General features: G+C 74.8%; 95 protein-coding genes and 2 pseudogenes (1 of these 97 cut by a window edge). 45 read left to right on the top strand and 52 right to left on the bottom strand.

Going from position 1 to position 114,079, the window contains the following annotated elements; genetic code table 11:
• Positions 1 to 233, top strand: partial view of a TetR/AcrR family transcriptional regulator gene (locus LG396_RS29700; protein WP_018837270.1) — the 3' end only. It extends 364 nt beyond the left edge of the window; 233 of the gene's 597 nt are visible here — the last part of the coding sequence; its start codon lies off the left edge, out of view; its stop codon occupies positions 231 to 233.
• Positions 234 to 336: 103 nt separating this feature from the next.
• Here LG396_RS29700 and LG396_RS29695 read toward each other — a convergent pair whose 3' ends face one another.
• From LG396_RS29695 to LG396_RS29655, 9 genes are all read right to left on the bottom strand, one after another.
• Entirely contained in the window at positions 337 to 858 is a 522-nt protein-coding gene (locus tag LG396_RS29695) for a hypothetical protein (RefSeq protein ID WP_225797140.1), read from the bottom strand.
• A 97-nt stretch (positions 859 to 955) separates the two neighbouring features.
• The gene (locus LG396_RS29690; protein WP_225797139.1) at positions 956 to 1,852 is read right to left on the bottom strand and encodes a universal stress protein; all 897 of its coding nucleotides are present in this window, start codon (positions 1,850 to 1,852) and stop codon (positions 956 to 958) included.
• Positions 1,853 to 2,007: 155 nt separating this feature from the next.
• A complete protein-coding gene (locus tag LG396_RS29685; protein WP_225797138.1) occupies positions 2,008 to 2,724 on the bottom strand; it encodes an ABC transporter ATP-binding protein in 717 nt (238 codons plus the stop codon).
• Between the two features lie 8 nt (positions 2,725 to 2,732).
• Positions 2,733 to 3,554 (bottom strand): ABC transporter ATP-binding protein, encoded by an 822-nt coding sequence (locus LG396_RS29680; protein ID WP_225797137.1) that lies wholly within the window; start codon positions 3,552 to 3,554, stop codon positions 2,733 to 2,735.
• The gene (locus tag LG396_RS29675; RefSeq protein WP_225797136.1) at positions 3,551 to 5,737 is read right to left on the bottom strand and encodes a branched-chain amino acid ABC transporter permease; all 2,187 of its coding nucleotides are present in this window, start codon (positions 5,735 to 5,737) and stop codon (positions 3,551 to 3,553) included. The genes LG396_RS29680 and LG396_RS29675 overlap by 4 nt, the downstream gene beginning before the upstream one ends.
• 1 nt (position 5,738) lies before the next feature.
• Positions 5,739 to 6,950 (bottom strand): ABC transporter substrate-binding protein, encoded by a 1,212-nt coding sequence (locus tag LG396_RS29670; protein ID WP_225797135.1) that lies wholly within the window; start codon positions 6,948 to 6,950, stop codon positions 5,739 to 5,741.
• 177 nt (positions 6,951 to 7,127) lie between these two features.
• The gene (locus LG396_RS29665) at positions 7,128 to 7,532 is read right to left on the bottom strand and encodes a roadblock/LC7 domain-containing protein (RefSeq protein WP_018837263.1); all 405 of its coding nucleotides are present in this window, start codon (positions 7,530 to 7,532) and stop codon (positions 7,128 to 7,130) included.
• Positions 7,532 to 10,042, bottom strand: coding sequence for a sensor histidine kinase (locus tag LG396_RS29660; RefSeq protein WP_225797134.1), 2,511 nt, complete (start codon positions 10,040 to 10,042; stop codon positions 7,532 to 7,534). The genes LG396_RS29665 and LG396_RS29660 overlap by 1 nt, the downstream gene beginning before the upstream one ends.
• A gap of 291 nt (positions 10,043 to 10,333) precedes the next feature.
• Complete coding sequence (locus LG396_RS29655) at positions 10,334 to 11,554, bottom strand: FAD-dependent monooxygenase (protein WP_225797133.1); 1,221 nt, start codon at positions 11,552 to 11,554, stop codon at positions 10,334 to 10,336.
• Between the two features lie 257 nt (positions 11,555 to 11,811).
• On the opposite strand from LG396_RS29655, the gene LG396_RS29650 reads away from it, so the two are divergent.
• Both LG396_RS29650 and LG396_RS29645 read left to right on the top strand, forming a co-directional pair.
• Complete coding sequence (locus tag LG396_RS29650) at positions 11,812 to 13,509, top strand: ABC transporter transmembrane domain-containing protein (protein ID WP_225797132.1); 1,698 nt, start codon at positions 11,812 to 11,814, stop codon at positions 13,507 to 13,509.
• Positions 13,506 to 15,386 carry an ABC transporter ATP-binding protein gene (locus LG396_RS29645; RefSeq protein WP_225797131.1) on the top strand — a complete coding sequence of 627 codons (1,881 nt, stop codon included), beginning with the start codon at positions 13,506 to 13,508 and terminating at the stop codon, positions 15,384 to 15,386. Before LG396_RS29650 ends, LG396_RS29645 begins: the two co-directional genes overlap by 4 nt.
• 66 nt (positions 15,387 to 15,452) lie before the next feature.
• Here LG396_RS29645 and LG396_RS29640 read toward each other — a convergent pair whose 3' ends face one another.
• The gene (locus tag LG396_RS29640; protein WP_225797130.1) at positions 15,453 to 16,106 is read right to left on the bottom strand and encodes a flavodoxin family protein; all 654 of its coding nucleotides are present in this window, start codon (positions 16,104 to 16,106) and stop codon (positions 15,453 to 15,455) included.
• A 187-nt stretch (positions 16,107 to 16,293) separates the two neighbouring features.
• On the opposite strand from LG396_RS29640, the gene sigJ reads away from it, so the two are divergent.
• Positions 16,294 to 17,232, top strand: a complete 939-nt coding sequence (gene sigJ, locus LG396_RS29635) for an RNA polymerase sigma factor SigJ (protein ID WP_225797129.1) — start codon at positions 16,294 to 16,296, stop codon at positions 17,230 to 17,232.
• A gap of 68 nt (positions 17,233 to 17,300) precedes the next feature.
• Here the strand turns inward: sigJ and LG396_RS29630 are convergent, their stop codons facing one another.
• The 7 genes and pseudogenes from LG396_RS29630 to LG396_RS29600 form a co-directional block, all read right to left on the bottom strand.
• The gene (locus tag LG396_RS29630) at positions 17,301 to 18,140 is read right to left on the bottom strand and encodes an ABC transporter permease (RefSeq protein ID WP_225797128.1); all 840 of its coding nucleotides are present in this window, start codon (positions 18,138 to 18,140) and stop codon (positions 17,301 to 17,303) included.
• Positions 18,137 to 19,021: an ABC transporter ATP-binding protein gene (locus LG396_RS29625; protein ID WP_225797127.1), complete on the bottom strand. Its 885-nt coding sequence runs from the start codon at positions 19,019 to 19,021 to the stop codon at positions 18,137 to 18,139. Before LG396_RS29625 ends, LG396_RS29630 begins: the two co-directional genes overlap by 4 nt.
• Complete coding sequence (locus LG396_RS29620) at positions 19,018 to 19,479, bottom strand: Clp protease N-terminal domain-containing protein (RefSeq protein WP_225797126.1); 462 nt, start codon at positions 19,477 to 19,479, stop codon at positions 19,018 to 19,020. The genes LG396_RS29625 and LG396_RS29620 overlap by 4 nt, the downstream gene beginning before the upstream one ends.
• Positions 19,476 to 19,691 (bottom strand): hypothetical protein, encoded by a 216-nt coding sequence (locus LG396_RS29615; RefSeq protein ID WP_018837254.1) that lies wholly within the window; start codon positions 19,689 to 19,691, stop codon positions 19,476 to 19,478. Before LG396_RS29615 ends, LG396_RS29620 begins: the two co-directional genes overlap by 4 nt.
• Positions 19,692 to 19,763: 72 nt before the next feature.
• On the bottom strand, positions 19,764 to 20,381 hold the full coding sequence (locus LG396_RS29610) for a DUF305 domain-containing protein (protein ID WP_225797125.1): 618 nt from the start codon (positions 20,379 to 20,381) through the stop codon (positions 19,764 to 19,766).
• Positions 20,382 to 20,454: 73 nt separating this feature from the next.
• A pseudogene (locus LG396_RS29605) lies at positions 20,455 to 21,252 on the bottom strand (DUF1996 domain-containing protein); the annotation flags it as partial.
• Between the two features lie 48 nt (positions 21,253 to 21,300).
• Positions 21,301 to 21,588 (bottom strand): annotated as a pseudogene (locus LG396_RS29600) (discoidin domain-containing protein); the annotation flags it as partial.
• Positions 21,589 to 22,078: 490 nt separating this feature from the next.
• On the opposite strand from LG396_RS29600, the gene LG396_RS29595 reads away from it, so the two are divergent.
• Positions 22,079 to 23,884 carry a pectate lyase-like domain-containing protein gene (locus LG396_RS29595; RefSeq protein WP_100301613.1) on the top strand — a complete coding sequence of 602 codons (1,806 nt, stop codon included), beginning with the start codon at positions 22,079 to 22,081 and terminating at the stop codon, positions 23,882 to 23,884.
• Positions 23,885 to 23,960: 76 nt separating this feature from the next.
• Here LG396_RS29595 and LG396_RS29590 read toward each other — a convergent pair whose 3' ends face one another.
• Positions 23,961 to 25,013 (bottom strand): LacI family DNA-binding transcriptional regulator, encoded by a 1,053-nt coding sequence (locus tag LG396_RS29590; protein WP_027743151.1) that lies wholly within the window; start codon positions 25,011 to 25,013, stop codon positions 23,961 to 23,963.
• A 187-nt stretch (positions 25,014 to 25,200) separates the two neighbouring features.
• Between LG396_RS29590 and LG396_RS29585 the strand changes: the two genes are divergently transcribed.
• Together LG396_RS29585 and LG396_RS29580 are read left to right on the top strand one after the other, a co-directional pair.
• Positions 25,201 to 27,102, top strand: coding sequence for a discoidin domain-containing protein (locus LG396_RS29585; RefSeq protein ID WP_225797124.1), 1,902 nt, complete (start codon positions 25,201 to 25,203; stop codon positions 27,100 to 27,102).
• Positions 27,103 to 27,312: 210 nt separating this feature from the next.
• Positions 27,313 to 28,413, top strand: coding sequence for a coiled-coil domain-containing protein (locus LG396_RS29580; protein ID WP_225797123.1), 1,101 nt, complete (start codon positions 27,313 to 27,315; stop codon positions 28,411 to 28,413).
• Positions 28,414 to 28,455: 42 nt separating this feature from the next.
• Here LG396_RS29580 and LG396_RS29575 read toward each other — a convergent pair whose 3' ends face one another.
• Positions 28,456 to 30,087, bottom strand: coding sequence for an FAD-binding oxidoreductase (locus tag LG396_RS29575; protein ID WP_225797122.1), 1,632 nt, complete (start codon positions 30,085 to 30,087; stop codon positions 28,456 to 28,458).
• A gap of 357 nt (positions 30,088 to 30,444) precedes the next feature.
• Here LG396_RS29575 and LG396_RS29570 point away from each other — a divergent pair, with 357 nt between their 5' ends.
• Positions 30,445 to 31,545 carry a BP39L family lectin gene (locus LG396_RS29570; RefSeq protein ID WP_225797121.1) on the top strand — a complete coding sequence of 367 codons (1,101 nt, stop codon included), beginning with the start codon at positions 30,445 to 30,447 and terminating at the stop codon, positions 31,543 to 31,545.
• On the opposite strand, the gene LG396_RS29565 is transcribed toward LG396_RS29570, so the two are convergent.
• Entirely contained in the window at positions 31,501 to 32,748 is a 1,248-nt protein-coding gene (locus LG396_RS29565; RefSeq protein WP_225797120.1) for a hypothetical protein, read from the bottom strand. The two genes, LG396_RS29570 and LG396_RS29565, sit on opposite strands and share 45 nt — an antisense overlap.
• 223 nt (positions 32,749 to 32,971) lie before the next feature.
• Between LG396_RS29565 and LG396_RS29560 the strand changes: the two genes are divergently transcribed.
• From LG396_RS29560 to LG396_RS29525, 8 genes are all read left to right on the top strand, one after another.
• The gene (locus LG396_RS29560) at positions 32,972 to 33,994 is read left to right on the top strand and encodes a LacI family DNA-binding transcriptional regulator (protein ID WP_225797119.1); all 1,023 of its coding nucleotides are present in this window, start codon (positions 32,972 to 32,974) and stop codon (positions 33,992 to 33,994) included.
• A gap of 60 nt (positions 33,995 to 34,054) precedes the next feature.
• On the top strand, positions 34,055 to 35,653 hold the full coding sequence (locus LG396_RS29555) for an FAD-dependent oxidoreductase (protein ID WP_100301605.1): 1,599 nt from the start codon (positions 34,055 to 34,057) through the stop codon (positions 35,651 to 35,653).
• Positions 35,654 to 35,695: 42 nt separating this feature from the next.
• Positions 35,696 to 36,991, top strand: a complete 1,296-nt coding sequence (locus LG396_RS29550) for an ABC transporter substrate-binding protein (protein WP_225797118.1) — start codon at positions 35,696 to 35,698, stop codon at positions 36,989 to 36,991.
• 10 nt (positions 36,992 to 37,001) lie between these two features.
• Positions 37,002 to 37,955 carry a carbohydrate ABC transporter permease gene (locus LG396_RS29545; protein ID WP_225797117.1) on the top strand — a complete coding sequence of 318 codons (954 nt, stop codon included), beginning with the start codon at positions 37,002 to 37,004 and terminating at the stop codon, positions 37,953 to 37,955.
• The gene (locus LG396_RS29540; RefSeq protein WP_026276347.1) at positions 37,945 to 38,784 is read left to right on the top strand and encodes a carbohydrate ABC transporter permease; all 840 of its coding nucleotides are present in this window, start codon (positions 37,945 to 37,947) and stop codon (positions 38,782 to 38,784) included. The genes LG396_RS29545 and LG396_RS29540 overlap by 11 nt, the downstream gene beginning before the upstream one ends.
• A gap of 43 nt (positions 38,785 to 38,827) precedes the next feature.
• Entirely contained in the window at positions 38,828 to 41,050 is a 2,223-nt protein-coding gene (locus LG396_RS29535) for a glycosyl hydrolase family 28-related protein (protein WP_225797116.1), read from the top strand.
• A 135-nt stretch (positions 41,051 to 41,185) separates the two neighbouring features.
• Positions 41,186 to 43,108 carry a LamG-like jellyroll fold domain-containing protein gene (locus LG396_RS29530; RefSeq protein WP_225797115.1) on the top strand — a complete coding sequence of 641 codons (1,923 nt, stop codon included), beginning with the start codon at positions 41,186 to 41,188 and terminating at the stop codon, positions 43,106 to 43,108.
• Positions 43,109 to 43,256: 148 nt separating this feature from the next.
• On the top strand, positions 43,257 to 45,716 hold the full coding sequence (locus LG396_RS29525; RefSeq protein ID WP_225797114.1) for a phosphoinositide-specific phospholipase C-related protein: 2,460 nt from the start codon (positions 43,257 to 43,259) through the stop codon (positions 45,714 to 45,716).
• 67 nt (positions 45,717 to 45,783) lie between these two features.
• On the opposite strand, the gene LG396_RS29520 is transcribed toward LG396_RS29525, so the two are convergent.
• The 6 genes from LG396_RS29520 to LG396_RS29495 all read right to left on the bottom strand — a co-directional run bounded on the left by LG396_RS29520 (position 45,784) and on the right by LG396_RS29495 (position 53,631).
• Entirely contained in the window at positions 45,784 to 46,521 is a 738-nt protein-coding gene (locus LG396_RS29520; protein WP_225797113.1) for a hypothetical protein, read from the bottom strand.
• The gene (locus LG396_RS29515; RefSeq protein ID WP_037742805.1) at positions 46,518 to 47,363 is read right to left on the bottom strand and encodes a carbohydrate ABC transporter permease; all 846 of its coding nucleotides are present in this window, start codon (positions 47,361 to 47,363) and stop codon (positions 46,518 to 46,520) included. The genes LG396_RS29520 and LG396_RS29515 overlap by 4 nt, the downstream gene beginning before the upstream one ends.
• On the bottom strand, positions 47,360 to 48,304 hold the full coding sequence (locus LG396_RS29510) for a carbohydrate ABC transporter permease (RefSeq protein ID WP_018837234.1): 945 nt from the start codon (positions 48,302 to 48,304) through the stop codon (positions 47,360 to 47,362). Before LG396_RS29510 ends, LG396_RS29515 begins: the two co-directional genes overlap by 4 nt.
• Entirely contained in the window at positions 48,301 to 49,611 is a 1,311-nt protein-coding gene (locus LG396_RS29505; RefSeq protein ID WP_225797112.1) for an ABC transporter substrate-binding protein, read from the bottom strand. The genes LG396_RS29510 and LG396_RS29505 overlap by 4 nt, the downstream gene beginning before the upstream one ends.
• 236 nt (positions 49,612 to 49,847) lie before the next feature.
• Entirely contained in the window at positions 49,848 to 52,352 is a 2,505-nt protein-coding gene (locus LG396_RS29500; protein WP_225797111.1) for a GH116 family glycosyl-hydrolase, read from the bottom strand.
• A 280-nt stretch (positions 52,353 to 52,632) separates the two neighbouring features.
• On the bottom strand, positions 52,633 to 53,631 hold the full coding sequence (locus tag LG396_RS29495; RefSeq protein WP_130457498.1) for a sensor histidine kinase: 999 nt from the start codon (positions 53,629 to 53,631) through the stop codon (positions 52,633 to 52,635).
• Positions 53,632 to 53,788: 157 nt separating this feature from the next.
• On the opposite strand from LG396_RS29495, the gene LG396_RS29490 reads away from it, so the two are divergent.
• Complete coding sequence (locus LG396_RS29490) at positions 53,789 to 55,204, top strand: hypothetical protein (RefSeq protein WP_225797110.1); 1,416 nt, start codon at positions 53,789 to 53,791, stop codon at positions 55,202 to 55,204.
• Between the two features lie 87 nt (positions 55,205 to 55,291).
• Here the strand turns inward: LG396_RS29490 and LG396_RS29485 are convergent, their stop codons facing one another.
• Positions 55,292 to 56,044 (bottom strand): SDR family NAD(P)-dependent oxidoreductase, encoded by a 753-nt coding sequence (locus LG396_RS29485; RefSeq protein ID WP_018837229.1) that lies wholly within the window; start codon positions 56,042 to 56,044, stop codon positions 55,292 to 55,294.
• A gap of 109 nt (positions 56,045 to 56,153) precedes the next feature.
• Here LG396_RS29485 and LG396_RS39835 point away from each other — a divergent pair, with 109 nt between their 5' ends.
• Together LG396_RS39835 and LG396_RS29475 are read left to right on the top strand one after the other, a co-directional pair.
• The gene (locus tag LG396_RS39835) at positions 56,154 to 57,113 is read left to right on the top strand and encodes an AraC family transcriptional regulator (protein WP_225797109.1); all 960 of its coding nucleotides are present in this window, start codon (positions 56,154 to 56,156) and stop codon (positions 57,111 to 57,113) included.
• A 138-nt stretch (positions 57,114 to 57,251) separates the two neighbouring features.
• Complete coding sequence (locus LG396_RS29475) at positions 57,252 to 58,247, top strand: alpha/beta hydrolase (RefSeq protein ID WP_225797108.1); 996 nt, start codon at positions 57,252 to 57,254, stop codon at positions 58,245 to 58,247.
• A 142-nt stretch (positions 58,248 to 58,389) separates the two neighbouring features.
• Here the strand turns inward: LG396_RS29475 and LG396_RS29470 are convergent, their stop codons facing one another.
• On the bottom strand, positions 58,390 to 59,664 hold the full coding sequence (locus LG396_RS29470) for a PucR family transcriptional regulator (RefSeq protein ID WP_225797107.1): 1,275 nt from the start codon (positions 59,662 to 59,664) through the stop codon (positions 58,390 to 58,392).
• A gap of 26 nt (positions 59,665 to 59,690) precedes the next feature.
• On the opposite strand from LG396_RS29470, the gene LG396_RS29465 reads away from it, so the two are divergent.
• Positions 59,691 to 60,668 carry an extracellular catalytic domain type 1 short-chain-length polyhydroxyalkanoate depolymerase gene (locus LG396_RS29465; protein ID WP_225797106.1) on the top strand — a complete coding sequence of 326 codons (978 nt, stop codon included), beginning with the start codon at positions 59,691 to 59,693 and terminating at the stop codon, positions 60,666 to 60,668.
• A 38-nt stretch (positions 60,669 to 60,706) separates the two neighbouring features.
• Here LG396_RS29465 and LG396_RS29460 read toward each other — a convergent pair whose 3' ends face one another.
• Positions 60,707 to 61,324 (bottom strand): TetR/AcrR family transcriptional regulator, encoded by a 618-nt coding sequence (locus LG396_RS29460; protein WP_225797105.1) that lies wholly within the window; start codon positions 61,322 to 61,324, stop codon positions 60,707 to 60,709.
• A 90-nt stretch (positions 61,325 to 61,414) separates the two neighbouring features.
• On the opposite strand from LG396_RS29460, the gene LG396_RS29455 reads away from it, so the two are divergent.
• Positions 61,415 to 62,812, top strand: a complete 1,398-nt coding sequence (locus LG396_RS29455; protein WP_225797104.1) for an MFS transporter — start codon at positions 61,415 to 61,417, stop codon at positions 62,810 to 62,812.
• A gap of 141 nt (positions 62,813 to 62,953) precedes the next feature.
• On the opposite strand, the gene LG396_RS29450 is transcribed toward LG396_RS29455, so the two are convergent.
• A complete protein-coding gene (locus tag LG396_RS29450) occupies positions 62,954 to 63,616 on the bottom strand; it encodes a response regulator (protein ID WP_018843356.1) in 663 nt (220 codons plus the stop codon).
• 270 nt (positions 63,617 to 63,886) lie between these two features.
• On the opposite strand from LG396_RS29450, the gene LG396_RS29445 reads away from it, so the two are divergent.
• On the top strand, positions 63,887 to 64,360 hold the full coding sequence (locus LG396_RS29445; protein WP_026276345.1) for a cation:proton antiporter regulatory subunit: 474 nt from the start codon (positions 63,887 to 63,889) through the stop codon (positions 64,358 to 64,360).
• Between the two features lie 4 nt (positions 64,361 to 64,364).
• Positions 64,365 to 65,699 carry a cation:proton antiporter gene (locus LG396_RS29440; protein WP_225797103.1) on the top strand — a complete coding sequence of 445 codons (1,335 nt, stop codon included), beginning with the start codon at positions 64,365 to 64,367 and terminating at the stop codon, positions 65,697 to 65,699.
• Here the strand turns inward: LG396_RS29440 and LG396_RS29435 are convergent.
• Positions 65,639 to 66,853, bottom strand: coding sequence for a PP2C family protein-serine/threonine phosphatase (locus LG396_RS29435; RefSeq protein ID WP_225797102.1), 1,215 nt, complete (start codon positions 66,851 to 66,853; stop codon positions 65,639 to 65,641). The two genes, LG396_RS29440 and LG396_RS29435, sit on opposite strands and share 61 nt — an antisense overlap.
• 173 nt (positions 66,854 to 67,026) lie before the next feature.
• Positions 67,027 to 68,766, bottom strand: coding sequence for an ABC-F family ATP-binding cassette domain-containing protein (locus LG396_RS29430; protein WP_225797101.1), 1,740 nt, complete (start codon positions 68,764 to 68,766; stop codon positions 67,027 to 67,029).
• Between the two features lie 401 nt (positions 68,767 to 69,167).
• Here LG396_RS29430 and LG396_RS29425 point away from each other — a divergent pair, with 401 nt between their 5' ends.
• From LG396_RS29425 to xynA, 4 genes are all read left to right on the top strand, one after another.
• Positions 69,168 to 70,022, top strand: a complete 855-nt coding sequence (locus LG396_RS29425) for a hypothetical protein (protein ID WP_225797100.1) — start codon at positions 69,168 to 69,170, stop codon at positions 70,020 to 70,022.
• Positions 70,022 to 72,238 carry a bifunctional serine/threonine-protein kinase/ABC transporter substrate-binding protein gene (locus LG396_RS29420; protein WP_225797099.1) on the top strand — a complete coding sequence of 739 codons (2,217 nt, stop codon included), beginning with the start codon at positions 70,022 to 70,024 and terminating at the stop codon, positions 72,236 to 72,238. The genes LG396_RS29425 and LG396_RS29420 overlap by 1 nt, the downstream gene beginning before the upstream one ends.
• A gap of 15 nt (positions 72,239 to 72,253) precedes the next feature.
• Positions 72,254 to 74,782, top strand: coding sequence for a bifunctional serine/threonine-protein kinase/ABC transporter substrate-binding protein (locus LG396_RS29415; protein WP_225797098.1), 2,529 nt, complete (start codon positions 72,254 to 72,256; stop codon positions 74,780 to 74,782).
• A 264-nt stretch (positions 74,783 to 75,046) separates the two neighbouring features.
• Positions 75,047 to 75,733 carry an endo-1,4-beta-xylanase XynA gene (gene xynA, locus LG396_RS29410; protein ID WP_037742753.1) on the top strand — a complete coding sequence of 229 codons (687 nt, stop codon included), beginning with the start codon at positions 75,047 to 75,049 and terminating at the stop codon, positions 75,731 to 75,733.
• 95 nt (positions 75,734 to 75,828) lie between these two features.
• Here the strand turns inward: xynA and LG396_RS29405 are convergent, their stop codons facing one another.
• Positions 75,829 to 76,929: a glycoside hydrolase family 5 protein gene (locus LG396_RS29405; RefSeq protein WP_225797097.1), complete on the bottom strand. Its 1,101-nt coding sequence runs from the start codon at positions 76,927 to 76,929 to the stop codon at positions 75,829 to 75,831.
• A 426-nt stretch (positions 76,930 to 77,355) separates the two neighbouring features.
• On the opposite strand from LG396_RS29405, the gene LG396_RS29400 reads away from it, so the two are divergent.
• On the top strand, positions 77,356 to 78,366 hold the full coding sequence (locus LG396_RS29400; protein WP_225797096.1) for a peptidoglycan-binding domain-containing protein: 1,011 nt from the start codon (positions 77,356 to 77,358) through the stop codon (positions 78,364 to 78,366).
• A gap of 176 nt (positions 78,367 to 78,542) precedes the next feature.
• On the top strand, positions 78,543 to 79,088 hold the full coding sequence (locus LG396_RS29395) for a SigE family RNA polymerase sigma factor (RefSeq protein ID WP_225797095.1): 546 nt from the start codon (positions 78,543 to 78,545) through the stop codon (positions 79,086 to 79,088).
• On the opposite strand, the gene LG396_RS29390 is transcribed toward LG396_RS29395, so the two are convergent.
• Positions 79,055 to 79,654, bottom strand: a complete 600-nt coding sequence (locus LG396_RS29390) for a CGNR zinc finger domain-containing protein (RefSeq protein WP_225797094.1) — start codon at positions 79,652 to 79,654, stop codon at positions 79,055 to 79,057. The genes LG396_RS29395 and LG396_RS29390 overlap by 34 nt on opposite strands.
• Before the next feature lie 86 nt (positions 79,655 to 79,740).
• Between LG396_RS29390 and LG396_RS29385 the strand changes: the two genes are divergently transcribed.
• Together LG396_RS29385 and LG396_RS29380 are read left to right on the top strand one after the other, a co-directional pair.
• Positions 79,741 to 80,529 carry an MBL fold metallo-hydrolase gene (locus tag LG396_RS29385; RefSeq protein ID WP_225797093.1) on the top strand — a complete coding sequence of 263 codons (789 nt, stop codon included), beginning with the start codon at positions 79,741 to 79,743 and terminating at the stop codon, positions 80,527 to 80,529.
• Positions 80,530 to 80,742: 213 nt separating this feature from the next.
• Positions 80,743 to 82,056: an MFS transporter gene (locus tag LG396_RS29380; protein WP_225797092.1), complete on the top strand. Its 1,314-nt coding sequence runs from the start codon at positions 80,743 to 80,745 to the stop codon at positions 82,054 to 82,056.
• On the opposite strand, the gene LG396_RS29375 is transcribed toward LG396_RS29380, so the two are convergent.
• Both LG396_RS29375 and LG396_RS29370 read right to left on the bottom strand, forming a co-directional pair.
• Entirely contained in the window at positions 82,043 to 82,621 is a 579-nt protein-coding gene (locus LG396_RS29375; RefSeq protein ID WP_026276344.1) for a TerD family protein, read from the bottom strand. The genes LG396_RS29380 and LG396_RS29375 overlap by 14 nt on opposite strands.
• A 119-nt stretch (positions 82,622 to 82,740) precedes the next feature.
• The gene (locus tag LG396_RS29370) at positions 82,741 to 83,562 is read right to left on the bottom strand and encodes a DMT family transporter (protein WP_308190139.1); all 822 of its coding nucleotides are present in this window, start codon (positions 83,560 to 83,562) and stop codon (positions 82,741 to 82,743) included.
• 82 nt (positions 83,563 to 83,644) lie between these two features.
• On the opposite strand from LG396_RS29370, the gene LG396_RS29365 reads away from it, so the two are divergent.
• Complete coding sequence (locus LG396_RS29365; RefSeq protein ID WP_225797090.1) at positions 83,645 to 85,114, top strand: aminotransferase-like domain-containing protein; 1,470 nt, start codon at positions 83,645 to 83,647, stop codon at positions 85,112 to 85,114.
• A 61-nt stretch (positions 85,115 to 85,175) separates the two neighbouring features.
• Here the strand turns inward: LG396_RS29365 and LG396_RS29360 are convergent, their stop codons facing one another.
• The 4 genes from LG396_RS29360 to LG396_RS29345 form a co-directional block, all read right to left on the bottom strand.
• Positions 85,176 to 86,510: an ABC transporter substrate-binding protein gene (locus tag LG396_RS29360; RefSeq protein ID WP_225797089.1), complete on the bottom strand. Its 1,335-nt coding sequence runs from the start codon at positions 86,508 to 86,510 to the stop codon at positions 85,176 to 85,178.
• A gap of 127 nt (positions 86,511 to 86,637) precedes the next feature.
• Positions 86,638 to 87,390: an SDR family NAD(P)-dependent oxidoreductase gene (locus LG396_RS29355; protein ID WP_145900999.1), complete on the bottom strand. Its 753-nt coding sequence runs from the start codon at positions 87,388 to 87,390 to the stop codon at positions 86,638 to 86,640.
• An 87-nt stretch (positions 87,391 to 87,477) separates the two neighbouring features.
• On the bottom strand, positions 87,478 to 88,281 hold the full coding sequence (locus tag LG396_RS29350; protein ID WP_225797088.1) for an SRPBCC family protein: 804 nt from the start codon (positions 88,279 to 88,281) through the stop codon (positions 87,478 to 87,480).
• Complete coding sequence (locus tag LG396_RS29345) at positions 88,278 to 88,973, bottom strand: ArsR/SmtB family transcription factor (protein WP_225797087.1); 696 nt, start codon at positions 88,971 to 88,973, stop codon at positions 88,278 to 88,280. Before LG396_RS29345 ends, LG396_RS29350 begins: the two co-directional genes overlap by 4 nt.
• Before the next feature lie 137 nt (positions 88,974 to 89,110).
• Here LG396_RS29345 and LG396_RS39455 point away from each other — a divergent pair, with 137 nt between their 5' ends.
• Together LG396_RS39455 and LG396_RS29340 are read left to right on the top strand one after the other, a co-directional pair.
• Complete coding sequence (locus tag LG396_RS39455; protein ID WP_263979734.1) at positions 89,111 to 89,239, top strand: hypothetical protein; 129 nt, start codon at positions 89,111 to 89,113, stop codon at positions 89,237 to 89,239.
• Positions 89,236 to 89,832, top strand: a complete 597-nt coding sequence (locus LG396_RS29340) for a DUF4291 domain-containing protein (protein WP_225797086.1) — start codon at positions 89,236 to 89,238, stop codon at positions 89,830 to 89,832. The genes LG396_RS39455 and LG396_RS29340 overlap by 4 nt, the downstream gene beginning before the upstream one ends.
• On the opposite strand, the gene ilvY is transcribed toward LG396_RS29340, so the two are convergent.
• Entirely contained in the window at positions 89,829 to 90,713 is an 885-nt protein-coding gene (ilvY, locus tag LG396_RS29335; protein ID WP_225797085.1) for an HTH-type transcriptional activator IlvY, read from the bottom strand. The two genes, LG396_RS29340 and ilvY, sit on opposite strands and share 4 nt — an antisense overlap.
• Before the next feature lie 74 nt (positions 90,714 to 90,787).
• On the opposite strand from ilvY, the gene LG396_RS29330 reads away from it, so the two are divergent.
• Positions 90,788 to 91,504: a class I SAM-dependent methyltransferase gene (locus LG396_RS29330; protein WP_225797084.1), complete on the top strand. Its 717-nt coding sequence runs from the start codon at positions 90,788 to 90,790 to the stop codon at positions 91,502 to 91,504.
• A gap of 217 nt (positions 91,505 to 91,721) precedes the next feature.
• Here the strand turns inward: LG396_RS29330 and LG396_RS29325 are convergent, their stop codons facing one another.
• Entirely contained in the window at positions 91,722 to 92,378 is a 657-nt protein-coding gene (locus LG396_RS29325) for a maleylpyruvate isomerase N-terminal domain-containing protein (RefSeq protein ID WP_225797083.1), read from the bottom strand.
• A gap of 186 nt (positions 92,379 to 92,564) precedes the next feature.
• Between LG396_RS29325 and LG396_RS29320 the strand changes: the two genes are divergently transcribed.
• A complete protein-coding gene (locus tag LG396_RS29320) occupies positions 92,565 to 94,064 on the top strand; it encodes a COG1361 family protein (RefSeq protein WP_225797082.1) in 1,500 nt (499 codons plus the stop codon).
• Positions 94,065 to 94,131: 67 nt separating this feature from the next.
• Here LG396_RS29320 and LG396_RS29315 read toward each other — a convergent pair whose 3' ends face one another.
• The gene (locus tag LG396_RS29315; protein ID WP_225797081.1) at positions 94,132 to 95,034 is read right to left on the bottom strand and encodes a phosphotransferase enzyme family protein; all 903 of its coding nucleotides are present in this window, start codon (positions 95,032 to 95,034) and stop codon (positions 94,132 to 94,134) included.
• Positions 95,035 to 95,227: 193 nt separating this feature from the next.
• On the opposite strand from LG396_RS29315, the gene LG396_RS29310 reads away from it, so the two are divergent.
• The 4 genes from LG396_RS29310 to LG396_RS29295 all read left to right on the top strand — a co-directional run bounded on the left by LG396_RS29310 (position 95,228) and on the right by LG396_RS29295 (position 99,913).
• Positions 95,228 to 96,484, top strand: coding sequence for a DUF6745 domain-containing protein (locus LG396_RS29310; protein WP_225797080.1), 1,257 nt, complete (start codon positions 95,228 to 95,230; stop codon positions 96,482 to 96,484).
• Between the two features lie 54 nt (positions 96,485 to 96,538).
• Positions 96,539 to 97,009, top strand: coding sequence for a DUF8820 family protein (locus tag LG396_RS29305; RefSeq protein ID WP_225797079.1), 471 nt, complete (start codon positions 96,539 to 96,541; stop codon positions 97,007 to 97,009).
• 176 nt (positions 97,010 to 97,185) lie between these two features.
• The gene (locus LG396_RS29300; RefSeq protein ID WP_225797078.1) at positions 97,186 to 98,556 is read left to right on the top strand and encodes a hypothetical protein; all 1,371 of its coding nucleotides are present in this window, start codon (positions 97,186 to 97,188) and stop codon (positions 98,554 to 98,556) included.
• Between the two features lie 160 nt (positions 98,557 to 98,716).
• The gene (locus LG396_RS29295) at positions 98,717 to 99,913 is read left to right on the top strand and encodes a sialidase family protein (RefSeq protein ID WP_225797077.1); all 1,197 of its coding nucleotides are present in this window, start codon (positions 98,717 to 98,719) and stop codon (positions 99,911 to 99,913) included.
• 40 nt (positions 99,914 to 99,953) lie between these two features.
• Here the strand turns inward: LG396_RS29295 and LG396_RS29290 are convergent, their stop codons facing one another.
• A complete protein-coding gene (locus LG396_RS29290; protein ID WP_225797076.1) occupies positions 99,954 to 100,748 on the bottom strand; it encodes a FadR/GntR family transcriptional regulator in 795 nt (264 codons plus the stop codon).
• Between the two features lie 192 nt (positions 100,749 to 100,940).
• On the opposite strand from LG396_RS29290, the gene LG396_RS29285 reads away from it, so the two are divergent.
• Complete coding sequence (locus LG396_RS29285; protein WP_225797075.1) at positions 100,941 to 101,864, top strand: ROK family protein; 924 nt, start codon at positions 100,941 to 100,943, stop codon at positions 101,862 to 101,864.
• Positions 101,861 to 102,640: an N-acetylmannosamine-6-phosphate 2-epimerase gene (locus tag LG396_RS29280; protein ID WP_225797074.1), complete on the top strand. Its 780-nt coding sequence runs from the start codon at positions 101,861 to 101,863 to the stop codon at positions 102,638 to 102,640. Before LG396_RS29285 ends, LG396_RS29280 begins: the two co-directional genes overlap by 4 nt.
• Positions 102,641 to 102,777: 137 nt before the next feature.
• On the opposite strand, the gene LG396_RS29275 is transcribed toward LG396_RS29280, so the two are convergent.
• Together LG396_RS29275 and LG396_RS29270 are read right to left on the bottom strand one after the other, a co-directional pair.
• Positions 102,778 to 103,281, bottom strand: coding sequence for a lamin tail domain-containing protein (locus LG396_RS29275; protein WP_225797073.1), 504 nt, complete (start codon positions 103,279 to 103,281; stop codon positions 102,778 to 102,780).
• Between the two features lie 124 nt (positions 103,282 to 103,405).
• Positions 103,406 to 103,927: a pyridoxamine 5'-phosphate oxidase family protein gene (locus LG396_RS29270; protein ID WP_225797072.1), complete on the bottom strand. Its 522-nt coding sequence runs from the start codon at positions 103,925 to 103,927 to the stop codon at positions 103,406 to 103,408.
• 92 nt (positions 103,928 to 104,019) lie between these two features.
• Here LG396_RS29270 and LG396_RS29265 point away from each other — a divergent pair, with 92 nt between their 5' ends.
• Both LG396_RS29265 and LG396_RS29260 read left to right on the top strand, forming a co-directional pair.
• Positions 104,020 to 104,985, top strand: a complete 966-nt coding sequence (locus LG396_RS29265) for a sigma-70 family RNA polymerase sigma factor (RefSeq protein ID WP_225797071.1) — start codon at positions 104,020 to 104,022, stop codon at positions 104,983 to 104,985.
• A gap of 88 nt (positions 104,986 to 105,073) precedes the next feature.
• The gene (locus LG396_RS29260) at positions 105,074 to 106,081 is read left to right on the top strand and encodes a methyltransferase (protein WP_018837182.1); all 1,008 of its coding nucleotides are present in this window, start codon (positions 105,074 to 105,076) and stop codon (positions 106,079 to 106,081) included.
• Positions 106,082 to 106,256: 175 nt separating this feature from the next.
• Here the strand turns inward: LG396_RS29260 and phzG are convergent, their stop codons facing one another.
• From phzG to LG396_RS29230, 6 genes are all read right to left on the bottom strand, one after another.
• Positions 106,257 to 106,895 (bottom strand): phenazine biosynthesis FMN-dependent oxidase PhzG, encoded by a 639-nt coding sequence (gene phzG / locus LG396_RS29255; RefSeq protein WP_018837181.1) that lies wholly within the window; start codon positions 106,893 to 106,895, stop codon positions 106,257 to 106,259.
• 42 nt (positions 106,896 to 106,937) lie between these two features.
• Positions 106,938 to 107,777 carry a PhzF family phenazine biosynthesis protein gene (locus LG396_RS29250; RefSeq protein ID WP_018837180.1) on the bottom strand — a complete coding sequence of 280 codons (840 nt, stop codon included), beginning with the start codon at positions 107,775 to 107,777 and terminating at the stop codon, positions 106,938 to 106,940.
• Positions 107,778 to 107,854: 77 nt separating this feature from the next.
• Positions 107,855 to 109,801: an anthranilate synthase family protein gene (locus tag LG396_RS29245; protein WP_225797070.1), complete on the bottom strand. Its 1,947-nt coding sequence runs from the start codon at positions 109,799 to 109,801 to the stop codon at positions 107,855 to 107,857.
• Positions 109,798 to 110,421 carry an isochorismatase family protein gene (locus LG396_RS29240; protein ID WP_100301561.1) on the bottom strand — a complete coding sequence of 208 codons (624 nt, stop codon included), beginning with the start codon at positions 110,419 to 110,421 and terminating at the stop codon, positions 109,798 to 109,800. Before LG396_RS29240 ends, LG396_RS29245 begins: the two co-directional genes overlap by 4 nt.
• A 95-nt stretch (positions 110,422 to 110,516) precedes the next feature.
• The gene (locus LG396_RS29235; RefSeq protein WP_130457512.1) at positions 110,517 to 111,686 is read right to left on the bottom strand and encodes a 3-deoxy-7-phosphoheptulonate synthase; all 1,170 of its coding nucleotides are present in this window, start codon (positions 111,684 to 111,686) and stop codon (positions 110,517 to 110,519) included.
• 53 nt (positions 111,687 to 111,739) lie between these two features.
• Positions 111,740 to 112,201, bottom strand: a complete 462-nt coding sequence (locus LG396_RS29230; RefSeq protein ID WP_026276341.1) for a PhzA/PhzB family protein — start codon at positions 112,199 to 112,201, stop codon at positions 111,740 to 111,742.
• Positions 112,202 to 113,014: 813 nt separating this feature from the next.
• On the opposite strand from LG396_RS29230, the gene LG396_RS29225 reads away from it, so the two are divergent.
• Positions 113,015 to 113,908, top strand: coding sequence for a S1 family peptidase (locus LG396_RS29225; protein WP_018837175.1), 894 nt, complete (start codon positions 113,015 to 113,017; stop codon positions 113,906 to 113,908).
• The last annotated feature ends 171 nt before the right edge of the window (positions 113,909 to 114,079 follow it).

The following is a 114,079-nucleotide window of genomic DNA, read 5'->3' as shown; positions in this document are numbered from 1 at the left end:
CGGAGTACGAGGCGGCCCGCGACGAGTTCTGGACCACCCGCTTCGCGGTCGGCGCGCAGGTCCTCGACCGCGCCGAGTCCCGCGGCGAACTCCGCCCCGGCGTCGACCGCCGGCTGGCCTTCGAGGCCCTGACGGGCCCGCTGCACACCCGCCTGCTGCTGACCCGCGAACCACTGGACGACGCCTTCCTGGAAGCCACGGTGGACCTCCTCCTCACCGGCATCGGCCCTTGACCCCCACCCCCCGCGCCTCCCGCCGCGGAGGCGGCCGACCGTCCGAGTCGCCCCGCCGTGCGCGGGGTTCGGCGCCGGGAGAGGCGGCGGGGGGAGTAGCGGGTCAGAGGTCCGTGAGCTGGAAGTCCCCGTTCTCCACCGGGTAGGCGGTGATGACGAGCGTGTGCGGGCCGAAGAGGCGGAGCGGCTGCATGGAGCGCCGCCGGCTGCGGGGCACGCGGAACGCCCGCGCTTCGCGGTCCCAGTCGTACCCGGTCTCGATGAGGATGTCGTAGGTCCCGGCACGCAGGTCGTACAGGTCCGCCCGGGCGGCGGCGGGGATGCGGACGACGAGGTACGGATCGGCCCGCCCCAGCGCCATCCGGTCGCCGTAGGACGACAGCGTGCACACGGTGTCCTCGGTACCGGCCTCGATACGGAGGTGCTGCCGCCCCCGGACCGGCGGCGGCACGAGCGTCTCGTAGCCCGGTTCGGCCACCGGCGGCAGGTACGGGGTCGGGCCGGCGACCGGCGGGCGCGCCGCCGGCACCTTCACCGGGGGGTCGCCGCGGCTGAGTCTTCCGAGCAGAACGGCCGCGACGGTGAGCACAGCGGCGAGGAGTAGGAACAGGATGTAGAAACGCATGGCCTCCGCCGTCCGCTCGCGCCGAGGTGACCGCCGGTCCTCACCGCACATCCTCCCGCAGCGCAGCCGCCGCGGTCGAGGGTTCGCGAACGGGCCCTCAGCTCCTGGCCGTCTGCGAACGGACCACCGCCACCGGGCAGTCGGCGTGGTGCAGCAGTGCCTGGCTCACCGAGCCCAGGAGCATCCCCGTGAAGCCGCCGCGCCCCCGGGCGCCCACGACCACCAGCGCGGCCTCCCGGCTCGCCTCGATCAGCGCCTCCCGGGGGCCGCCGCGCAGCACGCGGCGGTCGACGGGCACGTCCGGGTAGCGCTCCTGACGGCCCGCCAGCGCCTCGGCGAGCAGCCGCTCCTCGTTCGCCGCCAGGTCGCCGGCCCCGCTCGCGTACGGTGCCGCGGGGTCCTGCGGGGGCGGTACCTCCGCCTTCCACGGCGACCAGGCGTGTACGGCGAGGATGCCGGTGCCGCGCAGCGCGGCCTCGGCGAAGGCGAACTCGATCGCCGCGTCGCCCGCCGGCGAGCCGTCCACGCCCGCCACCACCGGGCCCTCGCGCGCCGGGTCGCCCGCGCCCCGGACGACGAGCACCGGGCAGTGGCCGTGGGCCGCCAGGTGTACGGCCGTCGAGCCCAGCAGCAGGCCGGCGAACGCGCCGAGCCCGCGGCTGCCGACGACGGCCAGCGCGGCGCTGCGCGACTCCTCCGCCATCACCGGCAGCGTGTCGCCGGTGACGACGGCGCCCTCCGCGGCGACGCCCGGCTCGGCCTCGCCCGCGTGCCGTACGGCCTCGGCGACCAACTGCTCCGCCTGGTTGCGCAGTCCGCCCTCGGGCGGGCCCATCGACGACGGCTCCAGCGGCACCCGCATCATCGGCCAGAAGAAGGCGTGCACGATACGCAGCCCGGTGCCGCGCATCCGCGCCTCCCGGGCCGCCACGGCAACCGCCGCCAGGCCCTCGGCCGACCCGTCGACGCCCACCAGCACCGGTGCACTCACCATCGGCCTCCGTCCGTGCGGGCGGCGCCGGGCGCGCCGCCGGGTCCACGTACCGTGCCCCCAGGCTTGCCCACCGCCGCCGGTCCCGCCAGCCGGCGGGCGGTGAGCGGGTGAGCCGCGCCGCCGGAACGGACGCGGCGTACGCAGCCGGCCGCGGGTCAGTGCGCCGTCAGCGCCAGCGCCTCGTGCAACTCCCCGGGGTCCTTCCGCACCGCGGGACCGGAGAGCCGGGCCGTGACCCGGCCGGACGTCAGCACGGTCACCGTGTCCGCGCACTGCGCGGCCGACGCCGGGCTCGGCGACACCAGCAGCACCGCGAGGCCCTCCCCCGCCAGCGTGCGCACCAGGTCGAGGATCTGCCCCACGAGCACCGGCGCCAGGCCCTCCGTCGGCTCGTCCAGCAGCAGCACGCGCGGCGAGCCCAGCAGCGCGCGGGCCAGCGCGAGCATCTGCTGCTCGCCGCCGGACAGGTCGGTGCCGCGGTGGCCGCTGCGCTCGCCGAGCCGGGGCAGCAGGTCGAGCACCCGCTCCGGCGTCCACGGCCGGCCGCCGCCACCGTCGCGGGGAGGGCGGTGGGCGAGGCGGATGTGCTCGGCGACGGTCAGCCGGGCGAAGACCCGGCGGCCCTGGGGTACGAGCCCGACGCCGGCGCGGGCGATGCGGTGCGCCGGGCGGCCGGTGACGTCCCGCCCGGCGATCCCGACGGTGCCGGCGGACGGCCGCAGCAGGCCGGCGACGGTGTGGACGAGGGTGGTCTTGCCGGCGCCGTTGTGGCCGACGACGGCGTGCACGCTGCCCTCGGGGACGTCGAGGTCGAGGTCGTGGAGGACCGTGCCGCCGTGGTAGCCGGCGGACAGCCCGGAGATGCGGAGCATGGGGCGGGTCACCTCTTCGCGCCGGTGTCGTGGGCGCCGGCGGCACCCGGGGTGCCGCCGGCCGCGGGGGCGTCCGCCGTGGTGGCGGCGTCCAGGTACGCGCTGCGCACATCGGGCCGGTCGAAGACCTCCCGTACCGGCCCGGAGGCCAGCACCCGCCCGGTCACCAGCACGGTGACCGTACGGGCCAGCCGCGCGACCACCTCGGTGTTGTGCTCCACCAGCAGCACGGCGATGTCGTCGTCGAGGGCGCCGAGCACGTCGAGCAGCAGGACCACGTCCCGGTCGGTGAGCCCGGCGGCGGGCTCGTCGAGCAGCAGCACGCGCGGCCGGGCGACGAGCGCGGCGGCGAGGTCGAGCAGCCTCCGCTGCCCGTGCGACAGGGAGCCCGCCGGCCGGTCGGCCACCCCCGCAAGGCCCACGTCCGCGAGCCGGTCCGCGGCGGCCGCGGCCAGCCGCCCCCGGCGCGCCGCCCGCCGCCAGGCGCCGCGGCGCTCGGGGTGGTGCCGCCAGGAGGCGAGCAGCACGTTGTCCAGGACGGTCAGGTCCGGGATGGCGGTGGGCTGCTGGAAGCTGCGGGCGACGCCGAGCCGGCTGCGCCGCGCGGGTGCGGTACGGGTGACGTCGCGGCCGAGGAACGTGATGGCGCCCTGGTCGGGGCGCTCGGTGCCGGCGATGAGGTTGAGCAGGGTGGTCTTGCCGGCGCCGTTGGGGCCGATGAGGGCGTGCCGGGCGCCGACGGGCAGGTCGAGCGAGACGTCGTCGACGGCGGTGAGGCTGCCGAAGCGGCGGGTGAGGCCGGCGAGTTCGAGGGCGGTGGCCGCGGTCACGTCGTCCCCTTCCTGATCCGGACCGGTGGGTCCGCGTCCGCGGGTCCCGGTACGGCCGGACCGTCCGGCGACTCCGGTGAATGCTCCGACTCCGGTGGCTCCGGTGACTCCGGTGGCTCCGGCGTCTCCGCGTCACCCGGGCCGCGCGGCGCGGGCAGCCCCGCCGACGCGCCACCGCCGACCGCGCCGTCCGCGCCGCCTGCGCCGTCCTTGCCGTCTGCCACGACCGCCCGGGGTGCCCCGGACACCAGCCCGGCGAGCCCGCGCGGCAGCAGGTAGACCGCCGCGACGAACAGCACGCCGAGCAGCAGCGGCCCGTGGCCCGGCCACGAACCGGCCAGCCAGTCGCGGGTGTAGACGATGAGGCCCGCGCCCACCAGCGCGCCGATCACCGACGTGATGCCGCCGATGACGGCCGCGAGCAGCGCGAGCGCGGCGATCTCGAAGCCGACGTCGGCCGGCGAGACGTAGCTCTGCACGGCGATGAGCAGCGAGCCGCCGGCGCCCGCCAGGGCGCCCGCGCCGACGTAGGCCACCAGCAGGTACCGCGTCACGGGGTGGCCGGAGGCGCGCATCCGCTCCTCCGCCGCCCGGGAGCCCGTCAGCAGCTTGCCGGCCGGCGAGCGGAGCAGCACCAGCGCGACGGCGACGACGCAGACGACGACCACGGCCGCGTACTGGTAGATCGCCAGTTCCTCGAAGAGCGGCTCGCCGCCCCAGAACGCCTGCGTGGAGGGGAACCCGGCGAGGCCGTCGGTGCCGCCGGTCACGGACTTCCACTGCCCGATGGCGATGGCCGTCAGCTCGCCGACCGCGACGGTGATCATGAGCACGGTGGTGCCTCGGGCGCGGATCACCGCGGGGCCGGTCACGACGCAGAACGCGGCGGCGACGGCGGCGGAGACCACCACCTGCACGGGGCCGACCGTCCAGTCGTTCTCGGCGAGTTTGGCGGTGGTGTACGCGCCGACGGCGAACGGCGCGGTCTGCCCCAGCGTGGGCAGCCCGGCGTAGCCGGTGACCACGGTGACGCTGACCGCGAGCAGGCCCAGGGCCAGGGCGTAGCCGGCGAGGGAGAGGGCGTACGCGTCGAGCATCATCGGCAGCACGGCCAGCACGACGACGAGGGCGAGCAGCGGCGCGACGGCGCGCAGCGCCGCGGCGGTCCGCCCGGCGCCGGTGCCGCCGGCGGCCGCGGCCGCCGCCTTGGCCCGGCGCGCCGCCGGCGCACCGCGCCCCGGCCACGGGACCTGCGCCAGCCTGCGGCGCAGCCGTTCCGCCGGGTCGGGCGGCGGGTCGGCGTCGTGGTCCGGGCCGTGCGGCTCGGCGAGTCCGCGCCCGGAGCGCAGGATCAGCACCGCGGCCATCGCCGCGAAGAGCAGGTACGGCGCCCAGTCGGGGGCGACGGAGACGCCCAGGGTCTGCACCTCGCCGACGCCGATGGCGGCCACCAGCGTCGCCCACAGCGAGCGGAGCCCGCCGAGGACCACGACGACGAGGGACAGCATCAGCACGGTGTCCCCGGTGCTCGGCCCGGGGCCGATGATCGGCGCCCCGAGCACGCCCGCGGCGCCGGCCAGCGCGCCCGCCGCGGCGAGCACCCCGGTGTGCACGACCCGGGGGCTGAGGCCGGTGGTGGCCAGCATCTCGGGGTCGTCGGCCGCGGCCCGTACGGCGGCGCCCGCGCGGGTGCGGGTGAGCACCCAGGTGCCGGCGGCGGCGAGGACCAGGGCCATGACGATGAACCCGAGCCGGTAGGCGGGGTAGCGGTGGCCGAGGAGGTCGACGGAGGTGTCCAGCGCGTCCGGGACCCGTACGGGCATCTCGTCCGCGCCGAACCCCTCGACCAGCAGGTTGCCGCCGATGAGCGCGAGCCCGAACGTCAGCAGCGCCTGGTCGAGATGCCCCCGGCGGGCGAGTGGCGCCGTCGCCGCCGACAGCACCGCGCCCGCCGCGCAGGCGGCCGCGGTGCCGGCGACGAGGCCGAGGGCCAGGCCGCCCCAGGTGCCGTCGCTCAGTTCCGCGCCGGTGTAGGCGCCGACCGCGTACAGCGTGCCGTGCGCCAGGTTGAGTACGCCGGCGGTGCCGAACGCCAGGCTCAGGCCGGCGGCGACGACGAACAGCAGCAGCCCGTAGGCGACGCCGTCGACCGCCGGCACGAGCTGGGCATCGAGTGCCCCCATGTCAGTCGCCGAGCGTGGCCAGGTCCTGGACCGTGACGTTGGAGAGTTGCTCGCCGTCCTTGCGGACCTCGCGCAGGTACCACTTCTGCACCGGCGCGTGCGACTTCTTGCCGAACTCCCAGGAGCCGCGCGGGCTGTCGATCTGGCCGAGGCCGCCGAGGGCCTCGTTGATGGTCTCGGAGTTCACCTCACCCTTGTCGGCGGCGTCGGCGATCGCCATGTCGAGCACGTGGGCGGCGTCGTACGAGGCCATGGCGTACTCGGTGGGCGGGGTGTCGTGCTTGGCGGTCCAGTCGGAGACGAACTTCCGGTTGGCGTCGTTGTCCAGGTCGGGCACGTAGTTGAAGACGGACTGGATGCCCTCGGCCGCGTCCCCCTGGGCGTTGAGCAGAGTGCCCTCGGTGAGCGCGCCGGAGGCGTACAGCGGCAGGTCGGCGATGTCCGACTGGGCGTACTGCTTGACGAAGTCGATCGCCGCCTTGCCGGCGTAGAAGGTGTACACCGCCTTGGCGTCGGACCGGGCGATCTCGGCGAAGTACGGGGTGAAGTTGGTGGTGTCGGGGAACGGCGTCCAGGCGGTCTCGCCGTCCGGGTTGGCCAGCTCGCCGCCGATCTCGTCGAAGGTGTCGGTGAAGCCGCCGACCTGGTCGTAGCCGCCCTGGTAGTCCGGGCCGATGGCGTAGACCGGGCCGTCGACCTCCTCCTTGACGTACGGGGCGATGGCGGTGCCCATGTCCTTCGAGAGGAAGGACGTGTGCCAGACGCGGGAGACGTCCTTAAGCTCCGGGCGGCCGTTGGAGCTGACCAGCGGGATCTTGTTCTGCTCCAGCATCGGCAGCACGGCGTTGTACGAGCCGTTGGCGACGATGCCGGTCATCACGTCGACCCGGTCCTTCTTCACCAGCTTGGTGGCCGAGGGCACCGCGGTGGGCGGGCCGTCCCCCTCGTCGCCCACCGACAGTTCGACCTCCCGCCCGCCCAGCTTGCCGTCGTGGGTGTCCAGGTAGAGCTGGAAGCCGTTGCGCAGGTCGGTGCCCACGGGCTCGTACGTACCCGAGAGGGACGCCAGCAGGCCGACCTTCACCGTGTCGTCGCCGGAGCCGCTGTCTCCGCCGCTGCAGCCCGCGAGGGCCAGCGAGGCGGCGACTGCTGCGGCGGCGGAGGCCCGGGTTCTGCTACGGCCCGGGCGGCGTATGGATGCGTTGACGAACACGAAGGCTCCCGAGGGAAAAATGAGGGATGGACTGGGGGTCGGTCCGGGGGGGGTGGGGGGTGACCGGGGATGACGGGATGACGGAAAATAGGGGCGTGGCACGACGACGGGCGGGCTGACGACGGACCCGGCGGCCGGACGCGCGGGCGGGGTGAGGGGCCCGCCCGTGCGGCCGTGTCAGGAGGCGGGCTGCGAGTCGCGCAGTTGGGGGCTGAGCGCCTCGCCGACCTGGTTGATCAGCTCGGACATCATGTAGCTGACCTCGCCGATGTCCGCGTCCCGGGTGGTGGTGACCAGGAGGGACGCCCCGCTGGAGACCGCCATGGAGAACATGTAGCCGCCCTCCATGGCGGTCAGGGTGTGCTCGACGGGGTCGGCCTCGATCAACTGGGCGGCGCCGGAGAGCAGGTTGACGATGCCGGAGGCGATGGCGGCCAGCCGGTCCGCGTCGTCCTGGTCCACCCCGGTGAAGGCCAGGGCGAGGCCGTCCACGGAGACGGCGATGGCCTGGGTGACCTCGGGGATGCGACGGGCGAAGTCACTCAGCAGCCAGCTCAGGTCGGCGGTGGATGGGGTCGTCATCACGTGCTCCGTTGCGAGTCGTCGTCGTTTGCGGACCGGGTACGGCCGCTGTTCCTGGCGGTACGGGAACGGCCTCCGTCGTCGTTACGAGGACGGCCGTCGCCCCTTCCGCCGCTGCCGCCCGCACCCGCCGGGCGGCCGCGGTCGGCGGCCCCTCCGGCTCCCTCACGGCGGCCCGTGCTCCTGCTGATGCCCTGGGTGTACGCGGCAAGGACGTCGGAGATCTGCCGGGAGTCCCGGCGCTTGGCGGGCGCCGGCTTCCGCTCGCTCCTGCCGGGCTTGCCCTCCCCGTCGCGCTTGGGGAACCGCGGCCACTGGTCCGCCGGCTGGCGCGCCCGCACGGGCAGTCCCGAGGCGCTGACGCCGGCGACGCGGTCGGCCGGGTCGTAGTCGGGACCGAAGGGCGGGGTGCGCCGCGTGTCGCCGCCGTCGCGGGTCCCGGCCTCCGGCGTGGCCCGGGCCGGCCTCCCGGCGGCGGCCGCGGCGGGGCCGCGCCGGGGCGCGGCGGTCGCGACGGGCTCGTCCATCGGCTTGCGCGGGCCCGGCACGCCGCGGGGGGCGGCGCCGAACACGCTCGCCTCCCCCTCCACCAGCGGCCGCTCGCCCTCCACCATCGTCTCCTCCTCGACGGCCACGAGGACCGACGGCGGGAGGGTGACCTCGGCGATGGTGCCGGGGCCCGCGGAGGAGCGCAGTTCGACGACGATGCCGTGCCGGGCGGCGAGCCGCGCCACGACGTGCAGACCCATGGACCGCACGGCCCCGACGCCGGTCTGCGGGTTGGCCAGGCGGGTGTTCAGCTCGTCGCGGCGCTCGGCGGTCATGCCGACGCCCTCGTCGACGATCTGCACCACCGCGCGGTCCCACAGCCGCCAGACCGCCACGCCCACCTGCTTGTCGGGGGGCGAGAACCGGGTGGCGTTGTCGAGCAGTTCGGCGAGGATGTGCGCGAGGTCGTGCACCGCGCGGGCGGCGATGCCGATGCCCTGCTCCACGATCCCCATGGCGACGCGCTCGAACCGCTCGATCTGCTGGGCGGCCGCGACGACCACGGTGGCGCAGGGTGCGTCCGCCTCGCGCACCCGGGCGTGTCCGTAACCGCCCATCACCAGCAGGTTGTTGGTGTTGCGCTCCATGCGGATGGCGAGGTGGTCGAGCGCGAAGAGGATCTTCATCCGCTCCGGGTCGGCCTCGTCGCGCTGGACCGCGTCCAGCTCGGACACCATGACCGAGGTGAGCTGCGCGCCGCGGCGGGCGACGCCGACCAGGGTCTCCGCGAACTGCTCGTGCGCGTGGGCCTGCTGGGCCGCGAGCCGTACCGCCTCGTGGTGGACGGAGTTGAACGCCTCGCCGACCTCGCCGATCTCGTCCTCGCCGGTGGTCTCCACCGGGCTGCCGGAACTGTCGGCGACCTGCTGCGGCGTGGCGCCGCCGAGTGCGCCGGGCTGGGAGAGGTCGGTGACGATCTGCGGCAGTCGTTCCGTGGCCACGGTGTGCGCCGCGTTGCGCAGGTCGCGCAGCCGGCGGATCATCACGCGCCCGATCCGGAAGGCGAAGAGCAGCGCGCCGACCAGCGTCACGAGCACGACGATGATCTCGATGACGGCCCACCAGATGAGCGTGGAGCGCTCCTCCTTGACGGAGGCGTGCACCGCGTCGTCGACGCGGCTCTCCACGGAGCGCAGCATCGACAGCCGGTCGGCCGTGGCCTCCTGCCACTCGGCGGCGGAGATGTCGAGGTCCTGTCCGACCGTGGTACGGCCGACCTCGTCCTCCATCCGCTGCGCGGGCAGCGCGCGCGGGCCGGAGAGCGTGCGCTCCAGCCAGGAGCGCCACTCGGCGGGGCCGAGCGTGAAGAAGACGCCGGTGGACTCGGAGTAGCCGAGCTGGGTGGCGTCGAACGTGCGCTGGGAGGCGGGCGTGAAGCCGCCGCCGGCCAGCGCGCGGAGCACCACGACCTGCTGCTGCGCCACGTGTTCCGCGGCGCGCGACAGGGAGGCGGAGGCCCGGATGCGGTCGGCGATGTCGGCGTCGACGCCGTCGGCCTGGGCGATGCCGTCCCGGTAGTCGATCAGGTCGGCGATGGTGATCCGGTACCCGAACGCGAGCGCGGAGAGCGTGCCGCCGCCGGAGCGCGCCTGGGCGCGCAGGGACGGCAGTTCCGCCAGCGAGCGGTCGATCCGCTGGAGGGCGAGGTCGGCGTTGTGAGGAAGGGAGTCGAGCTTCCTGCGCTTCTCGGTGTAGTCCGAGATACCTGCGTCCGTGGCGTCGGCGGCCTTGCGGAAGGTGGTGGCATCGCCCTGCGAGGCGACCAGCGCGGTTGCGGCGACACGTTCGTGCTGCAGCCGTGCGGTCAGCTCCGCGGCGGACTCGGCGGCATCGACCATCTGCGCCAGCCTGTTGGCCTGGAACGCCTGGGTCGTCGCCGGCGCGAGTGCGCGCACGGAAAAGGCGATGGCCACCGCAAGGGGCACGGCGACCAGGAGGACGAGTCGACGGTTGATCTTCACTACGCGACCCCTACGTCGGGGTCATGACACAGTAAAGCTGACACGGGATTACCTTGCGATGGGGAGGGTGTGACATGTGGGGGTCGGTGCATCCATCGCTCCTGCTGAGGGTGGGCTGAGCGATGTGTCTGATGCTAAGTCGGAAGTATAAGTTACGGGTGAGTACAACATCAAAATATGTAAGAGGGAGATGCAATCTCTACCTCTCACAATCCGATTCGATCAGGTTCCGTCTGAAATTTCAGAGATGGGCGGGCAGTTCGGAACCCGCCCCCGTCAAGACCCCGCGCTTCAGGCGCGCTTGAGCGCGTGGCCGCCGAAGCCGCTGCTGCGGTCCGGGCCCTGGTTCTGCTCCTGCCACCAGGCGTCGAACTCCGGCTGCCCCATCTTCTGCCAGTCCGGGGTCTGTTCGACCTGGGCGCGGCCCAGCCGGCGGCCGAGGGCGACCATGGCGGCGCCGACGGCGGTGCGGTCCTCGTCGTACGCGGCGGCTATCTCCGGCCAGCCGTCACCGGCGCGGCAGGCGGCCTCCAGCGCCGTGGCGTCCTGCAGTGCCTTGACGCTGCCGCCGCCGGTGTGCGGCCGTACGACGGTGGCGGCGTCGCCCGCGAGCAGCAGCCGGCCCACGGCGAGCCGCGGCACCTGGAGGTCGTAGATCGGCTGGATGAAGGAGTCCTCCGGCGCGGTACGCAGCACGCAGCGGCCCCAGTACGGCGGGAAGTGCTCGGCGACCAGCTCGCGCAGGTACGCCGTGAGCTTCGCCGCGACGCGGCCCGGGGGCAGCGAGGTCGGGGTGCGCAGGTCGAGCAGGAGGTCGGGGTCGTCCGGCGGGACGGCGTAGAGCACCCAGTTCATCCGGAAGCCGCCGCCGGCGGCGGGGATGAGGTACATCATGCAGTGGCCGCCGGGGAAGACGACCACGCGCGCCTCGGCGCCGTCCGTCTCCGGGTCGCCGGCGACGGGCGCGGAGGTGCCGCGCCAGCCGAGGTAGCCGGCGTAGTCGGGGGCGAGCCCGGGGAACATCGCCTCGCGGACCACCGAGCGGTAGCCGTCGGCGCCGATCACGGCGTCGAAGCGCTCCTGGCGGCCGTCGGCGAGCTTGAGCGAGACACCGTCCGCGTCCTGCTCGACGGCTGTCACGGCCGCGCCCGTGTGGTACGTGACCGACTCGGGCACCCGGCTGCGCAACTCGTGCCACAGCGAGCCCCAGTTGTACGAGCGGAACGGGAAGTGCTGCTCGGCGAACCCGTGGCCCAGCTCGGCGTCTCCGTCGCGGATCGTCCACACCCGGCGGTTCAGGCCGGACCACGGCATCGCCGAGTCCACGTAGCCCGCGGCCTCCAGCTCCGCGAACCGCGCGTCGTGCAGGCCGATGCCCACGCCCCGGTCGCGCAGCTCGCCGCCGGCCCGCTCGAAGACGGTGACCCGCCCCGCACCTGCCCGCGCCACCGCCTGCGCCGTGGCGCACCCCGCGATGCTCCCGCCCACCACGGCGACGGAGTCCTCGTCCACCACGGTCTCCCCTCTGCTCCTCCGGCCGGCCCCGTGGCGCTCCGCGCCCGGCCGGCTCTCCCGCACCTTCCGGAGCACAACCTTCCCCAACGCGATCACCGCGTCAAGTGATCGGCGGAGCCCCAACCGCCCCTCTGCGCAGCCAAGTCGGGACCGGCGGGCCCCTCGCGCACCCCCCGGATCAAGGCCGCCGGGCAAGTACTTAGGCTAGCCTTACTTGTTTGATCGGACAGGTGGACGAAGGAGTGGGGTGGCGGGTGGCTGCGCAGGGACCGTCGGGACGGGACGTGCTGAGACGTGCGATCGCGGGGCAGCGGCGCGGTGTCGCGATCGGGTCGGTGCTGGCGGTCGGGCACCAGCTCGGTGAGGCGCTGGTCCCGGTGCTCATCGGCGTGGTCATCGACGACGCGGTCGCCGGGGACGACGCGGCCGCACTGGTCCGCTGGCTCCTCGTGCTCGTCGCGGTCTACGTCGTGCTCGCGCTGAGCTTCCGGCTCGGGGTCAAGGCGTCCGAGCGGGCCGCGGAACTGGCCGCGCACCAGGTCCGGCTGGAGCTGGTGGGGCGGGTGCTCGACCCGCGCGGCGGGGCCGAGCGGGGCCGGCTGCCGGGCGCGGTGGCGAACATCGCCACCGACGACGCCAAGCGCGTCGGCTACATCGTCATGGTGGTGACGGTCGGCGTCTCGGGGCTGGCCGGCGCGGCGGTCAGCGCGGCCGCGCTGCTGCTCATCTCCGTGCCGCTGGGACTGCTCGTGCTGGTCGGCACGCCCGTGCTGCTCTGGCTGGGGCACCTGCTGAGCAAGCCGCTGGAGCACCGCAGCGCGGCCGAGCAGGAGCAGGCCGCCAACGCCTCCGGCGTCGCCGCCGACCTGATAGCCGGGCTGCGGGTGCTCAAGGGCATCGGCGCGCGCGACGCCGCCGTCGAGCGCTACCGGGCCACCAGCCGCGACTCGCTGGCCGCCACGCTGCGCGCCGCGCGCGCCGAGGGCTGGCAGAACGGCGTCGTCCTCGCGCTCACCGGCGGCTTCATCGCGCTGGTGGCGCTGGTCGGCGGGCGGCTCGCGCTGAGCGGTGACATCACGCTCGGGGAGCTCGTCGCGGCGGTCGGGCTCGCTCAGTTCCTGCTGACGCCGCTGCAGGTGTTCGCCTACGTCAACGCCGAGTTCGCCCAGGCGCGGGCGTCGGCGGCACGGGTCGCGGAGGTGCTGGCCGCCGAGCCGGCCGTCGTCCCCGGCGACCGCCGGCTCGCGGAGCCGGTACGCGGCGGACTGCGGCTGCGCGGCGTGGGGCTCGGGGCGCTCACGGAGGTGGACATGGCGGTCGCGCCCGGGGAGCTGGTCGGCGTCGCGACCACGGAACCGGCCGCGGCGGAGGCGCTGCTGCGCTGCCTGGGCCGGGTCGAGGACCCCGAGGCGGGTGTGGTGGAGCTGGACGGGGTACCGCTGACGGGCCTCGACCCGGCGGAGCTGCGGACGGCCGTGCTGGTGGCGGCGCACGACGCGGACCTCTTCGCGGGGACGGTGGCCGGGAACGTGGCGGCCGGGCCCGAGCCGCCCGGGCCCGGCACCGGGCCCGCGATGGCCGCCGCGGCGGCCGACGAGGTGGCCCGCGCCCTGCCCCGCGGCGCCGCATCCGAGGTCGGCGAGGCCGGTCGCGCGCTCTCCGGCGGCCAGCGCCAGCGCGTCGCCCTGGCCCGGGCGCTGCACGCCGGGCGGCCCGTGCTCGTCGTCCACGACCCGACCACCGCCGTGGACGTCGTCACCGAGGCCCGGATGGCCGAGGGCCTGCGCGACTACCGCGCGGGCAGGACCACCCTGCTGGTCACCAACAGCCCGGCCCTGCTCGCCGTCGCCGACCGGGTCGTGTTCGTCGACGCCGGCCGGGTCGCCGCCGAGGGCCCGCACGCCGATCTCGTACGCGACGAGGCGGCCTACCGGACGGCGGTGCTCGCATGACCGCGGCAGACGGCCCGTACGACGGCACACCCGAAGGCACGCCGGAAGCAGGAGGCGGGCCAAAGGACGCGCGCGGCGACGACGCCCGCGAACTGCTCCCCACCGCCACCCCGGCCCGCACCCGCGCCGCCGTGCGCGAACTGCTGCGCCCGCGCCGGGCCCTGGCCTGGACCGCGTTCGCGATGATGGCCGCGGCCACCGCCGTCGGGCTGCTCACCCCGCCGCTGCTGGGGCACATCGTCGACCTGGTCACCGACCGGCGCGACGCCGGCGCGCTCACGCTGCCCGTGGTGCTGCTCGTCGCCGTGGCCGCCGGCCAGGGCGTGCTGACCGCGATCGGCAGGACGATGGTCTCCAGGCTCGGCGAGACCCTGCTCGCCGAGATGCGCGAGCGGTTCGTCGAGCGGGCGCTGCGCCTGCCGCTCGACCGGCTGGAGAAGGCCGGCTCCGGCGACCTGACCGCCCGCGTCACCCGGGACGTCTCCCGCGTCGCCGAGGCGGTCCGCGGCGCGCTTCCCCAACTGGCGTCCTCGGTACTGGCCATCGTGCTCACGCTCGGCGCGCTGGCCGTCCTCGACTGGCGCTTCCTGCTCGCCGCACTGCTCGCGGTGCCCGTGCAGGCGTACACGGCCCGCTGGTACGTACGCCGCGCGGTGCCGCTCTACGCCCGCGAGCGCATCGCCACCGGCTCGCAGCAGCAGCAGCTCCTCGACACCGTCAGCGGCGCGGCCACCGTGCGCGCGCACCGGCTGGAGGCGCTGCACGCCGGGCGCGTCGACGCGCGCTCGCGCGCCGCGGTGGACCTGCGGCTGCGCGGGGTGCGGCTGCTGATGGGCTTCTACAACCGGCTGCACGTGGCGGAGTACCTCGGGCTGTCCGCGGTGCTCGTGGCGGGCTACCTGCTGGTCCGCGACGGCTCCGCGTCGATCGGCACGGCGACGGCCGCCGCGCTCTACTTCCACTCGCTGTTCGGCCCGGTGAACGTGGCGCTGGTGCTCCTCGACGACGCCCAGGCGGCGACGGCGGGGCTGGCGCGGCTGGTCGGCGTCGTGGACGCGCGGGAGCAGACGGGCGCCGGGCGGCCGGCCACCGGGGAGCAGGGGCCGCGGCCCGCGGTCGGGGTGTCCGTCCGCGGGGTGTCCCACGCGTACGAGCCGGGCCGGCCGGTGCTGCACGACGTGGACCTGGAGCTGCGGCCGAAGGAGAAGGTGGCGCTGGTGGGCGCGAGCGGGGCGGGCAAGAGCACGCTCGCCAAGCTGCTCGCCGGCATCCACTCCCCCGCCGCCGGCCGCATCGAGGTGGGCGGCGCGGCGCCGGACGAGTCGGGCCGCACGGTCGGGCTGGTCACCCAGGAGGTGCACGTCTTCGCCGGCCGGCTCGCCGACGACCTGCGGCTGGCCCGGCCCGGTGCCGCGGACGAGGAGCTGCGCGAGGCGCTGGCCCGGGTGGGCGCGCTGGGCTGGGCCGAGGCGCTGCCGGAAGGGCTGGACACGGTGGTGGGCGAGGGCGGTCACCGGCTGACGGCCGACCGGGCCCAGCAGCTCGCGCTGGCCCGGCTGGTGCTGGCCGACCCGCCGGTCGCGGTGCTCGACGAGGCCACCGCGGAGGCGGGCAGCCTGGGCGCCCGGCGGCTGGAGGAGGCGGCGGAGCGCGCGCTCGAAGGGCGTACGGCGCTGGTCGTCGCGCACCGGCTGAGCCAGGCCGCGGCGGCCGACCGGGTCGTGGTGATGGCTGAGGGCCGGGTGGCGGAGAGCGGCACGCACGACGAACTGCGCGCCGCGGACGGGCCGTACGCCGCGCTGTGGCGGGCGTGGTCCGCGGGGCGCGCGGCGGACGCGCGGCAGGACGCGGACGGCGCCGGGCGGCCGGAGGCGTAGCGGCGCGGGCGGCTCACGCCGTCGGTGCGGGTACGGGCCGGCCCCTGGCCCGTACCGCCGCGGCGGTCAGAGGGGGTGCGTGCGGTGGGCGGCGAGCGCGGCGGCGGTCGTCACGGCGCGCCATGCCTGGTACCGCACGGCCTCCAGCGCCACGTCGCCCGCCGCGCCGTCCTCGGCGGCGTCCGCGGCGGGGTCGGGGCAGCCGGGCGGCACGATGACGCCGCCCCAGTGGCAGAAGACGTTGACCAGCGCCAGCAGGCCGGCGCCCGAGGCGCCGCGGGCGGTGCCGGAGGACGTGAAGGCCGAGTACACCTTGTCCGCGAGGCCGCCGGCGGACCCCAGCGGGCCGGTGGTCTCGATGAACTCCTTCACCGGGGCGGACATGGTCCCGAGCCGCGTGGGGGTGCCGAACAGCACCACGTCGGCCCAGTCCAGGTCGCCGACGGCGGCCTCGGGCACGTCGGCGGTCGCCACGCGGCTCAGGGGCGAGCCGGGTCTCACCTCCGCCGCGGCGCCCCCCACCGTGTCCTGCCCCGTGTCCTGCCCTGCGTGCTGCGCCGCGTGCTGCCCGCTGTGCTGCGCTGTCTCCGGCACCCGGCGCAGGCGGACCTCCGCGCCCGCCTTCTCCGCGCCCTCGGCGGCGGCGAGGGCGAGGGTGTGCACGGTTCCGCCTGCGCTGTAGTAGATGACGGCCGCCCTGACGGGGGTCTCGGATTCCATGGTGGGCCTCTCCTTGTGCGGTCCGGCTCGGCGATGGTTCACGATGGGCCATGCGCCTCCCGCGCGCGACCCCTGTGACCAAGACGAGCCGGCCGCCGCACGTGTGACGCTCCCGGGCTCACATTCCGGCGCGCCGTTTCGTCATACGGAGGGAGAGGCATCACGCGACCTAGGGAGCACCGGCACCATGACCACATCGTCCGCGTCGCAGTCCGGCCGCCTCGACCCGGGGCCCGGGGTCGCGAGCGAGCGGCGGCGGCTGACCAACCTCGCCTACCGGCTGCTCGGCTCCCTGGCCGATGCCGAGGACGTGGTGCAGGAGACGTACGCCCGCTGGTACGCGATGTCCGCGGAGCGGCGGGCCGCCGTCGCCTCCCCCGGCGGCTGGCTGACGAAGGTCGCCGGCCGCATCTGCCTGGACCTGCTCGGCTCGGCGCGGGCGCGGCGGGAGCGGTACGTGGGCGAGTGGCTGCCGGAGCCGCTGCCGGACCGCACGGGGCTGGTCGGCGGCCGGGTGGGCGGGGCGGAGGCGGACGCGGCGGATCCGGCGGACCGGGTGACGATGGACGAATCGGTGCACATGGCGTTCCTCGTGGTGCTGGAGTCGATGACCCCCGCGGAGCGGGTGGCGTTCGTGCTGCACGACGTGTTCCGCTACCCGTTCCCCGAGGTGGCCGAGATCGTCGGCCGGTCGCCCGCGGCGTGCCGGCAGCTGGCGACGTCGGCGCGCCGCCGGGTCCGCACGGCGCGCCGGCCCACGGCGGCGGAGCACCACGACGCGCTGGTACGGGAGTTCCGGCGGGCCTGGGCGGCGAAGGACATCGGCGCCCTGGTCGATCTGCTGGACCCCGGCGCGACGTCCACGCCGGACAGCGGCGGCGTCGTACCGGCGGTGCTGCAGCCGATCGTGGGGCGCGAGGAGATCGTGCGGGCGTTCACGGCGATCCGGGACCTGCAGCCCGGGATCGAGCTGCTGGAGCGTACGGTCAACGGGCAACTCGGCCTGGTGGCACAGGTGGACGGGGTCACGGCGACAGTGCTCGCCTTCGACGTGGCGGACGGCGGGATCACGCACATCTGGGCGATGCGCAACCCGGAGAAGCTGCGCGCCTGGACGGCGGCCTGAGCGGCGCGGGGGCAGGTCCGGAGCCGGGTACGGGCCCGCACGGCCGGGGGGCGGGCCCGCACCCGTGCTCACACCACCCGCTGCAGGGCCCGTTCGCGGCGGGCCGCCACCTTCGAGCCGGACTCCCGGCGCGCCGTGCGGCGCAGCACCACCGGTGCCACCGCGAGCCCCGCCACCGCCCATGCGCCCAGCACGCCGACCGCCTCCGCCTGCCGCCAGGAGTCGCCGATCTCCACCGCCACCGCCGCGTCGGGCAGCATCGCGGCGCGCATGCCGAGCCCGAGCCAGTAGAGCGGGAAGACCTGCGCGGTCCACTGCAGCCACTCCGGCAGCGCGGTGACCGGGTAGAAGATGCCGGAGATCCCGATCAGCGCGAGCACCGGGAGCTGGATCAGGCCCTGCGCGCGGGCGTCGCCGAACACCGAGCCCAGCACGGCCCCGACGGGCAGCGTCGCCACCATCCCGAGCGCCACGATCCCTGCCAGGTGGACCCAGGCGCCGGCGTCGAGGTGCAGCCCGTCGACGAGGAGCAGCGCGGGGACGAGGAAGAGCGCGAGGTCGGCGAGCAGGCCGCCGGCGACGGAGACGACCTTGCCGACGAGGTAGCCGCCCGTGCCGTTCGGGGTGGCCTTGGCGCGCAGCAGGGTGCCGTCCTCCCGTTCCGCGGTGAGCAGTTGGCTCATGGTGACCATGCCGAAGGACACGTTCATGCCGAGGATGCCGGGGAGGGTCAGGGCGCCGAGCATGAAGCCGGTGGAGCCGAACTCGCGCCCGCGCAGGAACCACAGGACGCCCAGCATGAGCAGCGGCCAGAACAGGTGGCTGAACAGCTCGGCGCCGTTGGTGAAGGACTGGCGCAGCTCGATCGCGCCGCGCCGCAGCCCGGCGCGCAGCACGCAGGCGTTCACCGGCCGCCGCCTTCGGCCGCCGCCTCCGCCGCGTGTACGAGGGCGAGGTAGGTCTGCTCCAGCGACGCCCGGTGGACCTCCAGTTCGGCGATGTCCGCGCCGTGGCGCTCGAAGAGGCCGCGGACGAAGGCGGTGGAGTCGTCGGTGGCGTGGACGCGGGGCCGGCCGCGGTGGCGCCAGCGGACGCGGTCGGCGCCGGCGATCCGGCGGGCCAGCTCCGCGGGGGTGCCGTCGGCGATGACGCGGCCCGCGTCGAGGATGACGATGCGGTCGGCGAGCCGCTCGGCCTCGTGCAGGTCGTGGGTGGTGACCAGGACGGTGGTGCCCGCGGCGGCGAGGTCCCGCACGAGGCGGTGGAAGCCGCGCCGCGCCTCGGGGTCGAAGCCGGTCGTCGGCTCGTCGAGGAAGAGCAGGTCGGGGCGGCCGACGATGCCGATGGCGACGTCGAGGCGGCGGCGCTGGCCGCCGGAGAGCGTACGGATCTTCTGCCCGCCCCGGTCGCCGAGGCCGACGGCGTCGGCGAGTTCGCCGGGATCCCAGGGGGTGCGGCCGAGGCAGGCGTAGTACGAGGCGAGGTGGGCGAGCAGTTCGCGGACCCGCCACTTGCCGTGGTCGCGCCAGGACTGCAGCACGACGCCGACGCGGGCGCGCCAGTGCTCGTCGCCGTGCCCGGGGTCGGCGCCGAGGACGGCGACCTCGCCGGCGGAGCGGGCCCGGAAGCCCTCGAGTATCTCGATCGTGGTGGTCTTGCCGGCCCCGTTGGGGCCGAGGAGCGCGACCGTCTCACCGTGCCGTACGCGCAGGTCCACGCCGTGGAGGACGTCCGCGGCGCCGTAGCGCATGCGCAGGCCCGCGACGGCGACTGCCGCGTCGGGGCTCACAGCGCCTCCCGTACCCGCGCGGCGAGGGCGGCCCTGTCGACGCCGGCGAGGCCGAGCGCGCGGGGCACGGTGCCGACCTCGGCCTGCAGCAGGGCGTCCAGCAGGTGGAGCGGGGTGAGGTCCCTCTTGCGGTGGGCGCCGGCCATGCGGTCCAGGGCGAGCCTGAGCGACGCACCGAAGGGCGGGCGGCGGCCGGGGTCGGGGGTGGCACGCAGGTCGAACGCACCGGGCGCGACCCCCGCGGCGCCGAGGCTGTGCGCGAACTCCCGGTCCAGCGCGGCCTTCAGCTCCGCCCGGCCGAGCCCGGCGGCGGCCAGGACGCGCTGCGGCTCGGTGCCGTCCTGGGCGGCGACGGCGAGCAGCGCGTGCCGCGCCTCCATCGCCGCGGAGCCGTCCTCGCGGGCCTCGGCCTCGGCGGCCAGCAGCACCGCGTGCAGGTACCTGTCGAACGCGCTCATCCCCGCCTCCTCAGCGTCACGCCGGCGGCGATGAGCCGCTTGGCGTGCTTCTTGTGCACCGCCTGGCGGGTGACGCCGAGCGCCTCGGCGACCTGCGGCCAGCTCCAGCCCGTGCGCATCGCCTGCTCCACGGCGGAGTCCTCCAGCCGGTCGGCGAGGCGGCGCAGGGCGGCGACCGCCGCCAGGGCGTCCGCCGGATCGTCGTCTGCCATGCAAGCAACCTAAGTTGACTAACGAGGTTTAGTCAACCCCGGTTGCTTACCGCAGGCGCGTCCCGGTGCTGCTCAACTGCCGGGTAGGCCCGGAGCCGTGTGCAGGGCGTCCGCGCGGTCGGCGGCGAGCGCGGCGGCCAGGTCGCGGGCCGGCGCACCCCTGCCGTTGCGCCGCTCGGAGTCGCTGATCTTCTCGGACTGCCGGAGGTGGTCGCGTACCAGGCGCAGCAGCAGCCGGTCGAAGGCGGCGCCCTCGGCCTGCCGCGCCCGCGCCATGTGCGCGGCCGTGACCATGCCGGGCATGGCGTGGCCCTCGTGCACGTTGGTGTCCGGCAGGCCCATGCGGTCGCGCAGCCGGCGCAGTTCCGCGACGTCCGCGCGGTGGCCGGCCGCGACGTCCGCGGCCCATGCGGCGAGCTTCGGGTCGGCCCCGCGGGACGGCGCGAGTTCGAGGAGCGGCAGCGCCTGCTCGGTCATGGGCAGCACGAGTTGCACCCAGCCGGTGTCGACGGGGCTGAAGCCGGCCGCGGAGGCTGCCGGGGAGCCGGCCGGCGTGCTCGCGGCGGAGGCGGCCGGCCCGCGGTCGGCGGCCGGCTCCCCGTTGCCAGCGCAGCCGGTCAGCGGGCCGAGGAGGGCGGCGGTGAGCAGGAGGGCGGCGAGCCGGGAGGCGGCGGGCGGGCGCGCTTTCATCGGGTGCCCTTCGGGAGGAGGGCCCGGGGGCGGCTCGGGAGGGGAGCCGCCCCCGGGGACGGGAGGTGTTTCCTCAGGGAGTGCCGTCGGCACCGCACTTGACGATGACGTTGATGCAGTCGCGTACGCGCTGGGCCAACTCGTCCTCGGGCCACACGTTGAAGAAGTCGCCGTGCATCGTGTAGCCGCGGCCGGAGGCCAGCGAGAGTTGCTCCGGCGGGCTGTTCACCGGATAGCGCAGCACCTGGCGCAGCTTCGGCACCGGCACCGGGTGGGTCGAGGGGCACTGGCCGCCGACCGGGAAGGCCATGTGGCTCTTGTGGTCGGCGGAGTCCAGGTCGACGCCGTTCCAGCACTGCGGGAAGTCGAGGTACGACTCCAGCATCGAGCCGTCCGGGCAGTCGACGAACTCCTTACCCGGCGGCACCTCGCCGTGGTGCAGGCAGGACCAGCGGGCGCTGGAGTTGTCGTCGGGGCCGGTCGCCTTGGAGTAGCCCGCGATGACGCGCAGGCCCCGCGGGAACGGCTGGATGTTGGCGATGACGTCGTCGCGCACGCCTTCGCCGAGGTAGTAGAAGGTGGTGCCGGTGGGCTCGACCTCGCGGGTGCCGTCGTACAGCGTCGGCACCCAGTACGAGGACAGGTCGGAGACCGGGTCGCAGGTCGTCCGGCCGCCTTGCAGGCTGGTCAGGTCGGAGTGGGCGTCGGTGGAGTCGTTGCCGAAGAAGCTGTGCATGTGCGAGGCGCCCGGCATGCCGGGCAGCACGATCGGGTCGTCGGGCTTGCGGTGGCTGTACGGGCACTCGGCGAGGAACTCCGCGACGCGGACGACGTCCGCCGCCGCGGCGGGCGCGGCCCGGTCGGCGGCGCGGCCGAAGACGTCGAGACCGGCGAGCCGGAGGTCCTGCTGCCGGGCCCGGTCGGTCGCCAGGACCCGCAGATGGCGGCCGATGCCGGAGACGTCGTACGTCTGCTCGCCGCCGGCGGCGCCGGTGATCCGGCGGACCGTGACCCACCGCTCGCCGTCGGCGGAGGTCTGGAGCTGGAAGTCGTCGACCGGGTCGCCGCTCCAGTCGAGGGTGACCGCGTCGACCTCGGTGAGGCCGCCGAGGTCGGCGCGGGTGGAGTCCTGCGCGCTCGCCAGCGGCTGCGGGCCGCCGGGCTCCGCGCCCTGGGCGCGGTCGAGGATCAGCGTGGCGAACAGCACCAGGACCACGAAGACGGCTAAGGCCAGGGGCCGCCGTCCGGGCCGGGCGGCGTACGCCTGGCCGTGGGGGGATGAGGACACGACTCTCCTTCAAGAGGTGATCGGATTCCGACACACTGAGAGAGCGCTCCAACCGGGAAAGTAGAAGCGCGGCCGGGCGGCTGTCAAGGCTCGCCGCAGACCCTGTCGTCCTCACACCCCTTGAACTCACCGCGGACGTACCAACAGCCGTGCCGCCGCGGCGACTTCCGTGGCCGTCGGCGTCAACCAACCGCCAGAAAACGGGACTTACGGCCCCTTCGCCGCCACAGGTGCGTGCGCACCCCCTTGACGGCGCGTGCCCATGGGCGTAAACCAACTCCAGCGTGAGAGAGCGCTCTCTTTCACTCAATCATTCATTCCTTGAAGCCTGATCGAAGAGCCGACCAGCGCACCATCCGCCCCACCGGGTGCCACCCGCACCAGAGCCGACGACTCAGGAGTGTTACCGATGCGCGTACCCCCCACCGGAGAATCGCCCGCGCCGTCCGCAAGATCAGGCCCGTCGCGCCGCACCCTGCTGGCCGCCGCCGCGGCGGCCGCCGCGGTGCCGGCCACGGGCCTGGCGATCACCCAGGCGACCGCGGCGCCGCAGCGGTCCGCGGCCCGGCCGCTCGCCGACCCGGACCTCGGCCCCAACGTGATCTTCTTCGACCCGTCCTCCCCCGACATCCAGGGCCGGCTGGACCAGATCTTCCGCCAGCAGGAGTCGGCGCAGTTCGGCACCGGCCGCTACGCGCTGCTCTTCAAGCCCGGCACGTACAACGGCCTCAACGCCCAGCTCGGCTTCTACACCTCGATCATCGGCCTCGGGCTGTCCCCCGACGACACGCACTTCAACGGGGACGTGACCGTGGACGCCGGCTGGTTCCAGGGCAACGCGACCCAGAACTTCTGGCGTTCGGCCGAGAACCTCTCACTCAGCCCCGTCAACGGCACCAACCGCTTCGCCGTCTCCCAGGCCGCGCCGTTCCGCCGCATGCACGTACGCGGCAACCTCAACCTCGCGCCCGACGGCTACGGCTGGGCCAGCGGCGGCTACATCGCCGACAGCCGCATCGACGGCACCGTGCAGCCGTACTCCCAGCAGCAGTGGTACACCCGCGACAGCAGCATCGGCGGCTGGCTCAACGCCGTGTGGAACATGGTCTTCTCCGGCGTCGAGGGCGCCCCGGCGCAGTCCTTCCCCGAGCCGCCGTACACCACCCTGGACACCACGCCGGTCTCCCGCGAGAAGCCGTTCCTCTACCTCGACGGCGCGGACTACCGCGTCTTCCTCCCCGCGCTGCGGCGCAACGCCCGCGGCACCACCTGGGGCGGCGGCAGCCCGCAGGGCGAGTCGCTGCCGCTGTCCGACTTCCACATCGTCAAGGAGGGCGCCACCGCCGCCGGCATCAACGCCGCGCTGCAGGAGGGCAAGCACCTGCTGCTCACCCCGGGGATCTACCACGTCGACGCGCCGATCGAGATCGACCGGGCGAACACCGTGGTCCTCGGCATCGGCTACCCCACGATCATCCCGGACGGCGGCGTCTCCGCCATGACCGTCGCCGACGTCGACGGGGTACGCCTCGCCGGCTTCCTGCTGGACGCCGGGCCGCAGAACTCCGACGTGCTGCTCCAGGTGGGCCCCGAGGGCTCGTCGGCGGCCCACGACAGCAACCCGACGACGCTGCAGGACGTGTTCATCCGCATCGGCGGCGCGGGCCCGGGCAAGGCGACCACCAGCATGGTGATCAACAGCCGGCACGTGGTCGTCGACCACACCTGGGTGTGGCGCGCGGACCACGGCGACGGCGTCGGCTGGGAGACCAACCGGTGCGACTACGGCGTCGTCGTCAACGGCGACGACGTGCTGGCGACCGGGTTCTTCGTGGAGCACTTCAACAAGTACGACGTGCAGTGGAACGGCGAGCGGGGCCGGACGATCTTCTTCCAGAACGAGAAGGCGTACGACGCCCCGAACCAGGCCGCCATCCAGAACGGCGACCTGCGGGGCTACGCCGCGTACAAGGTCGCCGACGACGTCACCGAGCACGAGGGCTGGGGCATGGGCAGCTACTGCTACTACAACGTCGCCCCGGACATCGTGCAGGAGCACGGCTTCGCCACGCCGACGGGCTCCGGGATCAAGTTCCACAACATCATGGTGGTCTCGCTCGGCGGGCAGGGGCAGTACGCCCACGTCATCAACGACCACGGCGATCCGACCTCGGGTACGTCGACGGTCCCCTCCAAGGTCGTCGCCTACCCCTGAGCCGCACCGGCGGGTGCGCAAGCCCCGCCCCCGGTCCTGCGGACACCGGGGGCGGGGCGGGGGCCCACGGCCCGGGTCAGGAGGAGTCGCGTACGACCAGGGTGGGGCGGAAGACCACCGAGGGGGGCGCGGCGCCGGGCTCCCTGATCTGGCGGAGCAGCAGCCGCGCCATCTCGCAGGCCATGTCCTCCACCGGCTGCCGCACCGTCGTCAGGGCCGGTTCCGACGCCTCGGCCGCCTCGCTGTCGTCGAACCCGACCACGCCCACGTCCTCGGGCACCCGGCGCCCGGCGCGGAGCAGCACCGGCACCGCGCCCAGGGCCATCAGGTCCGAGGCGACGAACACCCCGTCGAGGCCGGGGTGGTCCGCGAGGAGCCGGCGCATCGCCTCGGCGCCGCCGGCACGGGTGAAGTCGCCCTCCGCCCACGGGAGTCCGGTCACCCCGAGGGCGGCGAGCGCGCCGCGGAAACCCTCCAGCCGCTCCTGCGCGGCCGGCATGTCCTGCGGCCCCGCCACCGTGCCGATCAGCCGGCGCCCCTGGGCCACCAGGCGCTCCGCGGCGAGCTGCGCGCCGGCGCGCTGGTCCACCTCGACGTACGGCAGCACCGCCGAGCGCCCCGGGCGGCCCGCCAGCACCGTGGGCAGCGCCGTCTCCGAAAGCATCCTGGGCAGCGGGTCGTTCGGGTCCGAGGAGATGAGGACGACGCCGTCGACGTGGCCCTGCCGCAGGTACGTGAGCACCTGCCGGCGCGACGCCTCGTCGTCGGCGACCATCAGCACGGTCTGCATGCCGGCCGGGCGCAGCACCTGGAGCAGCCCGCTGACGACGCGGCCGAAGTGCGGGTCGGTGAACATCCGGCCGATGAACGGCGTGGCGAGCTGCCGCTGTTCGCGCTCGGAGACCACCAGCGCCACGGAGTCGGTGCGCCGGGTGACCAGGGAGCGGGCGGCCCGGTTCGGCGCGTAGCTGGTGGCGGTGATCGCCTCCTCCACCTTGCGGCGCAGCGCGGCGTCGACGGTGGGCGAGCCGTTGATGACCCGGGAGGCCGTCGCCCGGGACACGCCCGCCACCCGGGCCACGTCCTCCAGGGTGGCGGGACGGCCGGGCCGCCGAGCTTCTGTTGCCATGCAGCCTTTATACCGTCCGGCGGAAGGAGGCCGGAGAGCGCTCCCCCATTCTGCCATCGCACGCGGGCAGCCCTCTTGACGGGCCTTCGGCGGCCCGCCATCCTCACCGTCGAGAGAGCGCTCTCTCCGGCTCGTGAACCCGCAGCACCATGCCAGGCAACGCAGCCCCCACCTGAGGAGAGCCACGATGCACTCCCCCACCCGCAGACGCACCTTCCTCGCCGTCCTGGCGCCTGCCGTCGCCCTCGCGCTGCTCAGCGGCTTCGCCGGCCCCGCCGGCGCCGGTCACGCCGCCGTGCCGGACGGGCCGGGCACCGCCGCCGCGGCGGCCTGGGACACCGATCGCGCCGCCGCGGCGTACGCGGCCGACCCCGCCGCCGTCACGGCCTCCGGCACCACCGGCGGCAGCCCCGGCGCCGCGTTCGACGGCAACGGCGGCACCGGCTGGACCAGCGACGCGGCCGACGCCGCCTGGATCGCCGTCGACCTCGGCGCCTCGATCCGCGTCCACCGCGCCGTACTCGACTGGGACGACACGGCGTTCGGCAGGCGGTACGCCGTGGAGGTCTCCGCCGACGGCACGGACTGGCGGCCGTTCTACACCGAGACCGCCGGTGCCGCCGGCGCCGTCACCGCGCACACCTACCCCCAGGAGGTCACCGGCCGCTACGTCCGCGTCCGCGGCATCGAGCGCGCCGCCGGCGCCTACCGGCTCGACAGCTTCCAGGTCTTCGGCGGCGAGCCCGCCCCCGCCGCCGCCCAGCGCGCCAACCTCGCGCTCAACCACCCCGTCTACGCCGACCGCTACCAGCACGCCGGCAACGCCCCGTCCTTCGCCACCGACGGCGGCTGGCCGGCGGACCTGCGCGGCGACAGCACCCGCTGGGCCAGCGACTGGCACCAGAACCGCTGGCTCGCCGTCGACCTCGGCGCCGCCTCCACCATCCAGGGCCTGGACCTGTACTGGGAGGCCGCCTACGCCGTCGACTACGAGGTCCAGGTCTCGGACGACAACCGGAACTGGCGCACCGTCCACCGCCCCTCCGCCCAGGAGGTCGGGCAGCGCCGCGCGGACGTCAAGCCCCCGGGCGAGGCCGCCGGCATCCACGACACGATCACCCTCGGCTCCCCCGCCACCGGCCGCTACGTCCGCATCCTGGGCAAGGAGCGCCGCTCCTTCTACAACCCGGCGCCGCAGACCGCCCAGTTCGGCTATTCGCTCTACGAGGTGCAGGTCTGGGGCACCGGCGGCAGCGACCGGGCCGCCTACCCGGCGCTGCCGGGCGAGCAGGGCGGGACGTACCGGACGACGTTCTTCGACGACTTCACCGGTGCCGGACTCGACCGGTCGAAGTGGCGGGTGGTGCGCACCGGCCAGGAGATGGGCTCGGTCAACGGCGAGGCGCAGGCGTACGCCGACAGCCCGGACAACATCCGCACCGAGAACGGCGTCCTGGAGCTGGAGGCCAGGTACTGCAAGGGCTGCACGCAGGCAGGGGGCGGCACGTACGACTTCACCTCCGGGCGGATCGACACCTACACCAAGCACGACTTCACCTACGGCAAGGTGAGCGCCCGGATCCGGGTACCGGACGGCGAGGGCTTCTGGCCCGCGTTCTGGCTGCTCGGCAGTGACGTGGACAACCCCGACGTCTCCTGGCCCAACTCCGGCGAAACCGACATCCTGGAGAACATCGGCTACCCGGACTGGACCAGCTCCGGCCTGCACGGCCCCGGTTACTCGGGCGGCGGCAACATCGGCGCCAGCCAGACGTTCCCGGGCGGCGGCCGGGCGGACCAGTGGCACGACTACGCGGTGGAGTGGACGCCGGCGGCGATGCGGTTCTACGTCGACGACCGGCTGGTGCAGGAGACGACCCGCAACAAGCTGGAGTCCACCCGCGGGCAGTGGGTCTTCGACCACCACCAGTACGTCATCCTCAACCTGGCCCTCGGCGGCGCCTACCCCGCGGGCTGGAACAAGGTGACCGAGCCCTACTGGGGGCTGCCGCAGACCAGCGTCGACAAGATCGCGCGCGGCGGCGTCCAGGCCGAGATCGACTGGGTGAGGGTCGAACAGAAGAGCTGACCTGCCCGAGGGGGACGGCGGCGGCCCCCGGGTGCCCGACGGCGCCCGGGGGCCGCCGCCACCCGTCTCTGCCACGGGACTTGCGCCCGCGCGCCGGCGACGCCACGCTACCCGCCTGCGGCCCCGGGGGACCGGCCACCGGTCCGGGGTCGCGGATGCAGCATCATGGGGTGAAGTGCGTAGCCGAGACGACAGGGCACGATGGGCGAGATGATGCAACCCGGCGATTTCATGATGGCCACCAGGAGCCGCGGCTACTCGCCGCAGCAGGTCGACCGCGTCGTCGGCGACCTGCTCGCCGAGCGGGAGGCCGCCGTACGCCATGCCAGAGACCTGGAAGCGCGGGTGGAGGCGAGCGGGCGGCATCTGGCGCAGCTCCTCGAACAGGCCGCCGCGCTGGGCCCGCAGACGTACGAGTCGCTCGGCGAGACCGCCCGCAAGCTCTTTCTGGACGCCAAGGCCGAGGCGGACCGGGTGCTCGCCCGGGCCGCGGAGGAGTGCCGGGAGCTGAAGGAGGCCGCCCGCGCCGCCACGACGGAGCGCGGCAAGGAGTCGGAGCGGCTCGCCGAGCGCATACGGGCCGACGCCGAGCAGCGGGCCCGGCAGCGGATCAAGCAGGCGCACGAGACGGCGGGGCAGATCGTCGCGGAGGCGCAGCGGCACGCGGACGGCACCCGCGAGGAGGCCCGCCAGCGCGCGCAGCAGGTGACGCTGGAGGCCGCCGCGCACATCGGCGCGCAGCAGGCGGCGCAGGCCGAGCGCGAGGGGAAGCTCGACGGCGAGGCCGGGGCGCGGCTGCAGGAGCTGGAGGACGCGCTGGGCGCGGCCGAGCGGCAGGCGGAGGCCGTGCGCTCGGAGTACCTGCGGCGGCGCGACGGCAACGCGAAGTACGCGACCGGGCTGCTGCGCGAGGCGGAGCTGGAGGCGGCGGACCTGCGCGACCGGGCCTGGCAGGCGGCGGAGCGGATCGAGATCCGGGCCGCGGTGGAGCAGGAACGCTACGCCAGGCGCATCGAGGAGGCCCGTACGCGGCTGGCCGAGGCGCAGCAGTCGGTGGTCGCCATCGCGGACCCGGCCCGGCGCAGGCACGGGCAGCCGCAGGACCGGCAGCCGCAGCAGGCACAGGACCGGCAGGGCCAGGAGCCGCAGCAGCAGGTACAGCAGGCGGACCGGCAGGTGCGGCAGGACCAGCAGCAGGCGCCCCAGGCGGCCCCGCCCCGGCCGGCCGTGCCCCAGCAGCCGCAGCACCGGCCGCCGCCGGTGCCGCCGCAGCCCGCGCAGCAGCCCGGCGACCGGCAGCCCGGGCAGTAGCGCCCCCGCCGCGGGGCCGGCCGGCGGCCGGCCCCGCGCGCGTCACCGCTCGGGGACGAGCACCCCGGGGTTGAGGATGCCGGCCGGGTCGAGCGCCGACTTCGCGGCGGCGAGCGCCGCGGCGAAGGGGGCGGGGCGCTGCCGGTCGTACCACGGCCGGTGGTCGCGGCCCACCGCGTGGTGGTGCGTGATCGTGCCGCCGTGCGCCGCGATCGCCTCCGAGACAGCGGCCTTGATGTCGTCCCACTGCGCGACGGTGCTGCCCCAGCGGCCGGGCGCGATGACACCGAAGTACGGCGCGGGGCCGTCGGGGTAGACGTGCGTGAAGCGGCAGGTGACCACGCCCGTGGCCCCGGTGGCCGCGCGGACGGCGCGGTGCGCGGCGTCGGTCACGGCGTGGTGCAGCGCGTCGAAGGCGTCCCAGGTGCACGCCGTCTCGAAGGTCTCGGCGATCATGGAGTGGCGGGCGAGCGCGTCGCGCTGGTACGGCATCCGCAGGAACGCCGACCGCCAGGCCGCCCCGGCACCACTGCCGCCACCGGCACCGCCGTCGGCCGCGTCCCCGCCCTCGCTGCCGCCCGCGCCCCCGTCCCGCTCCTCCGGTGCGTCCGGGGCGCCGCCGTGGTCGCGGCACAGCTCCAGCGCCCGCGCGAGCCGGTCGCCGACCGGGTGGTCCGCCGACTCGAAGCCCAGCACCAGCACTCCCCCGCCGACGCTCACCCCTGTGTTGACCAGCGCCTCCGCCGGGTCGAGCAGCCGGCAGGCCGCGGGGTGCAGCCCGCTCTGCGCGACCGCCCGGGTGGCCGCCACCGCCGCGGCGAACTCCCCGAAGCGCACCGACGCCCGCGCCCGCCACCGCGGGCGCACCTGCACCCGCAGCCACGCCTCCGTGATCACCCCGAGCGCGCCTTCGCTGCCGAGGAACAGCCGGTCCGGCGACGGGCCCGCGCCCGAGCCGGGCAGCCGCCGGGACTCCCCGGTGCCGGCCGGCGAGACCACCCGCAGGGACTCCACCAGATCGTCGATGTGGGTGTACAGGGTGGCGTAGTGGCCGCCGGCGCGGGTGGCCAGCCAGCCGCCGAGCGTGGAGAACTCGAAGGACTGCGGGAAGTGCCGCAACGCCAGCCCGTGCGGCCGCAGTTGCGCCGCCAGCCGCGGCCCGTACACGCCCGCCTGGATACGGGCCGCGCGGCTCGTCGCGTCGACCTCCGGCACCGCGTCCAGCCGCTCCAGGTCGAGGGTGACCGCCGGGCGCCCGTCCGCCAGGCGCGGCTCGACGCCGCCGACCACCGAACTGCCCCCGCCGTAGGGGATGGCGGCGACGCCGGCGCCGGTGCACCAGTCCAGCAGGTCGGCGACGTCGCGTTCGTCGCGCGGGCGGGCGACGAGGTCCGGCGGGTGGCGCAGGTCGCCGTGCAGGTTGCGTACGACGTCGCGGAACGCCTTGCCGTGGGTGTGCGCGGCGCGGTCGGCGGGGTCCGCGGAGCAGAGGCCGGCCAGCGAGGCCGGCGGCTTCGCCCGGGGCGGGCGCAGGGCGAGGGAGGCGGCGGGCGGCGGCGGGTGGTCCTCCGGCTCGGCGGCCGACAGCAGCCGCACCCGGTCGAGGAGCGCGGCGAGTTCGGGGCCCCGGACCGCGTCCTCGACGTTGCCCCAGCCCCACCAGGATCGCGTCATACGCCCCTCCTTCCCTGCGGCTCGGGGCCGAATCCGGCCCCATGATGGCCTGAATTCCCCCCACGTGATCACCCCTTCAGGCGTTTCCGTGGTCTTGACAGCGGCCGGGAGGCGGCGGCTCCACATAGCCTCAATCGACGATCGACGGCCGACGTGCAGGGTGTTACCAACAAGGGCACAACGCGGTGCCCGCTCCGTGCCGGCTGAAGGGACGACGTGACGCACTTCCGACACGACAGCGGTTCCGCGTTTCCGGACGCACCGCCGTGCGGCACGATTGCCGTCGACACGTGGTCCGGTCCGCCCCTGGTCGTCGCGCTCCCAACGGAGCCGGCGGCTTCTGATCCGGAGGCCACGATGCCGCAGTCCGACGCCCTCGCCGAGGCGCGTGCGCTCTTCACCGGCCCCGACGGAACGGTGCGTTCCGTCGTCGCCGCGGACGGCGGTCCGTGGCGCGGCCCCGCCGTCGTCACGCCCGCGGGAAGCTGCCGGCCCGGCGCGCCGGTCGGGCTGGCCCACGGACCCTCCGCCGGCCGCCTGGACGCCGCGTACACGGGCGCCGACGGGTCGATTCAGGTCATGCGGTACGTGCCGGGCTGCGGCTGGCACGGCTCCGTGGCCGCCGCGCCGACCGGGACCTGTACGCCGGGCGCCGCGGTCACGCTCGCGCACCAGCGGACCAGGGACCAGTTGGACGTGCTGTGCACCGGAGCCGACGGCGCGGTGCTGACGCTGTGGTCGGGGGACGACGGGCGGTGGAACGGGCCCGCGGCCCTCACCCCGCCCGGGACGTGCGTGCCGGGCGCGCCGGTCGGGCTGGGCCGCCGCGGGCCGGCCGAGCGGCTGGAGGCGGTGTACGCCGCCGGGGACGGGTCCGTACAGGCGCTGTGGGCGGACGTCGACCACCCGTGGCACGGGCCCGTCGTCCTCGCCCCGCCCGGCACCTGTGCGCCGGGCACGGCGGTGGCGCTCGCGTCCCAGGAGGACGCGGGCCGGCTGACCGCCCTGTTCACCGGAGCCGACGGCTCGGTGCGGGTGCTGCGCGCCGACGGCGGCGGGCCGTGGACCGCGGCCGGGGCCGTCGCGCCCGCGGGCGGCTGCGCACCGGGCTCGCCGGTGGCGCTCGCGTACGGCAAGTCCGCGGAGCGGCTGGACGCGGTGGTCGCCGGCGCCGACGGCTCGGTGCTGGCGCTGTCCGCGGCCGGCGAGCCGGGCTGGCGCGGGCCGGTGGCCGCCGCCCCGCCGGGCACGTGCGCGCCGGGCACGGCGATCGGCCTCACCCTCAGGGCGGCGGACCGGCTGGAGGCGGTGTTCGCCGGTGCGGACGGCGCGGTGCGGGCCATGTGGACGCGGCGGGACGGGAGTTGGCACGAGCCGGTGGAGATCGCGGCGCCCGGGTCGGCGGCGGGCGGGTCAGCCGTCGCGCTGGCCCACCGCGGGCCCGTGCCCTTCGCGTGAGGCCCGTAGCCTGCGCCGGTGGCCCTTGCGGTCGGGCGCGCCCGCGTCGCCGTGGTGGCCGTGGCCGCCGTACCAGAGCCGCGGCACCCGGCGCCGGCACGCGGCGGCCACGGCGTGCCGGGCCTCGGCCGGATGGATGTCGAAGCGGTAGCGCAGCCGGGGCAGTCCGGGGCGGTGCGGCTGCTCGTCGCGGACGAAGAGCCACAGGGCGGGGTCGTCGCGGTCGACCTCCTCGCGGGGGCACAGCTCCAGCGTCCACTCGGTCCCGTAGCGGTGGATGCCGACGGCGGCGAGCGTCTCCCACGGGATGAGCGCGGGCGGCGAGCCGTCGCCGTGGTTGCAGAGCACGCCCGCGGCGGCCACGGTCACGACCCGCCTGCGCTTGGGCAGGATGCGGCCGAAGAGGCGGACGAGCAGCGCGGCGGCGGCCGCGGCGAGCAGGGCGGCGGCCCCGGTGCGTACGGTGTCGAGCGCGCCGTCGCGCCCGGCCGGCAGCAGCAGGTGCACGACGCCCGCCGCGACGAGGGCGATCCCCAGCAGGATCAGCAGCCCGGCGCGGAAGTGCCCGCGGCCGCGGAACGCGACCACGGAGTCGGGGGCGTCGACGGCGGCGAAGAGCAGCGGCGGCTTCCCGGCGTAGCCGGGTTCCTGGCGGACGGGGCCGAACCACAGGTGCGCCGGCGCCCAGCGCTCGGCGGCCTCCTCGTGGGCGCGGCGGCCGGCGGTGATGTCGAGGCGGTAGCGCATCCGGGGGCGGCCGGGCTCAACGGGCTCCGCCTTGCGGACGATCTGCTGGAGCACCGGGTCCGGCCAGGTGATCTCCTGCGCCGGGCACAGCTCCAGGGTGGCGTGGGCCGCGCCCTCCTCGCCCTGGCTCCAGTAGACCCCGACGGCCTCCAGCGAGTCCCAGCGCACCACCGCGGCGCCCTTGCCATTGAGCAGCCAGAAGCCGGTGGCGTCGAACGCGGTGCGCCACCTGCGCTCGCGCAGCCCGCGCACGGCCGTGGCGGGTCCGAGGACCAGGCCGAGGACGCCGAGGGCGACGAGGATCCAGCCGTCGGGCACCTGCGCCGACAGCAGCAGCAGCGCGACCGCGGCGGCGGTGAGCAGGACGAGCCGGGCGACGGCGCCGACGAGCCGGGGGCGGCCGTAGCGGATGACGGTGGCGTCGGGCGCGGGCCCGTCGGGTGCGGGTGCCGGCATGTCGTCGATGCTATCCGGCCGCCGCGGCGGCCCGGCGGCACGCATTCCACCGCGTACAGGAAGAACTTGGTGCAATCGGGGCGCCAACCCTCCCCGGTAATCTGCTAATTCGCATTACCGCTGCCGCAACACCCCTTGACGGCCTTCCGCGACCGGTCCTAGGTTCCTCGCACAGCAGTCAGGCAATACGCATTAGCTACCCACTGTGAGGGCCAGAGTTCCCATGCCAGAAGCCCCCGGCAGGCTCACCCAGCGCGACATAGCCCGGCTCGCCGGCGTCAGCCAGACCACGGTCTCACTCGTGCTCAACGACCGCCCCGACGCCGCCCGGATCGCCCCCGAGACCCGCGACCGGGTGCTGCGGGTGATCCGCGAGACGGGCTACGCGGCCGACCCCATGGCCCGCCGGCTGACCAAGCAGCTCAACCAGATCCTGGGGGTCTTCACCTACGAGCCCGTCTTCCCCAGCACCAGCGCCGACTTCTACCACCCCTTCCTGCGCGGCATCGAGGAGAGCGCCGAGCGCAGCGGCTGCGACCTGCTGCTGTTCACCTCCGCGCCGGTGACCGCCGGCCGGCGGCGCATCTTCCACGAGAACAACCGGCTGCGGGTGGCGGACGGCTGCGTCCTCCTCGGCCGCGAGATCCCGCACGAGGAGCTGAGCCGGCTGGTCGCCGAGCGCTACCCCTTCGTCTGCGTGGGCCGCCGCGACGACGCGGACGGCGGGTCCGTGCCGTACATCGGCGCCGACTACGTCTCGGCCACCGCCCGGCTCGTGGAGCGGGTGCGGGCGCTGGGGCACCGGCGGCTGGCGTTCGCCGGGCCCGGCGCGGGGGCGGAGTCGTCCACCGACCGGCTCACCGGCTTCCGGCAGGCGGCCGGCCCCGGCGCGCCGCACCTGGGGGCGGGCGGCGAGCCGGCCGCCGAGCAGCTGGAGGAGCTGCTCGAGGCGGGGGTGACGGCGGTGTTCGTGGAGTTCCTGCACGACGCCGTCGGGCTGTACGAGGCGGCGGCGGCCCGCGGCCTGGACGTACCTCGTGATCTGTCGATGCTGGCGCTGGGCGACCCCACCGCGCCGGTGGACCCGCCGGTGGACTTCACCGGCTTCCGGCTGCGCCGCACCGAGATGGGCCGGCAGGCCGTCGACCTGCTCACCGGCATGCTGCACGGCCGGGCGGAGCACACCCGCCGGCTGCTGGACTGCCGGCTCGTCGAGGGCGTCACGCTCGCCGCCCCCGCCCGCTGACCGGGCCCCCTGCCCGGCCCCACCCCTGCCCCACTCCGACCCAGCACCCCAAGGAGTCACATGCACGCGGACGTCCTCGTCGTCGGCGGCGGTACCGGAGGCGTCGCCGCCGCGCTCGGCGCGCTGCGCGCCGGCCGCTCGGTGATCCTCACCGAGGAGTACGACTGGCTGGGCGGCCAGCTCACCAGCCAGGCCGTGCCTCCCGACGAGCACACCTGGATCGAGCAGTTCGGCGCCACCGCCTCCTACCGGGCGCTGCGCGACGGCATCCGCGACTACTACCGCCGCCACTACCCGCTGACGGCCGCCGCCCGCGCCAAGCCGGACCTCAACCCCGGCGCCGGGCACGTCAGCCGGCTCTGCCACGAGCCGCGGGTGGCGGTCGCGGTGATCGAGGCGCTGCTGGCCCCGTACCGCGGCGCCGGCCGGCTGACCGTGCTGCAGCCCTACCGCCCGGTGGCCGCGGAGACGGACGGCGACCGCGTGACCTCCGTGACGGTGGAGCGCCCCGGCGGCGGCGAGCCGCTGGTGCTCACCGCGCCGTACGTGCTGGACGCCACCGAGACCGGCGAGCTGCTGCCGCTGACCGGCACCGAGTACGTCACGGGCTTCGAGTCCGGCGCGGAGACCGGCGAGCCCAGCGCCCCCGACGAGGCGCAGCCGCTCAACATGCAGGCGGTGTCGTACTGCTTCGCCGTCGACCACGTCGACGGCGACCACACCATCGACCGGCCCGACTCCTACGGCTTCTGGCGCGACTACGAGCCGGAGTTCTGGGGCGCACCGCTGCTGTCCTGGCGGGCCCCGCACCCGCGGACGCTGGAGCTGGTCGAGCGCGAGTTCACCCCGAACCCGGGCGACGACCCGCTCGCGGTCGTCGCCGACCAGCGGCGCAGCGGCGGGGACACCAACCTGTGGACGTTCCGCCGGATCGCCGCCCGCGACCAGTTCGCGCCCGGCGCGTACGCCAGCGACGTCACGCTCGTCAACTGGCCGATGATCGACTACTTCGAGGCCCCGGTCGTCGACGTGCCCGACGCCGCGGCGCGGCTGGCGGAGGCCCGCGGGCTGTCCCTGTCGCTGCTGTACTGGATGCAGACCGAGGCCCCGCGCCCCGACGGCGGCACCGGCTTCCCCGGACTGCGGCTGCGCGGCGACGTGACCGGCGGCGGCGCGGACGGGCTGGCGATGGCCCCGTACATCCGCGAGTCGCGGCGCATCCGGGCCGAGTACACCGTCGTGGAGCAGGACCTGTCGCTCGACGCGCGCGGCGGCAAGGGCGCGGTGCGCTACGCCGACTCGGCGGGCATCGGCATGTACCGCATCGACCTGCACCCCTCCACCGGCCGCGACACCTACATCGACGTGCCGTCCAGCCCCTTCGAGATCCCGCTCGGCGCGCTGCTCCCGCTGCGTACGGAGAACCTGCTGCCCGCCGGCAAGAACATCGGCACCACCCACATCACCAACGGCTGCTACCGGCTGCACCCCGTCGAGTGGAACATCGGCGAGGCCGCCGGACTGCTCGCGGCCCACTGCGTCGAGCACGGCCTCACCCCCCGCGCCGTACGCAACACCCCCCGCCTGCTCCAGGACTTCCAGCGCACCCTGACCGCCCACGGCGTCGAGCTGCGCTGGCCCGACATCAGCGGTTACTGACCGAACGGTCGCCGACCGACCCGACACCAAGGAGGCACCCGCATGTCTTCGCCAGCACCGCTCCACCCCCGGCCCGGCAGGGGAGCACTCGTCCGCGGCAAGCCCGTCGCCCTCGCCGCCGCCGGCCTGCTCGCGCTCACCGCGTGCGGCGGCTCCGACGGCGGCTCCGGCTCCGACGGCGGTCCGGTCACGCTGCGCATGACCATCTGGACCGGCAACGAGGAGCACCTGAAGCTCCTGAACGGGATCGCCGCGGACTACCGCAAGCAGAACCCGGAGGTGAAGGAGATCAAGTTCGACACCCTGCCGGTGGAGAGCTACACCACCGCGCTGACCACCCAGATAGCCGGCGGCAAGGCCCCGGACCTGGCCTGGATCTTCGAGAACTCGGCGCCCGACTTCGTCGCCTCCGGCGCGCTCGCCGAGATCGAGGACGACGAGGACGTCCTGCCGGCGGCGAAGAAGCTGTGGCAGCACGAGGGCAAGCTCTACGCCTACCCCTTCTCCACCTCGCCGTTCGGCGTCTTCGCCAACACCGACATGCTGAAGGAGGCCGGCCAGCCCACGCCGGCCGAGATGATCGAGCAGGGCAAGTGGACCTGGGACGAGGTCGCGAAGGTCGGCGGTGCGGTACGGGACGAGACCGGCGAGGCCGGGATGGTCATCCGCGACTTCGACTACAAGATGTGGGACAACCTGGCCACCGTCTGGGACGGCTGGGGCGCCGAGCCGTGGAGCGAGGACGGCGGGACCTGCGCCTTCGACGAGCCCGAGATGACCGAGGCGATGACCTACCTGCACGACGCGGTCTTCGGCGCCGAGGCGATGCCCGCGCCGGGCACCACCGCCGACTTCTTCGCCGGCGAGGCGGCCATGACCGTCACCCAGATCAGCCGCGCCTCGCTGCTGGACGACAGCTTCGGCTGGGACTTCGTGCCGCTGCCGGAAGGCCCGGCGGGCTCGTACGACGTGGTCGGGCAGGCCGGCCTCGGGGTGCTCGGCAACGGCGACAACGTGGAAGAGGCCGTCGACTTCCTCGCGTTCATGACGAACGAGAAGAACTCAGCCGCCCTCGGCCGCTACTTCCCGCAGGCGCGCAGCTCCCAGCTGGACGCGGACACCCTCGCCAAGAGCAACCCGCAGCTCAAGCCCGCGCAGCTCGAAGAGGTCGTCATCGGCGGCATCGAGAACGGCAAGGTGAAGCCGACCCACACCAACCAGGCCGAGCTGTTCGACGCCGTACGCGCCGCGCTCGACCCGCTGTGGAAGCCGGACGCCGACGTGGCGAAGACCCTCCAGGACGTCTGCTCGGCGATCCAGCCGCAACTGGAGAAGTGACGGCGCCGCCATGGCGACCCTGGAACGCGCCCCGGCCAAGGCCGCGGGACCCCGCCCGCGCGGGGACGGCCCCCGGCGGCCCTTCTGGACCGCCCGCCGCCGGGAGACGCTGGCCGGCTACCTGTTCATCGCCCCGCAGCTGCTGGGCAGCGTCCTGTTCGTGCTGATCCCGCTCGGCCTGGTCTTCTGGTACAGCTTCCACGAGTGGAACGTGCTGGCCGGCAGCTTCCACGGGGTGGGCGCGGACAACTACCGGGCGCTGGCCGACGATCCCAAGCTGCCGGGCGTGCTGCGCGCCACCGCCTTCTTCTCCGTCGGCCTGGTGGTGCTGAACCTGAGCCTGGCGCTGGCGCTTGCGGTGCTGCTGAACCAGAAGCTGCGCGGCAGCATCGTCTTCCGCACCCTGTTCTTCTCGCCCGTGGTGGTCTCCCTGGTCGCCTGGACGATCGTGTGGGGCTTCCTGCTGCAGAAGAACGGCGGCATCAACGCCGGGCTCGACCTGGTGGGCGTCGAGGGGCCCAACTGGCTGCGCGGCGAGACCTCGTCGATGATCTCGGTGATCGTGGTGCAGGTCTTCAAGAACGTCGGCCTGAACATGGTCCTGTTCCTGGCCGCGCTGCAGGGCGTGCCGCGGGAGCTGTACGAGGCCGCCACCGTGGACGGCGCCGGGCGGTGGCGGCAGTTCGTGCGGATCACCGTGCCGCTGATCAGCCCGACGATCCTGCTGACCTCGATCATCACGGTGGTCGGCTCGCTCCAGGTCTTCGCGCAGATCGCGGTGCTCACCCAGGGCGGCCCGGGCAACTCCACGACCGTCCTCGTCTACTACCTCTACCAGCAGGCGTTCGAGTTCCACCACTTCGGCTACGGCGCGACGCTCTCCGTGCTGCTCTTCCTCATCGTGCTCGTGCTGACCGTCGTGCAGTGGCAGATGCGCAAGAAGTGGGTCTTCCATGAGTCATAAGCTGCCCCGGCGCGCCCGGCTCGTGCTCTACGGGGTGCTGCTGGTGCTCCTCGTCCCGTTCGTCTTCCCGACGTGGTGGATGGTGACCTCGTCGCTGAAGCCGGCGAGCGAGATCTTCGCGTTCCCGCCGTCGCTCTGGCCGGACGACCCCGGGTTCGGCGCGTACGAGCGGGTCTTCGACCTCCAGCCGTTCGCGCAGCAGTACTGGAACAGCATGTACATCGCGGTCGTGGTGACGATCGGCACGCTCGCGGTGTCCTCGATGGCCGGCTACGCCTTCGCGCGTATCCGCTTCCGCGGCCAGAACGCGCTGTTCCTGGTGGTCCTCACCGGCCTGCTGATCCCCAGCGAGGTCACCATCGTGCCGCTGTTCCAGATGTTCAACGACTGGGGGATGACGGACACGCACTGGCCGCTGGTCCTGGTGCCGGTCCTCGGCGCGCCGAGCGTGCTGGCGACGTTCATCATGCGGCAGTTCTTCATCGCGCTGCCGGGCGAGCTGGAGGAGGCGGCGCGGATGGACGGGCTGGGCCGCTTCGCCATCTACTGGCGCATCGCGCTGCCGCTGGCGCGCCCGGCGCTGGCGGCGGTGGGGATCTTCACGTTCCTGCACAGCTGGAACCTGTACCTGGAGCCGATCGTGTACCTCTCCACGCCGGAGAAGTTCACGCTGCCGCAGGCGCTCACGCAGTTCACCGACTCCTACGGCGGCCCGATGTGGGACGTGCAGCTCGCCGCGGCGTCGCTGACCGCGCTGCCGGTGCTGGCCGTGTTCGTCTTCGCGCAGCGCCAGTTCGTGGAGGGCCTCGCGCACACCGGTCTGAAGTGACCGCCCTCCCTTCCCGTACGTCCCCTCCTGCCACGGAGCCGTCATGTCCTCATCTGCCCTGAACCGCCGCGGCGTGCTGCGCGGCGCCGCCGCCGGCGGCACGGCGCTCGCCCTCGGCGGTCTCACCGCCGGAGCCGCCGGAGCCGCCGTCCCCTCCGCCGCCGCACCGGCCGGCGGCCCGTCGTGGGACCCGGTGCGCTTCGGCTCGACGTACACCGCCCGGCCGCCGGACCCCGGTGCCGTGCTCCTCGGGGGGCCCGGCTTCGCCGTCCACGGCGACGGCGCCGGCGACGACACCGCGGCGCTCCGGGCCGCCGTCGACGAGGCGTCCCGCCGGGGCATCGCCAACAAGCTCGGCGACATCCTCGGCGGCGCCCGCGACTTCCCCTACGGCGACGGCGGCGGCGTCGTCCTCGTCCCGGCCGGTACGTACCTGCTGACCGGGCCCGTCGACGTGCACGACTCGGTGCGCATCGTCGGGTTCGGCGCCCGGCGGCCGGAGTTCGTGCTCGGCCCGGCCACCCCCGGGTACGCCGCGGGGACGGCCCGCGACGTGTTCTCCTTCCGGCGGCGGCCGGTGGGCGGGCCCGTGTCGTACGCGAACAACGACACCTTCGGCTCGGGCCTGGTCAACCTCGACATCCGGATCGGCCCCGGCAACCCGGACGCGATCGCCGTGCGCTTCGGCGGCGCGCAGCTGTGCCTGCTCCAGGACCTCGACATCGACGCGGGCGACGCCCGCGCGGGCATCGACCACAACGCGAACCTGATCCACCGCGTCCGGGTACGCGGCGGCGAGGTCGGGCTGCACGCGTACGCCGCCTCCGCGGGCTGGCAGACGACGCTGCTGGACTGCCGCTTCGAGGGGCAGCGCCGGGCGGCGGTGTCGATGTTCAACGACGCCAAGCTCGTCGTCGTCCGGACCGCGTTCTCCGCTACGCCGCGGGCGTTCGAGTCGGCGCCGGACCAGTGGCAGCACCTCTACGTCCAGGACTGCCACTTCGACGGCGTCGGCGACGCCGTCGCGGTGCTCCACGACAGCGACTCGCTGCCCGGCGCCGAGAACGACCTGATCCGGCGCAGCAACCAGCTCACCCTGCTCGACTGCACCGCCACCGGCACCCCCGACCTGCTGCTCCTCGCACGGAGCGGCGCACGCACCCCCGGCCCGCGGCCGTCCGGCCGGATCCGGGAGCTGACCTACGGGCTGCGCGTCGAGAACGCGCTCGGCCGGCGGGAGTCGCGGCGCGAGGGCGTGTACGCGGACGTCGCCCGCGGCGCGCCCGGCTCCGCGGTCCGCGCCCGGCTGCGCCCCGACACGCCCCCGCCGCCGCCGGTGCACACGTGGGTCAGCGTCGCCGACGTGGCCGCGGAGATGGGCCGCACGATCGGCGCCGGCGACGACGACCTCGACGTCTTCCAGGCCGCGGTGGACGGGCACGAGACAGTGTTCGTGCCCATCGGGCGGTACCTGCTCACCGACACCCTGAAGCTGCGCGCCCGGACGAACCTGATCGGGCTGCACCCGCGGCAGACCTGGCTGCTCGCCGCCGACGGCCACCCGCACTTCGCCGACCCGGACGCCCCGCGCGCCCTGCTCGCCACCCCGCGAGGCGGCCGCAACGCGGTCACCGGGCTCGGCCTGGACACCGCGCGGCGGACGCCCGGGTCGGTGAACCTGCTGTGGCGGTCCGGCGCCGGTTCGTACCTGGCCGACGTGGTCACGCAGTTCGTCAAGTGGCACCCGGAGGACGTGCAGTCGGGCGACCCCGGCTATGCCTACCGCGGCGCGCACAAGTACGGCATCTGGGTGCGCGGCGGGGGCGGCGCCCTCGCCAACGTGTGGAGCATCAACGGCTGGGCGGAGAACGGGCTGCTGGTCGAGGACACGGACGTGCCGACGCGGCTGTACGAGGTGTCCGTCGAGCACCACGAGACCCGCGAGGTGGTGCTGCGCCGGGTCCGGAACTGGTCGTTCCTGGGCCTGCAGACCGAGGACCACATCTACGGCTGGCGCTCGCAGGCGGTGGAGATCGAGCGCTCCAGCGACATCCTGCTCGCGAACTCCGTGCTCTTCCGCGTCGCGACCGTGCAGGGCCCGTATCCGTACGCGGTCGGGGTGCGCGACTCGAAGCGGATCACGCTGCGCGGCAACCGCGGCTACCGCGACAAGACGCCGGAGTTCACGCAGTGGGGCGCCGCGCTCCGCGACACCCGCGGCGGACGGGCCGTGCCCGAGGTGGAGTTCACGCTGATCGCGACCTGAGCACGCGCGGAGCGGGCCCCGCCCGGGGCCGCTTTGGTACGGCGAAGAACAGGCGTCGTTCAGGTCCGTGCCATCCCGCGGCCACGGATGATCAGCACAGTGCCGCTGACACCACGTCTCGCGGACGGAGTTCCCATGGGCCGGACAACTGAAGAGGAAGAGGACCGCGGCGGGCAGCACACCCGCCTCGACAGACGGGCGCTGCTCCAGACCGCCGTCGCCGTGCCGGCCGCCGGCGCGGTGGCGGCGCTGGCGGCCGACCCCGCGGCGGCGGCCGGCGGCGCCGCGCCGGGGGCGGCCGGGGCCGGCGGGCGGCACGGGTACGACGCCGAGAGCCCGCGCTTCGCGCTGGCCGTGCTGCCGGACACGCAGTACCTCTTCGACGCCGACAGCGCCGACCCCGAGCCGCTGCGCGCCACGTTCCGGTACCTGAGCGCCGAGCGCGGGCAGGCGAACATCGCGTTCATGGCGCACCTCGGGGACGTCACCGAGCACGGCACGGCCGACGAACTCCGGCTGGCCGCCGCCACCTTCCGCGCCCTGGACGGCTCGGTCCCGTACAGCGTGCTCGCGGGCAACCACGACGTCGACGGCTCCCAGGACGACCAGCGGGGCGACAGCCCGTACCTCGACGACTTCGGCCCGGACCGCTACCGGCGCATGCCTACGTTCCGCGGCGCCTCGGACGACGGCTACAACACCTGCCACGTGCTGCGCGGCGGCGGGCGCGAGTGGCTGGTGCTGGCGCTGGACTGGCGGATCTCCGACCGCGGGCTGCGCTGGGCGCAGGGCGTCCTGGACCGGTTCCCGAAGCTGCCGGCGATCCTGACCACGCACGACCTGGCCTGGTCCGGCGACGACGGCGCGGCGCAGCTCTCCGACCACGGGCGGCGGCTGTGGGACGGGCTGATCCGCGGCAACGACCAGATCTTCCTGGCGCTGGGCGGGCACTACTGGCCGCCGGGGCGCACGGTGCTGGCCAACGACGCGGGCAACGACGTCCACGTGCACCTCACGAACTACCAGGACCGCTACTACGGCGGCGCCGGGATGATCCGGCTGTACGGCTTCGACCTGGCGCGCGGCGTCATCGACGTGGAGACGTTCTCACCGTGGTTCCTGGCCCGCGACCCGGGGCGCAGGCCACCGCTGGCGGCGGAGACGGTGGAGCTGACCGGGCCGGCCGACCGGTTCTCGATGGAGATCGGCTTCGCCGGGCGGTTCGCCGGCTTCGCCCCGCCCGTACCGCCGCGGCCCCGGCCGCCGGCCGCGGTGCTGCCGCGCGGCACGGTCGCGTACTGGCGCTTCGACGCCGAGGGCCTGGCCGCGGCCGGCCGGGACGGCGAGCCGGTCGCCGACGGGGCACGCGCCCGGGACCTCAGCGGCAACGGCAACGACCTGACCGTACGGCGGCTGCACGACAGCGGCCCCGCGGCGCTGACCTGGTCGGACGGCCACCACGAGGGCCAGCCGGCGCACGCGAGCCTGCGCTTCGACGGCGGGAAGGGCCCGGATCGCGGCGCGGTCCTGACCACGGCGGCGGGCGCGCCGCTCAACAGCGAGAAGTTCACGTCCGGCTACACGATCGAGACGTTCGTCAAGCTGCCCGAGCCCTTCGAGGGCGACCACGCCTGGATGGGGATCCTGAGCTGGGAGGGCCGCAACGGCGACGCCGGCAAGACCACGGGCTGGTCGCCGGACGAGCCGACGTGCAGCCTCAACCTCTCCCCCGAGCGGTTCCTCCAGTACGTCGTCTACCCGCACCGCCAGGACGCCGACCCCACCTCGTGGAGCCACACGCTGCCGGTGGGCCGCTGGATGCACCTGGCCGTCGTCAACGACGGGCGCCGCACGGTCGTCTACGTGGACGGCTCGAAGATCGCCCGCAATCCCGCGCAGCGCTCGACCGGCATCGCCACCCTCGGCAAGCCGTTCGTCGTCGGGGCCACGCAGTTCGACGAGAAGTTCGGGCAGGGCTTCTACGGCTGGATCGGCGACACCCGCATCGTGGCCCGGGCGCTGGCCCCGCGGGACTTCCTGGCCCCCGCCGCGCCCTGACGCCGCCGCCGCCGGAACCCGCCGCCAGGCCGGTCCGGGCCCGCTCCGGGCCCCCTCCGGGCCGGGTCCGGCGGCGGGTCCGATCGTGGCCGGGACGTTTCCTGCGCGCACCCCGTAGGCTCAAGGGGCAACAGCAGGCAGGAAGCGTATGACCCCGTTCGACAAGCTCAGAGCCCGGCTCGCCCGCACGGTGCGGCGGGTCGGCGAGGCCGCGCCGCCGCGGAACGCCGCCGTCCTGCGGTGGCTCGCCTTCGCGGTGGCGGCGCTCGCCACGGCGGTGCTCGTCATCGCCGGCACGGCCCGCTCCACCGTCGCCGACGCGGGCTTCTACCGGGCCGCCCTCGACCGGGAGCACGCCTACGACCGGCTCTACGACCAGGTGCTCGTGGACCCCGAGGCGTCGGGCGTCACCCGCGACCTGCTCGCCCGGCTGCCCGTGCCCGAGGCCGTCGTCACCTCCAACCTCAAGACGGTCCTGCCGCCGACCACCGCGCGGGCCCTCGTCGAGGGCGTCATCGCGGACGCGGTGGCGTACCTGCGCGGCGAGAAGGACGAGCTGACCCTGGACATCGACCTGCGGCCGGTGCTCGACAACCTGGGCGCCGTGGGCAACGTCCACTTCGCCGACGTCGTCGCGAACCTCCAGGACAAGCCCGCCCCCGACTACGCCGCCTTCCAGTCCGACCTGGGCGACGCCGTGAACCGGATCGCGGACGGCGAGCGCCCCGAGGGGCTGCCGACGCTCGACCTCACCGAGGCGCAGGTGCGGACCGCCACCGACACGGTGCTGCGGGCCGTCCCCGCGGACGAGCGGGCGGAGCTGCGCCCCCGGCTGCTCGCCGCGCTCGGCGTCGGCGACCTGGCCACGGCGCTCGCGGAGGTCGGGCCCGCGCTCTTCTCCGGCCGGGAGGAGAGCGCTGCCTCGGCGCTGCGGAACACGGCGGACGGGGTGTCCTGGGACCTGGCCTCCGAGTTCGACACCGGCAGCGACGACCTGCGCCCGGCGCGCGAGGCCCGCTCCTTCACCCGGCTGGGGCTCGGCTACGTGCAGACCGGCGCCGTCCTGCTGGGGGTCGCCTCGCTGGCCGTGCTGTGGCGCTACGGGCCGCGCGCCCCGGGCCGGCGGCTGCTGCGCATCGGCGGGGCGCTGGCGTGCGGGGGCGCGCTGACGTTCGTGCTGGCGCTGGTGGTGCGCGGGATGATCGGCGGCAGCGTCGCGCCCGCGCCGCGGAACTGGCCGGACTCCGCCGCCCGGCTCCTGGACGACGTCCAGCGCACGGCGCTGGACCGGCTCTACACCGTCGCGCTGACGACGGCCGCCGTACCGCTGACGGCGGGGGTGCTGCTGGCCGCCGGCGGGTGGCTGTGGCACCGCAGGGCAACGGCACTCGCCGCGAAGGCGGCGGCGGCCGGGACGGAGGCGGCCGGCGCCGAGGCGGAGACGACCACGAGGACCACGGCCACCGTGCCCGAGGCCGGAGAGCCCAGCGACCGGAAGCCGGAACCGGCCGAACCCGGCAGCGCCGAACCCGGCACCGCCGGACCCGGGGCACCCGGACCCGGCGCCACGGAGCCCCCCGGTCCCGCCGCGCCCGGCGCAGCCGGCCCGCCGCCCATGCCGCCGCGCTACCGCTGGGGTGCGGTCGGTGTCGTGGTCGCGGCGCTGGCCGGCGCCGTCTTCGTACCCAACGCCTTCGGCGGCGAGTCCGACCGCCGCTGCAACGGGCGCGAGGAGCTGTGCGAGCTGCGCTACGACGAGGTGGCCCAGCTCGCCTCGCACAACGCGATGGCCACCTCCCAGGACCGGTTCATCGCCCCCTTGCAGGACCCGTCGATCACCGGCCAGCTCAACGACGGCGTCCGCGCCCTGCTCATCGACACCCACCGCTGGGAGACGCCGCCGGAGATCACCGACCGGCTGGCGGAGTCGGACTTCACCCCGACCATGCAGCGGCAGATCCGCTCCGTGCTCAACACCGTCGACCCGCCCCGCAAGGGCGAATGGCTGTGCCACGCCGTCTGCCGCGGCGGCGCGCTGCCGCTGGTCCCGGAGCTGCAGAAGATCGGCGACTGGCTGGAGCAGAACCCGTCCGACGTCGTCACGCTGGTGGTCCAGGACGGCATCAGCGGCGCCGACACCCGCACGGCGATGCGCCAGGCCGGGCTGGAGGACGTGGCGTTCACGCCGGACGACGACCCGGACGCGCCGTGGCCCACGCTCGGCGAGATGATCGACGAGGACCGGCGCCTGGTGGTGTTCGCGGAGAAGGCGGACGGCCCGGCGCCCTGGTACCGCAACTTCTACCGGTACGGCATGGAGACCCCGTTCGCGTTCCGTACGCCCGAGGACATGACCTGCACGGCGAACCGCGGCGGCGAGGACAAGCAGCTGTTCCTCATGAACCACTTCATCACCAACAGCGGCGGCAGCCGCCTGGACGCCGGCCGGATCAACGCCCGCGACTTCGTGCTCGACCGGGCCCGGGAGTGCGAGCGGCTGCGCGGCCGGCCGGTGAACCTGGTGGCCGTCGACTACGCCACGATCGGCGACGCCCGCGGCGCCGTGAACGTGCTCAACGACGAGCGCATCGCCCGCCGCGAGGGCTGAGCGGCGCGGCGCGCCGTACCCGGGGCCAACGGCGTACGGGCGGCGTGCCGGCGCCGCCGTACGCGCGTCAGCCCCGCCCCGGCTCCCCTCCCCCGGCGCCGGCCGCGCCGTGCCGCACCAGGGCCGTCGCCGTCGCGGCGGAGGCGACGAGCGCCACCAGCGGCGGGACGAGGAGCAGCAGCGAGGCCGTCCAGCGCAGCGAGGCCGCGAGGCCGAGCAGCGCCAGCGACGGGGCGGCGAGGAACCGCGTCGGGTGGCGGGCGACGAGGTGCAGCGCGCAGATCCACAGCAGCCGGCCGCGCAGCCCCGGGCGGGCGGCGCCGAGCGACAGCGCGGCCGGCAGGGCGAGCAGCCCGGCCGCGGCGCACGCGCCGCCGGCCGCCAGCGAGGGCAGCAGCCACGGGCTCCGCGTCTGCTGCCACAGATCCAGTGCGGCCAGGAACGCCGCCGCCGGCACGGCGGGCACCAGGGCCTGCGCGGGGCCGAACCGCCACAGCGCGCGCAGCCCGCGCCACCAGTCCCGGATCCCGGCCTCGCCGGCCGCGGCGATCCGGTCGGCCGCGGCGCCGAGCGCGGCCAGCCAGGGGCCGGTGAGCACGGCGGCGACGAGGACGGAGACGGGTGTGACGCCCGGCGCGAGGAGCACGGCGAGGGTGCCGGCGGCGCAGACCGCCGCGCCCGCGACGGCCAGCGCGGGCAGGCTCGGCCAGGCGCCGCGCAGCACGCGCCGCAGCGCCTCGCTCTCGGCGTCGGACGCGCCCGGCACGGCGTCTGTCCGCGGGAGCGCCGTCGGGTGCCCGCTCATCCGCGCAGCCCCGCCTGCGCGATGCTCGCCACGAACGAGCGCTGGAAGACCAGGAACAGCGCCAGCACCGGCACCACCACCGCCGTGATCGCCGCGAACACCACCACCGGCGAGCCGCCGTGGCTGGACTGGAGGGTGACCAGGCCCACGGGCAGCGTCATGTTCTCCGGGGTGCTGAGGAAGATCAGCGGACCGAGGTAGTTGTTCCAGACGGCCTGGAACGTGAGGATCGCCATCGCCGCCAGCGCCGGCCCGGACAGCGGCACGATGATCCGGAAGAGGATCCACAGGTGCCCGGCGCCGTCGATGCGCGCGGCCTCGTCCAGCTCGCGCGGGATGGTGTTGAAGTACTGCCGGAAGAAGAAGATCGAGAACACGTTGATCAGCGCGGGCAGCCAGAGCGCGGGCAGCGAGTCGATGAGTCCGAGGTTGCGCATCAGCACGAAGACGGGGATGACCGTCATCTGCGCCGGGATCATCAGCGCGCTGAGCAGCACGAGGAAGATCCCGTCCCGGCCGCGGAAGGTGAGCCGGGAGAAGGCGTACGCGGCGAGCACGCTGACCAGCAGCGAGCCGACGGTCGCGATGACCGCGACCTGGAGGCTGTTGAGCGCCATCCGGCCGAAGGGGATGGCGTCCGGCACACTGGTGAAGTTCTCGGTGGTGAAGGGTTTCGGGATCCAGTTGGGCGGTATCTCGAAGGCCGCCTGCTCCTCGGTGAGGCTCTGCACGACGAGCCACACAAGCGGCGCGATCATGACGAGTCCGAAGGCGACCAGGAGGAGTTCGAGCAGGAGGTGGGCCGGGCGTACGCGCCGGCGGCTGCGGGTCCGTACGGTCACTGCTGGTGCACCCACTTCCGCGAACCCCAGAACTGCAGCAGCGTCACGGCCATCATGATCACGAAGACGAGGATGGAGACGGCCGCGGCGTAGCCGATCTGGAAGGACTGGAAGCCCTTCTGGTAGAGGTACATGACGATGGTGATGGTCGAGTTCTCCGGCCCGCCGTCGGGCGTGATGATCTGCACGGGGTCGAAGATCTGGAAGGCCCCGATGAAGGTGACGACGGCGGCGAAGAAGATCGTCGGGGACATCATCGGCAGCGTCACGCGCCAGAAGACCTGGTGCGGCCGGGCGCCGTCCACGCGCGCCGCCTCGTGGAGCTCCCGCGGCACGGTCTGCAGCCCGGCGAGCATGATGACGAAGGTGAAGCCGATGGTGTGCCAGAAGTCGATGGCGATGATGGCGGGCAGCGCCCACGCCGGGTCGGTGAACCACTCCGGGGGCTGTACGCCGATCTCGCCCGCGTAGTGGGTGACGAGGCCGAACGTCGGGTCGAGCACGTACTTCCAGAGCAGCGCGACCGCGGCCCAGGAGATGACGAACGGGAAGAACAGCGTGGTGCGCACGAAGTAGGAGAGCGCCCTGTTCATCATCCGGTTGACGCCCATGGCGAGCAGCAGCCCGCCGCCGAGGTGGGTGACGACGGAGGCGAAGGCGAAGACGAAGGTGTTGGCCAGCGCCTCGTAGAGCAACGGGTCGGAGAACATCTCGGTGAAGTTGCCGACGCCGTTGAACTCGGCGGGGGTGAGCATGTCCCAGCTGAAGAAGGCCAGGCCGATGGCGACGACGAACGGCCCGGCCACGAAGGCGAGGAAGAGCAGCAGCGCGGGGCTGAGGAACGCGTACCCGACCCAGTCGCCGCGCCGGAGGCGGCCCCCGCCGCGCGCCGCCGGGCGCTTGGCCGGGGCGCGCGTCGGGGGTGTCTGCGTCAGGGTCACAGCAGCCCGCTGAGCTTGTCGTTGGCGCTGCCCAGGGCGTCTTGTGCGGACTGGTTGCCGGTGATGGCGGCCTGCCAGCCCTGGGTGATGGCGGCCTGGGCCTCGGCGCCGCGCTCGGGCGAGGGGATGGGGGTGCCGTAGCCGAGGGCGGCGGGCAGGTTCTCGGTGCCGGCGGGGGCGTCGTCGGTGAACGCGGGGCTCGCGGCGACGGAGTTGCGGGCCGGGATGTTGGTGCCGCCGGCGGAGGCGTAGAACGTGGAGGCCTCCTTCGACATCATCCACTTGAGGAACTCCCAGGCGGCGTCCTTGTTCTTGGAGGCGCGCAGGATCGGCCAGCCGTCCCAGCCGACGCTGGCGCCGGGCCCGGCGTTGCTCGGCCAGGGCACGATGCGTACGGAGTCGGTGAGCTTGAGGCGGCGCATGTCGAGGGTGGCCCACCGGCCGGCGCCGAAGGTGGCGAGCCTGCCCTTCTGGACCTGGGCCGCGGCGTTGAAGTCGCCGCCGGGCTTGGGCGAGAGGCCGTCGTCGATGAGTCCCTTGACGAACTCGGCGGCCTCGACGGCCGCGGGGCTGTCGAACGTCGCCTCGTCCCAGGCGGCGTTGTGGGTGCTGGCGCCGTTGGTGAGCAGCCAGGGCATGATGTCGAGGAACGGGAACGCGTAGCCGGCGGGCAGCAGGAACGCGCCGGTCTTCTGCTTGATGCGCTCTCCGGCGGCGCGGAAGTCGTCCCAGCTCCAGCCGTCCTCCGGCAAGTCGACGCCGGCGTCGGCGAAGACCTTGGTGTTGCAGTAGAGGACCGAGGTGTTGTAGCCGCCGGGGATGAAGTACGTCTTGCCGTCGGTGGAGCCGTAGGTCTCGGTCCACTCCTTCAGCTTGGGGTCGGCGTCGCCGAAGTAGTCGTCGACGATCTCCCTGTCCCTGTCCATGTACGGGTCGAGCGGTTCCAGGAGGCTCTTGGAGGCGAACAGCCGCTGGCCCTCGGTGGCGACCTGGACGATGTCGGGGACCTTGCCGCCGGCGATCTGGGTGGAGACGGTGTTGGCGAAGTTGCCCCAGGTCTCGGCGGCGATGCCGCGGGCCTTGATCTTCACCTTCGGCTTGGACTTGTTGAACTCCGCGAAGAGCGCGTTGAACGCCTCCTGCTGGGTGGCGTCACCCAGATAGACGAGGTCCAGCGAGGACGAGTCCCCCGAGCCCGATCCCCCGCAGGCCGCCAGGCTCCCGGCGGCGGGTGCGGCGAGCGCCGCCGCGCCCATCGACCGCAGCACCTGGCGGCGCGACATTCCTCCCGGTCCGACCCAACCCATTGCGGCTCCTCTCGCTGGGGTCCGGGCCGGTTTTCGGCAGCACGGACCTTTCGTGTCATACGGGCGGAACAGGGTGTGAAATCGATTTCTTACCTGATGGCCAGCCATGCAAGCAGCGGGCCATGGCGGGGGTCAAGAGGCGTGCACGCGGAATCGCCGGGCGGCGGCCCCGCGGGCGGGCACCGGCGGACGTGCGGGCCGTGCGCCGGTGCCCGTACGGGACGGGAGGCCGGCCGCTACCCGGGCGGGGGCACCGCGCCGCCCCCCGTGCCCGCGGCGGCGGGGCGCAGCCGTACCGCGAGCGGCCCGCGGCCCCCCTCGTCGACCGATTCCCAGACCGCCTCCGCCGTGGCCCCCGCCGGGCCCGCGGTGACGTGCACGACGCCCACGTGGCCCCCGGCGACGACCGGCCACCTGCCCGGCAGCGGGTCGAGTTCGACGGTCCCGGCGCCGGCGTCCACCACGGTGCGCGGCCAGGCGTGCGCCAGCCCGAACGAGGCCATGGAGCGCACGTAGTGGTTGCCGCACTCCACCTCGTTGAACGGGTTGCGCACCCGTCCGTCGTAGCGGTCGCGGACGTCCGCCACCACGTGCTCCGCCGCGTCCCTGTCGCCCTGCGCGGCGAGCCCGAGGGCCGCGGTGTACTCCACGCCCGTCCACACCTCGTTGCAGTACGGAAACGGTCTCGTCGGCCGACCGCCGTGTGGATACGTGCAGTTCAGCAGCCCGTGCTCGTCGCCGAGCGCGAAGGTGCGCAAATGGTTCATGTGCGAGTGGAACTCGGCGCGGTGGTTGTGCCGCAGCACGCTGCGCAGCGCGGTGGCGGTGTGGTCCGGGTCGAGTCCGGAGTCGAGCCCGCAGAGCACGGCGAGCGTGTGGCCGGCGAGCTGGTCGCCCATGCAGCCGGGGCCGATCTGCAGGTCCGGGTCGACCAGGTCGTCGGAGCCGACGTCGGGGTTGTCGCCGTCGTAGCGGATACGCAGGCCGTCGGCGATGTTGCCGGCGGAGCCGGCGGGCAGCACCTTCTGCTCGTAGTACGCGCCGTTGAACAGCTCGGCGTCCGTCCGGGCCGCGCCGCGGGCCAGCACGTCCGCGCAGGTGCCGGCGAAGGCGTGGTCGCCGAGGGCCCGCGCCATCCGCTCGCACGCGGCGAGCGCGGCCAGGTACCAGGACTGGTTGACCCCGCTCGGCCCGTAGTACTCGACGTCGCTGGTGCTGTGCTGGCAGCCCTCCATCAGCCCGTCGCGGTCCGCGTCCCAGCCCAGCGGTATCCAGGCGAACTCCAGCGCCCGGCGCGCCCCCGGCCACAGCCGCGCCAGCTCGTCGTCGCGGCCGGTCAGCCGCCAGGTGCGGTAGAGCCGGACGAGGGCGCCCATCTGCCCGTCGGCGGCGGCGATCCGCCAGCCGGTGCCCTCGCTCCGAAGCGGCAGCCCGGCGCGGAAGCTCATCATGCCCCGCTCGTCCAGCGCGTGCACGAACTCCACCTCGCGCATCGTCCAGGCGAGGTCGGGGAAGAGCTGCTCCAGCGCGTACTGGTAGTTCCACACGTGGGTGCAACTGCCGTGGCAGCTGCCGTGGTCGGGGTTGCCGCCCTCCCAGGCCAGGAACGTGCCGTCGGCGATGCGGAAGCAGGTCGGCGTCTTCAGCACGGCGGCGTTGGAGAGCACCGCGTCCTTCACAGCGGGCGGCAGGCTGGAGGTCGTGACGGCCTCGACGTAGCCGCGGGTGCGGCGCTCGTGGCCGGCCAGCCGGGGCGCGAGCCGGCGGACCACGTCGGCGGCGTCGGTGTAGCGGGTGGCGTAGTGGTTGCCGACGACGTCGGTGCCGTGGCCGTAGTCCGGCGGGCCCTGGAAGCGGTGGCTCCAGCCGCGGCGGTGCGGGAAGTGCCAGGCCACGACGAAGGTGAACTCCCGCTCCGCGCCCGCCGGCAGGCGGTCGGAGACCACGAGGGAGCCGGTGGGCACGCGGGCGCCCTCGGCGGGCTCGGCGAGCCGGCCGTCGGCGGCGAAGTCGTCCCAGAAGTCCAGCAGCGAGTCGCCCCAGGAGCGGCGCGCCCAGGTCAGCCGATGGCTGGTGACGGGGTCGCCGAGGACGGCGAGCGCCAGGGTGCCCCAGCTCTCCGCGTCCTCGGCGACCTCGGTGGTGCGGCCGGCGAGCACGGTGGCGCCGTCGAGTTCGACGCGCTCGAAGACGTTGCCCGCGGGCAGGCCGCCGGTGTGGCGGCGGCCCGCGACGTGCTGGAGGTTGCCGCAGACGTCGACGGCCAGCTCCTCGGCGCCGGTGTTGCGCAGGCGCACGCGGTAGACGAGGGCAGGGATGCCGCTGGCGTCGGCGTCCCCGGGGACGAGCGGGTTGAAGACCCGTACGGTCGCCTCCACCGGCAGCCCGGGGTCGGTCAGCCGTACCTGGCCGAAGGGGTAGGCGGCGGCGAATTCGCCCTCGCGGAAGCGGGGCAGGCCGTGCAGCGCGGACGGGCTGCCGCCGTGGCCGGCGTACTCGGCGGGGAGCAGGGCCGATTCGAGGACGCGGGTGAACGCCCCGGTGGCGCCCTCGGCGCGCAGGCAGAAGAACGAGTCGGGGGTGAAGCCCTTGGCCGGACGGTTGAACAGCTCCCAGTCGAGCAGCTGGCCGCGCCCGCCGAAGCCGATGGAGCCGGTGCCGATGCCGCCGACCGGCATGGCGATGTGGGCGAGCCGGTCGCCTCGGTAGCGGCGGACCACCGGCCAGGGGGTGTCGTGCATGGTTCCTCGTTTCCTCGGGTGCCGGTGCGGGCGCTCCGGGGACGAAAGGGGTGCGCCCGCTGGTACGGGACCGTATCCGAAATCGATTTCATCCGGCAGGTGTCGCACGCGATGAGCGCCGCCGGCGCAACGGGAGCGGAGGGGGCGCCGTGGCGCGTCAGATCCGGGCGAAGGCGGGCCGCGAACGGGTCGGTGCCGGGTCGGACGGAACGAGGCCGCGGACAGGGACGGGGCCGGCGCCGGGGCGGGCCGCAGGAGGGCCGTTGGCCGATGTCCCGCGCTAACGCCGCGCGGTGGCCGTGTCCCGCAGGCCCGCCGGCGGCTCTTCGCGGGGCCGCCCTGCGTTCCGGACGGTGAGCACCACCTGCGTGCCGCCGCCGGGGGCCGGCACCACGTCCAGCGCCGCGCCGATGAGCAGCGCCCGCTCGCGCATCCCGCGGATCCCCGCGCCCTCGTGGGCGGCGCCCACCCCGCGGCCGTCGTCGGCGACGCGCAGCTCCACCCCGGCGCCGGCGCACACGAGGCTCAGCTCCACCCGGTCCGCCGCGGCGTGCCGCACGACGTTCGTGAGCGCCGCCTGCGCGACGCGGTAGAGCACCAGCTCCACGTCCGGGTCCAGCGCCGGCAGGTCCGGGTCGATGCGGCGCTCGACGCGCATCCCGGTGTGCCCCGCCAGGTCCGCGCCCAGCGACGTCAGCGCGCTGACCAGGCCCAGGTCCTCCAGCACCCCGGGCCGCAGCCGGCGGGCCAGCCTGCGCACCTCCTCCAGGCTCTCCCGGGTGGTCTCCTGGGCCCGCCGCAGGTCGCCGCGGAGCTCCTCCGGTGCGCGCTCTCCCGCCCGCTTCAGCTCCAGCAGCACGGTGGTCATGCTCTGCCCGACCTCGTCGTGCAGCTCCTGTGCGATACGCCGCCGCTCGGCCTCCTGCGCGGACAGCGCGCGCCCGGTGCTGGCCGCGCGCTCGGCCTCCAGCCGGTCGAGCATCGCGTTGAACGTGCTGATCAGCTCGGCGACGTCGCCGGTGCCCGGCACGGTGAGCCGCTGGCCGGGGCGGAGCAGGTCGACGGTGGCCATCAGCCCGGTGAGGCGCTGGAGGGGGGCGAGGCCGACCCGCAGCAGGGCGGCGTTGGCGACGAGCATGACGGCCATGCCCCCGACGAGGACGACGGCCTCGGCGAGCAGGACCGTCGTGGAGACGGTCACGGGCGCCAGCATCAGCACACCCGTGGCCGTGCCGAGCACCAGGGCGTTGAGCCCGAAGATCCGCCAGAACAGGGACACGGGGCAGGGGCCTCCTCGGTTCGTACGGTGCGTACCACTATGTGCGATCGGCGGACGGCGGCGATGCGCGGGCCGGGTGCGGGAGGGGTTCACGCGACCTTAGTAAGCGATTACTTTCCGCTGGGACGGGTCGTACGACTCCTCGGGAGGCAGCACCATGCGTTCTGCAAGCGGCGGCCGCAGGCCGCGTCTCGTACTCCTCGTCGCGCTGCTCGCGACGCTCCTGGCCGGGCTGCCGGCGCTGCCCGCGGGCGCGGCGGCGCCCGCCCCGCCGCCGTCGTCGGCGCGGGTCGTGCCCGTCGACTGGGCCGGCTTCGACGAGGGGCTGCCGCCCGGCGCGGACGCCGCACGGCTGCGCGCGATCCTGGCCAACGCCAACCGCTACGCGCTGACGACCTGGTACGACGAGCGCTTCGCGGGCCAGGGCGACGACGGCCTGCTCGACCTCGGCGGCACCACCGAGCACGACGTGCGCCCCGTCGCCGCCGAGGCGTTCGCGCTCGCCGCCGCCCTGGCCACCGGCGCGTACGACGCGCAGGTCACCGGCGAAGCCGAGCCGCGGGCCCGCGCGACGGCCGTGCGCCTGCTGACCTCGGTGGCCGGGCACCACCGCGCCACCGAGGCGGGCGGCTGGGGCGACGAGTGGCAGAGCGCGCTGTGGGCGGCGATGGCCGGCTTCGCGGGCTGGCTGCTGTGGGACGACCTCGCCCCCGCGGAGCGCGAGTGGGTACGCGCGATGACCGAGTACGAGGCGGACCGCTTCCGCGGCTACGACGTCCCGTACTGGAGGGACCGCGACGGCGTCGAGCAGACACCCGGCGACAGCAAGGCCGAGGAGAACTCCTGGAACGCGATGCTGCTCCAGGTCGCCACCGCGATGATGCCCGGCCACCGCAACGCGCCGGCCTGGCGGCAGGCGAACCTGGAGCTGATGGTCTCCGCCTTCGCCCGGCCCTCCGACCTCGGCAGCCGGGAGGTGCTGCACGGCAGGCCGGTGTCCCGCTGGGTCGACGGCTGGAACGCCGAGGAGGACGGCCTCGTCGTCAACCACGGCATCGTCCACCCCGACTACATGGCCACCGCCGTGCAGAACACCCACGCCGTGCTCACCTCGGCGCTCGCCGGCCGGGCCGCGCCGCGCGCCGCCCTGCACAACTTCGACGTCGTCTACGCCGCCCTCGCCGACCGGGAGTTCGCGAGCCCGCCGTACGCGGCGCCGGGCGGGACGATGTACGTGCGCGGCTCGGACGAGATCTACTTCCCGCAGGGCACGAGCTGGGGCCCGTCGCGGCGGATGGACTTCGTGGCGATGGACGTGGTGGCGCGCGAGCTGCGGCTCGACGGCCGGGCGAGCACCTCCGGTGCGTACTGGGAGCGGCTGCACGCGGGCCGTGCGCTGGCCATGCAGCAGCGCCACGCCGACGGCAGGACGTACGCGCCGGAGGACGCGGACCCGTACCGGGGGCGGGAGGAGTGGGTGGCGATGCACGCGGGCTGGGCGTATCTGACGCGCTGGCTGGTGCACCAGGACGCGGTCCGGATCACGAACAGGGCGTACCCGGGCGGCGGGTGAGGCGCGGGGCGGGAACCCGGCGGGGCCGCGCGGCCCGCTCACCGCTGCGGGATTGCGGCGGTCGTGCGGGCCGTGTGCGGCGCCTGCTCAGATCTGGTTCGTGCCGCCGTCGACGTAGATGTTCGCGCCGACGACGTAGCTGCTCTGTTCCGAGGCCAGGAAGGCCACGACCGCGGCGGCCTCCTCGGGCCGGCCCATGCGGCCCTTGGCCACGGTCGCGGCGACGTTCTCCCTGACGGCCCGGGCGGTCTCCTCGTCGCCGAAGGCGGCGGTGCCCCCGGGCGTCTCGATCCAGGCCGGCGAGATCGCGTTGACCCGGATGCCGCGGCCCTTCAGCTCGTTGGACCACGTCCGCGCGAAGGACCGGACGGCCGCCTTCGACGCCGCGTACGAGCCGAACGCCTCCACTCCGCGGTCCCCGGCAGTCGAACCGACCAGGACGACCGAGGCCCCGTCGTTGAGCAGCGGCAGCGCCTTCTGCACGGTGAACAGCGTGCCCCGGACGTTGACCCCGAAGGTCTGGTCGAAGTGCTCCTCGGTGGTCTGCTCCAGCGTCACGAACGAGCCGACCGCCGCGTTCGCCACGAGCACGTCCAGCCCCTCGCCCCGGGCCCGGACCGCGTCGTAGAGCCGGTCCAGGTCGGCCATGGTGGAGATGTCGCCGGCCACCGCCGTGGCCCGGTCCGGCCCGATGGTCTTGACGGCCGCCTCCAGCTCGGCCTCGCGCCGCCCGGTGACGAAGACGTGCGCGCCCTCGTCAGCCAGCCGTACGGCCGTGGCCAGACCGATTCCGGTGCTGCCCCCGGTGACCACCGACGTCTTGCCTTCCAGCTGTCCCATGGGTGTCTCCATCGCTTTCGGTGCCGATCCGTTCGACATCGATGGTGCGGGAGATCGGGGATACTATCCATGATGCAGAGTCCACCATTCTTTACGTATCGTCCAGGAGGTGTCCTCGGTGCTCGGCTTTCGGGATCCAGTCGCCGACGCGATCGGCCTGCTGCGCCCCCGCACGGTGATCGGGCCCAGCCTCCGGGCCACGGGGCAGTGGGCGCTGAGCTTCGACACGTTCCTGCACGTGCGGATCGGGGGCCTCGTGCGCGGCACGTGCTGGCTGGTCCTCGAAGGGCACGAGCCGGTGCTCCTGCGGGAGGGCGACACGTTCATGCTGGGCAACCCCCCGCCCTACGTGCTGGCCGGCACGCTCGACGCGAGCCCGCGCCCGGCGGAGCAGGTGTGGGCGGGCGCCGAGGACGGGTTCGTGCGGATCGGGCCGGAGTCCGAGGACGACCTCTACCTCTGCGTCGGGCACATCGCGTTCGACGAGAGGAACGCGGCCCTCCTGACCGACCTCCTGCCGCCGCTCGTGATCGTCCACGCGGCCGACCCCCACGGCGGGCGGCTCGCGCAGCTCATCGACCTCCTGGCCACCGAGGTCGGGGTCGCCGCCCCCGGCGGCCCGCTGGTGCAGAACCACCTCGCGCAGATCCTGCTCGTGCACATGCTGCGCGCCCACGCCGGCCGGACGGACCGGCCCACCGGCTGGCTGGGCGCCCTGAACGAGGACGGCATCGGTGCCGCCCTGCGCGCGGTGCACGCGGACGTGGCCCACCCCTGGAACCTCAAGGAACTCGCCGACATCAGCCACATGTCGCGTTCCGCGTTCGCCCGGGCATTCAAGAACCACGTCGGGGTCCCGCCGCTGGAGTACCTGATCCAGTGGCGCATGAACCTCGCGCGCGACGCCCTCGCCCGCGACACCCTGTCGATCTCCGAACTCGCCCGGGCCACGGGCTACCTGTCCGAGAGCGCGTTCAGCACCGCCTTCCGCCGCGTGGTCGGCTCGTCGCCGGCACAGTTCCGCAACCAGGCACGGCAGCCGCAGCACTCGACCGCGGACGAGGGCTGAGACCGGCCCCGGCGGCGCACGTTCGTCGGGGGACGGCCGCGGCTTTCCCGACGGCTGTCTGATATCCGCCGCCCCCGCCGCGTGACACGGTGCGAAGCACACCGGCACCCGTAACCCCCCTCACGACGGGATCCGCGCATGCGCTACGCCCTCGACCCCGAACTCGCCGCGGCGGTCGCGCTGATGGCCGAGGTCGACCTCAGCGACCTCGGGGCCGCGCGCGCCGCCCAGGCGGCCGAGTTGGCCTCCGCGCCCGCGGCCGACGAGTCGGGCGTACGCGTACGGGACGTACGCGCCCCCGGCTTCGCGCAGGGCGCACCCGAGGTGCCGCTACGCGTCTACACCCCCACGGCACCGACGCCGACGCCACCGGGCCCGCTGCCCGCCGTGTACGCGCTGCACGGCGGCGGCTTCGTCCTCGGCTCGCCGCAGGTCGACCACGACACCCACCTGCGGTTCTGTCGCGAGCTGCCCGCCGTCGTCGTCAGTGCCGACTACCGTCTCGCGCCCGAGCACCCCTACCCCGCCGCGCTCGACGACTGCCGCGCCGGCCTGTACTGGCTGGCCGCGAACGCCGCAGGACTCGGCGCCGACCCGGCCCGTATCGGACTGTGGGGCGACAGCGCGGGCGCCGGGCTCGCCGCCGGGCTCGCGCTGCTGACCCGCGACCGCGGCGGCCCGCCCATCCGCTGCCAGTACCTCCAGAGCCCGGCGCTGGACGACCGCCTCGCCACGCCCAGCGCCCGGGAGTTCACCGACACCCCGGTGTGGCACCGCCGCAACGCCCGGCTGAGCTGGGAGGCGTACCTCGGCCCCGGGACAGCGGGCTCGCCGGACGTGTCCCCGTACGCGGCGCCCGCCCGGGCCGCGGACCTGGCGGGGCTGCCGCCGGCGTACGTGGCGGTGATGGAGTTCGACCCGCTGCGCGACGAGGCCCTGGGGTACGCGCAGGCGCTGGCCGCGGCGGGTGTGCCGGTGCAACTGCGCTTCTACCCGGGCACGTTCCACGGGGCGGTGGGGGTGGCTCACGCGCCGGTGGCCCGGCGGATCCTCGCCGATGCCGGTACCGCCCTGCGGGCGGGGCTGGGGACAGGCGGCCCGGGAGCGGACGACCACGGCGACGAGCAGGGGTGACGCCCGTGCCCCCCACCGCGCCAGGGCCTGTGTCGAAAGTCCCGTCGTCCGCCCGCAGGGCGGGCGCCGCGGCGTCTGGTTCGGTGCATCGCAAGACGGAGCGTCCTCCGCATACCGGGTCGTATTCGGCGCCGCGACGCGGTCACTCGTCGGCGGCCGTCGCCAACCGCCAGGCGTACAGGGCGAGCCGGGCGCGCAGCCGGTCGTCGGGCTCGCGCAGCCGGCCGCCGAGCGCCGTCTGCGCGCGGGCCAGCCGGGCCGCCACGGAGCTGTGGTGCAGGTGCAGTTCGGCGGCGGCCCGGCGCAGGGACCCCGTGCGGCAGAAGGCGTCCAGCGCCGCGATGCTCGACCCGCCCCCGTCGCGCGCGGCGAGCGCGGTCAGGGCCCGTACGCCCGGGTCGGCGCGCAGCCGGTCCGCCGGCACCTCGGCGAGCAGCGCGAGCGGGCCGAGCGCGTCGTGGTCGACCACCGTCTCCCCCGGGCCGCCGGCCCCGGCGAACCGCAGCGCCGTGCGGGCCTCGGCCCAGGAGACGTGGGCCCGTACGGGCGCCGCCCCTCCCCCGACCCCGAACCTCGCCCCGCGCACCGGCGATCGCGTACCGTCCCCGGGCCCGCCGCACTCCCCGTCCCCCGCACGCGGTGCCGCTCCACCCGTGCGACCGGGGACCCGTCCCCGTACGCGCTCCGCCGCCGCGAGCGACAGGCCCCGGGCCAGCTCCCCCGCCGTGCCCGCACCGCCCTCGGCCGGCTGCACCAGCACCGCCGCCAGCGCGTCCATCGCCGCGATCCGCACCGTCGCACCCGGTACGCCGCGCGCGAGCAGCGCAACCGCCTCGACACCCGCGTCGGCGTCCCGCCCGCCGGACACCGCCACCACGCGCAGCGGCCGTTCGGGGCTGAGGCCGAGCAGTCGCAGGGCGCGTACGCGGTCCTCGACGGCCTCCCGCTCCGAGAGCACGGTCTCCACCAGCGCGGGGTCGGCGACATGCGGTGGGCGGGCGGGGCGCGGCGGGCTCATGCCGGCGGCCAGCGCCATCCATTCGAGGACCAGGTCGTCCAACGGGCCGGGACCGCCGGTCCGTTCGAGCCACACGCACCCCGCGGGGGCCAACGACCGCACCCCCGACTCCGGACCGGCCGCCCTCACAGGGCCGGACGACCCGGCCGAACCGGGCGGCCCGCCGCACGGCAGCTCCGCGCCGTCCGGCCCGAACCGCACCGCCCGGCCGGTCCGGTCAGGCGCCTCCGCCGGGCGCGCCAGCCCCGCCGGGCAGCCCGCCAGCGCGGCGGTCGACCGCACCAGCACCTCGGGGTCGACGGCCCCGCCGCCCAGCAGCGCCTGGAAGTGGGCGATCACGCGCACCGCCGCGGCGGCGTCCGCGTCCAGTGATGAAAGCCGCACCAGCAGACCCTTCACACCCGCAGTCTAGAAAGGGCATGGACATGTTCACCAGAGCCGCAGCCCGAGTCACCGCTCCCCCGCCCCCCGTCCGCCGCCGGGCGCGCCCGCTGCACGCCGCGCTGCTCGGCTGCGTCCTTGCCCTTCTGGCGGCCCTGTCGCTCAGCGCACCGCCACAGGCGTCCGCGGCGACCCTCCGCGAGGTGACGAACTTCGGCAGCAACCCCAGCAACCTGCGCATGCACCTCTACGTCCCGGACAACGTCCGCCCGCAGCCCGCCGTGCTCGTCGCAATCCACTACTGCACGGGCTCGGGCCCCGCGTTCTACTCGGGCACCGAGTTCGCCCGGCTCGCCGACCGCTACGGCTTCATCGTCGTCTACCCGTCCGCCACCCGCAGCGGCCAGTGCTTCGACGTCTCCTCGCCGCAGGCGCTGCGCCGCGACGGCGGCAGCGACCCGGTGGGCATCCGCTCGATGGTGCAGTACGTGCGCGCCAACAACGGCGCCGACCCGAACCGGACGTTCGTCACCGGTGCCTCGTCCGGCGCGATGATGACCAACGTCATGCTCGGCAACTACCCCGACGTCTTCAAGGCGGGCGCGGCGTTCATGGGCGTACCGCACAGCTGCTTCGCCACCACCGACGGCTCCGGCTGGAACAGCGCCTGCGCCAACGGGCAGATCATCCGCACCCCGCAGCAGTGGGGCGATCTGGTGCGCGGCGCGTACCCCGGCTACGCCGGAGCGCGCCCGCGGATGCAGGTGTGGCACGGCACCAACGACACCACGCTGCGCTACCCCAACTTCCAGGAGGAGATCAAGCAGTGGACCGATGTCCACGGCCTGAGCCAGACCCCGTCCATGACCGACAGCCCGCAGTCCGGCTGGACCCGCACCCGCTACGGCGGCACCGGCGAGCAGGCGCCGGTCGAGGCGGTCAGCCTGCAGGGGGTGGGCCACTCGCTGCCGATGTCCGGCATGGCCGAGCGCGCCATCGCGTTCTTCGGCCTCAACGGCTAGCGCGCGCACGGTAGGTACGCGCGGCGGGGTCTCCGGGGCTACGGGCCGGGCGCCGGCGGTGTGGCGAGGACCGCCAGCACCGACTTCGTGACCACGTCGGAGACCTCGCCCGGCGGCAGCTCCAGCCGCCCGCCGCGGACGTCCTCCGCGGCGCCGTGCAGGATGTGCTGCACGACCCCGACGAGCCAGGCCGTCGGCATGTCGGTGCGGAAGACCCCCTGGTCCTGGCCGCGGCGGACGAGTTCGCCGACGCGCACGGCCGGGCCGGCGTGCAGCTCCCGCACCCGCCCGGCCGGCAGTACGCCCTGGGCGGCGGTCAGCAGCGCCGCGGACTCGGCGACCAGCGCCCAGCTGGAGACCAGCAGCCGGCGCATGGCCTCGTACGCGTCGCCCCTCAGGTCCACGGCAGCCAGCGTCCGGTCGCCGTCCTGGACCGCGTCCCGCAGCGCGGCGTCGACCAGTTCGGCCCGGGTCTTGAAGTGGCCGTAGAGGGTCATCCGCCCCACGCCCGCCGCCTTGGCGATGTCGTCGGTCGTCGCGTTCGGGTCGGAGCCCAGCCGCCCGCGGGCGGCGGCGACGATGCGGGCGATGCTGCGCTCGGCGTCGGCGCGGCGGCGCGGGCGGGTGCCGGCGCCGGAGCCGGTGGAGGCGGTCATGCGGGCCAGCCTAACTCGTACGGGAATGTTTGCGTTACAGTCCTCCGTTAGAACTCGTACATCAACGTACGAGGTATTGGGAGGGCACTGATGACTACGCACGAGGCCGGGCACACGACCGCAGAGGGGCGGCACCCGGCCCGCTGGCGCATCCTCGGGTTCCTGGGGGTGGCGCAGCTCATGCTGATCCTCGACGTGACGGTGGTGGCCATCGCGCTCCCGCACATCGGCGACGACCTCGGGCTCGGCCGCGCGGCGCTGACCTGGACGGTCAGCGCGTACACGCTGACCTTCGGCGGGCTGATGCTGCTCGGCGGGCGGATCGCGGACCTGATCGGCCCGAAGCGCGTGGTCCTCGCCGGGCTGCTGGTCTTCACCGCGGCGTCCCTGACCACGGGGCTCGCCGAGTCGGGCGGCGCGCTGGTCGGCGGGCGCATCGCGCAGGGCGTCGGCGCGGCGCTGCTGTCGCCCGCGGCGCTGTCGCTGGTGGTCACGCTCTTCGACGGCGAGGAGCGGAACAAGGCGCTGGGCATCTGGTCCGCGCTCGGCGGCGGCGGGGCGGCGCTCGGCGTCCTCCTCGGCGGACTGCTGACCGCGGGTCCCGGCTGGCCGTGGGTCTTCTACGTCAACGTGCCCATCGGCCTCGCCATCGTCGCCGTGCTCGCGGTGCTGCTGCCTTCGCGCCCGGCTCCCGCCGAGCGGCCGCGGGTGGACCTGCTCGGTGCGGCGCTGGTGACCGCCTCGACGGCGACGCTGATCTACGGCCTCATCGACGCCGGTGAACGCGGCTGGCTCACGGCCCGCACCGCCGGGCTCGTCCTGCTCGCGGCCGTCGGCTACCTGCTGTTCACCGTCTGGCAGCGGCGCGCCCGCAGCCCGCTGATGGACGTGCGGCTGCTGGCCCGCCGGCCCGTGGCCACCGGCGCGTTCCTCATCCTGATGGCGACGGCGCTGATGGTGGCGGTGTTCTTCCTGGGCACCTTCTACTACCAGCACGCCCGCGGCTACGGGGCGCTGCGCACCGGGCTGCTCTTCCTGCCCGTCGCGTTCGCGGCGATGCTGGGGGCCGACCTGACCGGCCGGCTGATCGGCCGGACGGGCGCGCGGGCGCCCGCCATCGCGGCGCTGGCCGCCGCGGCGGCCGGGCTCGCGGTGCCCGCCGTGTCGATGCGGCCGGCGACGGTCGCGATCGGGGTGACCGTCGCGGCGCTGGGCACGGGCGCGATGTTCGTGGTCGCCTCGGCGACGGCGCTGGGCCGGGTGGCGCCGCACGAGGCGGGCATCGCCTCCGGCATCGTGAGCACGTTCCACGAGTTCGGCGCCTCGCTGGGTGCCGCGGTGGTCTCCAGCGTGGCGGCGGCGAGCCTCGTCGGCAGCACGCTGGAGGGGTTCACGGAGGCGTTCACCGTGGCGGCGGTCGCGGCGGCGGTGTCGGCGGCGGTCGCGGGGGCGCTGACGCCCGGCCGGCCGGCACCGGCGGCTGCCTGAGCCGGCGGCAAAGGCCGCGGGAGGACGCGGTACGCACCCGGGAGTGGCCGGGTGCGGCGGGGGAGCGGCGGGGAGCGGCCAGAGGGGCCGTGCCCCGCCGGTCCTTCGGTGTCGGGCGCGCGGGCCTGCCCGTACCCGGCGTCAGGGTTCGATCAGGCCCACCCGGATCGCGTACCGCGTCAGCTCCAGGCGGTCCCGCAGCCCCAGCTTCTGCAGCAGGTTGGCCCGGTGCCGCTCCACCGTCTTCGCGCTGATGACCAGCAGGTCCCCGATCTCCTTCGAGGTGTGCCCCTCGGCGACGAGCTTGAGGATCTCCTCCTCCCGCTCCGTGATCGGCCGGGCGGGCAGCGGGTCGCCCTGGCGGGCGCGGTCGAGGTAGCGGCGGATGAGGGCCGTCTCCGCGCCCGGGTAGATGAACGGCTCGTCGCGCAGCGCGGCGCGGCACGCCTCGACGAGGTCGCGGTCGGCGACCGACTTGGGCACGTAGCCCGCGGCCCCGGCCTTCAGCGCCTCGAAGAAGTACTGCTCGTTGTCGTGCATCGTCAGGATGAGTATCCGCAGCTCCGGCCGTACGCGGGACAGCTCGCGCGCCGCCTGCAGCCCCGTCAGCCGGGGCATCGCCACGTCCAGGATCGCCAGGTCCACGGCCGTCCCGTCGCGGGCGAGCGCCACGGCCTCGGCGCCGTCGCCCGCCTCCGCCGCGACGGCCAGGTCGGGCTCGGCGTCGAGGATCAGCCGGATGCCGCGGCGTACGAGCGCGTGGTCGTCGGCGAGCAGAACGCGGGCCTTGACCGCTGGGTTCATTCGCGGGTTCCCTGGGACGGTGGACGCAGCCGGCGGGACCGGGCCTGACCGGGGCTGCGACCGGCGGAGAAGACTACCGTCCCGGCACTGATGGTGGCCCGGCCGACGCCGCGCTGTCCATCCGTGCTGACACCCATGTTCTCGCCGTACGCGGGGATGGCACGATATCCGCTGCGCCGCGCGGGGGGATCGGCTGCCCGAATCCCGGGGCCGCGTACGCGCGACATTCAGCGAAAGTCGGAAAGGGGACGGGCCGTGCCTGCTCCAAGGATGAGCACCACGCCACTGCCGGGGATCGGTGTGAAATACGACCTCACGACACGGGCGCAGAAGAAGCACCTGTCGGTGATCGCGCACCGGGACGGCACCCGGTCGATCAATGTCTACCGCTCCGACGACCCGGACGCCTGCGCGCAGTCGCTGCATCTCAACGGCGCCGAGACGGCGGCACTGATCGATGCGCTCATGCCGTCGCACCACAGTCCGAACCTGCTGCACACCACCGACCTGGGGCTGGTCGCCGAGCGCGTCGAGCTGTCGGCCACGTCGTACTGGAACGGCCGGGTGCTGGGCGAGACGCGGATCCGCACCGAGACGGGGGCGTCGATCGTGGCCGTGCTGCGGCGCGCGGAGGCCATCCCCTCCCCCACCCCGGACTTCCGGTTCGCCGGCGGCGACACGCTCATCGTGATCGGCACCCGCGAAGGCATCGAGGCGGCCGCGGCGCTGCTCGGGCGGGAGTGAGCGCTTGCACTCCTACGCGGTTTTCCTCATCGAGTTCGGCGCGATCATCCTCGGACTCGGTCTGCTCGGGCGGTTCGCGGGCCGCTTCCATTTCTCTCCCATCCCGCTGTACCTGCTGGCCGGGCTCGCCTTCGGCGAGGGCGGGCTGCTGCCGCTCGGCGCCAGCGAGGACTTCGTGGCGATCGGCGCCGAGATCGGCGTGATCCTGCTGCTGCTGATGCTCGGCCTGGAGTACACGGCCAGCGATCTGGTCTCGAACCTCAAGACCCAGTACCCGGCCGGGGTCGTCGACTTCACGTTCAACGCACTGCCGGGCGCGATCATGGCGCTGCTGCTCGGCTGGGGCGCCGTCGCCGCCGTGGTGCTGGCCGGCGTCACCTGGATCTCGTCCTCCGGCGTCATCGCCAAGGTCCTCGGCGACCTCGGCCGGCTCGGCAACCGCGAGACGCCGGTGATCCTCAGCGTGCTGGTCCTGGAGGACCTGGCGATGGCGGTCTACCTGCCGATCGTCACCGCGCTGGTCGCCGGCGTCGGCATCGCGCAGGGCAGCGCCACGCTGGCCATCGCGCTCGGCGTGGCGGGCGCGGTGCTCTTCGTCGCCGTCCGCTACGGGCGGCTGATCTCGCGCTTCGTCTCCAGCGACGACCCCGAGAAGCTGCTGCTCGTCGTCCTGGGTCTGACGCTGCTGGTCGCCGGACTCGCCCAGCAGCTCCAGGTGTCGGCGGCGGTGGGCGCGTTCCTTGTGGGCATCGCCCTGTCGGGCGAAGTGGCCGAGGGCGCGCACAACCTGCTCAGTCCGCTGCGGGACCTCTTCGCCGCGGTGTTCTTCGTCTTCTTCGGCCTGCACACCGACCCCGAGTCGATCCCGCCGGTGATCCTGCCGGCGCTGGCGCTGGCGGTCGTGACGGCGGGGACGAAGATCGCGACGGGCTACTGGGCGGCGAAACGCGCGGAGATCTCGGTGAAGGGCCGCTGGCGGGCCGGCGGCACGCTCGTCGCGCGGGGCGAGTTCTCCATCGTCATCGCGGGGATCGCGGTCACCGCCGGCGTCGAGCCGGACCTGGGGCCGCTGGCGACGGCGTACGTGCTGGTGCTGGTGATCGTCGGACCGCTGGCGGCCCGGTACACGGAGCCGGTCGCGCTGCGGGTCACGGAGTGGCGCGAGGCGCGGGACGCGGAGCGGGAGGCGCTGGAGGCACGGGCCGCGGACGCCGCCGACGCCGCCGATGCGAAGGGGTCGGACGGGGCTGAGGCGGCCGACGTGCCGCGGCTGCCCGGTCAGCGGGGCGAGACGGCCCCGGCCGAGGACGAGCGCTCTCCCGGCAGCGGCGGCATGTAGCGCAGCAGGAGGAGCGCGGAGTCGTCGTCGAGGGCGCCGCCGCTGTAGTCGCGCAGGTCGGCGTTGAGCGCGGCGAGCACCTCGGCGGGTGGCGCGTGGGGGCCCGGGCACTCCTCGTAGCGCTGGACCATGGGGTAGAACTCACCGGCCGCGTTGCGGGCTTCCAGGGCGCCGTCGGTGACGAGGAGCAGTTCGTCGCCCGGGGCGAGGACCAGCTCGGTGGTCCGCGCGGGGGCGCCGGGGCGCGGGGCGGCGAGGGGGTCGATCGCGGGGTCGGTGGCCGGGACGACCCCGGAGCCGTGGCCGGGGCGGGGCGCCGGGCCGTGCCCGGCGGCGGTGCCGTCCCCGGGGGCGGCACCCAGCAGCCCGAGACCCAGCGGCGGGTGGGCGGCGACCGGGGCCTCGCGCACCTCGCCCGCGGCGTTGCGGACGAGGGGAGGGGGGTGCCCGTACGACAGCAGCGTGCAGCGGCCCCCGGTGGTGACCTCCACGAGCAGCACGGTGACGAAGTCCTCGGGCTCCGCCTCGCGCAGCACGCTGTGCTCCATCCGGCGGGCGATCAGCGGCAGGTCCCGCTCGTCGTGCCCGACGGCCCGGAAGACGCCGAGCGCGCCGCCGCTGATGCGCACGGCGGGCAGCCCCTTGCCGCGTACGTCGCCGATCACGGCCCGCAGCCCGGAGCCGGTGTCGACCACGTCGTACAGGTCGCCGCCGACCTGTGCGTCGTGTGCGGCGGACGCATAGCTGGCCGCGACGGCGAAGGGCCCTACGCGGTCGGGGGTCACCGGCAGCAGCGCCCGCTGCGCCACGTCCGCGATCCGCTGCGCCCGCGCGAGGCGCTTCTCGCGGTCGACACGCACGGTCTGCACGACGATCCCGAGCGCGGTGGCGCCGATGACGGCGATGAACCGGGCGAAGAACTGGGCGGTGCCCGTGTCGTTGTTGTACCAGCTCAGCAACGAGGCCAGGACCAGCCCGAGGGCACCGGCGGCAATGACGGCGGACCGTCTGCCGTTCACCGCGACGAGGACGGGGATGACGGAGAACAGCGCCCCGAGCGACTGCCCCTCGGAGGTCACGAGGTCGGCGAGGGTGATGACGACGAAGAGCGTCGCCACGAACCACCGGGACGAGACGAACGTGGCGACGTGCATCCACCCAGCATGCGCGGCCCGGGCCCCCCGGCCGAGGCGGCCCGCCGGGGCCGTACCCCCTGCGGGGGCGCGCCGCGAGGACGGCCCGGCCCCGCCGGGGGCTGCGGCCGGGGTGCAGCCGCTCCTCGGGTGGCGGGGCACGCGGACCGGTGCCCCCGGAGGTCTCCGCGGGGTCACCCGGCCGGCTGCGGGGTGCCCGCGTGGAGTCGCAGGCGGGTGCCGGGGAAGGTCGCCCGCATGCGGCGGTCGTGGGTGACCACCACCAGCGCGCCCGCGTAGCCGGCGAGCGCCTGCTCCAGTTCCTCGACGAGCGCCGGCGACAGATGGTTCGTCGGCTCGTCCAGGAGCAGCAGGTCGACCGGTTCTGCGATGAGCCGCGCGAGGTCGATGCGGCGGCGCTGGCCGTACGACAGCTCCCCCACGCGCAGCCGCAGGTCCGCCGGGCGGAAGAGGCCGTACGACAGCAGTCGTGCGGCGTGCTCGTCCGGCGTGCCGGGGCGGTCCGCGGCGAAGGCCCGCAGCACGGTGGCCCCCGGCGGCCACGCGGTCTCCTCCTGCCGCAGGTGGCCCACCCGTCCCGGCACCCGCACCGTTCCGGAGTCCGGGGCCGACTCCCCCGCCAGGACGCGCATGAGCGTCGTCTTCCCGGCCCCGTTGGGCCCGGTGACGAGCAGCCGCTCCGCGGCCCCGAGCCGCAGCGCGGGCACCCGCAGCCGGTCCCCGACGACGACGTCCGCCAGCTCCGCGGCCGGAGCCGGCTCCACGGCGGGCTCCGCCGGGACGGCGGGCGGCCGCACCGGTGCGGAGCCGTCGCCCGCCGCGCCGCCGGGTGCCGCGGGTCCGGCCTCCTCGCCCGTAGCCGCCGCGGACCCGCCGGCTGCCATGCGCGCCCGGAACACCAGCGGCTGCGGCGGGGGCGGGACCGGGTTGGCGGTGAGGCGGGCCACGCGTTCCTTCGCGTTGCGGATGCGGCCCGCCGCGCCGTGGCCCCGGCTGCGCGTGCGGAACGCCCCGTGGCCGAAGACCGCCAGGGGCTGCGACCGCGGGATCGCCGCGAGGCGCGTCGCGCCGGCCTCCGCGAGGCGGCGGCTGCGGGCGAGTTCCGCGCGCCACTCCTCGTACGCGCGCAGCATGCGGGCGCGTTCCGCGGCCTTGGCGGCGAGGTAGCCCGCGTAGCCGTCGCCGTGCCGGGTGACCCGGCCGGCGTCGACCTCCAGGACCGTCGTCGTCAGCCGCTCCAGGAACAGCCGGTCGTGGGTGACGGCGACGACCGTGCCGCGGTGTGCGCGCAGGTGGTCCTCCAGCCAGGCGACCGCGCGGTCGTCCAGGTCGTTGGTCGGCTCGTCGAGCAGCAGCACCTCCGGCCGGGCCGCCAGCACCGCCGCCAGGGCGAGGCGGGAGCGTTCGCCGCCCGAGAGGGTGCCCAGGCGCCGGTCGCGGGCGAGCGCGGGGAGGCCGAGGCCGGCAAGGGCGGCGTCGACGCGGGTGTCCGCGCGGTAGCCGTCGCGGGCCTCGTACTCCTCGACGAGCCGCCCGTACGCGGCCAGCGCCGCGTCCAGCCGCGCGCCCGGTGCCGCCGCGGCGAGCCCCGACTCGGCCCGCCGCAGCTCCGCTTCGAGCGCGCGGAGCCCCGCGAGGGCCGCGTCGACCGCGTCCTGGACGGTGGCCTGCGGCGGCAGGTCGAGGCTCTGCGGCAGGTGGCCGAGGCCGCCGGGGGCGGCCAGGGTCGCCTCGCCCGCGTCGGGCGCGATCCGGCCGGCGAGGAGCCCCAGCAGCGTGGACTTGCCGGAGCCGTTGTCCCCGATGACGCCGGCCTTCTCGCCGGGGCGGACGGTGAGTGTGACGTCGGCGAGGACGGTGCGCTCGCCGTAGCGCTTGGTGACGGTGTGGAGGGAGAGTTGTGCGGTGGTCATGAGGTGGGTGCCCCTGTTCCCGGCCGTGGCCGCTCGCGACGGATCGAGGACGGGTCCGTACGCGAGGACGCGCCACGGCGCCGCGGAAGGGGGCGGGGAGGCGGGACTCGCGCACGGACGGGCGCGACGGCGGCGGAGCGTGGCTCTACGCGGTCGTGCGCCCGGCGGTGATCACAGCGTTCCCATGGCGTCAACGTACGGCACCCCCGCCGGCAATGGCAACGTCATTCTCCGCCGGATCCACAAGCCCCGGGGGTCCTTGTAGAGTTCACGACGACGACGCGATGCCGCTCCGGTGTCCGGCGGAACCGCCGGACACCGGAGCGGCATCCGTATGGGTGGCCGCCTCGCGGCGCCCGGCCTGCCGGGCCGGGCGGCCGCGGAGGCAGGGGGTGGGAGTCATGGCGTACGGAAGACGTGTGCGCCGCCGGGGCGTCCCGGCGGCGTTAGCCGCGGTGCTGCTGGCGGGCGCCGCCGCGTGCGACAGCGGCGGCGAGCCCGAGTCGAAGGGCTCGGCGAGCAGCAGCGCGGACGCGAAGGGCGACGCGCCGCCCGCGCCGGAGCCGACGCCGGAGGCGGACCCCGGCAGGATCCCGCGGACCGCGGCGCAGGCGCGGCGGCTGGTCGAGGACGTCATCGCCGGGCCGGAGCACTTCGGCCCGGACGCGGTGCGGGCGACGCCGTACGAGAGCGACCCGGCGCGCTGGACCGTGCTCGCCGAGGACTGCGCGTGGCGGACGGAGGACCTGCCGGACGACGTACTGGCCACGCGGACCCGCTACTTCGAGATACCCGCCGCGGACGGCAAGGGTCCCGTCGCGCTCTCCGCCACCGTCACCGTGCACCGCACGACCCTCGACGCGGCGTGGGAGCAGGCGCGGATGCTGGAGGAGGCCGTCGGCTGCCCGGAGCAGACGCTGCGGGCGGGTGAGCGGCTGACCGGCCTGACGTCGCTGGCGCTCGCGCGCGGCGAGGGCGCCAACGAGACGAGCGACGACTCGCTGTCGGAGCGCGGCGAGTGCGTCAGCGACAGCCGGGGCGGGCCGTACCCGTACACGTGGGACCAGTCGACGTTCGGGCCCGTGGTCGTCGGCGTGTCCGTGTGCGCCGGGGAGAAGAGTTCGCCCGGGGAGGTGGCGGGCATGAGCGTCGAGCCGCTGGTGACGATGATGCAGCGGGCCCAGGGCGCGGTCGGCCGCGAGGACGCGGGCGGCGACGGCGATACCGGCTCCGCGGGTGCGAAGGAGGGCGACTGATGGAGCGGTTGCTCCCCTCCGACCCCGCTCACCTGGGCGGGAACCGGCTGCTGGGCCGGCTCGGCGCCGGCGGCATGGGCGTGGTCTACCTCGCCCGCACCCGGACCGGCGCGCCGGCCGCGGTGAAGGTCATCCAGCCCGAGTACGCGGAACAGCCCGAGTTCCGGGCCCGGTTCCGCCGCGAGGCGGCGTCCGCCCGCCGGGTCGCCAGCCCCTGGGTGGTGCCGGTGCTCGACGCCGACACCGAGGCCGAAGCACCGTGGCTGGCCACGGCGTTCGTGCCGGGCCCGGCGCTGGCCGAGGCGGTCGCCGCGTGCGGCCCGCTGCCCGGCCACGGCGTACGGGTGCTGGGCAAGGTGCTCGCGCGCGCCGTCGCCGCGGTGCACGACGCCGGCCTGGTCCACCGCGACCTCAAGCCCGGCAACGTGCTGCTCGCACTCGACGGCCCGCGGCTCATCGACTTCGGCATCGCCCGGCCCACGGCCGCCGAGGAGACCGAGCTGACGTCGGACAGCATGGTCGTCGGCACGCCCGGCTTCCTCTCCCCGGAGCAGGCGCGGGCGCAGCCGGTCGGGCCGGCGAGCGACGTGTTCTCGCTGGGGTGTGTGCTGGCGTACGCGGCCACCGGCCGGCCGTCGTTCGGCTCCGGCGCCGCGGACGCGCTGCTGTACCGCACCGTGCACGACGAGCCGGATCTCGACGGCGTCACGGACGACGGGCTGCGCGCGCTCCTCGTACGGTGCCTGGCCAAGGACCCCGGCGAGCGGCCCTCCGCGGCGGAGCTGGACACCGCGCTGGAGGCGGACGCGCCGGAGGGCGGCATCGACTGGCTGCCGGACGCGGTGGTGCGGATGGTCGCCGAGCGGTCGGCGGAGATGCTGCAACTGCCGGGCGTCGAGCCGACCGAGGTCTCGGCGACGTCCGCGGGGGACGCGGAGGGCGCGGCGGATGCGGACACCGGCGGCGGCCTGGACACCACCGTCGCCGCGGGGAGCGCGGGGCCCGGCCGCCGCCGGGTCCTGGCGCTGGCCGGCGGCGGCGCCGTGCTCCTCGCCGCGGGCGGCGGCACCGCGCTGTGGGCGGCGCTGCGCGACGACGGCGACCCGCCCGCCGAGGCGAGCGGCCCGCGCCGCACCCTCGGACTGCACGCGGATCTGACGGGCCCTCAGAAGGCGGCGGGTGCGGCGCAGGAGCGGGCCGCGCGGCTGGCGGTGGACCGGTTCAACGCCCGCGAGAAGGCCCCGTTCACGCTGGAGCTGAAGGTCCGCGACGACGGCGGCGACCCCGCCCGGGCGCTGACCGCCGCCCGCCGGCTGATCGGCGACCGCGACGTGCTCGCCGTCATCGGCCCCACGGGCTACGCCTCCGCCCAGGCGTCCCTGAGCGCCTACGACGGCGCCGGGATGCCGCTGCTGACGGTCTCGGAGGGCTCGTTCAGCGCCGCGCAGGCGGCGCTCGCCGGGGAGCCGAAGACGTACTTCCACACCACGGCGCTCAGCGCCCGGGCCGCCTTCACCACCGTGTTCACGCTGCTCGGCCAGGGGGCGCAGAACGTGGGCCTGCTCGCCGACCGGGCGGGCGCGATCCGCGGCTTCGAGCACAGCAGCATGGCGCACAACGCGGCGGCGGGCGCGGAGCTGGCGCTGTACCTGCGCGTCGTGCCGGCCGCCGCGGGCGCCGAGGCCCTGGGTCCCGTGGTGGCGGACATGATCGACCACGGCGTGGACAGCTTCTACTACACCGGCACGCCCGAGCGCGCCGCGGCGGTCGCGCGGGAGCTGGCGGAGCGGGGCTTCGACGGGCCGCGGTTCCTCGACGAGCCCGCGGCCGGCGGCGCGTTCACGGCCGCGGGGGGCGACGCGGCGGAGGGCTGGCAGGCGCTGACGCCGTACGTCGGCGCGGACGCCGATGCCGTACGGGACTTCGCCGCCGCGTACCGCAAGCGGTTCGGCTCCGCGCCGGGGCCGTGGGCGGCGGAGGCGTACGACGTCACGCGGCTGCTCGCCGACCGGCTGGCCGCCCTGGCGGAGAAGGGCAGGCGCAGGCCGACGCGGGCGGCGCTGGCCGCGTCGCTGCCCGCGGCCCGCTTCAAGGGGCTGACGGCCACGTACAGGTTCAGCGACAGCCGGGAGATCGAGCAGGGGCCGATCCACCACTTCCGCGTCGAGGACGGCCGGTTCGGCTACGTCGGCCCGGTGGCGCTCCCCGGCTCCTGACGGGGAGGGCGGACGATGCGGGCGCTGCGCGCGGACGACCCGGAGGAGCTGGGCGGGCACAGGCTGCTCGCCCGGCTCGGCGCGGGCGGGATGGGCGTGGTCTACCTGGCGCGCGGCGGCGACGGCGCGCTGGTGGCGCTGAAGGTCATCCGGCCGGAGCACGCGGCGAACCCGGCGTTCCGCGCCCGGTTCCGGCGCGAGGTGCGGCTGGCGACGGGGCTGGCGGGCCGCTGGGTGGTGCCGGTCACCGCGGCCGACGCCGAGGCCCGCGCGCCGTGGCTGGCCACGGCGTTCGTGCCGGGTCCCGCGCTGGTGGAGGCGGTGGACGGGTACGGGCCGCTGCCGCCGTACGCCGTCGCCTCGCTCGGCGCGCGGCTGGCGCAGGCGCTGGCGGAGGTGCACGCGGCGGGGCTGGTGCACCGGGACGTCAAGCCGGGCAACGTACTGCTCGCGCTCGACGGGCCGCGGCTGATCGACTTCGGCATCGCGCACGACTCCGGCGCGACCGCGCTGACGGCGCCGGACGCGGTGATCGGCACGCCCGGCTACCTCGCGCCCGAGCAGATCAGGGCGGGCGGCCGGGCGGGGCCGCCGAGCGACGTGTTCGCGCTGGGGTGCGTGCTGGCGTACGCGGCCACCGGCCGCCGCCCGTACGGCACGGGCAACCCGGCGGCGGTGCTGTACCGGACCGTCCACGAGGAACCGGACCTGCGGGGTCTGAAGGGACTGCCGCGAGGGCTGCGGACGGCGATCACGGGCTGCCTGGCGAAGGATCCGCAGGACCGGCCCGCCGCGGCGGAGTTGGCGGCTTCCCTCGCCGCGGAACCGGCCGCCGCGCTGGGGCCGGGCACGGCCACCGCGGACGACGGGCCGGACGCGGCGCCGGACGCGGGGCCGGACGGAGGGCCCGTGGACCCGCGGCTCCCGGTGCCACCGCCGCCGGACGCGGACACGCGCGTGCTGCGGGACGGCACGGCCGGACCGGCGTCGGAGACGCTGCCGTACGAGGGCACGGAAGCCGCCGACCACGGCGTGGCGGAGCGGGGGCCCGCGCCGGACCCCCGGCCCCCGGGCGGCGCCGACGAACCGGCGCCCGGCGTACGCGCCGCGGACCGGCCCCGCGCCCCCGGCTCGCGCCCCCCGGGCGCCCCGACCGCCCCGCCGCCCGCGCCCGCCGCCGACCCGCGCGACTGGCTGCCCTCCCCCGTGCTGCGGCTCGTCGCCGAGCGGTCCGCCGGGGCGCTCGACCCGCCCCCGCGGCAGACCGCGCTCGCCGATGCCGTGCCCGAGGCGGTGGACACCACCGCCGCGGGCGGGCAGGGGACTTCGCGCCGCCGGTTCCTCGTCGTCGGCGGGTCGGCCGCCGCCGTGCTCGCCGCCTCGGGGGCCGGCGCGGCCGCGCTCTTCGCCACCCGTGGCGGCGCCGGCGACAAGGGCGGCACCACGCGGAACCTGCCGACCCACACCATCGCCCTGCACGCCGCCCTGACGGGCGATCAGAAAGCCGCCGGCATCGCCCAGGAACGCGGCGCCCGGCTCGCCGTGGCGCGGCACAACGCCCGTGACGACGTGCGCTTCCGGCTCTCCCTCGCCACGTACGACGACGGCGGGGAGGCGCGCCGGGCCCGGGACGTGGTGCGCGAGGTGCTCGGCGAGCGCGCGGTGCGCGCGGTGCTCGGCCCGACGACGGTCGAGACGCTGCGCGCGGCGGCCCCGCTGTACGGGGAGGAGTCGATGGCGGCCGTGAACGTGTCGGTCGACACCGACGCGGCCGACGTGGACAGGACCGACGCCCCGTCGCTCGTCGGCACCCGGGTGTCGGGCGCGTACCAGGCGCATCCGGTACTCGACTACCTGAGCCGGGTGCGGAGGGTGGTGCGGACCGCCGTCGTGGACGACCGGGCGGCGGGGGACGCGGCCCGGAGCGTCCTGACGACCCTGCGCGAGGCGCCGCCCTCAGAGGGCGAGGTGAGCTTCCACCAGGTGGCGGCGTCTGCCGGGTTCGGCTCCGCCGTCGCCGAGGCGCTGGCCGGGGATGCGCGGGCGGTCGTCTACGCGGGTGCCTCCGCGGAGCGCGCGGCGGCGTGCGCACGCGCGCTCGCCGGGGCGGGCTTCGACGGGCCGCGGACGTCCTTCGAGCCGATGATGCGGCCGGCGTTCCTGCGTGCGGCGGGGACGGCTGCCGAGGGCTGGGTGTTCGGCGCCCCGTACACGGCGGCGGAGCAGGCGAAGTCGGCGGCGGCCCACGACTTCACGGCCGCGTACCGCGAGGGGTACGACGCCGCACCGCCCCGCTGGGCGGCCGAGGCGTACGACGCCGTGGGCCTGATCGCCGCCGCGCTCGACGCCCTGGGCGGCGGCGCGGAGATCGTGCGGGGCCAGATCGCGGAGCGGATCGTGGAGATGAACCACGCCGGCGTCGCCAAGCCGCTGCGCTTCACCCGGGATCTGACGCACACGCTCCAGCCGGGCAAGGCGGCGTTCCTGTACGAGGCCCGGGAGGGGGCGTTCCGCTTCCTCGGCCGCCACGACCAGGTCACGTAATCACCCGAAACTTTCGACCCCTGCCTCTCCGAACGGGATCTTCATAACGCATCGTCAGCGGACCCCCGCTGCCACTCCTCCCCGCACAACAGCCTGAGCTGCAAGGTTAGTTAGCAAGCCCGGCACCACCTCGAAGTAATGTTTCGGAATCAGCGCCGAAACTGTTGACAGCACTTCCCTCCGGTCCAACACTGACGCACGACCCGTTCGGCGCCACCCTGGCCCGGCGGCAGGCACGCGTACCTGCCGTCACGAGGAGGAAGAATGAACACGAACGGCACCCCCCACGGCGTAAGCCGCCGAAAGTTCGTCGGCCGCGCCGGCGCGGTCGCCCTCGGCGCGTCCGCGGCGACGCTCCTGCCCGCGGGAGCAGCGCACGCGCAGACCATCACGACCAACCAGACCGGCACCCACAACGGGTACTACTACTCGTTCTGGACCGACGCGCAGGGCACGGTCTCGATGACGCTCGGCAACGGCGGCAACTACAGCACCTCGTGGCGCAACACCGGCAACTTCGTCTGCGGCAAGGGCTGGAGCAACGGCAGCCGCCGCAACGTCGGCTACTCCGGCAGCTTCAGCCCCTCCGGCAACGGCTACCTCTGCCTCTACGGCTGGACCTCGAACCCGCTCGTCGAGTACTACATCGTCGACAGTTACGGCACCTACCGGCCCACCGGCGAGAACCGGGGCTCGGTCAGCAGCGACGGCGTCACGTACGACCTGTACCACACGATGCGGTACAACGCCCCGTCCGTCGAGGGCACGAAGACCTTCCCGCAGTTCTGGAGCGTCAACAGGTCCAGGCGGGTGGGCGGCACGATCAACACCGGCGCGCACTTCGACGCCTGGTCGCGGGCCGGGATGCAGCTCGGCAACTTCAGCTACTACATGATCATGGCGACCGAGGGCTACCAGAGCAGCGGCAGTTCCAACATCAACGTCGGCTGACGGAACCGGCGTCCCGCAGGTGGGGAAAGGCCGCGGGACCGGCCCGCACCGGGCCGGTCCCGCGGTCGTCGCGCGCTCGCGGCGCGCTCGCTCCGTCACTCCTTGATGCGCTCCCGGATCCAGACGCCGGCCTCCTTCAGCACGCCGGTGCCCGACCACTCGTTTCCGTCGCAGGTGCCCTCCTTGAACACCGCGCCCGAGCGGAAGTCGTCGGAGAAGTTCCAGTTGGTCCAGGAGATGCCCTTCTCCTTCATGAGGTCGAGGTACCGCTGCGACATCGCGAAGTCGTTGGCGCCCTCGCCCGCGTAGTTCTGGGTGCCGAACTCGGTGACGAACACCGGGAGTTCGTCGGCGGCGCGGGAGAGCGTCTGCAGGTACTCGTCCCCGTGCGAGGCGGCGTAGAAGTGGAAGGTGTACATGATGTTGGCGGCGTCGACCGGGTTGTCGATCACCTCGCGCTCGTCCGCGCCGTCCGAGACGCCGAAGGAGGACCAGGCGCGGGTGCCGACGAGGACGACGCCGTCGGGGTCGTGCTGCCGGACGACGGGGATGATCTCCTCGGCGTACGACTTGACCGCTCCCCAGCCGACGCCGTTGGGCTCGTTGGCTATCTCGTAGAAGACGTTGGGCTGGTCCGCGTACCGGGTCGCCATGTCGGTGAAGAAGCGCTTGGCGAGGTCGGTGTTGGCGTTGGGGTCGCCCGGGCTGAGCATGTGCCAGTCGATGACGGCGTACATGCCGCGCTCGACGGCCTGGTCGACGACGCGCTGGGCGAGGGCGGTGAACCGCTCGGGGTCGGTCTCGTAGCCGTCTTCCTGGACGTACGTGGACACGCGCAGCACGTCCGCGTCCCAGTCCTGCGCCAGGGCGTCGAGGGAGCCGTCGGTGAGGCACTGCTCGTACCACTGGGTGCCGTGCGAGCTCATGCCGTTCAACTGGACCGCCTGGCCCTGCTCGTTGCAGAGCGTGGTGTCGCAGACCGCCAGCCGGCCGTTCTCGGCGACGGGCGAGCCCGCCGGGGCGGCGGCGCGGGCGGCGGCCCGGTCCGCGCTCGCGCCGCCGGACTCGCCGGCGTCGCGGCCGGCCGCGGCCCGGCCCTCGTCGGCTCCGGCGCTGAGCTGCGGGGTGAGGGCGAACAGCAGCGCGGCGGCCGCGACGCTGGCGGAACCGAGCAGGAGGGGCTTGGTCCTTCGCATGGGGGGTCTCCAGTTTTGGGGGGTGTGCCATCCGGCGCGCGGATGGGCGTGGCCGGAAAGCTAAGGTCCTTTCCGCGCGCCGTCAAGACTGGAAGGAAACTTTCCTAACTACGCCCGGGGAGCGGGCAGTCGGCCGGCTACAGCACGAGGTAGAACACCAGCGCCAGCGGCGCGACGACCGCGATGGTCAGCGCGATGATCCAGGCGGTGACGCCGAAAGTGCGGTCGTTGTCCACGCGGTCCTCCTCCGGTACGGCCGGCTGCCCGGCAGCTCGGCCTGGAGGGGGGCGACGCCAGTATGCGACGGATTGCGCGGGACGTGTGCCGTTTCGACCGAGCGAATCGGCCGCTGACGGGGGGCGAATCGGCCGCACGAACCGCCACCTGCTTGCATAATCGTCGGCATCGAACTGGAGGGGAACGCCAGTGCCATCCGACGGATGTCCGCGGTGCTTCGCACCGCTCAAGGAGGACGACAGGCCGAGTTGTGCGTGCGCGGCGGACGCGGCGCAGGAATCGGACGCGCCGACGACCGGGCAGCGGACCGAGCCCCGGCTGATCAGACCGTACGTCATGCAGGCGGCCGAGGCCGGCGGCGAGAAGGACGTGGACGGCGGCGGACAGGGGCCGGGTACGGAACTGCTGCCGGTGCCGCGCGCGGCGTTCCTGCCGCAGCCGGTGCCGGGCAGCGCGGTCGTACACGTCGGGAGCACGGAGCCCGGGCCCGATGCCGCGCAGACGGCCGCGGGCCGCGGCGGGCGGCGGGCACGCCCCACCGGGCTGCTGCTCGCGGGCGGCGGCGCGGCGGCGGTGATCGCCGGGCTGATCGTCACCGCGGGACTGCTGACCGGCGGCGACGAGTCGGACGACGCGGGCCGCGGGCCGGCGGGGGTCAGCGCGGCGCCGTCCGGCGGCGGCGAGGCGGACGGCGGCCCGCTGGGCGGCGACGACGGGGGCGGCGCACCGCCGGCCGGCGGCGGCGGGGCAGCACCCGACGACCGCGCCGGCCGCGACCGCGGCGGCGACGGGTACGCGCCCCCGGACGGCCGCGGGGCCGCCGGTGACCCCGCGGATGATCCGGCGGACGACCTCGCGCCGGGCCGCGCGAACGGGCAGATCGGCTCGGTCGCCCCCACGGCCCCGCCCGCGGACGGCACCTCGCACCCGCCGTCCTCCTCCCCCACCGGCGACGCGCCCGCTCCGACCGGCCCCCCGGTGCTCGGCCCCGGCGACTCCGGCGCCGAGGTGGCCGAGTTGCAGCACCGGCTGCGCCAGGTCGGGCTCGGGCTGCTGCAGCCGGCGGACGGTGCGTACGACGACGGCGTACGCACCAGCGTGCGCACCTTCCAGTCGGTCAACGGCCTGGACGAGGACGAGCGCGGCGTCTACGGACCGGAGACCCGGCGCGAACTGGAGTCGCGCACGGACGAGCCCTGAGCCCGCCCGCCCCCGCGGAAGCGGCGACCGCCCCCGGCGCGCGGTGGGCCGAACCGGCCGTGCGGCCGCGGGGGTTGCCGCCCGGGGCGCCCTGCCTTAGATTGCGTTCACCATCTTGAACGATGGCTCACGACGTGAACAGGGGCCTGGACACGCGAGGGCGAGGAGAGGCCACCGTGGGCATACCCAGCGCCGGCCGAGACACCGCGGCGACCGCGGAGTTCCGTGAGTTCTTCGAGCACCACTACGCCGAACTCGCCCGCCTGGCGAACTCGTTGAGCGGCGAGGCGGACGGCGCGGACGACGTGGCGGCCGACGCGCTCGTCGCGCTCTGGCACCGCTGGGACCGGGTACGCGCCGCCGACCACCCGGCCGCGTACGCCCGCGGGGTCGTCGCCAACCTCGTCCGCAGCCGCATCCGCAGCGCCGTACGCGAGCGCCGCCGCATCGCCCTGTACTGGACCGACAGCCACGAGCGCGTCGAAGGACCGGACGTGCCGGCGGTCGTGGACGTACGCGAGGCGCTGCGCGGGCTGACCTTCCGCAAGCGCGCCTGCGTGGTGCTGCGGCACGCCTTCGACCTCTCCGAGCGCGAGACCGCGCACACCCTCGGCATCTCCGTGGGCACCGTCAAGAGCCAGACCGCCAAGGGCGTGGCCCAGCTGGAACAGGCGCTGGGCGGCGGCGCTCAGCCGACGCTCGGGCGGGTGCGCCGGGCGTAGGCGCGGGCGGCGCGGGCGCGGTCGCCGCAGCGGGTGGAGCACCAGTGGCGGCGGCCGTGGCGCAGCAGGTAGCGGTTGCAGGGGCTGGAGCCGCAGGGGGTGAGGCGCTCGGCGTCCGGACCGGTCAGCAGGTCGGCGGCGTCGGCGGCGAGGACCGCGAGCGCCCGGTCGAGGATCTCGTTGGTGGGGCACGGCGCCGCGCGGTACGGGCCGTTCTTCTCGTCCCAGTACAGCAGCGCGGCCGTGGGGGCGCGGCTGAGCGCGTCGTTGACGGCGGCCAGCGCCGCCGGCAGGGCCGGCAGCCCGTCGGCGCGGGCGGCGAACAGCACCCGCAGGTGCTCGCGCAGGGAGCGCAGCTGTGCCGCGCAGATCTCCCGGATCCCGGCGTCCGCCGGCGCGAGGCCGTGCCCGGTCAGCCAGCGGTTGGCGCCCGCGGGGGTGCCGAGGAGGTCGGCGAAGTGCCCGCCGGGCAGCGCCATGGCGCTGTTGACGAAGTCGAGCGAGGGATAGTCCTCCGCTCCCGGCGCGGGGGTGGCGACGAAGTCGCCGGTCGGGCTCTCGGGCATACGCCTCATGGTACGGGTTGCCGTCATCCGTGAGGCACGGCTATGGTTCCTCACGGATAAATCACCTGCCATCCGTGAGGTTCTTCATGGCCGTTTCCGGCACGACCGCCGCGCAGTTCCCCGTACGCGTCCTCGGCGGGCCCACCGCCCTCTTCGAGTACGGCGGTCTGCGCTTCCTGACCGACCCCACCTTCGACCAGCCCCGCGACTACGAGGTGCCGGGCGGTGCACTGACCAAGACCGCGCCGCCCGCGGCGGCGCCGGCGGGGCTGGGCCGTATCGACGTGGTCCTGCTCTCCCACGACGAACACCCCGACAACCTCGACGAGTCCGGCCGGGCGCTGCTCGCGGACGTGCCGCTGACGCTGACCACACCGGGCGGCGGCAAGCGGCTCGGCGCCGGGGCCCGGGGGCTGGCCGACTGGGAGACGGCCGAGCTGGACCGGCCCGGCGGCGGTACCGTCACGGTCACCGCCGTGCCCGCCGTGCACGGCCCGGAGCCGCGCGCGGTCGTGGAGGCGGCGCTCGGCGAGGTCGTCGGGTTCGTGCTGACCGGCGAGGGGCTGCCCGTCGTCTACGTCAGCGGCGACAACGCCTCGCCGGCGGCGGTGGCCGAGACGGCGGGGCGGTTCGGCCCGGTGGACACCGCGATCCTGTTCGCCGGCGCACCGCGGGTGCCGGTGCTCTTCGACGGGGAGCCGCTGGTGCTGGACAGCGCGCAGGCCGCGGAGGCGGCCGGGGTACTCGGTGCCCGAAGGGTCGTGCCCGTCCACTACGACAGCTGGTCGCACTTCACCGAGGGCCGCGAAGAGCTGGCCGCCGCCTTCGATGCGGCCGGGATTGGAGACCGGCTCGACTGGGGGCGGCGGGGCTGAACCGTCCCGGGCCGTCCGGGCCTGCGGCCGTCCGGCGGGCGCGCGTCCCGGCCGGGCGGCCGGGCCCGCACCGGCCGCCCCGGGGCGTAGGCGCAGGTCCGCCGGCCGTGGCCGGCACCCCGCCCGCCGTACCGCGGGAGCGCGCCGCGTACCGTCGGCGCAGTCCGGCCGCCCCCGCGCGCCCTGTCGCGCCCTCGACCGAAGGAACCCCAGGTGACCACGACCGCGCCCGTCCCGCCCGCCGTCGGTACGCGGGCCCGCGCGCAACGCCGTGCCCTGACCGTCCTGTTCGCCGCCCAGGTGCTCAGCGGCGCCGGCCTGGCCGCGGGAGTCGTCAACGGCGCGCTGCTCGCACAGGACATGCTCGGCTCCACGAGCCTGGCCGGGCTGCTCGGCGCGCTCGCCACCGCCGGCGCCGCGCTGGCGGCGGCCGTCATCGGCCGGCTCTCCGACGCGTACGGCCGCCGCCCCGGGCTGGCCGCCGGATATCTGACCGGCGCCGCCGGCAGCGCGGGCGTCGTCGCGGCGGCGGTCGCGGGCAGTTCGGCGCTGCTGTTCACGGCGATGGTCGTCTACGGCGCGGGCACCGCGACGAACCTCCTGGCCCGGTACGCGGGCGCCGATCTGGCGACGCCCGCGTACCGCGCCCGCGCCGTGTCCACCGTGCTCGTCGCCACCACGCTGGGCGGGGTGGCGGGCCCCAACCTGGCGGTGCCGGCGGGCGATCTGGGCGTCGCGCTCGGCGTGCCGCGGCTGTCCGGGCTCTTCCTCGTCTCGGCCGCCGCGTACGGCGCCGCCGCCCTGGTGCTGGCGGTGTGGCTACGCCCCGACCCGCTGCTGCTCGCGCGCGAACTCGACGCGGCGGAGCACGCCGCCGCGGCGCCCGCCGCCGCGGCAGGGGGCCCGGACAGGGAGCCGAATGCGGACACGGCGACGGGCACGAAGCCGTCGTCCGGTCAGTCCGGCCGGCGCCGTCCGGGCGTACTGCCGGGTGCGCTGGTCATGGTGGTCACCCAGCTCGTGATGGTCTCGATCATGACGATGACGCCGGTCCACATGCACGACAACGGCCACGGCACCGCCGCCTCCGGCCTGGTGATAGCCGTCCACATCGGCGCGATGTACCTGCCGGCGCCCCTGTCCGGCTGGCTGGTGGACCGCCGCGGGCCGCTCGTGGTCGCCGTCGCCGCCGGTCTCGCCATGCTGGCCGCGGGGCTGGTCGCCGCCACCACCGCCGAGTCCACCGCCGTGTTCGCGGTGGCCCTCGCGCTGCTGGGGCTGGGCTGGAGCCTGGGCCTCGTCAGCGGTACGGCGATGGTCACCGACGCCGTCGCACCCGCCACCCGGGCCCGTACCCAGGGCCTGGTGGACGTCGCGATCTCGGCCGCGGGCGCCGGCGGCGGCCTCGCCTCGGGGGCGGTGGTCGCCGGCGCCGGCTATCCGCTGCTGACCATCGGCGGCGGCATACTCGCGCTCGCCGTCGTGCCCGCGGCCGTCGCCGCGTCGGGCGGGGTCAGCCGACGTTGACGCCGTAGTCGGTGGCGATGCCGTGCAGCCCGGAGGCGTATCCCTGGCCGACGGCGCGGAACTTCCACTCCCCCGCGCGCCGGTACAGCTCGCCGAAGACCATCGCGGTCTCGGTCGAGGCGTCCTCGGACAGGTCGAAGCGGACCAGCTCGACGCCGTCGCTGCGGTTGACCACCCGGATGAAGGCGTTGCTGACCTGGCCGAAGTTCTGCCCGCGCAGATCGGCGTCGTGGATGGACACCGGGAAGACGATCTTCTCGACCTGCTGCGGCACCAGGCTGAGGTCCACGTTGATCGACTCGTCGTCGCCGTCGCCTTCGCCGGTGAGGTTGTCGCCGGTGTGCTCGACCGAACCGTCCGGGCTGGTGAGGTTGTTGTAGAAGACGAAGTGCTGGTCGGACAGCACCTTCCCGGAGGCGCCGCACATCAGCGCCGAGGCGTCCAGGTCGTGCGCCGCGCCCGTCGTGGTGCGCACGTCCCAGCCGAGCCCCACCGTCACGGCCGTCAGGCCCGGTGCCTCCTTGCTGAGCGAGACGTTGCCGCCCTTGGCCAGGGAAACTCCCACGATCACCCCTCCACCTCTGATGTCCCTTCGCCACCCTACAGGCGGTGGGCACACGTCCGGACACGTTCCGTCGTACGCCGTACGGGACGGTGCCCGGCGGCCGCGCGGGGCGCCCGCCGTCAGGTACGCGCCCGCTGGGTGACGGCGATGCAGGCCAGGACGACCACCGCCGTCACCGGGGCGAGGGGGGCGAGGTGTTCGCCCATGAGCAGCACCGACCAGACGAGGGTGAGCAGGGGTTGGGCGAGCTGGATCTGGCTCGCCCGCGGCACCCCGATCACGCCCATGCCGCGGTACCAGAGCACGAACCCGCCGAACTGCGCGACCGCCGCGATGTACGCGAGTCCCGCCACCGACTGCCCCGTCATGTGCACGGGCTCCCGCGGCAGTGCCAGCGCGGCGACGAGGGCGGTGGCGGGCAGGGCGGCCACGCAGGCCCAGGCGATGACCTGCCAGCCGGGCAGGTGCCCGGCGAGCCGGCCGCCCTGGGCGTAGCCGGCGGCGCAGAGCAGCAGCGCGCCGAACAGGTAGAGGTCGCCGGCGCCCGGCAGGCCACGGCTCCGGCTCAGCGTGAACACGAGCACCGCGAGGGCGCCGGTGCCGGCGGCGGTCCAGAACGTACGCGACGGGCGGCGGCCGGTGAGCAGGGCGGAGCAGGCGGCGGTCGCCAGCGGCAGTACGCCGATGACGACGGCGGAGTGCGCGGTGGTGGAGGTCTGCAGCGCCAGCGTGGTCAGCAGCGGGAAGCCGAGGACGCAGCCGCCGGCGACGGTCAGCAGCGCGGCGCGGTCGCTCCGGGCGGGGACAGGGGCGCGGGCGGCGAGGAGGCAGCCGGCGGCGAGCAGACCGGCCAGCAGGCCGCGTACGCCCGTCGCCGTCCAGGGGCCGAGGCCCTCCAGGGTCCAGACGGTGGCGGGGAAGCTGAAGGAGAAGGACACCACGGCGAGGGCCGCCAGGGCGGTGCCGGTGCGGACCGGTGCCGCCGCTATCGCCGCCGGACGGGTAGCGCTATCTTGTGCTGTCATGAACGACAGTAGCAGTGTCGCCCAGCTGGTCGCGGCGCTGCGTGAGGAGTTGAAGCGCTACTCGCCGGGCGAGAAGCTGCCGTCCAGCCGGGCGCTCGTGACGCAGCACCGGGTGAGCCCCGTGACCGTCTCCCGGGCGATCGCCGCGCTGACCGCCGAGGGCCTGGTGGCCAGCAGGCCGGGCGCCGGGGTGTTCAAGGCCCCGGCCCGCCGGGCCGCTCGCGCGCCCGGCGACGTCTCCTGGCAGGAGGTGGCCCTGACCGCGGACCCGCCGCACGCCGCCCTCGGCACCGGCCGGCGCGGTGCCGACGCCGCCGGGGTGCTGGCCACGCTCGCCGCGCCGCCGCCGGAGGTCGTCGACCTGAGCGGCGGCTACCCGCACGCCTCGCTGCGCCCGGAGCGCGCGCTGGCCGGGGCGCTGGCCCGGGCCGGCCGGCGCCCCGGCACCTGGTCCCGGCCGCCGGTCGAGGGGCTGGCCGAACTGCGCGACTGGTTCGCCCGGGACATCGGCGGCCCGGCCGGCTCGCTCGGCCCCGCCGACGTGCTCGTCACCGCCGGCGGGCAGAGCGGGCTGACCACCGCGCTGCGGGCGCTGGCCGCCCCGGGCTCGCCGGTGCTGGTCGAGTCGCCGACGTACCCGGGGCTGCTCGCGGTCGCCCGCGCGGCGGGGCTGCGGCCGGTGCCGGTGCCGCTCGACGCCGACGGCGTACGGGCCGACCTGCTGGCCGAGGCGTTCGCCGCGACCCGCGCCCGGGTGTTCGTCTGCCAGCCGCTGTTCCACAACCCCGCCGGCGCCGTGCTGGCGCCCGAGCGGCGCACGGCCGTGCTCCGCACCGCGCGGGCCGCGGGGGCGTTCGTCGTGGAGGACGACTTCGCCCGGCGGCTCGCGCACGCGGACGCCGCGCCGGTGCCGCCGCCGCTGGCCGCCGACGACCCGGACGGCGTGGTGGTGCACGTCCGTTCGCTGACCAAGGCCGCCTCCCCCAGCCTGCGCGTCGGGGCGCTGTCGGCGCGGGGGCCGGTGCTGGAGCGGCTGCGCGCGGGCCTGGTGGTCGACAGCCTCTTCGTGCCCCGCCCGCTGCAGGAGACCGCGCTCGAACTCGTCGGCTCCCCCGCCTGGGCGAGCCATCAGCGGTCGCTCTCCGACGCGTTGCGCGAGCGCCGCACCGCCGTGCTGGCCGCGCTGCGCACGGAGTTGCCCGGGCTCGTACCCGAGCGCCCGCCGCTCGGCGGCTACCACCTGTGGCTGCGGCTCCCGGACGGCGCCGACGAGGCGGCCGTGGCCGCGGCGGCGCTGCGCCACGGCGTCGCGGTCACGCCCGGCGCGCCGTACTTCACCGCCGAGGCGCCTGCGCCGCACCTGCGGCTGAGCTACGCCGCAAGTACGGGTCCGGCGCAGTTGCGCGACGGCGTGCGCCGGCTGCGCCGCGCGTTCCCCGCCGACTCGCCGCTCGCGGACGTGGGCTGAGTCCCCTCTGCCCCGGCCCGCGGGCCGGGGCAGAGGGGACACGGCGGCAAATCCCGCGGTGTCAGCGGTCCAGCAGCTCGTCGATCTTCCGCTCCGCCGCCTGCCACGCCTGCGCGGGCGTCAGCCGCTGCTGCTCGACCGGCAGGATGCCGGCGTCGGTGATCTGCTGCTGGATCGGCTGGTCCTGCGCGCCGAGTTCGAGGGTGGGGATGCTCTTGGCGGCGATGGAGAAGATCTCGCCGGTCGGTGCGTCGTTGAAGTACGGGTGCGTGGCGTCCGCGACCTGCGGCAGCTCGTACGCCGCTTGCGAGCTGGGGAAGCTCGCCCGCTTCTCGAAGAGCCGGGCCTGCTGCTCGGGCGCGGTCAGCCAGGCCGCGAGCCGCGCCGCCGCCTCCTTGTGCTCGCCGGCCTCGGGCACGGTGAGGAACGAGCCGCCCCAGTTGGCGGGCTTGGGCGCGGTGGTGATGTCCCACTTGTCGGCGGCCGCGGGGCCCGCCTTCTCCTGTATGTAACCCAGCATCCAGGACGGGCAGATGACGGTGGCGAAGGCGCCCTCGGCGAAGCCCTCGTCCCAGGCGGGGGTGAACTGCTTGAGCCGGGCCGTCATCTCCCCCTGCGCCGCCTGCATCGCCAGGTCCCAGGAGATCTCGACGGCGGGGCTGTCCTTGTAGATGGCCTCGCCCTCGCGGCCGAAGTAGCGGACGGGGAAGCTGCTGATCGAGCCGTTGTAGACGCCGGCCGCCGAGTCGACGAACGCGGTGCCCTCCGGGGCCTCGGCCATGTAGTCGGCGCCGACGGCGAGGTACTTCTCCCAGTCGGAGAACCACAGCGCGGCGACCTCCTCGCGGTCGGTCGGCAGCCCGGCGGCGCGGAAGAGGTCCTTGCGGTAGCAGACGGCCATGGGGCCGATGTCGGTGCCGAGGCCGACGGTCTTGTTCTCGTCGGTCGTCGCCTGGTCCCACTTCCAGGGCAGGAAGGCGCCCTCGTCGACGCCGGTCGCGGTGCCGAGGTCCATCAGCCGGTCGGCGCGGGTGGCGACGACCTCGCTGATGTTGCCGACCTCGACGGCCTGGATGTCGGCCAGCCCGCGGCCGGAGTCGAGGGCGGCGCGCAGCTCCGGGTAGTACTCCTCGTTGCTGGGTGCGGCGCTCTCCTCGATGGTGACGTCGGGGTACAGCTTCTCGTACTCGTCGTAGAGCCCGGCCTCCTCGAAGCCGAAGACGCCGAAGACGCCGACCGTCAGCGTGACGGGCCCGCCGTCGCCGCCCGCGCCGGCGTCCGGCGCGGCGGCGGGTGAGCCGCCGTCGAGCAGCGCGCAGCCGGCGAGGAGGCCGGCGGCCACCGCGGCGGCGAGGGCACGGGACGTGCGGGTACTGGTGCGTGAGCGTGTGCGCATGGGACTCCCCCGGGAAACCGCCGCCGCGCCCCTCCCGGTGACGGGGCGCGGCCTGGGTTTGGGAGCGTAGCGTGGGAGCGCTCCCGAAGACATCCCATCTGCACATTTTTCGGCTGCCGTGAGGCGGTCAGTCCACGATCGCGCCGCAGGTGATGTTCAGCTCCGACGCCGTGATCGACGCGGCCCGGTCCGAGGCGGCGAAGGCGGCGGCGTTGCCGACGTCCGCCGGCGTCGCCGTCCGGCCCAGCATCGTCGGCTCCGTGAGCGAGGCGACCAGCTCCTCACGGGCCTCGAAGCCGTCCGGGATGGTCTCGGGGATCCCGCCGGTCTTCAGGCCGACGACGCGCACGCCGTGCGGGCCCAGTTCTGCGGCCAGTTGCTTGCGCAGCATGTCCACGGCGCTCAGGGCGACCTGGAAGCCGCCGATGAAGTAGCCCTGCATCGGGTCGCCGACGCCGCCGAAGGTCAGGAGCACGCCGGACTTCTGCCGGATCATGTGCCGGGCGGCGGCCTTCGACGTCAGGAAGGTGGTGCGCACGGCGTTGTGGACGGGCGCTTCGAAGTCGCGCAGCGCCATCTCGGCCAGGGGCGTGCCCTGCACGTCGCCCACGGAGACGAGGTTGATGGAGATGTCGACGCTGCCCGCCTCCTTGGCCACGGCGTCGGCGTGTGCGTCGACGGCGGCCTCGTCCAGGGCGTCGACGACGGCCGTCGACACGGTCCCCCCGGCGTCGCGCACGTCCGCGGCAACGGCCTCCAGGCGGGCGGGGGTCCGGCTCGCCAGGTGCACGGCCGCCCCCTCGCGGGCGAAGCCGAGCGCGACGGCGCGGCCGATGCCGCCGGCACCGTAGACGAGGGCGTTCTTGTCCTTCAGCAGCATGGTGGTCCTCACTTGTCGAACACGGCTGTCGCCGTCGTCGGTTGTCGTCGGTCGTCGAAGGTCGTCGTCGGTTTTCGCCGGTCGTCGTCAGTTGCCGAATGCGCTGCGGGCGCCGGTGAGCCAGGTGCGCCACCTGTCCTCCTCGCGGGCGGCCGCGCCGGGCGGCGCCCCGTACAGGCGGGCGAGGAGGTTCGCCGAGAGCGGGGCGCCGGGCGCCATCGGGAAGCAGGAGAGGGCGTACAGCGCGGGGTACGGCTCGGCGGCCCGCAGCAGCACGTAGCCCGTGCTCCGCTCCTCGACCGTGCCGGCCAGCTCCGGTACGCCCGCGGGGGTGCGGAACGGGGTCCCGGCCGCCGCCCCGGCGATGCCGAGGAGGCGGTCGAGGACGGCGGCGGCGCGGGGGCGCTCAGCGGCAGGGAGGCCGAGGCCGACGAGCACGTCCACGGTGCCTGCGGGCCGGCCGGCGAAGTGCGTCAGGTAGGCGCGCAGCACGGTGAGCGACATCCGCCAGCCCTCCCCGGCCCCGTCGACCAGGTCCTCCCAGCCCTCGCCGCCGTGGCGGAAGCCGTTGACGACCCGTACGACGCAGCTGCCGCCGTCCCCGGCCTGCACGAGGAACTCCGTGGCCAGCGGGGGCGCGTCGGGTCCCGCCGGCTCCTCGTAGCCGAAGCGGTGGGGCGGGTCCCAGTCGGTGACGGTGGCGTGGACGGTCTCGCCGTAGGGCTCGCGGCGCACGGTCATGGCGCCGCCCGGGGCGGGGTCGATGTGGGCGGGGAAGAGCCAGGCGGCGTGGCCGGGCCCGGTGGCGATGGCGCGCCACACCTCGTCGGGGGTGCCGGGGACCACGATCTCGTGGCTGGTGAGCCGGGCGGTGGGGTCGTCGTCGGTCACGGCCGCTCCTCGTCCGTGGGCGTGCCGGACGCGTCCGCGGCCACCGGCGGCCCGGGTGCTTCCGGTCCCGCCGGCGCCTCCGGCGCCGGCGGCTCGGGCGCGCCGGGGTCGACGCCCTTGGGCACCGGGTGGACGGCGACCATGAGCCGCTGCCAGCGGCCGTCCGGCGCGGACTCGTCGTGGTACTTGGACACCAGCCCGCCCACCGCGGCCGTCAGCTCCTCGGCGAACGCGGCCCGGTCGGCGGGCGAGCGGAACCGCACGGCGGCGTCCAGCCCGTAGACCGGCAGCCGCTTGCGGCCCCGTACGGCGTTGCGGGCCATCCCGCCGACCTCCGCGACCACCCGGGCGGCCAGCGCGACGACGTACGCCGCCGACAGCCGGTCGCCGCCCGGCCGCGGCCCGCCGGCGGCGGCCCCCAGCGCCTCCGGGGAGACCACGTACCCCGCGGCGCTGGCCACGAGCTGCCGCTCGGTCAGCCCACCCCACACCCGGGTGCCGGCGACCTCCACGAGGCCGTGCTTCTCCAGCAGCCGCAGGTGGTAGTTGACCCGCTGGCGGGGCACGCCGAGCCGGCCGGCCAGGGCCGAGGCGGAGGCGGGCTCGCGCAGCTCGGCGAGGAGCCGGGCCCGTACCGGATCCAGCGCGGCGGCGGCCGAGGCCGGATCCGCGATCACGTCGATGTCCTGCATGCCGCCAAGACAACCCTTGACAAATAATTTTGTCAAGGGTTGAGCCGGGCACACACACCCGACCGGCTACGCGGACGCCCGGATGGCGGCGGGAATCCGGTTGCCGCGCGGGGAGCGCCGCTGACAGGGTCGTCGCCATGCCGACACCCACCGCCCGCCTCTGCGGCCCCGGTACGGCCGCGCCGTTCTTCCGCGGCCGCTTCACGACGACCGCGGCGGACTTCCCGACGGGATCCGCCGCGCCCGCAGAGGAGATCCCCCGGTGACAGCCGAGCTACGGGAGGTCCGTGCGAAGCAGGGCGCGGACACGGTCACCGTCTATCAGGCCTACGGGCCCGCCATCGCGGAGCCGGCGCTGCGGGCGGGGACGTTCGTCGCGCCGTTCAAGCGGGAGCGGATGACCTGGATCAAGCCCTCGTTCCTGTGGATGATGTACCGCTGCGGGTGGGCCGAGAAGCCCGGGCAGGAGCGGGTGCTGGCCGTGGAGATCTCCCGGCAGGGATTCGAATGGGCGCTGCGCCACTCCTGCCTGAGCCATCACGACAGCCGGATGTACGCCACCCGCGACGACTGGCTGACGGCGAAGAAGGCCAGCCCGGTGCGTGTGCAGTGGGATCCGGAGCGGGACATGGCGCTGCGGCCGCTGGCGCACCGGGCGATCCAGATCGGGCTCTCCGGTCCCGCGGTCGGGGGCTACGTCGACGAGTGGATCCGCGGGATCGAGGACGTCACGCCGCTCGCGCGCGAAGTGCGCGCGCTGCTGCGGGAGAAGAGGCGGGAGGAGGCCGCCGCGCTGCTGCCGCGGGAGGACGCCTGCCCGCTGCCGGACGACGTCCGGGCCCGTATCGGCGCCGGCTAGTGCTGTGACCGCAAAGCTTGACCGGGTCCTGTGGCGGCCCAGGCAGCGGCGACCAGGGGGCGGTGGAGATCAGTGCGCCGGACGCACGCCCCGATGGTGAGTTCGCCGGGACTGGACGGGGTGGCGACGGCCCGGAGCCGGTTCCTGATGCTGCAGTGCTGTAGGACGAGGTCCGGGATGATGCCGGTGCCGTAGTCGAGAGCGACCAGGGTGAGCAGGGCTTCGTGTCCGTCGGCCTCCGCGGCTATGCGGGGGGTGATGCCGATACGGCGGAACCACCGGTTGGCGATGTCTCGGACCAGACCCTGTCTCGGGAGCACGAAGGGCTCGTCGGCATCAGGAAGCTGCACGCTTGATCGTGGTGGGTCGGCTCGGACGAGGACGAGCGGGGTGCGGGCGACGGCGCGGGCGAAGAGGGTGGCCGGAATCCGGGAGGGCAGGGCCGCGACGGCGAGGTCGGCCTCGCCGTCGTCGAGGAGCGCGAGGGCGGCTGCGGCGTCACCCGTCCGCACCGAAATCTGCACCCGGGGATGGGCGTCTCGCAGAGGTGCGAGCAGCTCGGGCAGCAGGCTCTGGCAAGCCGTGACCGAGGCGAATACCCGTAGCCGGCCGCCGAGTTGGTCCCTTGCAGGGTCATTGTCGCAGTAGCGGTCCCAGAGCTCCAGGGCATCTGTCACATAGCGGCGAAAGCGGTGACCGTGCTCGGTCAGCGCGACACCGTGCGGGCCGCGGTCCAGGAGCCGGCGCCCGGTCGTGGCCTCCAGCCGCTGCACGGTACGGGACAACGTAGCCGGGCTGACATGGCAGTCGGCCGCGGTTCGGGTGAAGCTCAGAGTCGAGGCGAGATGGAGGAAGAGCCGGTACTGGTCGTGGTCCTGCATCTTTCACCTTCCGGAACGCCATGCTGCGGATGTTGCGGTTGCCGCCAGGTCTGCCCGGACCCTACAAACGGGTCATGCCACGAAGCGATAACACCCGCCCGCGCCCCGCATGGTTCTTCCGCGAGTACGAGCCCGTCGGCATCGACCTGGGAAGCGCGGCAGCGGTGGCCTCCTACGACAGCAACCAGGGCACCGACCCGGACGCCGACGATGCGCTGCTCGACCGGCTTGGCGTCGTCGCGGACACCCGCCTGGTCGACTTGGCCTGCGGCACCGGCTCGCTGGTGGTCCAGGCCGCACGACGCAGAGCCGAGGCCCACGGCGTCGATGTCTCGGAGGAGATGCTCGCCTTCGCCCGAGGCAGGGCGGAACGGGCCGGTGCCAGCGCGCACTGGCACCGGGCCGGGTTCTTGGACTACGCCCACCAGGCAGGGCCCGCGGACGTGGTGACCACCAAGTCGGCCCTGCACCAGCTCCCGGACTTCTGGAAGCAGCAGGCGCTGATCAACGCGGCCGACATACTGCGGCCGGGCGGCACCTTCTATCTGTGGGACGTCATCTTCAGCTTCCCGCCCGCCGACGCCGCAGAGCATCTGCAGCGGTGGATCGACACCGCTGGCCGGCCCGAGGGCCGGGGCTTCACCCGGGCGGACTTCGAGGCGCACGTTCGGGAAGAATTCTCCACATACACCTGGATCCTGGAGGGCATGTTGGAACGGGCCGGCTTCGACATCGTCTCGCGTGAGTGCCGCACGCCGACGCACGGCGAAATTCTCTGCCGCCGCCGGTAGCTTCTCCACCTGGTACGGTCGGGGATCCCGGCTGGTCACGCTGTATTGGCAAGAGGACGTCCGCCCCATCGGATGGCCTGGACAGGCTCGGCCACCGCGCCTCCAGCGGTCGGATCGGGCGTCGCCGCACATCCAAGCGTCACCACCACCAACCCGGTGAACCTATGCGGTCACAGCACTGGGCGGCGGTCTGCGGCGGCGGGCGGGGGCCGCTCGGTCAGCCCAGGATCAGGGGGAGTTTCGCCGCCGTCGGGCCGAGGGCCGTGCGCTCCGCAGCCGTGGGGGTGCGGCGGCCGGTGGCAGTCAGGAGGGCGTCCGTGTCGGTGAAAGCCTCCGGGAACGCCGCACCCGTGATCCGCTCCAGCAGCGCGCGGGACTCCGCGAGGCCCGCCGCGGGCGGGCCGGGGACGTGCGGGAGGTGGGCGGTCAGGTCCAGGTGGTGCAGGGTCCACTCCAGCACGTACGCCGCGAGGTAGTCGCCGGCCGTGAGGACCATGTCCTGCGTGCTCACCCGCAGTGCCGGGTCGGCGAGTTGCGCCGCGCGGCCGGCGGCGGAGCCGACGTCGTCGAGGTGGAACTTGAGCAGCGCCGGGTCCTCGTACGCCGCGGCCAGCCGGGTGGTGAGCGCGTCGAGGGGGTCCTCGCCGGTGGGCGGCTCGTCGCTCACGTGCCAGTAGCGCGCCGCGTCGACCGTCGGCTCGCCGCCGGCCGGGGTGACCAGGGTGATGAGCACGTCCTGCGCGTCGATCACGAAGTGGCAGACGAGGTCGCGGACGAGCCAGCCGGTGCACCCGGAGGGCTGCGCGAAGTCCTCGTCGCCGAGGTCGGCGACCGCCGCGCGCAGCGCCGCCCAGGAGGGTACGAATTGGTCCACCTCGGCAACCTAGTTCGGCGCCGCACCGCGGACAACTCGATTTGGCGGGTCCCGGTCCTGCGCGGCATCCGCACGGCCTGCGACGCTGCCGGCCGAGCCCCGTGCGGCCGCCGCCGCGGCCCGGTGAGTGCATCGTGACCCGGTCGTGGCCCCCGGGTGCCCGGGGGCGCGGCAGACTGCGCGGGCATGACCTCCACCCGAGGAGAGCGGCGCCGGGCCGGCCGACTGCTCGCGCCCGCCCTGGCCGTCGCCGCCGCCGCAGCCGCGACCGCCGCCCAGGCGGCCGGGGCCGGCGCGGCGTCCGCGGACGGGCGTGCGCCGCGTGACCTCACCCCGCCGTACCACTACGCGTCCCTGCACCCCGAGACCGCGTGGGCGGGCGCGAACGTGCTGCCGCTGGAGTTCGGCCACGCGGGAGCGGACATGCCGGCCGAACTCACCGTCGACGTCAGCGGGATCGAGGGCGTCGCGGACATCACCGGGGGAGCCGACGGCTGCCGGCCGGCCGAGCCGGAGTTCAGCTGCACGATGCGACTGACCGACGACTGGGCCCGGCAGGAGCTGGTCCTCAAGCCGGCCGCCGGGGCGCGGGCCGGCGACTCCGGCGTGCTGCGCTACTCACTCGACGCCGACGGGCTGCCCGCCGTCCGGGGCAGAGTCACGGTGGTCGCCGGACGGCCGGAGCTGCGCGTCAACACCGGCGGCCGCGTCGGCACGAAGGCCGTTGGCGAGTCCTTCGGCACACCGGTCCTCATCCGCAACGAGGGCGACGTGCCGGCCCACGGCGTGGACCTCGTCCTCGACTCGGACGGCACCATGGACCTGGGCGGCCGGCACTCCAACTGCCGCTACGCGGCCGGCGGCAGCGCCATGCGCTGCCTGTTCGCCGACGTCGAGATCGACCCGGGAGAGACGTTCCGGGTCGCGCCCGACCCGCGCATGGAGCCGCGCCTTCGTGCGCTCGACGCCCGGCTCTCGTATGGCGCATGGGCCTTCCACACCGGGTTCCGGCGCGGTCTGCCGCCGGGCGGGACCACACCAGGAAAGGGTGCCCCGCTCGACCTCGTCGTGGACCCCGGCGGCGGCGCCGGGGCCGAGTTCGCCGAGACCTTCGATCCGGCCGACCTGGCCGTGCCGGTCCGCAACGGGGCCGACACCGAGGCCGTCGGCGACACCGTGCGCGGCGCCGTAGGCACCGACCACCGGATCAGCGTCGGCTTCCGCAACAACGGCCCGGCCGAACCGGACACCGCCCGGACCCGCGCCGTGTTCACCGTGCCGCCCGGCGCCAAGGTGGTGGACGCGCCGTACGACCCGGAGCTCGACGAGGAGATGCTCCCGCAGGACTGCGCGAAGAAGGACGGCGGGCGGACGTACGTGTGCACCGGCTATGGCCGGGTCGGCGAGGAGGTCCTCTTCGACTTCACGCTGCGCATCGTGGACAAGGACAACCGCCCCGGGAGCGTGGCCGCATCCACGGTCCTCCTGGACTCCGAGGGCGACGCGCGGGTCCGGGACCCCGAACCCGCCAACGACCGGGCCTCCGTGGGGATGGACGTCCCCGGGGCGCCCTCCGCGTCCGGCACCGGCGTGGCCCCGGCCGTGTGGGGCACGGGTGCCTCGGTCGCCTCGGCGGCCGCCGCGGTGCTGGTGGTGAGGGTGCGCCGGCGACGGAACGGGGACTGAACCCGGCGGGCACCGCGGCCGGCCGCCCGGGCACGGCGGAGGCGGCGGGCGGGCACCGCGGACGAGGCTACGGGCGGAGCCGGGCGAACGCCTCCATGCGGCGCCGGTGGTACTCCAGGTCCTCGTCGTCGTGCTGTACGCCCCGGGCCACGGCGAGCGCGAAGTACACGCCCTCGCGCCGCAGCCGGTGCCGCATGAGCTGCGTCAGCGTCTCGTCGTCCAGCATCTCGGCCGTGCCGCCCGCCTCCCGGTACGCGTCGGCGAAGCGGCGCGCGTCCGCCGGGTTCTCGCAGAACTCGTCGGCGAACTCCAGCGCCGCGCTGCCCACCTCCACCTCGGGCGGGGCGACGAACGACTCGTCCCAGTCGAGGACGGCGACGATGCGCTCCGGGTCGCCGCGGTCGACGAGGAGGTTGCCGTGGTAGTAGTCGCCGTGCAGCGCGTGCCGCGGCAGCGGACGGGCGGCGAACCCGGCCAGCCACCTGTCCAGTTGCGGGTCCCGCAGCCTCGGGTCGTCGTATTCCGCGTCGCCGGCGAGGCCGGTCTCCAGGAAGTTCCGCCGCGGCCGGGGCGGCAGCCGGGCGCCGGCCAGCGCGCGGTGCAGGCGGGCCAGCATGCGGGCCGCGACCGTCGCCGTGCGGGGGTCGTCGCCGGCGGCCCAGACCCCGTCGACGTACGGCCAGAGCGACACCGCGCGGCCCTCGACCCGTACGACCGTGGCGCCGTCGCCGCGCCCCGGAATGGGCAGCGGCGCGACCGCCTCGGCGCAGCCGCCGGTGCGCGCGGCGACCGCGACGCGGTGGCACCACTCGGCCTCCGCCGGGTCCCTGTCGTACGCGCCGATCCGCACCACGTGCTCGCCGACCCGCCACGCGGCGGACTCCTCGCCGCCGTAGAGCCGTTCTGCGGGGCCGGTGACGCCCGTCGCCTCCCGCACCGCCGCCGTCAACGGCACCTCCACGAAGACCACGCCCGCTCACCTGCCCGTTTCGCACTCCGACGCCTTCTCCGCATTCGATCACGGCGCCGCGCGGCGGCGCCGCACGTTTTCCGGCGGCCCGCCCGTACGCCCCGCAATCCCCTTGCGCACCCGAGGCCGCTCCTGGCACCCTGGCCGCCATGACTCACGGAAAGGCGCACACCGCCTCCCTCTGGTGACCGCGGTGACCACTGCGCGCGGGGCATCTCCCCGCTTCGACAGTTCACTTTCCTCGTCCCTCGACCGGCTGTCCCTCGCCGTCGCGCTGCGCGACGAATGGCTGGGGCACGCCTTCTCCACCCTGCCCGCCGACCGGCCCGCGGCCGAAGCCGCCGTCACCGGGCTCTACCGCCTGGCCGGCGCACCGCCCCCGCGGTTCGTCTGGATCCCCTCCCCCGCCGCGGCTCCGCCGGCGCTGCAGGCCGGGCAACCGGCCTTCGCCCGCCCCCGGTTGCGGGCCGCCGAGGCGCCGGCGCGCCGGGACGGCTGGCCCGTGCCGTCCCGGCTGGCGTCGCTGCAGTCCGCGCTGCGCACCCGGCTGGACCGGCGCATCCGGCGCCCCGCGCACCTGTGGCGCGGCCAGCGCCCGCCGTGGTACCACGCCGCGCACACCATGGCCGCCGAGGAGGGGCTCCACGAGGGCTACGCGCTGCGCGACATCCTGTGGACCGCGGTGCACGACCCGCTCGCCGCCACGCTGCTCGACGGCCCGCGGCCCGCGATCCGCACCGCCCTGCTGCCCTCCGACGGCACCGAGCCGCTCGGGCTCACCTTCCACGGCCAGCACGACGCGCACTGGATCGGGCACTACGACATCCTCGCCCGCACCGGCCTCGCCGGCTACCCCGCCGCCGACGCCCGCCAACTCGCCCTCTGGGCCGGTCTGGCCCGCTCCGCGGGCTGGTGGTGGCCGGGCGACGGGGTGTGCGTCGTCGCGGAGCGGCCCGCGGAGGTCCACACCGAGCCGCTGCCCGGTGCCCGCCACGGCGAACGGCGGCTGCACCACCCCGACCGCCCCGCCGTCCGGTGGTCCGACGGCGCCGAGGTCCACGCGCTGCACGGCACCGCCGTGCCGCGGTGGGCCGTCACGGACCCGACGGTGGCGCGGATCCACCGCGAGCCGAACGTCGAGGTTCGCCGCTGCGCCATCGAGCGGATCGGCTGGGACACGTACATCGAAGAGGCCGGCCTGCACCTGCTCGCCAAGGCCCCCGACCCCGGCAACGCCGGCTCCCACCTGCACCTCTACCACGTGCCGCGGCGCGTGTGGGGCACACCGGGGCGCGTCCTGCTGGTCGTCAACGGCTCCGTCGAACCCGACGGGAGGCGGCGCCGCTACGGGCTGAGCGTGCCCGCGGACATCGACGACCCCGTCGCCGCGGCCGGCTGGTCGTACGGGCTCAGCGGCCCGCAGTACGCCCGGCTCGCCCGCCGCACCTGACGTGCCGCCCCGCTTCCCGCGCCGGCTTCCCTTCTCCCACCCCGAGGTGACCCCATGAAGACGCACACGACCACGCCCGCAGCCGTGACCCTCGCCGACCTCACCGCCAGGACCGGCCTCGACGTCCTCGCCCACCTGGAGCGCGAGGTGACCATCCCCGTCGTCGCCGGCCTCCAGGCGCAGGGCGACCTCATCGTCGTACCGCTGGCGCTCCTCGACGGCGTCACCGTCCCGCGGCACGCCCGCTGGGCGGCCGTCCCCGCGGGCGGCGTCGAGCTGCTGCGCGGCGCCGCCGGCGGCAACCCGCACTCGCTCGTCGCCGACCCCGGCACCTGCCGCTGGAGCCGGCGCGTCAACGACCCGCAGCGCCTCGCCCTCGGCGTCCTCGACGCCGCGGCCGTCGCGTACCTCATCCACCCGGAACACGGCGGTACGGGCATCGCCCCCGGCACGTACGTCATCCGCCGCCAGCGCGAACGGAGCGAGAGCACGGGGCGGTTCGGGAACCGGTTCATCGCCGACTGACGCCGGGCCCGCCCGGGGCGCCGCGCCCCGGGCGGGGCCGCCCGCCCGGGCCACGACGCCGTGCGGGAGGCCGCCCGGGGAAGAACCGGGCCGGTTCTGCCCGTTCGGGAGCCGTCCCAGTCCCGTTCCGGTACGGTCCTTGCTTCGGAATCGGCCCGTAGCGCAGGGGTGAGACGGTGGCGGACGACGTCGGCGAGCTGATCGAACGGCTGGCCCTGTGGCGGACCGGGGACGGCGGCGGCTACGCCGAGGAGAGCCTCCGGGAGCGGGCGATCGCCGCGTTACGGGAGCGGGGTCCCGAGGTCGTCCCCGTGCTCGTCGACCGGCTCGACGCCCTCCTCGCCGACCACGCCGCGCACCTGGAGCGGGTCGGGGCCGTCACGGCGGCGTGGGACGCCTGGTACGAGGAGGGTGACGCCCTCGTCGACGAACACGGCGTGGGCAAGGTGTTCGAGTTGGAGCGCTACCGCACCATCCCCAGCGACAGCCTCCCGCAGCGCGACCCCCGCGACGAGCACTACCAGGACCCGTACGACCTCAAGCAGGGCATCGTGGAGGCCCTGCGCCGCATCGGCGACGACCGGGCCGCGCCCGTCTACGGCCGCGCGCTCCGCGACCGGGCCTGCATCCACCACGCCGCGACGGCGCTGCGCGGCACCCGCCTCGACGGCGCCGTGCCCGCGCTGCTCGACGCCGCCGCGAGCATCGAGCCCGACGACACGGCCTTCGCCGCGGTGCTGCGCACGCTGGAGCACTACGGCGCCACCGTGGCGCAGGTGCGGGCCCGGTTCGAGGCCGAGTCCGGGCCGCAGGCCCGGGTCACCCTGATGCACGTGATGAAGAAGCTGCCCGGCGACGGCGCCGGCAGGCCGGCGGACGAGGAGGTCAGGGACGCGCTCGTCTTCCTGGCGATGAGCCGTTCGGCCACGGAACGGCACATGGCCATCAGGGAGTTGAAGGCGCTCGGGACGCTGGACCCGATCGGTGGCCCGCACGGGGACGCGCGGGAGGCGCGCAACCCGTGGGACTCGTGGGCCGCGGACATCGACGGCACCGGCATGGAGGCGCCGCCCCCGGCCGAGGCGGTCCACGCCGCGATCGTCCTCGCCGCGCACGGCGGCCCGCCCGGCCACGACCGCGAACTCCGGCGCCGGCTGCGGCACATGGCCGAGGACGCCCCGTCCGCGGCGCGGGCCGTCACCGCCGTACTCGCCCGCGAGCCGCGGCCCGGCGACGCGGAGCTGGACCTCGCGCTGCGGCTCGCCCTGCGGCTCCGCCCCGACCGGGCGGCGGAGCACCTGCCGCTGCTGCGCGCCCTGCACGGGCTCACCTCGTACCCGCCCGGGCGCTCCGGCGCGCTGCGCGCCCTGCACCGCGAGGGCAGGCTGTTCCTGCTCATGCTGCACGAGGACCCGGTGCTCCGCGCGGAGGCGCGGGCCGTCTTCGACGACGTCGCCGAGCCGGCGGACCGGGAGCGGTTCGCGGAGTACGAGGCGCTGCGGCTGGGCACCTGGGGGCGGCTGGTGCGCAAGCTCAAGGGCCGGTAGCCGGGCGGGCTTTCCGGGGGGACGTTCCGGGGGCGTCCGGCGGGCGGCGGCGGGCGGGCGGCGGGAGCGGTCGTACGCGGACCGTTGACGGCCCGTACCGCAGCCCTTACATTCCGGACGTCTGATGTCCGATGCCTCCGCCCCGACGTGGAGGTATCCCGTGCGAACCACTCTGTCCGCCAAGCTCGCCGCGCTCCTCGCGGCCGGCGCCGTCCTCGCCGGCGGCTTCGCCCCGGCCGCCGCCCGGGAGGGCCGCGACCCTGCGCCCGCGGCCCGCCCCGCGCTCTTCGAGACCACCGACCTGGCCGTCTCCGGCGAGGGCGCGCACACGTACCGCATCCCCGCCCTCGACGTGCTCCCCGACGGCACGCTCGTCGCCGCCTACGACCGCCGCAACGACAGCGCCGCCGACCTGCCAGGCGACCTCGACGTCATGGTCCGCCGGAGCACCGACAAGGGACGCACCTGGAGCGCCCCGCAGGTCGTCGCCGACTACGGCGGCGGGGTGGGCGCCGGCGACCCCAGCCTGGTCGTGGACCGCGACACCGGCCGCGTCTTCCTCTTCCACGCCTACGGCCCGAAGGGCATCGGCTTCGCCAACTCCGGCCCGGGCAACGCGAACGACTCCACCACGACCCTGCACGCCGACTACAGCTACTCCGACGACGGCGGCCGCACCTGGCGCCATCGCCGCATCACCGAGGACGTCAAGGACCCGTCCTGGCTCGGCATGTTCGCCTCCTCCGGCACCGGCATCCAGCTGTCCTCCGGCCGCCTGCTCCAGCAGTACGCGTACCGCGCGGCCGACGGCGGCATCTGGGCCGTCAGCGCGTACAGCGACGACCACGGCGCGACGTGGCGGGCGGGCGAGCCGGTCGGGCCGCTCATGGACGAGAACAAGACCGTCGAGCTGGCCGACGGGCGCGTCATGCTCAACAGCCGCACCGCGAGCGCCGACACGCGCCTGGTCGCGTACTCCGACGACGGCGGCGTCACCTACGGCACACCGGTAGCCGACGACGAGCTGATCGACCCGACGAACAACGCGGCCATCCTGCGCTACGACGCGGACGCCCCGCGCACCGCGCCGCGGTCGCACTGGCTGCTGTTCAGCAACACGGCGAGCACCACCGCCCGGCGCAACCTCACCGTGCGGATGTCCTGCGACGACGGGCGCAGCTGGCCCGTGGCGCGGGTCGTGGAGCCCGGTGAGGCCGCGTACTCCACCCTGGCCCGGCTGAACGACGGGACCTTCGGACTGCTCTACGAGAGCGGCCCGTACCGCACGATCACCTTCGCCCGCTTCGACGACGCCTGGCTCGGCGCCGACTGCCCCGAGCGGCAGCTGACGCCCTGACGCCCGCCGCGCGGCCGGCGGGGGCGGGCGGCGCCGCGGGTCAGCGGGCCGTCGCGCGCCCGCCGTTCCCGCCGCCGCCGTCGCGCCCGGCGGCGAGGCGGCGGCGTACGGGCGCGTAGTGCGCCGCGACGGCCCGGGCGAAGGCGGCCGGGTCGCCGTGGCGCGCGGCGTGCACGATGCTCGCGTGCGCCGCCGTCGTCTCCGCGCGGTCCTCGCCCGTGGCCATCTGCAACTGCGGGGCGACGATGGCGTACACGTCCCAGAACGCCATCGAGAGCTGGCCCATCAGCTCGTTGCCCAGCGGCTCGACCAGCAGCGCGTGGAAGGCCCGGTCCGCCTCGACGAAGTCCTCCTCGGCGCCGCCGGCGTCCGCGCGCATCCGCTCCACGAGGGCGTCCAGCGCATCGAGGCGGTCGCCGTCGAGGCCTGCCACGATCCGCTCCGCCATGCCGCGCTCGAACAGCTCGCGCACGTCCACGAGGTCCGCCATCACGTGCACGTCGCTCTCCGGGCCGAGCAGCCCGCGGAACGCGAGGCTCTCCACGAGCGCCGACAGGCTCAGCCGGCCGACGTACGTGCCGTGCCCGTGCCGCACGTCGACGATGTCGAGGGCGTGGAGGGTCTTGACCGCCTCGCGGACGCTGGAGCGGCTGGCGCCCAGGGCGGCGCACAGGTCGCTCTCGGTGGGCAGCGGATCGCCGGGGCGCAGCTTGTTCGCGAGGATGTAGCGCTTGATGCCCTCGGTGACCTCCAGCCGCAGCAGGGACCGGCCGGTGCGCGCGTCGCCCGTACGGGCCCCGCTCGTCCCGGCATCCGCGGCACGGGCTTCGGTCATGCGCGTACTCCCGCCTCTTGACCCACTTCGACCCCCGGGCTACGGTCACACACTATCAGGCATCGGACATCAGACATCCGACCTCCTGTCTGCATCCTCTGCTCCATCTGCCCCTGTCCCCGCATCAGTTGACGTGCCGTACGTACCGGGAGGACGCGTGCCCAGCCGCAACCGAACCGCCGGCGGGCCGCGATGACCGTCGTCGCCGCCCTCGACATCGGCGGTACGAAGACCGCCGCCGCCCTGGTCGACGGCGACGGGCGGCTGCTGCACCGCCGCACCGTGCCCACGCCGGCCGCGGCCGGACCCGCGGCCGTCCTCGACGCCGCGGCCGCGGCCGTGGCCGAAGTCGCCGCGGCCGGCGGTCCGTACGCGGCCGCCGGCGCCGGCAGCGCGGGCGTGATCGACGCCGCCGCAGGCACCGTGCTCTCGGCCACCGCGGCGCTCCCCGGGTGGGCCGGCACCGCGCTCCGCGACGAACTGGGCCGCCGCCTCGGCGTACCCGTCGCCGTCGACAACGACGTCCACGCGCACGCGCTCGGCGAGGCCTGGCGGGGTGCGGCGGCCGGCCGCACGCACGTCCTCCTCGTCGCCGCGGGCACCGGCATCGGCGGCTCGCTGGTCCTCGGCGGCCGGGTCCACCGGGGCGCGCGCTCCGCGGCGGGCCACCTGGGGCACATGCCGGTGCCGGCCGCGACGGGCCGGCCGTGCACGTGCGGCGGTAGAGGGCACGCGGAGGGGGTGGCTGCGGGGCCGGCGATGGCGGCGGAGTACGCCCGCCGCACCGGAGAAGGCGGGTCCGCGGTGGGCGGCGGGCTGGCGGTGGTCGCGGAGCGGGCGGCGGCGGGCGACGCGGTGGCGGTGGCGGTACTGGAGGAGGGGGCGGTGGCGCTGGGCGAGGCCGTGGGGGGACTCGTCAACGCGCTGGACCCCGGACTCGTCCTCGTCACCGGCGGCGTCAGCCGCTGCGGACCGGCGTGGTGGCGGCCGCTGCGCGCGGCGATCGCCGCGACGACCCTGCCGATGCTGTCGGACGTCCCGGTCGTCCCGGGCGCGCTCGGGGAGGACGCGGCACTGCTGGGCGCCGCGGGGCTCGCGCTGCAGGTGATCGCGTGACGGCGCGTGCCGACGGGGCCGAGGGGACCGGCGGGGCCGGCAGGCCCGGCAGTCCGGGCGGACCCGGCGGCGGGCCGGGGGCGGCTCTCCTCGCCCGGCTGCGCGGGCGGCTCGTGGTGTCCTGCCAGGCGTACCCGGGCGAGCCGCTGCGCGACCCCGACGCCATGCGCCGCATGGCGCTGGCCGTACTCGACGGGGGCGCCGCCGGCATCCGCGCCCAGGGGCTCGCGGATCTGCGGGCGATCCGGGCGGCGACCGACGCGCCGCTGATCGGGCTCTGGAAGGACGGGGACGGCGGCGTCGTGATCACGCCCACGGCCGCGCACGCGCGGGCGGTGGCGGAGACCGGCGCGGACGTCGTCGCCGTCGACGCCACGGACCGGCCGCGCCCGGACGGCCGGGAGGTCGCGGAGTCGTTCGAGGCGGTGCGCCGGGCGGGCAGGCTCGTGATGGCCGACGTCTCGACGTACGAAGAGGGGCTGCGGGCGGCGGACCTGGGCGCCGACCTGATCGGCACCACCCTCTCCGGCTACACCGGCCGCTCCCCCGCCCCCGGCGGCGGCCCCGACCTCGACCTGGTCGAGCGGCTGGCGGCGGGGGTGCGGGTGCCGGTGCTGGCGGAGGGCCGGATCGGCACGCCGGCCGAGGCGGCGCAGGCGCTGGCGCGGGGCGCGTACGCCGTGGTCGTCGGCACGGCGATCACCCACCCGACGACCCTCACCCGGCACTTCGCCACCGCGCTCGCGCCCGCCCCCGGCGCGCCGCCTGACGAATGACCGACGACTCCTGACAGATAACAGATAACTGATAGCCGTCATCGTCAGCGAGACATCGCCACTGCCCGCCGCACCTGCGCCGGCCCTCGCGCGGGCGCCGGCACCGGCACCCGCGCCGAGGGCCCGCCGCCCCCTCCTCAGCCGTGGTACGTGATATAGCCGTTGCCGTCCCGGTCGTTGCGGCTCTTGGTGTACTTGTGCACGTCCGCGCGGCTGCCGCTCGACTTCACCAGGTAGATCGTGTCCTTGTCGTTGTTCCACATGAAGTTGCAGTTGTCGCGGTAGACGACGTTGTCCGCGTCGGAGTCGCGCCCGTTCCCGCCCCGCAGCTTCACCCCGTCGCCGGGCTGGAGGTAGTGGTTGGCGCGGAACTTGAAGCGGTTTCCGGCGGCGTCCTTGACGACCCATCCCTTCAGGTTCACCGTCCGGCTGGACGAGTAGTTCTTGATCGCGAGGTACTCCTTGTGCGTGTTCCCGCCGGAACACCTGTTGGAGTCCCGGCCCGGCGCGTCGTACTGGATGCCGCGGACCTTCAGCGGCGAGCTGTACTCGGCGGCCTGGGCCGGAGTGACGGCGAGCAGTGCCAGCGCGCCGCCTGCGGCGGCGATAGCGGTGAAGGTGACGGCTGTGTGGTTGCGCATGGTGCGAACCCCCCATGTCTCGATTCGGCAGGAGGTTATGCGCGTGGCGCCGCGTGGCGGGCGTGCCGAGAGGGCATCCGGAACAGGCCCTTCGGCCCTTGTGGCGTACGTCCTGACGCCGCCGCTACCCGGCGCCGGGTGCGGCCGCGTCCGGCGCGAAGACCGTCATCCAGTGCGGGCTCAGCCGGTAGAAGACGACCTCCTCGTCCCAGCGGAAGGCGTTCTCGCCGTAGACGTCCTTGAAGTACGCGAGGAGCTCCGGCCATTCGGGGTCGGGCTCCCCGTCCTCGGGGTTGAGGGTGACCGCGTCGCCGTGGGCGAAGACGCCGAGTTCCTCGCCGCGCATGTGCGCGGCGCTGGCCGCGGGGCGGGCGGCGAGGTGCCGGGCCTTGGCCGCGGTGCGGGCGGTGCCGAAGTACCAGGTGCCGTGGAGGAAGTGGCCGTCGACACCGCTGATGCGGGGTTCGCCCTTGGCGGTCACGGTCGACAGGGCGAGGGTGCAGATGCCGGTGAGGACCCGGGTGAGCTGTTCCGCGGTCAGGGTGCGGTCGGTCCTGATGATGGAGCGCAGGTGGCCGGTGGAGCGGGTCAGGGAGGTGTCGAGGAGTTCCTGGAGCCGGCGGAGTTCTTCGGGGGTTTCACGCATCCGGTCACGGTAGCGGGGGCGGGAGCCCGGGCCGGCGTCCGCCGGTCCCGGCGCGGGCTCGTCACATCGGGGTGTTGCGGCCGGTCAGATACATGACTGCGTGCGGGGAGAGGACCGGGGCGTTGACGAAGGAACAGGACTGGCTGGCGGAGCGCTTCGAGAGCGACCGGCCGCGGTTGCGCGCGGTGGCGTACCGGATGCTGGGTTCGGTCGCGGAGGCCGACGACGCCGTCCAGGAGGCGTGGATCCGGCTCAGCCGCTCGGATCTCGGCAAGGTGGAGAACCTGGGCGGCTGGGTCACGACGATCGTCGCCCGGGTGTCGCTGAACATGCTGAAGTCCCGCAAGTCGCGGTCGGAGTTGCTGGTGGACACGACGGAAGGGGACGGTCCGCGGGACGACGTGCCGCCGGACGATCCGGAGGAGGAGGCGGTCATCGCCGACTCGATCGGGTTGGCGCTGCTGGTGGTCCTCGACACGTTGACGCCGGCGGAGCGGCTGGCGTTCGTGCTGCACGACATGTTCGCGGTGCCCTTCGAGGAGATCGCGACGATAGTCGACCGGTCCCCCGCCGCGGCGCGGCAGCTCGCCAGCCGGGCGCGGCGCCGCGTGCGGCAGTCGACGCCGACGGAGCGGCGGGGGGAGACTTTCGGCGTGTACGACGCCGGGGGTTCTTTCGCGCCGGGGAAGTCGGATCTGGCGACGGCCTTTCTGGCGGCGTCCCGGGAGGGGAATTTCGAGGCGCTGCTGGCGATGCTGGATCCGGACATCGTGTTGCGTACGGATTCGGTGGCGGTGCGGATGAGTCTGGAGGCGGGGATGCGCGGGATGCAGCCGATCTCGGACGTGTCGGAGATCCGTGGTGCGGATGCGGTGACGCGCGTGTTCGCGGGGCGGACGTGGAATCCCACACCGGCGTGGATCGACGGTGCGGCGGGACTGGTGTGGCTCGTGCACGGGAAGCCTCATGTGGCGTTCTGTTTCTCGACGGAGAACGGCAGGATCACGGCGATCGACATCAAGGCGGATCTCAGCGGTCTCGGTATCGATTTCGGGTAGGCGTGCCCGGCCGCCCGGCTGGGCTGTAGCAGGAACCTGCTGGTGACGGCGCCTGTCGGCGGTCGCATCCGGGACCTAGGGTGTGCGCATGGACGAATCTACCGATCTCACCGAGCAGTTGATTGATTTATCGGTCGGCTATCTGCGGTCCGCCGCGCTGCACGCGGCGGCGCACTGGCGGATCGCGGATCTGCTGGCCGACGGTCCGCGCAGTGCGGACGACCTGGCCGCGGAGGCGGGGCTGGACGCCTCGCATCTGGCGCGGGTGCTGCGCTATCTGGCGGCGCACGGGGTTTTCCGGCAGGAGGACGACGGCCGGTTCGCGCTGACGCCGCTTGCGGGGTTGCTGCGTGACGATGTGCCGGGGTCGATGCGCGCCTACGTGGATGTGCACGGCCACGACATCTTCCTGCGGTCGGCGGCGGGGCTCATCGACGCGTTGCGTACGGGTGGGAATCCTTTCGAGGCCGCTTTCGGCATGCCCTTCTACCAGTATCTGTTCGCGAATCGCGAGCTGGGCATGAAGTTCGACACGAGTATGGCGTCGTTCTCGGAGCGGTTGAGCGATCAGGTGGCCGCGGCGTACGACTTCGGTTCTGCGCGCAGGGTGGTGGACGTCGGCGGTGGCCGCGGCGGGCAGTTGCGTGCCATTCTGCGGCGCAATCCGCATCTTGAGGGCACGCTGATGGATCTCGAACCGGTGGTGGCCGGGCATGTGCTGGACGAGCCGGAGCTGTCGGGCCGGTGGAGTGCGGTGGGCGGCGACTTCTTCTCCGCGGTGCCGGAGGGCGGGGACGTCTACATCCTGAAGCATGTGCTGGCGAGCTGGCCGGACGAGAAGTGTGTGGAGATCCTGGAGATGTGCCGGCGCGCCATGCCGGACGACGGCCGGCTGCTCATGGTCAACGCGCTGGTGCCGGAGGGCAACGAGCCGCATCCGAGCAAGACCGTGGACATGACGATGCTGACCGTGCTGAACGGCAAGGGCCGGACGCAGGCGGAGTACGAGGAACTGATGCGCAAGGCGGGGCTGGCGTCGTCCCGGGTGCTGCACGTCTCGCCGCACGCCGCGATCATCGAGGCGGCGAAGGGCTGAGGCCGGGCTGGTCGCGCGGAGCCGGACGCGGCGCGGGCGGCCGGCGGCCCGGAGGGATCCGGGGCGCCGGCCGCCCGCGCCGTTCGCGCTGGCGGCCCGGCCGGGCGAGCGCCTGTTCCCCGTCGTACGGGCATGGCGGCCGCGGGCGTGCACCGGCGGCCGCCTGCCGTGCGGGCTACGGCTGGAGGCGGACGGAGGTCCAGCCGTCGCCGTCGCGGTCGTAGCGCAGCCGCAGGTGGAGCCGGTCGGGGCGGTGGGCCCAGAACTCGACGTCGTGGGGCTGCAGCCGGTAGCCGTAGAAGCGCTCGGGGCGGTCGAGGGGCTTGCCGTCCGCGCCGAGGCGTTCGGCCTCGGCGCGCAGCGCCGCCGGGTCGGCGAGCGGTTCGCTCTGCCGGGATGCCGCGGTCATGGCGTGCAGCGGGACGGGCCGGGACTGCCACAGGGAGTCGGACTCGGTGACGGGCACGGGTTCGACGGGGCCGGAGATCTTGATCTGCTGGCCGGTCTCGCGCCAGTAGAGCACTCCGGCGGCCCAGTTGTTCTCCTCGATCTCGCGGCCCTTGCGGCTGGTGGCGTGGCTGGTGAACAGGACGCCGCGCTCGTCGACGGCGCTGACGAGGACGATGCGTGCGGAGGGCCGGCCGCGCTTGTCGGCGGTGGCCAGGGCGAGTGCCCTGGGTTCGCGGACGTCGAGTTCCGTGGCGCGGTCGAGCCAGCGCTGGAGGAGGCCCACGGGGTCGGCGGGCGGTTCGTCGTACTCGGGGAAGTCCGGGTCGTTCTCGACGGTGAGGCTTTCGAACCGGCTGGTGTGCATCTCGTGCCTTTCTGCGGTGGCCGCCCGCCGGGCGACCTGGGTCTAGAGGAAGAGGGTGCCGCGGCCCACGGTGACACCGTTGCCGCCGACGTGGACGGAGTTGATCCGGTCGCCGTGGCCGTCGGCGGTGGCGAGCATCAGGGAGGGCCGGCCCATTTCGACGCCCTGGAGTATTTCGACCTGTTCGCCGTAGGCGGCCAGTCCGTGCCGGGCGAGGTGGATGGCGAGGGGGCCGGCGGCCGAGCCGGTGGCGGCGTCCTCGACGACGCCGTACGCGGGTGAGAACATCCGGGCGCGCCACTGCCGGCCCTGTCCTGCGAAGCAGTTGGCGGCCATGTCGGGGAACGCGGAGAGCGCCCGGTGGTCGGGGCGCAGCGCGGAGAGCGCGGGGACGCTCTCGAGGCCGACGAAGACGTGCCGGGGGCCGTTGCGGTAGACCTCGACGGGGGCGACGGAGGTGTCGGCGCCGAGGGCGGCGAGGAGTTCTTCGGCCTCGGCGTAGGGCTCCCACACGGGGTGGGGCTGGCGCATGCCGACCTTGACGGCGCCTTCGTCGTCGGTGAGCTGGACGGGGATGACGCCCATGGCGGTTTCGAGGCGCAGGTCGTCCTGTTTGCGGGTCTCGCCGAGGGCGACGGCGGTGCCGAGCAGGGGGTGTCCGGCGAAGGGCAGTTCGTTGACGGGGGTGAAGATGCGGATGCGGGCGTCGCCGCCTTCGGCGGGAGGCAGGACGAAGGTGGTCTCGGAGAGGTTCATCTCGCGGGCGATGCGCTGCATGAGGTCGGGGGTGAGTTCCCTGGCGTCGAGGAACACGGCGACGGGGTTGCCGTTCAGCGGCCTGCGGGAGAAGGCGTCCACCAGCATGTAGTCGAGTTCGGGCATGTACGGCACTCCTGACGGGCGGATACGGGTTCGTCGGTGGGCCTCGCTGTCGGGGTCGGTGCGGTGTGTGGGGTGCCTCACCTGCCGGTCACGTGGCGGAGGGCGTCGCCGATGAGGCGGGGGCCGTCGACGGTGAGGACGGATTCGGCGTGGAACTGGAAGGACGCGAAGCGGGGGCCGCGCAGTGCGTCGATCTGGCCGGTGGCGGAGTCACGGCTGACGCGGACTTCGCCGGTGCCGGGGATGTCGAGGTCGTCGGCGGGGCTGACGGCGGCGAAGGTGTTGTAGTAGCCGACGTGTTCGCGGTGGCCGAAGAGGTCGATGGCGCGTTGGACGCCCTGGTTGGGCCGGCTGCGGCGGACCAGGTCGAGGCCGAGGCGGAGGCTGAGTACCTGGTGGCTGAGGCAGACGGCGAGGAACGGGGTGCGGTGGTGGAGCAGTCCCGCGACGGCGGTGTCGAGGGCGGTGATCTTCGGGTCGGCGGTGGCGCGGGGGTCGCCGGGTCCCGGGCCCATGACGACGAGGTCGTAGCCGTCGACGGCGTAGGGCTCGTCGAAGCGGCGTACTTCGGCGGTGGGGCCGAGGGCTTCGAGCTGCTGGACCATCATGGCGGTGAAGGTGTCCTCGGCGTCGACGACGAGGACCTTCAGTCCCTCCAGTGCGGGTACGGCCGGGGGGCGGGCGGCGGTGTCGGCGAGCCAGAAGTCGGCGATGCCGGTGTTGCGGCCGCGCAGTACGTCGCGGATGGCGGGGTGGTCGGCGAACCGGGGGGCGTCCGACGGGGGCGTGACCTGTTCCGCGGCGCCGTCCGCGCCGAGGGCGTCGAGCAGGGCGGCGGCCTTGGCGCGGGTCTCCGCCGATTCGCCGTCGGGGGACGAGTGGCGTACGAGGGTGGCGCCGACCGAGAGGGAGAGGCGGCCGTCGTCGGCGATGTCGGCGGTGCGGATGAGGATGGCCGAGTCGAGGGTGCGGCTGCCGGTGGGTTCGTCGCTGACGAGTGCGGCGATGCCGCTGTAGTAGCCGCGGCCGTCCGGTTCGTGGCGGGCGATGACGCGGGCGGCGCTCTCGACGGGGCTGCCGGTGACGGTGGGGGCGAAGAGTGTTTCGCGCAGGACGTCGCGGACGTCGCGTGCGGTGTGGCCCTCGATGAAGTACTCGGTGTGGGCGAGCCGCGCCATCTCCTTCAGCGCGGGGCCGGTGACCCGGCCGCCGGCGGGGCAGATGCGGGACATCATCTTCAGTTCCTCGTCGAGCACCATGTACAGCTCGTCGGTCTCCTTGCGGTCGCGCAGGAAGGCGGTGAGGCCGTCGAGGGTGGGGCCGCCGGCGGGGTAGCGGTAGGTGCCGCTGATGGGGTTCATCACGGCGCGGCCCTCGTGGACGGAGAGGTGCCGTTCCGGGGTGGCGCCGACGAAGGTGCGGCCGTCGGCGTGGATGGCGAACGTCCAGTAGGCGCTGGGTTCGAGCGCGATCAGGCGGCGGAAGACGGTCAGGGCGGCGCGGGCGGGGTCGCCGCCGACGTCGGCGAGGAGGGTGCGTTTGATGACGAAGTTGGCGCCTTCGCCGGTGCCGATCTCGTCGGTCACGACGCGCCGTACGACGTCGGCGTACTCGTCGTCGGAGAGGTCGAAGCGGTGGCCGGTGAGGGCGGCGGGCGTGTCGGGGAGCCGGGCGAGGGTGTCGGCGAGGGGTACGGCGGCCTGTTCCGTGATGTTCATGGCGATGAGGGGCGCGCCGTCGTCGGGGGCGGCGAAGCCGCGTTCGGTGAGCTGGCGGTAGGGCACGACGAGGAGCGTGCGGTGGGCGGTGGCGGCGGGCGGGGCCGCGGGGTCGGGCAGGGGGAGGCCGGCGAGGGCGGGGGGGTGGGTGACGTCGCCGAGGAGTACGTCGACGGTGCCGGGGGTGCCGCTCTCGGGGCGGTGGAGGAGGGCGTAGGCGGGCGGCGGGGGGCCGGTCAGGAGCCGGTCGAGGAGTGCGGTGCCGGGGCCGGCGGGGTCCGGGTGGGGGCCGGCCGGGGTGGTCATGCGAAGATCTCCGCGCTCGGGAGGACCATGCCGCAGCGCTTGGCCACGTAGTCGACGGTCATGCGGTGCTCTGCGGCGCCGAAGTCGGCGACGGCGTCGGCGGCGAGGAACACCTGGATGTCGTGGGTGAAGGCGTCCACGGCGGTGGCGAGCACGCCGACGTGGGCGTAGACGCCGCAGAGGACGAGCTGGTCGCGGCCTTCGGCGCGCAGCCTGTCGAGGAGTCCGGAGTTGAAGAAGGCGCTGTAGCGCCATTTGGTGAGCAGCCAGTCGCCTTCGGCGGGGGCGAGTTCGGGGACGACTTCGCGGTCCTCGGGCGCGGTGCGCATGCCGGGGCCCCAGAAGTCGACGAGGAGGCCGCGTTCTTCGGGTGTCATGCCGCCGGGCTGTGCGGAGTAGGCGACGGGGACGCCGAGTTCGGCGGCGCGCTTGCGCAGCAGCGCGGCGTTGTGGACGAGCTGGGAGCGCAGCGGCTCGGGGATGGGGCGCAGGAAGAAGCGCTGCATGTCGTGGACGACGAGCGCGGCGCGGGCGGGGTCGGGGGTCCACGCCGCCAGGTTGGCCGGCAGGGTCTCTGCCGTCGGCAGCTCGTACGGGTCGATGGCGGGTATGCCGACCACGGTGGGGCTCCTTTCAGGGTGCGGTGGTGTGCGCGGGGTGGTGGGGCCGGGCCGCGCGGCCCGGGGTCCGGGGTGCCGGGTGCCCGGTGTCGCCGTCAGCGGGTGCGGGCCCAGGCGGCGACGAGCCGGTGGGCCTGGCCCGGGTTGAGCCGGGGGTCGCAGAAGGTGGTGCGGCGGCGGGCGGAGCCGATCGCGGCGATGTCGGTGGCGCATTCGGTGACCTGGTCCGGGGTGGTTTCCAGGTGGAGGCCGCCGTTGGTGCCGCCGGTGGTGTCGAGGACGGCGCAGAAGCCGTGGATCTCGGCGAGCATGGTGCCCATCAGGCGGGTCTTCTGCCCGTCGGGACCGGTGATCGTGTTGCCGTGCATGGGGTCGCAGATCCATACGGCCGGGTGTCCGGCTGCCCGGACGGCCCGGACGAGGGCGGGCAGGCGGCTGGTGACGAAGCCGGCGCCCATGCGGGCGATGAGTACGAGGCGGCCCGGGCTGCGTTCGGGGTCCAGGCGGGCGGCGAGTTCGGTGATGTCGTCGGCGGTGGTGCCGGAGCCGATCTTGCACGCCACGGGGTTGGCGACGTCGGCCAGGAGTCCGACGTGGGCGCCGCCGGGCTGGCGGGTGCGTTCGCCGACCCACGGCAGGTGCGCGGTGGCGAGGTACTGCCCGCCGGTCGCGGTGGGGCGCAGCATCGGGGTCTCGTAGTCGAGGAGGAGCGCCTCGTGGCTGATCCAGATCCGTTCGGCGTCGGCGCGGCCGGCGTTGACGGTGTCGAGGGTGCGGACGACGTCCTGGGCGGCGGCGAAGCAGGTGAGGATGCGCGACGGGTCGGGGCGGCGGGCGCGGGCGTCGGGCTCGGGGGCGTTGACCATGTGGCCCCGGTAGACGGGCAGGGTGGTGTCGCCGACCTGCTCGACGGGCTTGGAGCGGGGTTTGGCGAACTGTCCGGCGATGCGGCCGATGCGCAGGGCGGGGCGGCCGGTGATGTCGGCCGCGGTGCCGGCGAGGGCGTCGAGGAGGGCGCTCTTGCGCCGTACGTGGTACGGGGTGGATTCCGCCGGGTCCTCGGCGCAGTCGCCGGCCTGGATGAGGTGGGCGCGTCCCTCGGCGACTTCGGCGAGGGCGCGCCGCAGCCGCGCCGCGTCGTCGTCGCTGACGAGTGGCGGCGCGGCGGCGAGGGCCTCGCGCACCCGTCGCACCTGGCCGGTGTCCTCCCACACGGGTTGCTGGAGTGCGGGTCTCGCGTGTAAGTCCTGGACTGAGCTAGGCACGTTGTCCCCCTGCGGTGTGCTGTCGAGGTGCGCGGACGGTGGGCCGGAAGCGGTCAGGTCGGGATGCCTTCGCGGCGTACCGAGGGCACCTCGATGCCCAGGGCGCGGAACTGCTGGCAGGGGTTCATGAACTCGCGCTGCTGCTTGATCTTTCCGTCCTCGAAGAGGAAGGAGTGGAGGAAGTGGTTGCGGTAGTGGCCGGGTTCGTAGCCGGGAAAGAGGATCTTGCCTTCGCCGTCGCACTCCACCCAGAAGCGGTTGGGGTCCTGGGTGTCGAATATCTCGATGTTGATCCAGGCCCAGTCGGGGAAGCACTTCAGGGACCAGACGGCGTGCTCGCCGAGGGTGTCGCGGCCGCTGATGACGATGGGCTCGCCGGTTTCGGTGGTCCACAGGCCGCCGGTGCCGTCCTCGGTGAACAGCAGGTGCCGCTCCAGGCGGTCCTGCCCGCGGCAGTGCATGTACTTGTCGACGATGGCGCGGTTGTGGTCGCGCACCTCTTTGTCACTGGGCATTAGTGGTCTCGCTTTCCTTTACTCGGGTGGCGGGTTGGCAGGACACGCGCCGTACGGACTCCGTCGTCCTGAATACGGTCGCTGCGGCCGGTCGCACGGGTTTCGAAGGCGATTCCGGTTCCGGCCGGTTCCGCGCAATTCCGTGGCCGGTGAATTGCATGGCCGTGTACGGCTCAGCCGGTCCGGGTGTAATTCCAGACCCGTCTTGGCGCGCCGCAGGCAAACCGTGGCTCCGGCCGCGTACTCGGGATGCGGAAGTTCCGCACCGGAGGTGCGGCCACGGTGGAAGATCGGATGGAAACGCGCACTACCGTGACGAGCCTCCTTCCGCCTTGTACAGATCCGGACCTGCCCTTGCACCATATCTGTCGGCAGGGTCCTTTCAACACGAGTGAGGGGCTTGGCACGGACGCCTGGCAAGGTATTGCCATTCTGTTTCCGGTCGTCTGTGCAATACATCGCGCCGGTGTTGCGGAGGGGAATGTGTGCCTCATGAAGTGGGGGTGAAAACGGCCGCACTTCATGAGGTGCAGGTCACCGGGCGGGCTCGGGCGGGCATTTGCCGGCGTGTGCGGCGCGGTGCGCGCCGAAGGCGGGTGCGCGGGGCGTGCGGTGGGGGCGGGTGCGTGGGGTGGGGGTGCGGGGGCGGGGCGTGCGGGGCGTGCCGGGGCCGGGGGCGGTCTTGCGCTTCGCCGCCGGGTGCCTAAGACTCCCCTACGACGTGTCAGGGGCACGGCAAAAGTCGCGCCGCTGACGGTGTCTCACGGGCTCGTCACCACGAGTCCTGGTTCCCCCAAACCAGAGGAGACATCTGTGAAGATGCATCGCACCACCCCCACCGGGGCTTCCCGCGGCAGACTGCGGCTGATCACCGCGACCGCCGGCCTCGCCGCCGTGGCAGCGCTCGCGCTGCCCGCGGGTGCGAACGCACAGGAAGCCTCATCGTTCAGCGCGGCAGAGCTCCGGTCCGTCGACCTCGCGGTCGGCGAAGCGGACGTCGCGGGCAGCGCCTGGTACGTCGACCGCGCCAGCGACACCGTCGTGGTCACGGTCGACAGCACCGTCTCCCAGGCCGAGGTGGACCGGATCACCGAGGCGGCCGGCGACAATGCCGGCGCCGTGGACGTCCAGCGCACCAACGGCAAGTTCACCAAGTACATCGCCGGCGGTGAAGCCATCACCACCGGCGGCGCCCGCTGCTCCCTCGGCTTCAACGTCGCGGGCGCGGACGGCACCAGGTACGCGCTGACCGCCGGCCACTGCACCAACATCGGCAGCTCGTGGAGCATCGGCACCACGGCGGGCACCAGCTTCCCGACGAACGACTACGGCATCATCCGGCACTCCAACCCGTCCGCGGCGGACGGCCGGGTCTCGCTGTACAACGGGCAGTACCAGGACATCACCAGCGCCGCCGACCCGCAGGTCGGCCAGTCCGTCCAGCGCAGCGGCAGCACCACCGGGCTGCACGGCGGGTCCGTCACGGGCCTGAACGCCACCGTCAACTACGGCGGCGGCGACATCGTGTACGGCATGATCCAGACGAACGTCTGCGCCGAGCCCGGCGACAGCGGCGGGGCCCTCTTCACCGGCAGCACCGCGGTCGGCCTGACCTCCGGCGGCAGCGGCAACTGCTCCTCCGGCGGCACGACGTTCTACCAGCCGGTCGTCGAGGCCCTGAACGCCTACGACGTCGACGTCCTGTAGAACCGGCGCAGCACACGCGACACGGCACTTCGCCCCGGCCGGCACCCGCCGGCCGGGGTTCGCGCGTTCCCGGGGCCGGTCCGTACCGCACCGCACCGGAGGAGCCCCTCCCGACGCGCCGGGGGGGGGGGCCCCCCCACGGGGGGCGCCCCCCCCCCCCCCCCCGCCGCG

This window comes from Streptomyces aculeolatus, from assembly GCF_020400605.1.
GTDB classification, from domain to species: domain Bacteria; phylum Actinomycetota; class Actinomycetes; order Streptomycetales; family Streptomycetaceae; genus Streptomyces; species Streptomyces aculeolatus.
Note: the sequence above shows the minus strand (reverse complement) of the source record. Positions and strands in the feature narration are given on the sequence as shown.

Coding starts and splice junctions, on each gene's coding strand:
- sigJ (WP_225797129.1), top strand. CDS start 16,294: ATGACCACATCGTCCGCGTCGCAGTCCGGCCGCCTCGACCCGGGGCCC.
- LG396_RS29405 (WP_225797097.1), bottom strand. CDS start 76,929: ATGCGAAGGACCAAGCCCCTCCTGCTCGGTTCCGCCAGCGTCGCGGCC.
- phzG (WP_018837181.1), bottom strand. CDS start 106,895: ATGCACACCAGCCGGTTCGAAAGCCTCACCGTCGAGAACGACCCGGAC.
- LG396_RS29390 (WP_225797094.1), bottom strand. CDS start 79,654: ATGCCCGAGAGCCCGACCGGCGACTTCGTCGCCACCCCCGCGCCGGGA.
- LG396_RS29555 (WP_100301605.1), top strand. CDS start 34,055: ATGCACGCGGACGTCCTCGTCGTCGGCGGCGGTACCGGAGGCGTCGCC.
- LG396_RS29455 (WP_225797104.1), top strand. CDS start 61,415: ATGACTACGCACGAGGCCGGGCACACGACCGCAGAGGGGCGGCACCCG.
- LG396_RS29305 (WP_225797079.1), top strand. CDS start 96,539: ATGAAGACGCACACGACCACGCCCGCAGCCGTGACCCTCGCCGACCTC.
- LG396_RS29320 (WP_225797082.1), top strand. CDS start 92,565: ATGACCTCCACCCGAGGAGAGCGGCGCCGGGCCGGCCGACTGCTCGCG.
- LG396_RS29695 (WP_225797140.1), bottom strand. CDS start 858: ATGCGTTTCTACATCCTGTTCCTACTCCTCGCCGCTGTGCTCACCGTC.
- LG396_RS29575 (WP_225797122.1), bottom strand. CDS start 30,087: ATGACGCGATCCTGGTGGGGCTGGGGCAACGTCGAGGACGCGGTCCGG.
- LG396_RS29265 (WP_225797071.1), top strand. CDS start 104,020: ATGACTGCGTGCGGGGAGAGGACCGGGGCGTTGACGAAGGAACAGGAC.
- LG396_RS29590 (WP_027743151.1), bottom strand. CDS start 25,013: ATGGCAACAGAAGCTCGGCGGCCCGGCCGTCCCGCCACCCTGGAGGAC.
- LG396_RS29435 (WP_225797102.1), bottom strand. CDS start 66,853: ATGCACGTCGCCACGTTCGTCTCGTCCCGGTGGTTCGTGGCGACGCTC.
- LG396_RS29595 (WP_100301613.1), top strand. CDS start 22,079: ATGCGCGTACCCCCCACCGGAGAATCGCCCGCGCCGTCCGCAAGATCA.
- LG396_RS29585 (WP_225797124.1), top strand. CDS start 25,201: ATGCACTCCCCCACCCGCAGACGCACCTTCCTCGCCGTCCTGGCGCCT.
- LG396_RS29250 (WP_018837180.1), bottom strand. CDS start 107,777: ATGCCCGAACTCGACTACATGCTGGTGGACGCCTTCTCCCGCAGGCCG.
- LG396_RS29485 (WP_018837229.1), bottom strand. CDS start 56,044: ATGGGACAGCTGGAAGGCAAGACGTCGGTGGTCACCGGGGGCAGCACC.
- LG396_RS29500 (WP_225797111.1), bottom strand. CDS start 52,352: ATGCACGACACCCCCTGGCCGGTGGTCCGCCGCTACCGAGGCGACCGG.
- LG396_RS29620 (WP_225797126.1), bottom strand. CDS start 19,479: ATGAGCGCGTTCGACAGGTACCTGCACGCGGTGCTGCTGGCCGCCGAG.
- ilvY (WP_225797085.1), bottom strand. CDS start 90,713: ATGCAGGACCACGACCAGTACCGGCTCTTCCTCCATCTCGCCTCGACT.
- LG396_RS29560 (WP_225797119.1), top strand. CDS start 32,972: ATGCCAGAAGCCCCCGGCAGGCTCACCCAGCGCGACATAGCCCGGCTC.
- LG396_RS29535 (WP_225797116.1), top strand. CDS start 38,828: ATGTCCTCATCTGCCCTGAACCGCCGCGGCGTGCTGCGCGGCGCCGCC.
- LG396_RS29520 (WP_225797113.1), bottom strand. CDS start 46,521: ATGAGCGGGCACCCGACGGCGCTCCCGCGGACAGACGCCGTGCCGGGC.
- xynA (WP_037742753.1), top strand. CDS start 75,047: ATGAACACGAACGGCACCCCCCACGGCGTAAGCCGCCGAAAGTTCGTC.
- LG396_RS29505 (WP_225797112.1), bottom strand. CDS start 49,611: ATGGGTTGGGTCGGACCGGGAGGAATGTCGCGCCGCCAGGTGCTGCGG.
- LG396_RS29430 (WP_225797101.1), bottom strand. CDS start 68,766: ATGACCACCGCACAACTCTCCCTCCACACCGTCACCAAGCGCTACGGC.
- LG396_RS29285 (WP_225797075.1), top strand. CDS start 100,941: ATGACCGTCGTCGCCGCCCTCGACATCGGCGGTACGAAGACCGCCGCC.
- LG396_RS29665 (WP_018837263.1), bottom strand. CDS start 7,532: ATGACGACCCCATCCACCGCCGACCTGAGCTGGCTGCTGAGTGACTTC.
- LG396_RS29275 (WP_225797073.1), bottom strand. CDS start 103,281: ATGCGCAACCACACAGCCGTCACCTTCACCGCTATCGCCGCCGCAGGC.
- LG396_RS29610 (WP_225797125.1), bottom strand. CDS start 20,381: ATGAAAGCGCGCCCGCCCGCCGCCTCCCGGCTCGCCGCCCTCCTGCTC.
- LG396_RS29245 (WP_225797070.1), bottom strand. CDS start 109,801: ATGACCACCCCGGCCGGCCCCCACCCGGACCCCGCCGGCCCCGGCACC.
- LG396_RS29580 (WP_225797123.1), top strand. CDS start 27,313: ATGATGCAACCCGGCGATTTCATGATGGCCACCAGGAGCCGCGGCTAC.
- LG396_RS29540 (WP_026276347.1), top strand. CDS start 37,945: ATGAGTCATAAGCTGCCCCGGCGCGCCCGGCTCGTGCTCTACGGGGTG.
- LG396_RS29550 (WP_225797118.1), top strand. CDS start 35,696: ATGTCTTCGCCAGCACCGCTCCACCCCCGGCCCGGCAGGGGAGCACTC.
- LG396_RS29645 (WP_225797131.1), top strand. CDS start 13,506: ATGACCGCGGCAGACGGCCCGTACGACGGCACACCCGAAGGCACGCCG.
- LG396_RS29445 (WP_026276345.1), top strand. CDS start 63,887: ATGAGCACCACGCCACTGCCGGGGATCGGTGTGAAATACGACCTCACG.
- LG396_RS29385 (WP_225797093.1), top strand. CDS start 79,741: ATGGCCGTTTCCGGCACGACCGCCGCGCAGTTCCCCGTACGCGTCCTC.
- LG396_RS29330 (WP_225797084.1), top strand. CDS start 90,788: ATGCCACGAAGCGATAACACCCGCCCGCGCCCCGCATGGTTCTTCCGC.
- LG396_RS29345 (WP_225797087.1), bottom strand. CDS start 88,973: ATGCAGGACATCGACGTGATCGCGGATCCGGCCTCGGCCGCCGCCGCG.
- LG396_RS29640 (WP_225797130.1), bottom strand. CDS start 16,106: ATGGAATCCGAGACCCCCGTCAGGGCGGCCGTCATCTACTACAGCGCA.
- LG396_RS29230 (WP_026276341.1), bottom strand. CDS start 112,201: ATGCCCAGTGACAAAGAGGTGCGCGACCACAACCGCGCCATCGTCGAC.
- LG396_RS39455 (WP_263979734.1), top strand. CDS start 89,111: ATGCCGACACCCACCGCCCGCCTCTGCGGCCCCGGTACGGCCGCGCCG.
- LG396_RS29450 (WP_018843356.1), bottom strand. CDS start 63,616: ATGAACCCAGCGGTCAAGGCCCGCGTTCTGCTCGCCGACGACCACGCG.
- LG396_RS29525 (WP_225797114.1), top strand. CDS start 43,257: ATGACCCCGTTCGACAAGCTCAGAGCCCGGCTCGCCCGCACGGTGCGG.
- LG396_RS29465 (WP_225797106.1), top strand. CDS start 59,691: ATGTTCACCAGAGCCGCAGCCCGAGTCACCGCTCCCCCGCCCCCCGTC.
- LG396_RS29565 (WP_225797120.1), bottom strand. CDS start 32,748: ATGCCGGCACCCGCACCCGACGGGCCCGCGCCCGACGCCACCGTCATC.
- LG396_RS29690 (WP_225797139.1), bottom strand. CDS start 1,852: ATGGTGAGTGCACCGGTGCTGGTGGGCGTCGACGGGTCGGCCGAGGGC.
- LG396_RS29290 (WP_225797076.1), bottom strand. CDS start 100,748: ATGACCGAAGCCCGTGCCGCGGATGCCGGGACGAGCGGGGCCCGTACG.
- LG396_RS29420 (WP_225797099.1), top strand. CDS start 70,022: ATGGAGCGGTTGCTCCCCTCCGACCCCGCTCACCTGGGCGGGAACCGG.
- LG396_RS29270 (WP_225797072.1), bottom strand. CDS start 103,927: ATGCGTGAAACCCCCGAAGAACTCCGCCGGCTCCAGGAACTCCTCGAC.
- LG396_RS29685 (WP_225797138.1), bottom strand. CDS start 2,724: ATGCTCCGCATCTCCGGGCTGTCCGCCGGCTACCACGGCGGCACGGTC.
- LG396_RS29460 (WP_225797105.1), bottom strand. CDS start 61,324: ATGACCGCCTCCACCGGCTCCGGCGCCGGCACCCGCCCGCGCCGCCGC.
- LG396_RS29615 (WP_018837254.1), bottom strand. CDS start 19,691: ATGGCAGACGACGATCCGGCGGACGCCCTGGCGGCGGTCGCCGCCCTG.
- LG396_RS29490 (WP_225797110.1), top strand. CDS start 53,789: ATGCGTTCTGCAAGCGGCGGCCGCAGGCCGCGTCTCGTACTCCTCGTC.
- LG396_RS29415 (WP_225797098.1), top strand. CDS start 72,254: ATGCGGGCGCTGCGCGCGGACGACCCGGAGGAGCTGGGCGGGCACAGG.
- LG396_RS29530 (WP_225797115.1), top strand. CDS start 41,186: ATGGGCCGGACAACTGAAGAGGAAGAGGACCGCGGCGGGCAGCACACC.
- LG396_RS29675 (WP_225797136.1), bottom strand. CDS start 5,737: ATGGGGGCACTCGATGCCCAGCTCGTGCCGGCGGTCGACGGCGTCGCC.
- LG396_RS29425 (WP_225797100.1), top strand. CDS start 69,168: ATGGCGTACGGAAGACGTGTGCGCCGCCGGGGCGTCCCGGCGGCGTTA.
- LG396_RS29570 (WP_225797121.1), top strand. CDS start 30,445: ATGCCGCAGTCCGACGCCCTCGCCGAGGCGCGTGCGCTCTTCACCGGC.
- LG396_RS29355 (WP_145900999.1), bottom strand. CDS start 87,390: ATGCTGCTGAAGGACAAGAACGCCCTCGTCTACGGTGCCGGCGGCATC.
- LG396_RS29545 (WP_225797117.1), top strand. CDS start 37,002: ATGGCGACCCTGGAACGCGCCCCGGCCAAGGCCGCGGGACCCCGCCCG.
- LG396_RS29365 (WP_225797090.1), top strand. CDS start 83,645: ATGAACGACAGTAGCAGTGTCGCCCAGCTGGTCGCGGCGCTGCGTGAG.
- LG396_RS29475 (WP_225797108.1), top strand. CDS start 57,252: ATGCGCTACGCCCTCGACCCCGAACTCGCCGCGGCGGTCGCGCTGATG.
- LG396_RS29360 (WP_225797089.1), bottom strand. CDS start 86,510: ATGCGCACACGCTCACGCACCAGTACCCGCACGTCCCGTGCCCTCGCC.
- LG396_RS29260 (WP_018837182.1), top strand. CDS start 105,074: ATGGACGAATCTACCGATCTCACCGAGCAGTTGATTGATTTATCGGTC.